Here is a 115,343-nt window from a genome sequence, read left to right as displayed (position 1 = left end):
CGTCACGCCCTCCGAGAGATCATATTCCAGCCGGCCGAGCAGCGCGTCGGCGGTCGCGTCGTCAAAATCGCTGGCCAGGCCATAGAAGCCATCGCGCGGCGCACCGGCGGTCAGCGGATTATAGGCCGCCGACGGATCGAACGAGGTCTTGCGCACGGTGGCGCCGGGGACGCCCCAGTCGGGCCGGTCGTCGCGCTCGAGATGCTCCCACGACAGCGTGGCGCGGAATCCGGTGCCGACGCCGAAGGCCACGCTCGGCGCGAGGCCCCACAGCTTGTTGCGCGCCAGCTCGCGGCCGGCGACGCCGCTGTCCTCGATCACGGCGTTGACGCGGATCGCAGCGCTGTCGCTGATCGGCTGGTTGATGTCGACCGAACCGCGCTTGCGCGACTTGCTGTCATACTGGTCGAAGCCATAGCTGAGGTCGGCGGCGATGAACGGATCGAGCGTCGGCTTCTTGGTGTTGATGTTGACGTAGCCGCCGGCGCTGCCGCGGCCGTTGTCGGCGGCGGCGCCCTTCACGACTTCCACCGATTCAACGTTGAACACGTCGCGGGCGTAGCTGCCCGAGTCGCGCGAATTATCGATGAACACGCTGCCGCTGGTGTCGAAGCCGCGCAGGGTGAAGTTATTGGTCGAGGTGCCGAAGCCATTCTCGCCGGCATCGAAGCTGATGCCCGGCGTGTTGCGCAGCACATCGGCGAGGGTGCGGGCGCCGCGGTCGCGGATCACTTCCTGCGGGATCACGCTGATCGTCTGCGGCGTATCGAGCAGCGGCGCGGTGCCCTTGTCCGACGATACCTCGCCGCGGTTGTAGCTGTCGTCGATCGCGGTGTCGGTGACGGTGACGCCGCCGAGGCGGGTCGGAGTGTCGGCGGTGCCGCTGTCCTGCGCAGCGGCCGGGGCGGCGGCGATCAGGCAGCCCAGCGCAAGCAGCGCGCTCGGCGAGGTGAGGGTCGGGTTGCGGATGGCGCGGGTGGCGGAAGGCTGGGTGCTCACTTTACGGATATCCCCCGGTAATGATAATCAGTCGCAGGCGAACTGATCGTCGTCATCGGGCTTGTCAACGCGCCGACCTGCTGCTCGAACCGAGGCAAAGATTTGTTATGTTGCAGCAATATTCGAGCAACAAATCGCCCGCCGAAGGTCCCCCGACCACCAGCGACCTGCCGGCCGGCGGGCCGGTGATTCTGGTGGTCGACGACGATGCCGGCATGCGCACCGCGCTCTCGAAGATCCTGCGCGCCAACGGCTTTCGCGCGCTCACCGCCGCCAACCATCACGAGATGGCGGAGCGGCTGGCGACGGACCCGGTCGACATGATCCTGCTCGACGTGATGATGCCGGGCCGCGGCGGCTTCGACATCTGCCGCGACCTGCGCCAGGTCGACGGCAGCGACACGCCGGTCATCATGATCAGCGCGCGTGGGGAGGAGGCCGACCGCGTCGCCGGGCTCGAACTTGGCGCCGACGACTATATCGCCAAGCCGTTTGGGCGAAGCGAGCTGCTGGCGCGCATCCGCGCGGTGCTGCGTCGTGGGCGGCTGACCGGCGAGGCCGAGGTCCGCCGTGCCGAGCGGCTGAACTTCCGCGACTGGACGGTCGATCTGCGCCGCCGCGAACTCTACGCGGGCTCGGGTGCGCGCATCGACCTGTCGGGTGCCGAATATGATCTGCTGATCGCGCTGCTCGAAAATGCGCAGAACGTCATCGGCCGCGAGGCGCTGCTCGAACTGTCGCGTGCCCGGCTCGCCGGCTCGTCCGACCGCAGCGTTGATGTGCTGGTCTGCCGCCTGCGCCGCAAGCTCGGCGACGATGAGGCGCGCGAGCTGATCCGCACCGTGCGCGGCGTCGGCTATATTTTCGTCGAACCGGTCACCCGCGCTTGAGCCGCCGCCTGCGCTGGCCCGATGGGCTGGGCGGTCGCATCCGGCTCGTGCTTCTCGCCGCGCTGCTGCTGCAGTTCGTCGGCGGCGAGCTGATCTTCCGCCACTTCGAGGCCGCGCGCATCCAGCGCGAGCGCGCCGAACGCGTCGCCGGGCGGTTGACGGTCGCCGAACGGCTGCTGGTGCGCATTGCGCCCGACCGCCGCGCCGAACTCGCCGCCGACCTCTGGCGCGACCCCTTCGTCGTGCGCTGGCAGGCGGCGGCTGCCGCCGATGAAGACGGGTCGTCCTCCGCCTCGGTGGAGGACGTGCGACAACTGATGCTCGACCGGCGACCGGGCCTCGCCGAGAACGGATTACGCCTCAGCCGCGCCGACAGCCGCGTGATGGAAGGCAGCCTGCGCCTTGACGACGGCAGCTGGCTGATCTTCCGCTCTTCCGACAATTTCGGCGGCACCTCGGCGCTCTATCATTATGCGGCATCGGTGCTGCTGCTGCTCGCCTGCGCGGCGCTGGTCGCCTCGCTGCTGGCGCGGATGATCAACCGGCCGCTGCGCCTGCTGGTGCAGGCCGCCGACGCCGCCGGCCGGGAGGAGCCGCTGCCGCTTGGCGCCACCGCGTCGAGCCCGGTGGAGGTGCGGCAGGTCGAGATCGCCTTCCACGCGATGCAGGCGCGGCTGCTCGAGCTGGTGCGCGAGCGCGTCCACTCGCTCGCCGCCGTCTCGCACGACCTGCGCACCCCGCTCTCGCGCCTACGGCTTCAAGCGTCGATGATCGACGACGACGAGGCGCGCACCGCGATCGAGCATTCGCTCGACGAGATGGAGGCATTCATCGCCTCGATCCTCGACTATCTGCGCGGCGACGAGCCGGAGCCCGATCAGCTCGCCGATGTCGCCTCGATCGTCGCGACCGTCATCGACGATGCGCATGATCTGGGCGGCGAGGTCGATTTCGCGGGGCCACGCAAGCTGGAGGCGGTCACCCAGCCCCTGAAGCTCAAGCGCGCCATCGCCAATGTCGTGAACAACGCCGTCCGTCACGCCGGCGGCGCGCGGGTCACGTTGGCCAAGGCGGGCGACAAGCTGACGATCACCGTCGATGACGAAGGCCCGGGCATCCCTGCGGAAATGCTCAATGCCGCCACCGAGCCCTTCTTCCGCATCGAAACCTCGCGCAACCGTGGCACCGGTGGCGTCGGGCTCGGCCTCGCGATCACCCGCCGTCTGGTCGACCAGCTCGGTGGCACGCTTTCGCTCAGCAACCGAGAAGCTGGCGGCCTCAGCGTCACGCTGCGTTTGCCGAACGCCTAGGTGGCTTCGGCCATCGCCTCCAGCAGGTCGGGTCGCAACAGGGTGACCTCGCGAATACTCGGCAACGCGATGACGCCGGCGCTCTTCAACCGGGTCATCTGCCGGCTCACCGTCTCGATGGTGAGGCCGAGTACATCGGCGATCTGGCCGCGGGTCAGCGGCAGCACATAGGTCTGCGGGCCGTCGCTGCGGCCGGTGCAACCCTCGGGGCGCAGCCGTTCGGCGATGTTGAGGAGGAAACTCGCCACCTTCTCCTCGGCGCTCTTGCGCCCGAGCAGCAGCATCCACTGCCGGGTGCGATCGAGCTCAGCCATGGTGCGCTCGAGCAGGTCGCGTTCCAGCTTCTGGAAATCATTCAACGCCGCCTCGAAACCGGCGCGCGGGAAGACGCAGAGGTCGGCGTCGGTCAGCGCGGTGCAGTCATAGTCGACGCGCACCGCGAACAGCCGGCCGAGGAAATCGGCTGGGTAGAGCAGCCCGACGATCTGCTCGCGCCCATCCGCGGTCGAGGTCGACAGCTTCAGCACCCCATCGACGACATTGGCGAACACCAGGCTGTCATCGCCGGCAAACTGCAGCGTCTGGCCCTTCGCCAGCCGCTGGCGACGGCCGATGCGGTTGAGGCGGCTGAGTTCGTCATCGTTCAGCGACGCGCACAGCGCGGATTCGCGGACGGCACAATCGGCGCAAGCGTGGTTCACCGGCCTGCCTCCAGCCGGTTGCGATAGAAGTTGATGCCCAGTGAAAGGCTCTCGGCGATGCGGGTTGCCTTTTCCTGTAGCGCGCGGGCGGCGGCGGGCGCGACCAGCTCGTCGGTCGTCTCGCGCCACAACGCCAGCCAGCGCTCGAGCGCCGCCGGCGTGATCGACGCCGCATGCCGGATATGCGCGGGCATCGGCCGGCCCTTGTAGCGGCCGCTGGTGAACATCACTGACGACCAGAAGGCCTTCAGATCGCCGAGGTGCACCGGCCAGTCGTGGATCGCGCCGTCGAAGATCGGCGCGAGCATCTCGTCCGACCGAACGCGGGCGTAGAAAGCCTCGACGATGCGGTCGATATCTGCCTCGTCGAGCGGCGATGCCGGCTGAAGGGAGCGAAGCGGAATCGTCATCGCGGGAGACCATCGACGATGCCCCCCGATCGTGCAACGCCGCGCAACGCCGCGCAACGCCGTAGCCGCCGGCTCTTCGGGGCGGCATTGTTGTCGACGAATTTTACAGTCGCGTGGCAAGCCCGCCGTTAACCATCCATATTAGAGGGATTTTTATCGCTGGCGTACTTCTTGCTTCGCCAACGGGACGTGGGTCGCGGCGTCCCGTCAACAATCAAGCAAGATCGACATTTTCTGGCACTCGCAGATCGCAACCCGATAAAGCTTGGCTACGCCCGCGCCGACGGTGATGCGCGGAGTCTTGCCCGGCAGGAAGCGCAGCTCCGCAAGGCGGGGTGCGCGCAGCTGTTCAGCGACGCTGACGGCGACCCGCCGCCCGCCAACCTCGGCCTGAAGGCCTGCCTCGAGGCGCTGCGCCCCGGCGACATGCTGGTCACGACCCGGCTCGACCGCCCGGCGCATTCGCTCGCCAATCTCGTCGAATTGCTCGACGGGTTGACGCGGCGCGGCATCGCCTTTCGCTCACTTGACGAGGATATCGACACCGGCTCGACCGACGGCCCGCTGATCTCGCGCGTTATCGGCGTGCTCGCGTCGTTCCAGCGCTCGCTGATCAGCGAGAAGACGCGCGCCGGCATGGCGGCGGCGCAGGCGCAGGGCCAGCATGTCGGCCGCCCCCGCTCGCTCGACGACGAACAGATCGCCGCTGCCCGCCATGCGATCGAAAAGGACGGCGAACCTCCGTCAGCGGTCGCCGCGCGTTTCGGCGTGCACCCACGTACGCTGCAGAGGCTGATGCACGGCGAGGCCGGTGGCACGCCGCCGCCAAGCCAGCTTACCCGCGCCCGCCTGCTGCGACGGCCGACTTAAGCGTCGCCCGCGCGCTGGTCCGCATCGACGGCCGCGCGGATCCGGCCATCGGCATCGACCCGCCAGCGTGACGGCAGCTCGGCGATGACATCCGGCACGCGCGCCGCGGCGACCGCCCGGCCGAACAGATAGCCCTGCCCGACATCGCAGCCCTCGCGCCGCAGCAGATTAGCTTGCGCGAGGCTTTCGACCCCTTCGGCCACCGTGCTGATACCAAGGCTCTGCCCGAGGCCGATGACGGCGCGGACGATGGCAAGATCGTCGAGATCGTCGGCGGCGCGCGCGCTGATGAACGACTGGTCGATCTTCAGCGTGTCAACCGGGAATTGCTTGATGTGCGACAGCGAGGCGTAGCCGGTGCCGAAATCGTCGAGCGCGATGGTCGTGCCGGCTTTGCTGAGCGTCGTCAGGATGCGTCCGACGTTGTCGGCGATCTGCCCGATGAAGACGGATTCGGTCACTTCCAATTCGAAGCGGGTGGGTGGGAGGTTCGCCTGGTGCAGCCGGTCGAGCAGCCGCTCGGCAAAGTCGCCGCGCACGAAATCGGGCGCCGATCCGTTGATGGCGATGCGGCGAAAATCGATGCCGCGATCGAGCCAGCCGCGCGCGTCGGCGATGACGCGGTCGATCATCCGGTCGGTCAGCCGCGCCGCCAGCTCCATATCGTCGAAGGCGGCGTCGATCGCCTTGGGCGGTTGCAGCCCGTGCCGATGGTGATGCCAGCGCAGCAGCGCTTCGAAGCCGACGATCGCGCAGGTCTTCAGGTCGACTTTCACCTGGTAGAAGGGAACGATCCGGTCGTCGGTGATCGCGTCGCGGGCGGTGAGGATCATCGAGGCGCGCTGTTCGATCGAGGTGCGCAGGTCGGCGCGGAACACGCGGGTCAGCCCGCGCCCCGCCGCGCGCGCGTCCTGCAGCGCGAGATCGGCGCTTCGCCACAAGGTCGCAGCATCGTTCCCGTCGCTTGGTGCGAAGGCGCCGCCGACGCTGGCGGTGCAGTCGATCGCCGCGCCCTCGAAGGCGAAGGAAGGGATCAGCGCTGCGCCGATCGTCGATACCGCTGCCAGCGTCGCCTCGTCGGCACTGAGCCGCGGCAGCAGGATTGCGAACTCGTCGTCGCCGACACGCCCGACCAGCGACCCCGGCGGCACCAGCCGGATCAGCTGATCGCCGAACGCCTGCAGCAGCGCCTCGGTGGCAGCGATGCCCCAAGCGTCCTTGATGGCCTTGAAATTGTCGATGCCGAGGAGGACCAGCCCGACCTGTTCCTTACCCGCCTGCGCGAGCGCGGCTTCCAGCCGGCCCAGGAAGTGCCCGCGATTGGGAAGACCGGTGACCGGGTCATGGTTCGCCTTCCAGCGCAGCGCCGCCTCGGTACGTCGCTGATCCGAAATATCGGCGAGCGTGCCGATGACGCGAAGCGGCGCGCCCGATGCGTCGCGCATGATCCGCGCGCGGGCCAGCGTCGCCGCATAGCTGCCGTCGGCCTTGCGGAAGCGCACTTCGGCCCGCCAGCCGTCGTCACGGCCGGCGAGGGCGCGGCGCAGACTGCCGATCGCGCGCCGGCGTTCGTCGGGGTGCAGCTTGTCGACGAACCAGTCGATGGTGGTGCCGGCGCGCGCTTGCGGGTAGCCGAACAGTTCGCCGATCGCGCGGCCCCAGACGACGGCGATCGTCCCGACCTGCCATTCCCACAGCGCATCCTCGGTGGCGAGGTCGCGATCGGGCGTCGCGGTGAGCGGCGGGCCGGTCGTGGCCGCCCGTTCTTCGCGCAGCCGCCGCACCGCGCGGAACAGCATCATCACGGCAACGAGGTTGAAGATGGTCGTCAGAAGCAGCCCGACCGCGAGCAGCCGCGCGCCAGGGCCGAGAACTGAAACGGATGGAAGGCCGGCCGCGGGCGCGGCGAACGCCAGCAATGCGGTCAAAAGCGCCACCCGAGCGTGCCGCGCAGGCCGTGGTCGCGGAAGTCACGCCCGAGCTGGCCGGCATAGTCGACATTCCAGCTGAGCGACGGCGTGATCTGCATGTGCACGCCCGCCTCGATCACCGCCGCGTCGCGCGCCAGCGCCACGCCGCCGACCGTGAAGCGGTCGCCGCCCCCGAAGGCGAGGCGCGCCGACGGGGTGAGATCGCCAAAGCCGTGGCGCCACGCCACCGATCCCGCGAAGCCGACTGCCGACATCGGACCTTGTTGCAGCCACTGCCCGCGCAGGCCCAGGGTAGAGAAGGTCGCGCGGCTGGTGGTGCCGGCGTTGTCGAGCGACGCCGCCCCCTGCTCGCGCGATGCCTTTTCGTTGAGATCGACATACGCGATGCCGGCAAAGGGCTCGGCGCTCGAAAGCTCGGTGCCGAAGCGGTAGCCGGCCTCGGCAAAGCCCTGCAGCGTTTGCGCGTCGGCGTCGCGGGTCTGGCGGTCGGCGAAGCCTGGGATGGCAATGCGGCGCGTGGAGTCAATGTCGTGCCACGTGTAGCCGGCACCGGCGCGCAGCCCGAGCCCGCCCCAGCGTCCGCCGGCATAGAAGCCGAGTTCGCGGTCGTCGCTCGCGCCGGTCGAGCTGCGATCATCGACGCTGAAGCGCGTGCGGCTGCCGGCGGCGTAGAAGCCGATGCGCGCGCCGTTGCCCGCCGTGATGTCGGCACCGGCGATGAGGCCACGCGCCGAGAAATCGAGCGCGGCGTCACGCCCAAGATCGCCCGACGATCCGAACAGCCGGCCCCAGACGGCGCGGCCCTCGTCGCCGGAAAGCCGCAGCTGGTCGATCACCGCCTCACGCGCAAATCGCCGGCTTTCGATCAAGGCGCTGTGTGCCGACGCGGCGATTTCGCCCGACAGCTGGTCGAAGGCACTGCGCGCCGGCGCGTCGTCGGCGTACATCGCCACGATGTCGTGAATCCTGTTACCCGCCGCGAGGCTGTCGAGCCCGTCCGCGACGGCGATCTGGTTCGCGGTGACGCCCGCCGAGGCGAAGGTGCGGACCTGCGCCGCCTCCAGGGTCACGCTCTGCGCCGCATAGCGGTCGACCAGTGCGTAGAAGGCGGAGATGGCGGTGTCGCCGGTCACCGTGTAGCGGCCGGTCACGCCGCCCGCGGCGGTCAGCACCGTATAGATCCGGCCGGGCGCATAGGCGATGTCGGTCTCCTTGATCACGTGGAGGATCGCCCCCGGTGCGATCGTCGCCGACCCTTGCGCGACGATCCGGTCGGATCGATCGCTGGCCGGATCGACCTCCACTTCGTAAGTCGAGCCCGCCGCCTGCACGACATTGCCGGAAACGGTCAGCGTGCCGATCGAGTTGCCGGGCGCGACTGCCGCGCCGCCCGACATCGATACACCGCCGACGGTGCCGGCGCCCGACAGCGTGGTGCCGCTGTCGGCCGTCACCACCGAATTGGGGAGCGCGCCGTTCACCGCGAGGCGGCCGCCGGTGAGGTGCGTCTCGCCGGAGAAGTTGCTGGTGCCGGTCAGCTCGAGCTTCGCCGTGCCCGACTTGACCAGCGAACCGGTGCCGCTGACCGGATTGGCGAGGCGCGCGTCGGTCGCCTGTTCGATGACCAGTGCACCGTTGCCGACGATCGGCCCGGTGCCGAGCGCGGCGGCGGTCGCCATCAGCGTGCCGCCGGCGATGGTGGTGCCGCCCGAATGGCTGTTGGTGCCGGTCAGCACCTGCGTGCCGCTGGTCAGCACCACGCCACCGCTGCCGGTGATGGTGCCGGCGAAGCTGCCATTCGCGCCGCCGAGCGCCAGCGTCTGGCTGCCGAGCGACACGCTGCCCTGGCCGGTAAGCCCGGCGATCTGTACCGCGCCGCCGGTCGTCGCAGCGATGTCGAACACACCGTTGGTGACCACCGGCCCGCTGATGCGCCCGTCGCCCGACAGCGCGAGTGTGCCGGACGAGATGGTGGTGCCACCGCTGAAGCTGTTGGCGCCGGTGAGGACGAGCGTGCCGCCGCTCGCCTGCACGATGCCGCCGCTGCCCGAGATCGAGCCGCTGAACACCAAAGTGTCGGTGCGGTTGAACGCGAGCGTGCCGCTGTTGTCGACATTCCCGGAGATCGCGCCGCTGGTGCCGCCGTTGCCGACCTGCAGCACGCCCCCCGTGATGGTGGTGCCGCCGGTATAGCTGTTGTCACCGGTCAGGATCATCGTGCCGGTGCCGGTCTTCGCCACCGCGCCGTCGCCGGTGATCGCGCCCGACTGCACCGCAGCGCGGCCTTCGTCGACGACGGCGGCGAGGGTGGCGGTCGCACCGAGGCTGACGTTGTTCGCGACCTCGAGACCATCGCCGTAAGTGAGCGTCGCGCTCTCCGCCACTTCGACATCGCCGGCACCGAGCGCGTTGCTGCTCTCGAGATCGAGATTGACGCCCGAGATCGTCACCGGCCCGGTGAAGCTGCTGTTGTCGCCGGTGATCATCAGCCGGCCCGCGCCGCTCAGCACATAGCGGCCGGTGCCGGTGATTGCGCCGGCCTGCGTCGCGACGCCGTTCGCGACGTCGAGGTGCGCTTCGCCGTTGATCAGCAGGTCGTTGGCGACGGTGATGCCGTTGGCGTAGCCGAGCGTCGTGCCGCCTTCGAGGATGATGCGGCCAAGCCCCGCGGCGCGATCGTTGCCGAGCAGCAGTGTGCCGGTCTGCACCGTCGTGCCGTCGGCATAGCTGTTCGCCGCCGACAGGGTGAGCGTGCCCGCGCCGGTCTTCACCAGCGAGCCGCTGCCCGAGATGACGCCGCCGAAGGCTGCAGCTTCGGCGCGATCGAACGTCAGCGTGCCGCCATTCACGACGTTGCCGGTGAGGGCGCCGGTGACATGCAGGGTGCCGCCGCCGATGGTCGTGCCGCCGCTGTAGCTGTTGGCGCCGGCCAGGGTCAGCGTGCCGCCACCGGCGTGGGTCAGCGACCCGCTACCAGAGATCGCGCCGGCGAAGGTGACGGCGTCGGCGCGGTTGAAAGCCAGCGCGCCGTTGTTGACGACATTGCCGGTGATGGCACCGCTCGTGCCGCCGGCGCCGATCTGCAAGCTGCCGGCGGCGATGGTCGTCCCGCCCTCATAATTGTTGTTGGCGGTGAGGATCGTGGCACCGCTGCCCGCCTTTACCAGCGAACCGCTGCCGGTGATCGCGCCGGCGATCGTCCGGCGATCGGCGCCGTCGAAGGCGAGGATGCCGGCGTTGGCGATGCTGCCGGTGAGGCTGCCCCCGGCGCCGAGGCGGAGCGTGCCGGCATTGATGCTGGTGCCGCCGCTGTAGCGGTTGGCGCTGGTCAAGGTCAGCGTGCCCGCGCCGCTTTTCACCAGCGCACCGGCGCGCGTGCCGTCGCCGATCACCCCGCCGAGCGTCGCCTGCAGGCCGGTGCCGACACCGAGAGTCGCGCTGCCGCTGATGTCGAGGCGGTTGGCAGCGGTGGTGCTGGCGGTGAAGAGCAGGCTGGTGCCGTCCGCCATGTCGATCAGGCCGGTGCCGGGGGTGCCGCTGACTTCCAGCGTGCCGCCGGCGAGCAGCAGCCCGCCGCTGAAGCTGCTCGTGCCGGTCAGCGCCAGCGTGCCCGCACCTGATTTCGCGAAAGCACCGGCGCCGCCGATCGCGCCGGCCTGCGTCGCGCGACCGCTGTCGACGATCCCGGCGAGAGTCGCGCCGCTGCCGAGCGTGATGGCGTTGGCGATGCTGACGCCATTGGCATAGCGGAAGGTGGTGCTGCCGGTCAGGTCGACGAGGCCGGTGCCGAGCGCGCTGCTGCGGTCGAGATCGACGGTGAGGCCGGATACCGAGACCGACCCGGTGAAGGCGCTGTTGTCGCCGGTCAGCAGCAGCCGGCCGGCGCCGCCGAGGATGTAGCGAGCACTGCCGCTCAGCGCGCCCGCCTGGGTGGCGGTGCCGGTCGCGACCTCGAGCGTGGCGAGCCCGTTGATGCGCAGGTCGTTGGCGACGCTGATGCCGGCGGCGTAGCCGAGCGTCGTGCCGCTTTCGAGCGTGATGCGCCCGGTGCCCGCCGCGCCGCTGCTGGTCAGGCGCAGCGTACCCGATTGCACATTGGTGCCGCCGCCGTAGCTGTTGGCGCCGCTCAGGGTCAGCGAACCGGCTCCCGCCTTCACCAGCGACCCGCTGCCCGAGATGGCGCCGGCGAAGGTGATCGCGTCGCTGCGGTTGAACAGCAGGGTTCCGTTATTGACGATGTTGCCGACGACGCTGCCGCTGGTGCCGCCGGCGCCGATCTGCACGATGCCGCCGCTGATCGCGGTGCCGCCGGTGTAGGTGTTGGCGCCGGTCAGGATCTGCGTGCCACCACCGATCGTCAGCCCGCCGCTGCCGCTGATCGCGCCGCTGAAGCTGCCGCTCGCCGCGCTGATCGAGAGGTTGCGGCTGCCGAGGGCCACGTTACCGCTGCCGGTCAGGCGGCTGAGGCTGATCGGCCCGCTGGCCGCGCTGACGTCGAAGCTGCCGTTGTTGACGAGCGCGCCGATAATGCGCCCCGCGCCTGACAGCGCGAGTGTGCCCGCGGCGATGGTGGTGCCGCCGCTATAGCTGCCGTTGCCGGTCAAGGTCAGTGTACCACTGCCCGCCTGCGTCAGCGAACCGGTGCCGGAGATGGCGCCGCCGAAGCTCAGATTGTCGGCCGTGTTGAAGACGAGCGCGCCATTGTCGACGACATCGCCCGCGATGCGGCCCGCACCTGTCAACGCGAGGGTGCCGCCGGCGATCGTGGTGCCGCCGCTGTAGCTGTTCACCGCGGTCAGGGTGAGCGTGCCGGCGCCGGCCTTGGTGAGCCCGCCGCTGCCGATCAGCACGCCGACGTAGCTCACATCGTCGCTGCGGTCGAAGACCAGCTCGCTGCTGATGGTGACATTGCCGCTGATGCTCCCCGTCGTGCCGCCGGCGCCGATGCGCAACGTGCCCGCGGTGATTGTCGTGCCGCCGCTGTAGTCGTTGCTGCCAGTCAGTGTCTGGGTGCCGCCGAGCAGGGTGAGGCCGCCGGTGCCGGTGATCGACCCGGCGAAGCTGCCGCCCGCGCCGGTGAGCGACAGCGCGCGCGTGCCGAGCGCGACCGAGCCTGTGCCTGACAGGCCGCCGATCGAGACGTTGCTGCCCGTCGTCGCCGAAATGTCGAAGATGCCGGTGGCCGCGACATTGCCGACGATGCGACCGGCGCCGGTCAGCGCCAGCGTGCCGCCGGCGATGGTGGTCGTGCCTGCGAAGCTGTTCGACGCGGTCAGCGTCAGGCGGTTGGTGCCCGATTTCAGCAGCGCGCCGCTGCCAGAAATGGTGCCGCCGAAGCTGACATCGTCGCTGCGGTCGAAGGCGAGAACGCCATCGTTGGCGACATTGCCGAGCAGGATGCCGCCGGTGCCGAGCTGCAAGGTGCCGCCGGCAATCGCGGTACCGCCGCTATAGTCGTTCGCCCCGGTGAGGATCTGCGTCCCGCTGCTCAGCCGCAGACCGCCGCTGCCCGAGATGACGCCACCGAAAATGCCGCCACCGGTTAGGCCGAGCGTTCGCGCGCCGAGCATGACGGTCCCGCTGCCCGACAGGCCACCGATCGCGACATCGTTGCCGGTGGTCGCCGAGATGTCGAACGTCGCGTCGTTGACGACCGCGCCGGTGACGCGGCCCGCGCCCGACAGCGCGAGCGTTCCGGCCGCTACCGTCGTCGCGCCGGTGAAGCTGTTCGCGCCCGTCAAGGTCAGGGTCGAGGCGCCAAGTTTGGAGAGTGCGCCGCTGCCGGAAATCGCCCCGCCGAAGGCGAGCGCGTTCGAGCGGTTGAACGCGAGCGTCGCGTTGTTGACGACGTTGCCGACGATGCTACCGCTCGTCGAGCCCGTGCCGATCTGCAAGGTGCCGGCGCTGATCGTCGTGCCGCCACTGTAGCTGTTCGCATTGGTCAGCGAGAGCGTCCCCGCGCCGGCCTTCGCCAGCCCGCCGTCGCCCGACAGCACGCCGCTCCAGGTGACGCCGAGCGCGTTGCTGTCGATCGTCGATTGCGTGCCGGTGAGCAGCGTTGCTGGGACCGTGCTGGTCAGCGCGGTGTCGCTGACGCGAAGCGTGCCGCCGCCGAGGTTGAGCTGATGCGTGCCGCCGTTGTTGTTGTAGTTGGCGTTGAGCGAGGTGCCGCCGATCTCGAGCGCGCCGCCGAGGAGATTGTAGATGCCGTTGCCGCTTCCCGACAGATAGAGGTTGGTGGCATTGCCGATGCGGAAAATGCCGCCGGTCTGGTTGATCACGCCCGACCCGCGCTGGGTCGTGCCGTTGACCACCATCCAGTTGCCGATGGTGAAGAAGCCGGCGGTCAGGTCGACGAGGCCAGTGCCGCTGAGGTTGAGCGTGCCGCTGCTCGCCGGGTTGTTGCTGGTATTGCGCCCCAAGCCGAACGAGCCGCTCGTAAGCGTCAGGCTGCCGCCCGAGATGTTGTAGACGCCGGTGCCGCCCTGGTTGCCGATGTTGAACAGCGCGCAGCGCGAGGCGTCGCCACAGCCGGGCTGGATGACGATCGACCCGCCGGTCTGGTTGACGGTGCCCGACCCGCCGAAGTCGCCGACCTGAAGGCCGGTGCCGAAGGTGAGGCTGCCGCCGCTGACGTTGAGCGCGCCGACATTGGCGACGCCGCCGACCGTGCCGGTGCCAACCGACAGATGGTTGATGTTGGTCTGACCCGCGCTCTGCGCGATGGCCCCGCCGAGGATGTGGTTCTCGCCGCCGCTGATCGTCGCGCCGTTCAAGGTCAGCGTGCCGGTGCCGACCTTGTCGAACGAACCGTAGCTCGCCAGCCAGCCGAGGCCGCCGTTGACGATGGTGCCCGAAAAGGTGGTGCTGCTGTTGTCGGTGCCAACGCGCAGGACGCGCAGCCCGGTGTCGACGCGGCCGCTGCCCGACAGATTGGCGAGCGAGGTGCCGCTGGTGGTCGCCGAGATGTCGAAGACGCCGTCGTTGGCGAGACCTGATGAGGCGGCGATCGTGCCGGCGCCGGACAGCGCCAGCGTGCCGGTACTGATCGTTGTCGCGCCCGTATAGCTGTTGGCGCCGCTCAAGGTCAGCGTGCCGGCGCCGGCCTTCGCCAGCCCGCCGCTGCCCGACAGCACGCCCGACCAGGTGGCGCCGAGCGCGTTGGTGTCAATCGTCGACTGGGTGCCCGAAAGCAGCGTCGCAGCGACGGGCGCGGTCATCGCCGAGCCGATCGCGCGGATGGTGCCGCCGCCGAGGTTGAAGGCATAGGTGCCGGTGCCGCTGCCATAGTTGGCGCGCAGCGAGGTGCCGCCGATTTCGAGCGCACCGCCAGTCAGATTATAGATGCCGTTGCCGCTGCCCGACAGGAAGAGCTGGCCGGCGCTGCGGATGCGCAGGGTGCCGCCGCTCTGGTTGAGGGTGCCGCTGCTGCGCGGAATGCCGGCCCCGACCGACAGCCAGTTGCCGATGTTGAAGCGCCCATCGGTCAGGTCGACGAGGCCGGTGCCGCTGAGGTTGAGCGTGCCGCTGCCGGCAGGGTTGGCGGCGGTGTTGCGCCCGAGCGCCAGGCTGGCGCGGGGCAGGAGGAGGCTGCCGCCCGAGATATTGTAGGTGCCGGTGCCGCCCTGATTGCCGATGTTGACGGCGGCGCAGTGCGAGCTGCTGCCGCATAGCTGGTCGACGGTGATCGTGCCGCCGGTCTGGTTAAGCGTGCCGACCCCGCGGAAATCGCCGAGCTGCAGCGTGGTGCCGATCGTCATGGCGCCGCCCGATATATCGAGCCCGCCGACATTGCCGACGCCGCCCGTCTGCCCGGTGCCGACGGCGATATAGCCGAGGCTGGTGGTGCCGCCGGTCTGCGCGAGCTTGCCGCCGCGCACATGCGCCTCGCCGCCGCTGATCGTGGCGCCGTCGATGGTCAGCGTGCCCGTCCCGACCTTGGCGAAAACGCCGTAGGTCGCGTCCCAGTTGAAGCCGCCGTTGGCGATGGTGCCCGAGAACGCAGTGCTGCTGTTGTCGGTGCCGACGGCGAGGCTGCGCAGGCCGAGGTCAATGCGGCCATTGCCCGACAGATTGGCGAGCGTGGTGCCCAGCGTGATGCCTGAGATGTCGAGGATGCCGTTGTTGACCAGCCCCGCCGACGACGCGATCGAGCCGGCGCCGGTCAGGGCGAGCGTGCCGCCGCCGATCGTGGTGAGCCCGGTGTAGCTGTTCGCGCCGCCGAGCGTCAGCGTGCCGAGGCCGGCCTTGGTCAGCCCGCCGGCGCCGGACAAATCGCCCGACAGTGTCGCGTTGAGGCCTTGCGTATCGACGGTGAAGGTCGAGCCCGATGCCAGCGTCGCCGTGCCGGCATAGCTGAAGTTGCTGCCCTGCACGCCGAGCGTCGCGCTGCCCAGTGACAGGGTGCCGCCGCCGTAGAGGCCCTCGGTGCCGCCGATGAGCAGCCGGCCGCCGAGCAGCTCGTAGCTGCCGGTGCCGCTGCGGACCTGCAGGCGGCTGCTGCCGGTCAGCGACAGGGTGCCGCCGGTCTGGCGCAGCAGGCCGGTTGATCCGGCATCATAGCCGATGGAGAGGTTGGTCGCGATGTTGGCGGTGCCGCCGCTGATCAGGAATTCGCCACGTCCCCCGGCTGCGGCGCCGAAGCGGATCGCCGCCGATCCGCCGGGGTTCAGCACGTTGAGCGTGCCGGCCGACAGAGTGTAGCTGCCGGTGCCGCCGCCATTGGCGCCGCCCTTGTTGCCGACATTGGCGCCGAACAGCATGGGATCCCGTTGGCGGAAGGTGACCACCGAGCCGGCGCCGTCCTGGATGATCGATCCGGTCGCTCGCGCGTCGCCGACGAAGAACTGGCCGCCCGAATTGCTGCCGGTGATCATGGTGATGCTGGCATTGTCCGAGATGCGCAGCGTGCCCGTCGACGCGACGCCGTTCGCGTCGGTGCGCGAGCCGACATAGAGCGTGCCGCCGCCGTCGCTGACGTCGAGCGCCGCGTCGCCGCTCAGCCGATAGCTGCCGGTGCCGCCCTCCGTCCCGATGTCGATCGCGACGGTGCTGCCGATGCGGACGGTGCCGCCGCTCTGGTTGAAGGTGCCGACGACGCCGAGCCCGCGGCCGATGGCGAGGCCGCCGTAATTGCGCGTCGCGGGATCGAGCTCGACATAGTCGATGAGGCCGCCGGTCATAGTGACGATGCCGGTGCCGCCCGTCGTGTTGGTCGGCCCGCCGCCGACCCACAGCCGGCCGACTGCCGTCGAGCCGGCACTGGGCGACGCCGCGATGTTGAAGCGGATGGTGCCGCCGCTGAGGTTGAGGATGCCGCTGCCACCATCGCCGAGTTCGAGGCGGCCGGCGGTGCTGCCGTGGGTGGTGTCGATGGTCAGCAGGCTGCCGGTGGCAAGGTTGAGCGTGCCGCTGCTGCCGGCGCCGACGCGCACCGCCTCGCTGGTGGTGAGGGTGACCGGCGCCAAGGTCTGGCCGTTGGTGACGACGATGTCGGCGGCGCGCACCGCGGGGGAGGCCCAGGCGAGCAGCGCCGTACTGCCCAGCAGCAGCCGGCGCCGGGTGACGCGCGATGATCGCCTGCTCGCGATGCGGCCTGCCATGTCCATTCCCTCATTCGCGCCGGCGCCGCTCCGCCGGCTCCCCAATGCGCGTCAGTTCGGGGCGGCGGCGCCGTCAGCGCTCCCGCTGGCCGGACGGTGAAAGATGACCTCGGCGCGCCGGCGTTCGGGCGGCACGTCGGTGAACACCGACACGAGGCGCGAGACGGCGGTGCGGAACAACGAGGCCGGCGCGACGTGGCGGCCTTGCACCCAGTCCGCCGCCGCCATCCGCGCGCGCGACAGGTCGGAATCATTCTCGATGCCGACGACTACGACTTCGGTCGCCAGGCAGCGGGCAAGGCCGACGAGATGGCCGAGATAGGCAGGGCCGAAGGCGTGCGCAGCCTGCTCGCGGACGTAGCAGGCATCGATCTTGATGATGTCGGGGGCGGCGGCGACGGCGAAGCGCAGCCCGCTGAACCCGGCACCGAAATTGTCGATGGCGATGCGGCAGCCGGCGCGGCGGAAGGCGCGGACGAAGCCAAGGATCGGCTCGATGTCGCCGCGCGGCGCCGTCTCGGTGATCTCGATCACCAGCCGCTCGGCGAGATCGGGCGCGGCGGCCAGCCGATCGAGCACCGGCGTCCACCAGGCGTCGGCGACCGCGCTCAGCGACGAGATGTTGCAGCCGACGCGCGCCACCGGATTGGCGCGCAGATACTCGAGCCCGCCCTCGACGACGGCGCGGTCGAAGCGGCGGGTAAGACCCAGCCGCTCCAGCGCCGGCATGAAGCCGCGCGGCGTGTGCAACTCATGCTCGGTGGCACCGTCGACGAGGCGCGCGAAACATTCCTGATAGAGCGCCTGTTCGGCATCGGCGGCGCCGGCGATCGACTGGAACAGGAAGTAGAGCCGCCCTTCGGCGATGGCAAGGAAGGTCGCCGCGGCGACCGCCATGTCGTCGCGCAGACGTTCGTCGATCGGCAGCGAGGCGACCGGCAGGTCGGCCGCGGTGGTGGGATCGATACGTGCCGACACGGCCGCCATCACCAGGTCGCCCGCAACCTCGATCGGCCGCGAGCCGAGCGCGATCAGCGCGGCATCGACGACCGCGGCGATATCGACCGGTGCGGGCTGCGGCAGCAGGAGGCCGATATGGAAGAGCGGCGGCTCGGCGCGCAGTTCGGCGGCGAGGCCAAGGCCGGCGATCACCTCGGCCAGCCTTTGCTCAAGCGCCGCCCAGATGGCGACCGTCGCGTCGGCGCCATAGGCGTCGCTGAGCGGTGCGAAATTGTCGACGGCGACCTGAAGCGCAACGCCGCATGCCGGCCGGCGTACCGCGTCCCGTGATCGCGGCACCATCTGCTGTTGCGCGCAGGTCATCGCCCCGCCCGACAGCCGGCAAACCGATATCCGATGCGTCTGCGACCCGTCATCAAGCACCCCGCAACCCCATGGTTGGGATCACACAAGGGTACCCTTATGTCAATAGTATCGCAAATCATGCACGGCTTGGCTCAGCTGATGCTGGCCGTTAATCACTTGCTAATCAGACCCTAAGGGTCCGTTCTCACTAAGAATGACGTTCGAGACGGCGTCAGGATGGCCATGGCAAGTAAGGTCGCGCAGACCAGCTAGCAGATGCTAGCTGGCAAGCGGCCGGCGCGTAGCCATGGCCTTCCTCACGCCGCGCGAAGCGTGGCAGTGGGAAGCCCAAGGGCGTCGTCGACGCCGCTTGCCGGGGGCCTTCAGGCCCGCCCGCGCGGCCTCTCCTCGCCCTTGGGCTTCCCACTGCCATCTCGAATGCCATTCTTAGTGAGTACGGACCTTAGGGCAGCGCGGTCATGCCGAGCAGGGCGACGATCGCGAGGACGGCGATCCCGAGCAATTGCTCGGACCAGATATGATGCCGCAGGCGATCGCGAATCCGATCGGCGGCCGGGCCCGACTGAAGGCCTTCCAGTCTTGCGAGAAGCTGAAAACGATTCGACGCCGCAAGTGCCAGCATGCCGGCGAACGCCGCGAGCTTAGCCGCGAGCAGCCATCCCCATAATGTTTCGAGCAGCTCGAACGGACGCTCGGCGGAGAGCAGCAGGTTGGCGACGCCCGTCACCACCAGCAAGCCGACCGCGATATAGCCGACGGCGGAGAAGCGGTGCAGCAGCGGCGCCAGCACGGCGGGGTCGCGCTCGGCCTGCACCAGCCACACCAGCGGCAACAGCCCGCCGAGCCATAGCGCGGCGGCGAGCAGGTGGATGGCGTCGTTCACCATGTGCGCGAGGCGCAACGGCATGGCGTTGACCTGTGTATGACCGGTGCCGGCGAGGCTGAGCAGCAGCAGCGCGGCTAGCATGGCGGCGAGCCGCGGCCAGCGCCAGGCGGCGGCGATCAGCAGCGCGCCGAAGACCAGCCGCGCCAGCCACAACCGGCCGAAGTCGCTGCCGAACAGGATGAAGTCGCGCACCGCCGGATCGGCCGCGGCGCTGAGCGATCCGGCCATCGTCGCCATCGTTGCCAGTAGCCAGCCGGTCGCGCCGATCAGCGCACCGATGGCGAGGAGGATCGCGACCGGCCGCAGCCGCGCCTGCACCTCGGTCCAGCGCGGCGGGGGCACCAGCGACGCGCTATGCGAACCGTAGAGCAGCATCCCGGCGAGCGGGACGAGCGTCAGATAATGGAGGAGCCGCGCGAGGAAGAGCGGCGCGTCCTCGATCACTGGACGGTGAAGGCGAAGTGCCCTTCGACACGGTGGGTGTCCGACGACACGATATGCCATTTGGCGTGATAGGTGCCGGGCGCCAGCTTGCCGCTGACCGGCACGATCAGCTCGCGCCCGCCCTGTGCGGTGCTTGCCTTCCCGGTCGCGACCGCGCGGCCGCCGGGGCCGGTGAGCGCGATGCCCGACAGCGGCGCCATCACCGCTTCGCTGAACAGGATGCGCAGGTCGGCCGGCGACTTCACCGTGGCGTTCACCGTCGGTGTCACCTTCATGATCGACGGATGCGCGGCGAGCGGCGCGGTCGAGGCGAGCAGCGCGGCGGCGAGCAGCGGCAGGAGAGGGCGCATCATCTGGGCTCCGTTAGTGTGAGGGTGGGCGCGGGATGGCGCAGGCCGGTGCCGGCGTTGGCGGCGCTCGGTATCTCGGTCCAGTTGCGCGTGCCCTGAACGCAGGTCTGCACTGCCGGGAAGCGCAGCGGCCCGGCCTGCGGCGGCAGCTTCATCAGGATGGTGAACTGCTCGAATTGCGAATCGGGAACCGCCGGCCCTTTGAAAATGATGCGCGAAACACGCTCGGTCTGGACGATGTCCTCGACCGGGATCGGTTCGGCGAGCGGCTCATGCTCGAACTCGATCGTCCAACCGGCCTTCGGCTGTGGCTTGGCGAAAGTGATCGATGCCGGAATGCTGATGCTGAGCGAGGTCGTCGGCGAGCCCGCGCAGCCCTCCGGCACCCAGAAGGACAGCACGGCCGGCCGGCCCATATCGGCGTAGCGCGGTGAGATCACGACATGCGCCGCCGCCGGCACCGAAGCCAGCGTTAGCGCGACGACCAATGAATGAACCTTCCCCATCCCTCTTTATTACAACGTATGCGTCGTAACTGCAATGCTTCAAAGGGTCAGTCGAGGCCAGCAAGCTTGCGGGCGTAGCGCAGGAAATCGGCGCGTTCGGTCGGCGTCAGCGGCTCAAGGATGCGATTGCCAACGGTGGCGATCGCCGCCTCCATCTCGGCGAGCAGCGCGATGCCGGTGGGCGTGATCTGCAGCTCATAGGCGCGCGCGTCGCGATCCGAGCGGCGGCGGTCGAGCAGCTTCTTAGCCTCGAGGCGGGTGACGATGCCGCCGAGCGTATTGCGATCGACGCCGGTCAGGTCGGTGATCTCCTGCACGCTCGATCCCGGCCGCTGCAGCAGCGCCAGCAGCAGCGCGAACTGCTGCCGGGTCAGGCCGAATTCCGCCGTCACCTCATTGTACAGCTCGTGGCTGCGCTGGTGGCAGCGCCGAAGCAGATGCCCCGGCGCGCTGGTGATGTCGAAATCCTTGAACGGGGTGGCGCGGGGGCGCTCAGCTTTCCGGGTCGTCATGCGATAGATAGTGGAACATTCGCTCGGCGATTGCACCCTGCCATGTCGCGCGCTGCGCGCAGGTCGCCGCATCGAGCGTCGGCGCGTCCTGCAATCCGGCGGCGCGGCCGGCGAGATCGATGCGCGCCATATCCTCCAGATACCAGGTCAGCACCACCGCCTGCTCGATCGTCGACGCCGCGACCACCGCGCCGTTGCCGCGCATCAGGATGGCGTTGCCGCCGCCGAGCTGGTCGGCCAGCGCCGCCGCGGCCTCATCGGAGCGCAGCAATTGCGGGTCGTCCCACAGCGCGGGCGCCGGATGGAAATAGCTGCCAAAGCCGTGGCGCGGCCGCGGCACCGTGCCATGCGCCGCCATCGTCATCACATGCGGCGGCATCGAACGGACGATGCCGCCGACACCGGGCCGGCGCCGGTAGATCTCGCGGTGGATGCGTACCTCGCCGAGCACCTGCGGTGGGATCGGGTCGTCGATCGACAGCAGATGGCAGGCCTCGCCGGGCGCCGCGAGCGCCAGTGGCTTCGACGGCGTCACCAGATAATGGCGCTCGTCGACGCGCAGGCTGCAATGGCCATAGGCGTGCGCCAGCCCGGCGCGGCCGACGGCGCGGCCGGCGGTACGGAGGCGGCGCGAAAGTTCGTCGCTCATGCGGGCTTCCGCTTGTTCAGGCGCGCGCGGCCCTGCAGCCAGATGAAGATACCGGTCACGGAGAGCAGGCTTAGCACGAGGCCGGAGAGGAAGACGATGACCTGCCACACCGGGCCACCCATCGCGCCGGCGTGAACGCCCTCCATGACGTCGGTGATCTCGCCCGCCGAACTGCGCACGGGCTGCGGCTTTACCGTCGCGGCGCCGTCGGCATCAGTGACCGCGACGGCGGCGCCGTCGAACGCGATCGACCAGACCGGCTTCTCCTCGCTTGGCAGGAAAACGCTGACCAGCGAGGCAGAGGTGCTGGCGGCGGCGCGCGCGGCGGCAACGGCGGCTTCCACCGACAGCGCCGGTGCAGCGAGCGTCGGCGAGCGGGGCGGGGCCTCGCTCTGGACGCGGCCGGCCTTGCCCGCCGGTTCGATGATCCCCTCGAACACGCGCGGCAGCGCGATCCACGCGCCGGTCACGGCCTCGACGATCATGACGATGCCGAGCAGCGCGCCTGTCTGGCGGTGGAGATTGAGGCTCTTGGTGAAGGTCTTGCGCCACTTGAGCGACTTCAGCGCGGCTTTCGCACCCGGCCACCACAGCCACAGGCCGATTGCCGACATGGCGATCAGGAAGCCGCCGAGGATGGTGACGGCCTCGCGGCCCCAGCCTTTCCACAGCAGATAGCCGTGCGAGGCATGTAGCGCCCAGACCACGCCGAGCCCGTCATTCTGCCGGTCGAGCACCTGACCCGTCTGCGGATGCACCCAGAGCTGCACGCGCCCGGGCGGCCCGAGGTTCAGCGGCGGCTCGCTGGTGATCTGGCCGGCGACGACGATCGCGCCTTCGCCGGGCTTCACGCGGAAGCCGCTGATGCGATCGGCAGCGCCGAGTTCGGCGCGGGCCTGCGCCAGGAAGGCCTCGGTCGGCGTGAAACTGGTGGTGGGTGTTGAGGGGTAGCGCGCCGGATGCACCAGCGCCTCGAACCCGTCCTGCCAGACCATCGCCGATCCGGTGAGGCCGAACATGAACATGAAGACGAGCAGGGTCAGCCCCATCCAGCGATGGAGCTTGAGCCAGAACAGCCGCATCCGCGCCTTCGGCGACAGCATCGGCCCGGCGCGCGACGGGGCGGCAATGGTCGTCATCAGCCGATGGGCGCCTTCGATTCACCCGCGACGAACCAGTGCGCCGGCTCGATCTCTGTGATGAGCACGCGCACCTGCGGCGGCGTCACATCGAGATGCGCGGCGGCGGCGTCGGTGACCGCCTTGGCGAAGGCGGCCTTTGCCTGCGGCGTGCGGCCTTTCAGGATGCTGACGTTGACGATCGGCATGCCTTATTCCCCTACCGTGAAGCCGCAGCGGCCGAGGTTCTGCACCTCGAGCGTGACGCTGGCGCCCACCGCCAGCGCGACAGCGGCGGTGGCGCCGCCGGCCAGCACGATCGAGCCGGCCTCCAGCGGAATGTCGCGCTGCGCCGACAGACGGGCGGCGGCGGCGAGGCTGCGCGCCGGATGGCCGAGGATCGCCGCCGACGAGCCGATCTCCACCGGCCGCCCATCGACGCTCATCACCATGCCGAGGTTGGACAGGTCCTGGTCGGGCCGCGCCCAAGCGCCGATGACGAAGCCCGACGACGAGCTGTTGTCGGCGACGACATCCTCCAGCGAGAACTTGAAATCCTTGTAGCGGCTGTCGATGATCTCCAGCGCCGGCGCCACCGCCTCGACCGCGTCCATCGCCTGCAGCGGCGTGATCGGTCCATGGATGCGGCGCTTCAGCAGGAAGGCGATCTCCGGCTCGACGCGCGGGTGGACATAGGCGGCGCGGCTGATGACGCCGCCGTCTTCGACCATCATCTGATCGGTCAACCGACCGCAGATCATGTCGCGGACGCCCATCTGGACCATCTTGGCGCGGCTGGTGAACCCCATCTTCATACCGACCAGCCGCTCGCCCCGCTGGAAGCGGTTGGCGATGCTCGCCTGCTGGATCGCATAGGCGGTGTCGACGTCGAACGCGCCGCTGTCGAACTGCGGCACCGCGGTGGCGGTGCGGGCGGCCTTGTCGAGGAACAGGCCGGCGCTTTGGGTATCGAAGCTCATCGTGCGGCCTCCTTCGCGAAGCGGAGGTTGACGCTGCCCACCCCGTTGATGCGCGCCTGATAGGCGCCGCCCGGCGTCACGCTGACCATCGGCCCGAGCGCGCCCGACAGGATGACATCGCCCGCGACCAGCGGCCGCCCGGCGGTCGCCATCGTGCGCGCCAGCCAGAGGGCCGCGGCGAGCGGGTTGCCGAGGCAGGCGGCGCCGCAGCCGACCGACACCGGCTCGCCCTTGTGCTCCAGCACCATGCCGCAAAGTCGCAGGTCGATCGTATCGATCTTCACCGGGCTGCCGCCGAGCACATAGGCGCCGCTCGACGCATTGTCGGCGATGGTGTCGAGGATCGAGATCTTCCAGTCGGCGATGCGGCTGTCGACGATCTCGACCGCCGGCAGCGCGAAGTCGATCGCCTGCACCAGCCGGCTGAGCGTCAGCTCGGGATCGCTGAGGTCGCGCCCCAGCACGAAGGCGATTTCCGCCTCGACCTTGGGCTGGATGAAGCGACCGAGCGCGATCTCTTCATGCTCGCCGATCTCCATGTCGGCGAACAGCATGCCATAGTCGGGCTGGTCGACGCCGAGCTGCGTCTGCACCGCCTTCGAGGTCAGGCCGATCTTGCGGCCGGCGAGCTTGCGGCCAGCGCCGAGCGCGCGCTCGGTGAGCAGATTCTGCACCGCATAGGCGCCGTCGATGCCGAGCGGTTCGAGCTGGGGTTTGAGCGGCGCGATGGCGGTGCGCGTCTCGGCGGCGCGCGCCAGCGCCGCGGCGGCGGATCGGATTACGTCGGTCATGGCTGGATTCCTGCGTCGGCGACGACGGCCGCGACCGTCTCCTTGTCAACGATCTCCCAGGCGCGCCGATAATGATCGACATCGCGCCCGGTGTAATAGTCGCGAAGCTTGGCGAGCTGCTCGGTGCGGCCGGTCCTTTCGAGCACATAGCGTTCGAACGCCACGACATGGATGTGCGCGCGGATCGAGAAGGGCTCGGCGGCATATTTGGCGAAGATCGCCGACTTCGCCTCGATGGCCTGCGCGTAATGGTGCATCACCTCGTGAAAGGCGAGCAGCGCGAAGTCGTGGACATAATATTCGCGGTTCGATGCGAGGAAGTCGTTCATCCGGATGATGAGCGGAAACGCCATCGAATCCGGCGCGCAGACCGACAGGGTCGCCTGCATCTCGCTGTACGGGAACGGCCGGCCGGCGGCCGCCAGCGCGAGGCGCATATACTCGCGGCCCGTCGTCGCCCACGCCGCCTCGAACTCCGCCTTGCGGGCCAGCAGCTCGGTCACGTCGGCGGGGTTAGTGTCCTGCTTGATCCACGCCTTGCAGACCCGATCGAAGATCGTGCCGTGCGGCGCTGGATAGAGGAAGCTGATCTTCGGCACCGCCACCGGCGCGGCGGCGGCGGGCGACGCGATTGCCGTCGCGGCCGCCCCCACCAGGATGGTGGAGGCGAGCGCGAGCAGCAGCCTAGAAGCGGATGCAGACATTCCGCTGCTCCGTGTAGAAGTCGAGACCGTGAAGACCGCCTTCGCGGCCGATTCCCGACTGCTTCGACCCGCCGAAGGAGGCGCGCAGGTCGCGCAGGAACCAGCTGTTCACCCACAAGGTGCCGACCTCGATCTGCGGCGCGAGACGGTGGGTGCGGCCGAGGTTCTGCGTCCACAGCGATGCGGCGAGGCCGTAAGGGCTGGCGTTGGCGCGCGCGACCACCTCGTCCTCCTCGTCGAACGGCGAGATGTGGCAGCAGGGGCCGAAGATTTCCTCGCGATTGACCTTCGCGTCGTCGCCGAGGCCGGTCCAGATCGTCGGCTCGATCCACGAGCCGTTGGCGAAGCGGTCCTCGAGATCGGGGATGCCGCCGCCGGTGACGATCTCGGCGCCGTCGGCCTTCGCCGAGGCGTAATAGCCGAGCACCTTTTCGCGGTGGCCGGCGCTGATCAGCGGGCCGAGCGTCGTCGACTTGTCGAACGGGTCGCCGACCTGGAGCTTCTTCGCTGTCGCGGCCAGCCGCTCGACGAACTGCGGGTAGAGCGAGCGCTCGACATAGACACGCTCGGTGCCGAGGCAGACCTGGCCGCAGTTGAGGAAGGCGGAGCGGAGGGTGCCGGCGATGGCGGCGTCGAGATCGCAGTCGGCGAAGACGATGCCGGGGTTCTTGCCGCCGAGTTCGAACGACACCGGGCGGGTGCCGACGGCCGCCGCCTTCATGATCGCGGTGCCGGTCACCGTCTCGCCGGTGAAAGTGATGCCGTCGACGCCGGGGTGGCTGGTCAGGAACTCCCCGGTCGATGCAGCGCCGAGGCCGTTGACGACGTTGAACACGCCGGCCGGAATGCCGACCTCGTTCATCACCTCGCCGAGCAGGGTGGCGGTGGCGGGCGTCTCTTCCGACGGCTTCACGACGACGGTGTTGCCGCAGGCGAGCGCCGGCGCGACCTTCCAGGTCATCAGCAGCAGCGGCAGGTTCCACGGGCAGACGACCGCGATCACGCCGCGCGGCTGGCGCAGGCTGTAGTTGAGCGCGTCACCGCCGTCGGGCGTCTTCATCGGGAAGGCCTCGCCGAGCGCCATCGGCGCCAGGTCGGCGAAGAAGTTGAAGTTGCCGGCGCCGCGCGGGATATCGAGGTGCGACGCCATCTCGACCGGCTTGCCGGTGTCGATGATCTCGGCGCGCAGGAAGTCCGCCGACCGCTCGGCGATCCGCGCCGCGAGCTTGCGCAGCATGGCACCACGCTCGGCGGCGGAGAGCTTGCCCCACGGACCTTTCAGCGCCTTGCGCGCCGCGGTGACCGCGCGGTCGACCTGCTCGGCGCTCGCCTCATGAATCCAATAGGCGGTCTCGCCGGTCGCCGGATCGACCGCCGCGAAACGCGAGCTGCCCGACAGGTCGTAGGCGCCATCGATGAACTGCCCGCGGTCCACCGCCGCATCGCCACTCGTCCGCAACATCGTTGAATTCTCCAGCATCTCGGTCCCCCAAACCGGTGTTGGGGTTGCGTGCGAACTACCGCCGACTTGCCCCGTTGAATGCGAAATGCGCGCATTTTTTCGAAATATCAAGCAACAACCATTCTCATTAGGGTGATGCGCGCATGCAACAACTTGTCATGTACGAGATATGTCTATACTGGAAACAAAGATTAATTTATTAAATAAGAAGCCCTTAGTCCCATGACGCAAGCATGGACGACACAGGCTGGCAGAACGTCAACATTTTCGAAATCTCATTTGACGCATTCCCGTATATGACGTACACATTGCAGATTGGGACCGGCCTTCAAGGCTGGCGGGGAGCACGAAGGGGGACTTCATGACGTTCGATCTGCGCAGGTGCGTTCTTTCCACCGCGTCCGTCATCGCGTTGACGGCGACCGCGCCGTCGCTGGCGCAAGTGGCCGAGACCGCGGCCGACGAGACGGCGGAAGAGATCGTCGTCACCGGCACCAACATCCGTGGCGCCGAAGTGATCGGCAGCGTGGTGCAGTCGCTCGACGCTGAGGACGTGCTGAAGTCGGGCAAGGCGACCGTCGCCGACCTCGTTCGCGAGCTTCCCGTCAACTTCGCCGGCGGCGTCGCCAGCTCGGACAACAGTCGCGGCGGTCAGGACACCAGCTCGGCGGGTTCGAACCTCACCGGCGGCTCGGGCATCAACCTGCGCGGTCTCGGCGCGCTGTCGACGCTCGTCCTCGTCAACGGCCGCCGCGTCGCGGTCTCGGGCCAGTTCGGCGACTTCGTCGATATTTCGAACATCCCGGTCGCCGCGATCGAGCGCATCGAGATCCTGCAGGACGGCGCCTCGGCCGTGTACGGCTCGGATGCCGTCGGCGGTGTCGTCAACATCATCCTCAAGAAGAAGCAGGATGGCCTGACCCTCCTCGGCCGCGTCGGTTCGCTGACCGAGGGCGGCGAGATGGAATATCAGGGCAGCGCCACCTGGGGCACCAGCTGGGGCGGCGGCAACCTCGTCGTCGGCTATGAATATAACCGCCGCGAGAATGTGCTGGCGAGCGAGCGCGACTTCAACGGTGGCGACTTCTCCGACCGCGGTGGCGTCAACTGGCCGCGTTACACCAGCCGCGCCGGCCGTGCGGCGAACATCTTCGCCGGCAACGCCGCCTTCAACGGCGCCGTCGGCTTCACCGTGCCGCAGGGCCCGGGCACCGGCCTGACCGTCGCGCAGCTGACCCCGGCGGTCGGCGGCTTCGGCAACAGCTTCGACCCATGGGAAAATGTCGACATCCTGCCCGAGATGGAGCGCCACAGCGTCTTCGGCTCGATCGAGCATGATGTCAGCGAACAGCTCTCGGTCCACGCCGGCGGGCGCTACACCAAGCGCGACGGCCTCTACAACATGGGCTTCCCGGCCTTCTACGGCACGCTGCCCGCCACCAACCCGGCGTTCATTCCGGGCAACGCCAACAACTTCGGCGTGCTGATCGACGACCAGCAGCTGATCCGCGATGTCGGCGTCGAGGCGATGGCGTTCGAGGCGAGCGCCCGCTACGAGCTCAGCGATAGCTGGGGCATCGAGGCGATCGGTTCATACAGCCGCGAGAAGCAGTCGCGCTACAGCACGCTGATGCGCGACACCAACGTCGTCGAGCGCGTCGGTACCGCCGCGGCACCGTCGTCGATCGCCTGCTCGCTGCAAGGCACGGTGACCACCGCGCCGAACGCCGCGCAGGCCTTCTGCAACGCGCGCGCCTATCAGGCATGGAACCCCTATTCGACGCAGCCGCTGTCGGCGCAGGTGGTCAGCCAGCTGATCGGCTATGAGGACCTGACCTTCACCTCGCGGGTGCTGCAGGGCACGCTGAAGACCGACGGCACGCTGTTCACCATCGGCGGCGGCGACGTAAAGGTCGCGGCCGGCATCGACTGGCGCCGCGAGAAGATCGACGGCGAACTCGACTTCAACTTCCGCAGCATCAACCCGACGGTCGTCCCCTATGGTGCGACCGAGCAGGACGTGTTCGCGGCCTTCGGCGAAGTCGCGGTGCCGTTCGTCTCCGAGGAGAATGCGCGGCCGGGTCTCGCCCGCCTCGATTTCTCGGCGGCGGTTCGCTACGAGAAGTCGAACGACCTGTCAGGCTTCGAGACCACCGATCCGAAGTTTGGTCTGCGCTTCGCACCGGTCGAGGGCTTCAACCTGCGCGGCAGCTGGGGCACCTCGTTCCACGCCCCGCCGATGCGCTTCCAGTACAGCGGCCCGCAGCCGGTGCCGGGCGGAAACGCGATCTTCTACGCGAACGCCTTCTACACCGCGCCGTGCAACACCAATCTCGTTCAGCTGAACGGCTTCACCGGCACGCCGGGCGGCGCGGGCAACTGCACCTTCACCGGCATGGTCGTCTCCGGCGGTGCCGGCCCGACGCTGCGCCCCGAGAAGGCGACGACCTGGAGCCTCGGTCTCGACCTCGAGCCGCCGGTGATCCCGAACCTGAAGATCGGCATCAACTACTTCAATATGGAGATCGAGGACCGGCTGGTCCGCATCACCTCGGGTACGCTCGCCGGCATTCTCGCCAATTATTTCGCGACGGGGTCGAGCCCCTATATCAACAACCTCGACTTCAACCCGGACGACGCGCTGGTCCAGTCGCTGTTCAACGATCCGCGCTTCACCGGCCTGTCGGGCCCGGGGCCGACGCGCACCGCGTCGCAGGTCGCGGCGATCATCTATGCGACGCAGACCAATCTCGCCACGCTGAAGATGGACGGCATCGACCTGTCGGCCCGCTACAGCTTCGCGGCGGGTGACGCGGACATCGGCCTGTTCGGCAACGGCACGCTGATCACCTCGTACAATATCCAGGGCACCCCGGGTGCGGCGTTCCAGAAGAAGCTCGGCCTCTATGAAAGCACCGGCAACCCGGTGTCGTTCAAGGCGAAGGTCGGCGCGTCGGTCGATATCGGCGGCTTTTCGGGCGTGCTGTCGCTCAACCATGTCGGCCCGTACAAGTGCGCCACCGGCTGCTACCTGCCGTCGGCTACCGGCGCGCCGGTGCTGAGCGCGCAGCCGATCCCGATCAAGGCGTGGAACACGTTCGACCTTCAGCTCGGCTACGACCTGAGCTCGATGGGCGGCGCGCTCGACGGCTCGCGGATCGCGGTGAGCGTCAACAACCTCTTCAACGAGGAGCCGCCGTACATCGATACCGGCCGCATCGCCAACGGCAACGCGCCGGAGCCCTATGACGCCGCCAACGCCAGCATCATCGGCCGCCAGGTCGCGCTGACGCTGACGAAGACCTTCTAGCGAGATGCGCGCGGCGTCGCTCCCCGGCGCCGCGCGCTACCGCTGGACTTCAAACGACAGAGGGGCGAAAGGGGTCGCTGTGACCCGCAACGATCCGAGCCCCGGCCCGCTCACCGATCCCCGGGGCGAACCGATCGCCGCGAAGACGATCGCTGACCAGACCTATCACCAGCTCCGCTGGGACATCGTCTCGGGCGCGCTGGCGCCCGGCACCAAGCTTGCCATGGACATGCTCACCAAGCGCTACGGCGTCGGGATGAGTCCGCTGCGCGAGGCGCTGGTCCGCCTCACCGGCGATGCGCTGGTCCATGCCGAAGGGCAGCGCGGCTTCTGGGTGACCCATGTGTCGATCGACGAACTCGAGGACACGATGAAGACCCGGACGCTGATCGAGTCCGAGGCGCTCGCCCGCTCGATCGAGCTGGGCGACGAGGCCTGGGCGGAGCGGGTGCGCGAATCCTATGCGGCGCTGTCGGCGTTCGAGGCGCAGCTCGACACGGGCGGCGACCAGGTGTTCGCGCAATGGGAGCATGCCAACCGCCTCTTCCACGAGGCCTTGGTCTCGGCCTGCGGCTCGCCCTGGCTGATCCGCATGCGGCGGATGCTGCACCAGCATTCGGAGCGCTATCGGCTGATCTCGCTCAGCCACATCACGCCCGAACGCGACGTGCATGACGAGCATGAGGCGATCAAGGACGCCGCGCTCGGCCGCAAGGCGCTGAAAGCGACGCGGCTCATCGAACTGCACCTCGACCGGACGACCGATGCGGTGCGCATGGCGCTCGAATCGCGGCAGCGCGAACTCGATTCCGCACCGACAAAGCGCACCAGCCACCGCCGCTAGATCTGACCTGTTTCCCGTTGCGCTCCGCGTCTAAAAATAACGTACACGTTGTTATTCGGAGGGGAATGATGGACCGTGTGAAGACTGCGGGCGTGCTCGTCACGCTGCTGATGTTTCCGGCCGGGCTCGCCGCACAGCCGGCGCCGCCGGCGCTCGCCACCGCGCGCGCGCATTATGAAGACGCGACGATCAATGCGGTCACCTTCCGCAGCGCCGACGCCTTCTTCCCGACCGAGCCGGTCGCCGCCGGTGCGCGCGCCGCGAAGCTGCCGCGCGCACCGAAAACGCTTGCCTCGACGGTGAAGCTCGGCGAGGGCAGCTTCGCGTTCGACGAGGCGCTTCAGCGCACCTACACCAACGCGCTCCTCGTCATGAAGGACGGCGCGATCGTCGACGAGCGCTACCTCAACGGCGGCGCGGCCGACGATCGCTACATGAGCTGGTCGATGGCCAAGTCGATCGTGTCGATCCTCGTCGGCATCGCCATCGACAAGGGCCAAATCAAGAGCGTCGACGAACCGATCGACCGCTATGTGCCCGAGACGCGCGGCACCGCCTATGAAGGCGTCAGCATCGAACATCTGCTGATGATGCGCGACGGCACCAGCTACACCGAGCAGGTCGAGAGCGGCCAGTCGACGCTCGAGCGCATCAAGAAGCGCGCGACCTATGGCAACAACACCAACTTCACCGACCTGTCGGGGCTCGACCTGACCCGCGCACACCCGCCGGGCAGCAAGTTCCTCTATTCGACACTGACCAGCACCCTCCTCGGCCGGCTGGTCGAGGAGGCGAGCGGGCTGTCGCTGGCCGCCTTCACCGAGAAGCATCTGTGGAAGCCGGCGGGCATGGAGGCGCCCGGCTATTGGGTGCTCGACAATCCGGCGCCCAAAGGCCGCGCGGTCGGCGGCGGCGCGTTCAACGCGACGCTCCGCGACTATGGCCGCATCGGCCAGATGATGCTCGACGGCGGCCGCGCCAACGGCCGGCAGATCGTGTCGAAGGCCTGGGTGGAAAAATCGACGCGCTATCCCGGCACCACCTCGGTGATGCCCGGCGCGCCGCGCGGCTATGGCTACCAATGGTGGACCATGCTCGGCACCGATCGCTACGAAGCGATCGGCATCCACGGCCAGTTCCTGTCGATCGATCCCAAGACGCGCACGGTGATCGTCAAGCTCAGCTACTGGCCCGACAAGGGCGGTCGCCAGCTCAACCTCGACACCTTCGCTCTGTTCGACGCCATCCGCGCGGAGGTCGGCAAGTGACGCTCGCCCCGCTGATCGCCGCTAAGGCTTGAGCCCGATGTCGATCGCCGGGTTGCGGTCGTAAAAGTCGAACGGCCGGATGGTGATCGAGTGCCAGAGCACCGGCATCACCGGCCAGTCTTCCGACCGTACCTTATGGTGCATGCCGACCGTCGGCCAGATCACGATGTCGGTGCCGGCGATGCCGCGGTTCGCCGCCGTCCACTTCGGCAGGCCTTCGCCCGGCGCGCTCAGCACCGCATATTCGCCGGCGGCGTAGCGCTCGTCGGGATTGTAGGGCGTTACCCACAGGTCGTTGTCGATGAAGCCGGCGCGCTGGCGCGGGATGTCGTCCTTGCTGAACAGCGTGCCCGAGGTGTGGCCGAGCATCAGCTGGTAGCTCGCCGGATAGCCCATGCGGTTCTGCGTCGACCCGCTGGTCACGCGCCACAGCGCCGGGCCGTGGTGCATCACCTGCTTGCCGTCCGCCTCGCGCGCGGCGACCTGCTCTTCCGCCGTCCAGATGCTCTTGCGCGGATGGCCTTCCGGAAGGCGCTGCGTCACCAGCGCGTCGCGGACGAAATTGTTGGTCGGCCCGTCGACGTCGAGGTCGAGGCGGAAGCTGAAATAATGGTCGTGGTTGATGGCGATGACGTTGTCGTCGACGAAGCGGCCATAGGCGTCCTCCGCCTGGCCCGCCGCGCTTTTCGCGTCCTTCGCCTTCGCCATCTTCACAGCGACGATGCCGGTGGCGCCGGTGTTGACGCGGAACTGGCCGTCCGATTCGAACACCCAGTCGAAGACATAGTCATAGTTGCCGAGGTCGGCGATCATCCGCGCCACCAGCTCGCGCTTCGGCCGGCCGATCTCGGCATGGCGCCAGCTCATGTCGCCGGTGGTGCGCTCGAACAGGCAGATCACGTCGGCCTTCTCGCTCGGTCGGCCGTTGTCGCCGGTGACGAGGCCGTTGAAATAGGTCGCGCCTTCGGGGCAGTCGATGCCGCGGGTCAGCGCGCCCGACAGGCCGCCCATCGAATATTCGCCGGCATCAAGGAGGGTGCGTGTGTACCAGTCGGTCGCCGGGTCCATGTAGGGCACGAAGATTTCCGACAGATAGCCTTCGTACATCACGTCGCGCGTCTTGCCGCCGTCGTGCCACTGCAGCCGGCTGATCATCGTGCCGACGCGCTGGTCGGACTTCAGGTGGAAGGACCAGTTGCCCCAGCGCACCTGATGGCCATCGACGGTGTAGGACGGCCCGTTCGGCTGGCTCATCGAGATCGGCGTCGGGAAGTCGCGCAGCTTGCCCAACGCCCTCTCGTCATAGTCGGCGCGCGTCGCCGGCACCGGGATCACCGCATCGTCGGACAGGTCGAGCACCTCGTTGGTGTTGACGTCGACGAAGGCGGTCAGCCCCTCGATGCGGCGCACGAAGCGGTTCTGCAGCCCGTTGATCGGGTCGCAGCGCACCATCGCCACGCGCTTGCCCGCAAAGCGCGGCTCGGCATGGCTGCCGATCGGCATGGCGCGGCAGTTGAGGAAGCGCTTGTTGGCGACGCCGCGCGCCTTCAATTTGGCCTCGAACTGGGGGTGGTTGAGCACCGCCTGCACCGGCGCGCCGAGGAATTCCTCGAGCAGCCAGGCCGGCTGCACATCGGTGCGCGAGCGCCAGCCGGTGACCTTGCCGGTGCCGAGATCGACGGTCGCCTCGACGGCGGCGGAGCCTTCCTTGATGCGCACCTCGGCGACGCGCGGCACCTTGGCGCCGGCGACCACCTTGGTCTTGTCGGGCGGCGAGAGCGCGATGCGCGTGAAGCGCGTCTTTGGCGTCAGTCTGCCCGACGCGTCGAGGATTTCGAGCACGCGCCAATGCTCATCGGTGCTCAGCGGATCGAGCGGGTGGCTCTGCGCCAGCGCCGGTGCCGCGATTCCCAACGCCGTGCTCAGCAGCAGCAACCCTCGGATCATCGCATCCCCCATTGACTTTAGTCGTCGATGCGCGAAACTATAACGTACACGTTGTAAATGTGAAGGGGCGCTGATGGGGGAAGTTTTAGGGCTGGGGATTTCGCACTATCCCCCGCTCAGCGGCCGCGACGCCGACATGGCGAATATCCTGCGCGGCCGTCTTGGCGATCCCGGCGTTCCCGCCGAAGCGAAGGACCCGGCGAACTGGCCGGCGGCGATGCAGGCGGAGTGGGGCGACGACGAGGGTGTCGCCGGCGCGACGCGCCACCGCGCAGCGATGCTCAACGGCTTGCGCAAGGCGCGCGCGGCGCTCGATGCCTTCAACCCCGATTTCGTGATCGTCTGGGGCGACGATCAATATGAGAATTTCAAGGAGAGCATCATCCCGCCCTTCTGCGTGATGGCCTATGACGACATGGACATCCAGCCATGGGCCCACGCGTCGGAATCGGCGATGTTCTCGAAGACCGACGACGAATGGGGCGGCGGCCGCCCGAACGTCTGGGGGGAGAAGCGCGACTTCACCCTGCGCGTCCCCGGCCACCGCGAGGCGGCGAAGCATATCGCGTCGGAACTGCTGCAGCGTGACTTCGACGTGTCCTACGCCTACGAGCCGCTGAACCACCCCGGCCTGCCGCACGCGTTCCTGAACACGCTGCTGTACCTCGACTATGACCGGAAGGGCTGGCGCTATCCGGTCGTGCCGTTCCAGATCAACTGCTACGGCCGCAAGGTGATCAGCTACCGCGGCTTCATCAGCAAGCTCGGCGACATCCGCCCGCTCGATCCGCCGTCGCCGTCACCGAAGCGGGTGTTCAACATGGGCGCCGAGGTGGCCCGCATCTGCCGCGAAAGCCCGTGGCGCGTCGCGCTGATCGCCTCGGCGAGCTGGAGCCACGCCTTCCTCGTCGACAGCACCTTCCGCATGCAACCCGACATCGTGACCGACCGGAAGCTGTACGACGCGCTGGTCGCCGGCGAGTGGGACGTGTGGAAATCGATGACGCTCGACGAGGTCGAGGCGGCGGGCGACCAGGAGATGCTCAACTGGTTTGCGCTCGCCGGCGCGATGGACGCGCTGGGGCAGGGCTGCTCCTGGTCCGAATTCGTCGAGACGCATATCTTTAATTCAAGCAAGGTGGCGGCGATCTTCGAGCCGTCGGGGGACAATAAATGATCCGCGCCGCATTCATCGCCCTGCTGCTCGCCACCCCCGCCGCGGTCGCCGCACAGGTGACGCCGGTGCCCGACGCGCCGGTGCTACACCGCACGTCGATCTTCGACATGAAGAGCGACACCGGGCGCACCTTCCGCATCTTCGTCGCCGAACCCAAGATCGCGCCGCCGCCGGGCGGCTATCCAGTGTTCTACGTGCTCGACGGCAACTGGATGTTCGCAACCGCCACCGACACGATACGCGCGCTCGAACGACGCCCCGGCGGCAGCCCGGCGATCGTCGTCGGCATCGGCTATCCGGAAGGCGCCGAGGTCAATAAGGAGCGCGCGCTCGACCTGACGCCGCGCCTCGGCTCGCCCGAACCGAAGCAGCCCGGCACCGGCAATGCCGAGGCGTTCATGCGCTTCATCGAGACAAAGCTGAAGCCAGAGATCGACAAGCGCTACGACATCAACGCCGCGCGCGAGACGCTGTTCGGCCACAGCTTCGGCGGGCTGTTCACGCTCTACGCGCTGATCAACAAGCCGACGCTGTTCGACAATTGGGTCGCGGCCAGTCCCTCGATCTGGTTCGAGGACAAGCTGATGCAGAAGGGCAATGTCCGCCGCCGGCTGGCGCCGAAGCTCGGCGTCACCGGCGCGACACCGCGCGTGCTGATCACCGCGGGCGAATTCGAGCAGGCCGCGGACCCCGACTTCCCGCCGGGCCGCGTCGAGGTGCTGCTCGAGCGCAAGCAGATCGATAACGGGCGCGAGTTTGCCGAATTCCTGCAGCAGCCCGGCGTTACCGCGAAGTTCGAGCTGCTGGCCGGCGAGGACCATGGCACCGTCATTCCGGTCGCCATCTCGCGCGGTGTGCGCTGGGCCGCCAGCGACGCGAAGCGCCCGGCCCCGGCGCCGAAGGCCGCGCCTTACGTTAACAAGACCGGCGTGAAGATTCCCACGGTCGAAGACTATGTGAAGCTGACGCCGGAGCAGCGCTACGAACTGCGCATCCGCTCCCGCAAGATCAGCCCGGCGCTGCATCCGAGCTGGGTCGCCGAGTTCGACCGCACGCTCGGCGCCGGCCTGACCTATGGCGAACATCGCGCGCTCGCCGAGGAGCGCGAGGCGATGGACAAGAAGCACGGGACGAAGCCCATCGACTGATGGGTTTCGCCGCCCCTGCCGCGATCAGCAGGGGCGCTTCATGGCTTTCAGCAAATTCCAGGTGCGCCCGAAGCCTTCGACGGCCTTCGGGTCGAACGGGTCCGCCTTGATCGAGGCGTAGACGCCCATGATCAGGTCGCCGGTCTGTCCGTAGAAGGACACGCCGCGCGTGCGGTTCTTGTTGTCGCCGTTCGGAATGTCGTGCGCGTAGATGTGCGCGACGTCGGCGATCTGGATGTGCGAGTGGATGCCCTTGCCGTCGTCGGCATAGACGTCGAGGTAGCCGTCGCTGGAGTCGTTCTGCGTGATTGGCACCAGGCTCGGGATCGCGAAGCTGTTCTTGCTGTTCGGCGCGAACACCAGCGACACCTGCGTCCGCGGTCCCCACGCATCGATCGACTTCCACACCTGATCGGCGATCTCCGGCATCACCGCGGTGCCGACCGCCTGGTCGGTGGGCAGCGCGCTCGGGATCACCGATTCGGGAACGTTGAAATAGCGGCTCGGCACCGGCAGCGGCACGCCGGGGCGCAGCTTCTCGTAATAGCCGCGGATGTTCTTCACCTGCTCGGGCGTGGCGCACACCGCGGCCTGCGCGGCGGTCGGCAGGACGGCGAGAAGGGCGGCGGCGGTGAGCAGGCGAGCGATCATCGGGCAAGTCTCCGGGACAGAAGGATGGCGATAACGACGGTGAGCGCGGCCGGCATCGCGACCGCGGTGAAGATGGCGCTCAGTTCCCAGTTCGAAGCGAGCAGCAGGCCGCCCACCCACGGGCCGATGATCGATCCGGTGCGGCCGACCGCGAAGGCGGCGCCAAGCCCGGTGGCGCGCACCTCGGCCGGGTAGATGCCCGAGGCCGCGGCGTTCATCGCCGTCTGCCCGCCGATGGTAAACAGCCCGGCGATGAAGGCGAACGCCATCAGCAGGGTCGCGTCGCTGCTGGTGAAGCCGATCGCGGCGAGGCTGAGGCCGGCAATCGCGTAGCCCGCCGCGAGCGTGCGGAAGGCGCCGAACTTGTCGGCGACGCGGCCAAGCGCGATGCCGCCGATGGCGCCGCCGACGTTGAGGAACACGGCCGAGATGATCGCGGTGTCGAGCGGCAGGCCGGACTCGCGCGCCACCGTCGGCAGCCAGCTCATCAGGAAGTAGATCATCAGCAGGCTGCAGAAATAGGCGATCCACAGCGGCACGGTGATGCCGGCGAGGCCGCCGGCGAACAGCGCGCCGTAGCCCGCCTTCGGTGCGATACCTGCGGCTGCCGCAGGCGCGGCGGCGAGCGGTGCGCGGTTCGGGCCGACCATGGCGTCGAGCATCTTGTCGAGCACCGGGCCATGCTTGCCCTTGCCGTAGAGAAACTGCGGCGATTCCGGCAGCCAGATGACGACCACCAGCAGCAGCGCCAGCGGCATGGCGCCGCCGAGGATGAACACGCTCTGCCAGCCATAGGCCGGGATCAGCATCGAACTGATATAGGCGCCGATCGCCGCACCGAGCGGGAAGCCGGCGAACATGGCGGTGATCATGGTGGCGCGCGATCGCGGCGGCGCGACCTCGCAGGTGAGCGTGATGAGGTTGGGCGTCGCGCCGCCGAGGCCGATGCCGGTGAGGAAGCGCAGCACCAGCAGCATCATCCAGTTGTCGACGGCGGCGGTGGCGAGGCTCAGCACGCCGAACAGCGCGGTGCAGCCGATGATGACAGGGCGGCGGCCGTAGCGGTCGGCGAGCGGCCCGAGCACGAGCTGTCCGACCATGATGCCGAGCAGGCCGGCGGAGAAGATCAGGCCGAAGCGATCGGGCGCGATGCCCCATTCGCGGCCGATCACCGGCGCGACGAACGCAACTGCCTGCGTGTCGAAGCCGTCGAGCATCGCGATCAGGCAGCACAGCGCCGCCACGCGGATCTGGAAGGCCCCGATCGGTGCCGCGTCGAGCAGCTTATCGATCGGCGATGAACTTACCTGTGGCGTGCCGCCTGCCATTGCCCTTGCCCCTCCCGCGGGCCTCTTTTCCTGCCGGTCGGCGGGCGCGTGCTGGCCCAGGCCGCGCTGCCATATATTTCGAAAATAAAATGTGACCGTCAACGTGGTTTATTTATATACCCCCCGAGGGGCCAGCAAATTTTGCTCCGTATAATTTCGATAAAATCGTGTTCTAAGGGCGGAGGTCGGCATGCGTCGAATGTGGCTCGCATCGGTTCTGGCAAGCAGTGCGCTGATCGCGCCGGGCATCGCGCACGCGCAGACCGAGGCCGAGCGGATCCGGGCGCTCGAAAGCCGGCTCGAGGCACAGGATGCGCGCATCGCCGAGCTCGAGCGGTTGCTCAACGCCAAGCTCGCCGCGCCGGCCGCTTCGGCCCCCGCTGCCGTTGCGGCTGCGCCGCAGACCGGTCCGATCGCCAGCACCGTGCTCGCTACCGTGCCGGCCCCTTCGGCAACCACGTCGCGCCTCGACGTGTCGGGCGACTTCCGGTTGCGGCAGGAGTTCAACTGGTCTGATGCCGACGGTCGCGACCGCTCGCGCAGCGTGCTCCGCGCGCGGCTGCGCGCCAGCTATGCGGTCAACGACATCTTCACCGTCGGCGCGCAGCTGTCGACCGGTGATCCCGACGACCCGAACAGCACCGACATGACGCTCGGCGAGTTCGTCGACGACCTCAACGTCAGCCTCGACCAAGCCTATGTGCGCGCGAAGGTTGGCGACCTCACGGTGACCGGCGGCAAGTTCGCCAACCCGTTCCGCCGCACCGACCTCGTCTGGGACGGCGACGTCAGCCCGCAAGGCGTCGCCGCCGCTTATTCGACGAAGCTCGGCGACGCGAAGCTCGACGTTCGCGCGATGTATTTCCTCGTCAACGAAGTGGTCGCCGGGCGCGGCAGCGACATGCTCGGCGGGCAGCTCGGAATCACTGCGCCGATCGGCGACTGGAGCGCCGAACTGGCGGCGGGCTATTATGACTATCGCCTGCGCAGCGTCGCGGGCTCGGATGCCGGCGACCTGCGCAGCAATCTGCTCCGCCCGAACGGCACCTATCTCTCCGACTTCAACCTCGGCAACGTGATCGCCGGGCTGATCTACAAGGGCCTCGGCGCGCAGTGGCCGGTCGGGCTCGTCGGCGAATATGTCCACAACTACGGCGCGGCGGTCGATGCCGACGATGGCTATTCGGTCGAGCTGTTCGCCGGCCGCGCCAGCAGCCGCGGCGATTGGCGCCTCGGCTATAATTACGCGGTGGCGGAGAATGACGCGGTGCTCGCGGCGTTCGGCCAGGACAATTTCGGCCTGGCCACCAACTACCGGCTGCACGCGCTGTCGCTCGACCATGTTGTCTACGAAAACACGATCCTCAACCTGACGCTCTATCACTATCGGCCGAAAGACCCGCTCTACGCCGGGACCAACCAGCCCGACGACTGGCTGAACCGCCTGCGCGTCAACCTGCTGTTCAATTTCTGAGCGCGGCGAGCCCCGCCTGAGCCACCGCCTCGTCGGTCGCCGGCGGTGAGCCGCTCGCGCCGATCGCGCCAATGGTCTTTACGCCGTCCTTGACCGGCAGCCCGCCGGCGATCGGCAGCATGTTGTCGATGGCGAGCAGCGTGTGGTCGCCCTTGGCGAAGCCTTCGGCCGCCGCCGCCGTCGAGGCGCGGATCAGCGCGGCGGTCATCGCCTTGCGCTTCGCCAGCTCGAAGGCGTGCGGCAGCGCGCCGTCCATGCGCCGCGCGAGCACGATGCGCCCGGCCTCGTCGACGACGACGATGGCGAGTGCGAGCTTGCGTGCCTCGGCCTCCTTCACCGCCGCCGCCATCATCGTGTCGGCCTGCGCGACGCCGATCGTCGTGGTCGTGTAGGGCGCCTGCGCGGCAACGGGCGCGGCGAGCGCCAGCGCGAGAAGGAATGGCTTCAGCATCGGGCGTCTCCTCAATGTCCGCCGCCCTGCACGGCGGGGCCTTGCGGGGCCGGGCCGGCGCGGCGGTCGGCGGCGATGTAGGCGCGGATGGCGATGGTGTCGGCGGGCGTCAGCACGTCGCTGAAGCTGGCCATGCCGGCATCGGCGAAGGCGCCTTCCAGCACCACGGCGTCGAAGTTCGCCTCGACCTCGGGCGCCATGTTCCACAGGTTCGGATAGCCGTTGGGCGCGCCCTTCGGCGAATGGCAGCGCGCGCAATATTGACCGTAGAGCTTGCCGCCGTTCGCCAGGATCGCTGGATCGGTCGGCAGGCCGGTGGCGATCGGCTGCGGCACTGGCTTCTCGACCGCCGGCGGCAGGTCGACGGCGCCGCCGCCGAGCCTGAACACCAGCAGCCGCTCGCGGTTCTGATATGTGTGCGCGGCGAAGCCCTTCATGTAGCGGCCGTTCATCGCGCCGCCCAAACCCGCGAGCACCGCCACATATTGCTGACCGTCGATCGCATAGGTGACCGGCGGCGCCATGATCGCGAGGCCGGTGTCGATGCGCTTCAGCAGCTTCCCCGTCTTGGCGTCATTGACCAGCAGCGCGCCCTCGGTCGAGCCGGAGAAGATCAGCCCGCCGCTGGTCGCCAGAACGCCGCCGCTCCACCACGGCATCGGCTCGCTCTGCCATGCGATCTTGCCAGCGCGCGGGTCCCACGCCTTCAGCACCGCCTGATGCGTGAAGGGCGGCAGACCCTTCATCAGCGCGGCGTCCTTTTCAGGGTTCGGCGGGCCGGACTTCGCGCCGGTGTTGTTCGCACCCGGCAGCAGCGGCACGTCGCCCGGCTGCGTGGTGAAGGTCATCGGCATCTCGAGCGTCGGGATGTAGACGAGGCCGGTCTGCGCGCTGAACGCCATCGGCTGCCAGTTGTGGCCGCCGGCGGTCGAGGGCCACACCACCTTCGGCGCGCCGCTATAGTCGGCGCTGCCGGTCAGTACCGGGCGGCCGGTCTTCAGGTCGACATGGCTCGCCCAGGTGACGTTGGTGAACTTTTCGGCAGAAAGAAGCTCGCCGGTGGCGCGGTCGAGCACGTAGAAGAAGCCGTTCTTCGGCGCCTGCATGAGCACTTGCCGCGCTTTGCCGCCGATTTCGATGTCGGCGAGGATCATGTTCTGCGACGCGGTATAGTCCCAGCTATCGCCGGGCGTGGTCTGATAATGCCATTTTAGCCGGCCGGTCTTCGCATCGATCGCGAGGATCGAGGACACGAACAGATTGTCGGGCGATTTGCCCTTGTTGCGCACCCAGGCCGGCCACGGGCCGCCGTTGCCGACACCGACGTAGATCAGCCCGAGCGCTGGATCATAGGTCATCGAATCCCAGACGGTGCCGCCACCGCCCAGATCCCAGCGTGCATCGGGCGCCCAGGTCTTGCGCGCCATCGCGACTTCCGGGTGCTCGTCGGGTCCTTCGCCCGGCACGGTGAAGAAGCGCCAGGCCGGCTTGCCGGTGGCGGCGTCATAGGCGGTGACATAGCCGCGCACGCCCATCTCGGCGCCGCCGTTGCCGATGACGATCTTGTCGCCGGCGATGCGCGGCGCGCCGGTGATCGTGTAGCTCTTCGTTCGGTCGGTGAAGGTGTCGACGCGCCACTTCACAGCCCCGGTCTTCGCGTCGAGCGCGACCAGCCAGCCGTCGAGCGTCGCGACATAGACGACGCCCTTCCACAGCGCGACGCCGCGGTTGACCGCGTCGCAGCAGGCGTGGCGCGCCCAGGCGCCGACGACTTCCGGGTCATAGGTCCATCTGGGCGCGCCGGTCTTCGCGTCGACCGCATAGACGACGCTCCACGGCCCGGTGAAATAGAGCGTGCCGTCGGACATGATCGGCGACGCCTGCGTGCCGCGATGCGTGCGGCCGCGCACGACGAAATCGTCGAAGGCGAAGGCGAGGCCGAGTTCGCTCACATTCTGCGTGTCGATCTCGTCGAGCGGCGAGTAGCGCTGCTCGCCATAGCCATAGCCGTGCATCGGCCAGTCGCTGGCGTCGCTGCCCTGCGGCAGTGCGAAGGGATCGCCGGCGGGCTTGTCGCCGCACGCCGAAACCAGCAACGCCACGACGCATCCGAAAAGCCATCCCGCCCGCACGTTTCGCTCCTCCCCGAGACGTTATGACGCTGACATGAAATTTCGAAAATGCAACCTGTACGTTGCATTTTCTCGCGTATTCGTGCGAGAATCTGGAAATTCAAGGGAGGGACGGATGCGCCGATCGACGATCATCAAATGGCTGTGCACGACAGGCGTCGCGCTGGTCGCCACCGCAGGCGCAGCGCAGCCAGCGCTGCCGTTGGTCGATGCGGCGGTCGGCGGCGTCACCGCCAAGGTCACGACCTGGCGGCGCGACATCCATCAGCATCCTGAACTGGGCAATCACGAGAAGCGCACCGGCGCGCTGGTCGCCGAGCATCTGCGCAAGCTCGGCCTCGATGAGGTGCGCACCGGCATCGCGCATACCGGAGTCGTCGGCATCCTGCGTGGCAAGAAGCCGGGCGGCGTCATCGCGCTGCGCGCCGATATGGACGCGCTGCCGATCAAGGAAGCGACCGGCCTGCCCTTCGCCTCGACGGTCACCGTCGATGTCGACGGCAAGCCGACGCCGGTGATGCATGCCTGCGGGCATGATGCGCACACCGCGATGCTGATGGGCGCCGCCGAGGTGCTCGCCGGCATGCGCGACCGCATCGCCGGCACGGTGGTGTTCGTGTTCCAGCCGGCGGAGGAGGGTGGCCCGCCGGGACAGGTGTCGGGCGCACGGCTGATGCTGAAGGAAGGCGCGTTCAAGGGCGTGAAGCCCGATGCGATCTTCGGCCTCCACGTCGAGCCGGGAACGGCGGGGCAGATCCAGGTGCGCCCGGGTCCGCTGCTGTCGAGCGCCAGCGACATCCTGATCGACCTCACTGGCCGGCAGACGCACGGTGGCCGCCCGTGGGAGGGCACCGACCTCGTCAATCTCAGCGCCGACATCGTCAAGTCGCTGGCGACGATCGCCAGCCGGCAGGTCAATGTGTTCGAATTTCCGAACGTCGTGTCGATTGGCTCGCTGCAGGCGGGCAATCGCATGAACATCCTGCCCGGCACCGCGACTCTGCGCGGCACCATCCGCACCTTCGACCTCACGCGCCGCGATCGGCTGAAGGCGCTGATCCGCACCTCGGTCGACGGGCTCGCCAAGACCTATGGCGCCGAGGCGAAGGTCAACTTCGAGGATGTGGCGCTGGTAACCGGCAGCGACCCGAAGCTGCTCGACACCATCCTGCCGGCGCTGCGCAGCGCGGCGACGGCGGGCGTCGACACCAACACGCTGCTGCGCGGCGCGGCGGAGGATTTCTCCTTCTTCGAAGCGGAGATTCCGGGCGTCTACTACATCCTCGGTTCGACGCCGGCGGGGGCGCCCAAGGACGCGGTGCCGACCAACCACAGCGACAAGTTCGACATCGACGAGCGCGTGCTGCCGGTCGGCGTGAAGGCGCATGTGCTGAGCGCGCTCGCCTTCCTCGACTCCCGCGCCGCGAAGTAAGCTAGGCCTGCTGCCGGTCTGAGCGGCAGTAGGCCGCTTCGATCGCCTCGTGCATCGCGTTCGGGTCGAACGCCGGCTCAACGTCGCCGTCGTACAGCATCAGCGCCATCAGGCCGAAATCCTGATGCTTGGCCTGATGGCAGTGCAGTAGCGTCGGCCCCGGGTTGCTGGCGATGAAGTCGACTTCGGTCATGCTGTTCGGCCGGATGTTGATCGTGTCCTTCATAAGCCCCGCGCACGGCGTGCCGCCATAGCTCGCCACCTCGAAATGGTGGCGGTGAAGGTGCATCGGATGGCCCTCGGTGGTCCGGTTCTCGAAGGCCAGCCGGTAGCGATTGCCGCGCGTCAGCCGGAGCCGTGCGGTGTCGGGCCAGGTGCGGCCGTTCAGCGACCATTGATTGTAGCCGCCCGGGCCGCCGGCGATCCGGTCGATGCGCAGGAGGATGCGCTCGTCGGGCGGCGGCAGTGTGCCGTCATGCGCGAAGGGCCGGAAATCCCACGCGAGCTTCACCGGCGCCCACGCCGCCTCGCCGATTGCGCCGGCATATTCGACGATCATGCCCATGCCCTTGGCGCGCTCCTGCGGCTTGACAGCGCCGAGGATCCAGCGGCCGGGATTGTTCATCTCGACCAGCACGTCGGCGCGCTCGCCGGGGCCGAGCATCAGCGCGTCGATCATCGCCTGCGTCGGTACCGGCTGCCCATCCATTGCCACCATTTTCATCCGGTGGCCGGCGAGCGCGGTCCATGTGATTTCGGTCGCGCTGGCGTTGAGCAGACGGAACAGTACGCGCTGCCCCTGACGCACGCGAACCGGCTCACCATGGCCCAGCAGCCGGCCGTTCATCGTGCCGTGGCGATAGCCGACTTCGAGGCCATGTTTGGGGTCGTCGGGGCGAAGCTCCTGCCCGCTTATCCAGTGCGACCCCCAATGATGGAGCGCCACGAGCACCTCTTGGTCATAGGCGCCGGCATCGCTGCCATCCTCGACGATCACGAAGCCGAACAACCCGGAGTAAGGCCCGAACATCAGCGCTTTCGCGCCCATCATATGGGTGTGATACCAGTGGGTTCCCGCCGGGTTGGGCGTCATTTCGAATCGATAAGTGCCGAACGGCGGCACCGGCGGCGTGCCTTCTTCCTCGGCGCCATCGACGTCCGAAGGAATGGTCAGCCCGTGCCAATGCACCAGTTCGGGCGCCAACAGGTGGTTTTCGATCTCGAAGCTCGTCCGACGACCGCGCCGAAGCCGGAGCGTCGGGCCGGGCACCTGGCCGTCGTAGGCGAAGGTCGGGTAGGTGATACCGGGCGCCAGCTCCAGCATGTGCGATGCGATGCGCAGCTTCACGTCGGCAGGGCCGTCGGTTGCCTTGCGCGCCACGCCCGCGCAGGCACCGACGCCCAACGCCATCGCGGACCCGAGAAGCGTCCGTCGTGACATCGTCATATGAAGAGCTCCTGCCCGGGTCCGCGCTCGGGCCGATCAGCGATCGACGCGCTTGAAGCTCTCCGCGGCGTTCGGATCGCCCTTGCCCTTGTACCTGGAGATGGCGGGCCAGGGGTAGAAGGCGCGGCGGCGGAACGGCGTCTTGCCGGCCTCGTCCTCCACCATCAACTCCTTCGGTGCGATGCCTTCCTCGACCCACTTCACCAGCGCGGTCTGCGTGTCGAAGACATAGGGGCCGGATCCGCCGCTGCCATGATCCATACTGGGGATCAGGTAGAGCTGCGCAAACTCGCCGGTCGCCTTGGCGCCGCCCATTGCGGTCTGCATCTTCGCGAACCAGTCCTCGGTCATCTGCGCGCTGATCATCGCGTCGCCCCATCCGTGGACAATGATGAGCTTGCCGCCGCGCTTCTTGAACACGGTGAGGTCGACGGCGTCGGGATCGAAGATCGTCGCCATGTCGTCGATCTTCGCCTTCTCCTTCACATAGTCGAACTTGGTCCAGTCATAGTCAGGACCCGGATTGTCGCGCATCACGAAGTAGCGAAGGCCGGTGATCGCACCATTGAGCGCGAAGGGCGCGCCGGGCTCAGTGCTGCCGCGCACCGGCAGGATCGAACGGGCCCAGTCATGCTCCGAGCTGATGTCGGTCGGATAGTTGAAATAGATCTCGCCGCGGTCGTTGACCGGCTTTGCATAGATCTTGCGCACCGCGTCGACCTGCGCCTGGTTGAGGCACTCGTTCTTCTCTTCCGACTGGCCGGCTTTGCACAGCAGCACGACGGGGTCGTACTTGCACTTGCGCGGGTCGTCGATGATGCCGTCCTTCAGGCCATCGGTGGCGTCGCAGGCCTCCATCGCGCCCTTGTGCAGCAGCGGGATCTTGTCGCTGTAGAGCAGCGGCGTCTTGCCGTCGGGATGCACCGCCAGCGCGACCCAGGTGAAGTGGGCGGCGTTCTTCGAATTATAGTTCACCACCGGCGCCTTCGAGAACACGCCGTCGAAGTCTTCCGGATAGCGCTGGACAGTCATCAGGCCGGCGTTGCCGCCCTTCGAGAAGCCCGCGATGTACGAGAATTTCTGCGGCTCGCCGTAGAACGCCTTGAGGATGAACTTGCCGGCTTGCGCCGACACATGGTTGGCGCGGTAGGCGAAGTCCTCGCGCGCGGCGACATTCTTGTGCGCCCAGATGCCGTCGAACGGCGCGCGGCCATAGTGGCCGCCGTCGTTGGTGATCGTCGCATAGCCGTTGGCGAGGCCCGGTACGACGATGTCGTCGCCGGCGCGACCGCACCAGGCATCGCAGGCGGCGAGCATGAAGCGCTTGTTCCACTTGTCGTCGAGCGGCAGCACCAGATTGAACTTCACCGCCGGGGTGATGTAGCCCTCGACCTTGCAGTGCACCGGATAAGCCTCGAGCGGCGGCGCGAGGTTGCCCTGCGAATGGCCGCGCTTCTTGAACATGACCTTCTCTTGCGGACTCGCCGCCTTGCCGGCGACGAGGCTCGCCAGCACGATCTTACCGGGCGCGTCGGCGGCCTTCTCGATGTCGAGATTGTTGAGCGCCTCGCAGCGGTCGGCGAATTCCTTGGGGACGGTCGGCGGCGGGCTTCCTGCCGCCGGCTGTGCCGATGCCGAACCCACCGCAACGCTCAACAACGATACGACAACCAGTGATCCGGCGCTCGTCCGCATAATCCGTCCTCCCTTTACGACGTGTACGTTATTTCGAATTAATGACTGAGTCCATCAGCTGCGCGGTTATAACCCGTCCGCTATTTCGAAAATCAGGCGGCGATCAGCCCGACGATGCCGGCGTGTTGATCGGCGACCTGCGGCGCCTCGAAGCTCGCCACCGGATAGGCGCAATAATCGGCAGCATAATAGGCGCTGGGCCGGTGGTTGCCCGACTCTCCGAGGCCCCCAAATGGCATGTTGCCCGCGGCGCCCGTTGTCGGCCGGTTGCGGTTGACGATGCCGGCGCGGCTGCGGCGCAGGAACTGCTGCCAGAAGCTGTCATTGTCGCTGATCAGCGCGGCGGATAACCCGAAGCGCGTCGCGTTGGCCGCGGCGATCGCGGCGTCGAAACCCTGTACGCGGCGCACCGTCAGCACCGGTGCGAACATCTCCGCGTCGGGCACCTCGATGCCGGTGACGTCGATCAGCGCCGGTTGTACGAACGCCGATGTCGGCCCCGGCCGGCGGAACGGCAGGATCGCCCGCCCGCCGCGCGCCACCAGCGCCGCGACACCGTCGCGCGCGGTGCGTGCCGCGTCGGCGGAAATCAGCGGCCCCATGAACGGCGCCGGCGTGTCGTTCCACGCGCCGATGCGCAGCCGTTCGGCGAGCGCCGCGACCGCCTCGACGATCGCATCGCCGGTCGCTCCCATCGGCACGATCAGCCGCCGCGCGCAGGAGCAGCGCTGGCCGGTGGTGATGTAGGCCGACTGCACGACGATCGAGGCGACGGCTTCAGCCTCGCCATCCCACGCGATCAGCGGATTGTTGCCGCCGAGTTCGAGCGCGAGGATGACGTTGGGCCGGTCAGCGAACAGCCGCCGAAACTGCGCGCCCGCGCCGGCCGACCCGGTGAACAGCAGCCCGTCGATATCCTCGCCGATCAGTGCCGCGCCGGTCTCGCGCCCGCCCTGGATGAGCGTGAGCACGCCGTCGGGTAGCCCCGCCTCGCGCCACAGTTCGACCATGCGCTCGCCGATTGCGGGCGTCAGCTCGGACGGCTTGAACACCACGCTATTGCCGGCGAGCAGCGCCGGCACGATGTGGCCGTTGGGCAGGTGGCCGGGGAAGTTGTAGGGACCGAGCACCGCCATCACGCCGTGCGGACGATGGCGCAGCACCGCCTGACCGAACGGCATCGCCGCCTCGCGCGTGCCGGTGCGTTCGTCGTGCGCAGCGATCGAGATGGCGACCTTGCCGATCATCGACCCGACCTCGGCGTCGGTTTCCCAAAGCGTCTTGCCGGTCTCGCGCGAGATCAACTCGGCAAGTTCGGTGCGGCGTTCGGTTAGCCGTGCGGCGAAGGCGCGGGCGATGGCTGCGCGCGTTTCGAACGGCGCATCGGCCCACGCCGGGAATACAGCCCGTGCGCGCTCGACCGCCTTCCGGCAATCGGCAGTGGTCGAGACGGCGCTCGCCCACACCAGTTCGCCAGTCGCCGGGTCCGTCGAGCGCAGCTCGCTCATGCCGAGACCTGGATCACGTCGCGCTCGCGCACCTTCAACAGCTCGGCGGTCTCGGCGCTGATCAGCACGTCATTCTCGCGCACCGTCGCCAAGGCCCGCAGTGCGCGGAAATCGGCGACGGCGGTCGTCGACAGCAGCGCGGTATCGACACCCGCGTCGGTATCGATGCGCACGCTCAGCCGCCGCGCCCGCGCCAGGGTGCCGATGCGATCACGCGCGCAGGTCACCGTCGGGCCGCCGTCGAAAATGTCGATGAGGCCGGAGCGCTCGAAGCCCTCGCGCTCGAGCATCGCCAGCGCCGGCTCGCCGTCGCGGTGGCAGCGGCCGATCGCGGCGCAGGCCTGGGGATCGATCAGCTCGACATAGATCGGGTGGCGCGGCGCGAGGTCGAGGATGAACTGGCCATCGGTGCTCATCACCATGCGGTCGGCCTCGACGAAGGGCAGGCGGAAGAACTTGCTGGCGACACCGTCCCAGAACGGGCTGCCCGCGTCGGGCTCCACCCAGCCGCGCAGCTCCGCCATCACCGTCTCGGCAAAGCGCGTCGGCTCGGCGCCGATCAGCAGATAGCGCGAGCGCGCGAGCAACTGCCCCGCGCCGCCCGACCGCGCCTCTGGCCGCAGGAACAATGATCCGACCTCGGTCCAGCCGGCACATTCGTTGACGAGCACCAGCGCACGATGATCGAAGCGCGTGCCGATCGATGAGGAGAATTGCGCCAGCGTCACCACGCGGAAAGAGAAGTGCGGGCGCTTGAGGCCAACCGCGGCGCGCACGCCCGCGACGCCGTCGACCCGGCCGGTCGCGGCATCCTCGATCATCAGCGTGTACCAAGCCTCGGTCGGCGCGATCTCGCCGCCGAAGCTCTGCGCGGACAGCGCCAGTCGATCGGCGAGCGTCGGCTCGTCGACCGGTAGGCTGGTGAAGCCGGCGCCCGACAGTTCGGCCAGCTCCATCAAGGCCTCGAGGTCGGCGGGGCCGGCGGGGCGGATGAAGCGCATCAGGCGGCTTAGGCGAGCGTCGCGCGCACCGCGGCGCAGGTCGCCTCGAAGCGGCGCAACGCCTCGTCGGCCTCGGCCGCGCTGAAGTTCAGCGGCGGCAGCAGCCGCACGCAATTCTCGCCGCCGCCGGCGACCAGCAGCAGCTGCTCGCGCGCCGCCGCCATGAACTCGCGGTTGTTGGTGACCATCTTCACGCCGATCAGCAGCCCCTTGCCGCGCACATCGACGACAATGTCCGGGTAGCGTTCAGCAATCGCGGCAAGGCCGTTGCTCAGCCGCTCGGCGACCGTGCGCACGTTGGCGAGCGTCGCTTCGTCGGCGATCAGGGCGAAGGCGGTGTTCGCCACCGCCATCGCCAGCGGATTGCCGCCGAAGGTCGATCCGTGCGCGCCGAAGGTCATCGCCGCCGCGGCCTCCTTGGTCGCGAGGCAGGCGCCGACCGGGAAGCCGCCGCCGAGCGCCTTCGCCACCGCCATGATGTCGGGCGCGCAGCCGTCGAACCACTGGTGCGCGAACAGCTTGCCGGTGCGGCCCATGCCGCTCTGGATCTCGTCGTGGATGAGGAGGATGCCGGCATCGGTGCACCAGTCGCGCACCTGCCGCAGCCATTCGCCCGACAGCGCCCGCGCGCCGCCCTCGCCCTGCACCGGTTCGACGATCAGTGCGGCGGCGGTCGGCGCGTAGATGGCGGCGCGGATCGCTTCGACGTCGTCGGGGCTCAGTTGCACAAAGCCGGGCAGGCGCGGGCCGAAGCCTTCGAGATAGGTCGGATTGCCGGATGCATTGATCGCGCCATAGGTGCGGCCGTGGAAGGAACCGCTGAAGCCGATGATGTCGATGCGTTCGGGCGCGCCGCGGCTCGAATGATAGCGGCGCGCCGCCTTGATCGCGCATTCGATCGCCTCCGACCCCGAATTGCCGAAGAACACGATGTCGGCGAAGCTTGCCGCGGTCAGCTTGTCGGCGAGCAGCTCCTGCCCCGGCACGCGGAACACGTTCGACAGATGCCAGATCTTGCCGGCCTGCTCGGTCAGCGCGGCGACCAGCGCGGGATGGGCATGGCCGAGGCCGTTGGTGGCGATGCCGGCGACGCAGTCGAGATACTCGGTGCCCTCGGCGGTGTAGAGCCAGCTGCCCTTGCCGCGGTCGAACACGACGGGCGCGCGGTTGTAGACGGGCATCAGCGCATCAGACATGTGCATTCTCCAGTTGGGCGCCGAAGTCGACGCGTCCCAGACCCGCCGGGGCCACCAGCCTTTGTACCCGTCCGGCAAGGTCGCGGACAGGCGGTGGGGTAAAGCGGGCATAATGATCGATGTTGCGCGGGCCGATGCCATGCTCGGCGCTGAAGCTGCCGCTGAACTGCTCGACGACCATCGCGAACACCAGCGACTGCACCGCGGCGGCGAGGCCCGCGGGCGCGGGGCCGGCATCGCGCGGCCACACCATGTTGAAGTGCAGCCCGCCGTCGCCGACATGGCCGAAGTCGGCCACCACTAGCTGTGGCCAGCGCTGCGCGACTTCGGCCGCTGCCAACTCACGGAAACGCGAGAGGTCGCCGCGCCGCACCGCGATATCGCAGGCGATGACGCTGCCATGCGCGCGCAGGCCTTCGGGGATCGCGTGGCGGATTGCCCACAGCGAGTCGCCTTCGTCGACCGCGGCATCGATCGCGGTGCCGATCTCGATCAGCGGCACGATCGCTTCTTCGAGCAGGTTGGTGAGGAGCCCGGCGGGCAGCCCGCTGCCGCCCGACAGCTCGATCAGCACGCTGTAGGGCGGCGAGGCGGCGAACGGCCGGCGCAGTCGAGGCACATGCGCGAGCGCCAGTTCGAGCGCGGTAGCCGAGATACCCTCGAATGCGGTCAGCAGCGTCCCGGCGCGCCGTTCCAGCTCAACCAGCAGGGGCGCGGCTGCCGCCGGGGTCGCAAGGCCGACCAGCGCGGTGACGCGATTTGCGGGCAGCGGCTGCAGCGCTAGCGTGGCGCGCGTCACCACGCCGAGCGCACCGGCGCTGGAGGTGAACAATTGCTTCAGGTCGAGGCCGCTGTTGTCCTTCCACACCGGCCCGCCGAGCTCGATCACCGTGCCCTCGCCATCGGCGAGCACGACTTCGAGCCCGAGCAGATTGCGGCGTACGTCGCCATAGCGAAGGAAGCGCGCACCGCCGGTGTTCGCCACCACCATCCCGCCGACCGACGGGTCGGCACCAAGGTCGATCGGGAAGGTCAGGCCATGCGCGGCCGCCGCCGCATTGAGGCTCGACAGCGGCACGCCGGAGTCGACCTGCACGGTGCGATTGATCGGGTCGATCTGCGGCGCCTGCGCCAGCCGTTCGAGGCTCAGCACCACCGCGCCCGCAGCAAGGCCGGCACCGGCAAGCCCGCTGCGCCCGCCCTGCGGCACCACCGGCGCGCCGTGCCGATGCAGCGCGCGCATCAACGCCGACACCTCGCCCGTCGTTGCCGGCCGCACCACCGCGATCGCCGCGCCGCCGGCGCCACGGCCGTCGCTGTCATAGCGTGCCATGTCGTCGGGCAGTGCCAGCAGCCCGGCGTCGCCGACGATCGCCCGCAACTCGGCGAGCAGCGCGCTCACGCCGCCTTGGTCATCGCGAAGATGCCTTGCGCGTTGCTGCTGTCGAAGGCGAGGTCGAGCCGGCCGGTGGCGGGGTCGATGTCGCGCGAGATGAATTCGTAGAAGCTGCCCGGCACCGTGCGGGTGACGAAGCCGCCGCCGTCGCGGAAGCGGCGCGCGACGGGATCGGCGCGCAGCGCGGTCTGCCGCACCCGGCCGCTCGCCGAATGTTCGACCTTGGGCTTGATCGGCTTGCCGGCGGCGCGCAGCCGCTCGGCGAGCGCCTCGACATCCTCGACGCGGTCGGTGGCATGATTGAAGGCATTGCCTTCGGTGGCGATCCACGCGGCCTCCGCCGATTCCGCCAGCAGCAGATCGTAGTCGGCCAGCGCGCAGGGCGGGTGGTGGCGATCGAAAGCGGCGACCAGATGCGGCAGCTCGGCGGCGGCCTCTTGCAGCCGGACGGCGCCGTCGGCGGCGATCACCTCGAGCATCTCACGGGTCGAGGCCGGCAGCGGATCGGTGGTCGCGCCGAACACCCGCGCGGCAGCCGCCTGGAACGCCGGGGAGAAGCGCTCGACGTAAAGCTCGCTGACGAAGAATTGCGGCAGCGTCTCGGGGTGTTCTTCATGGCACCAGGCATGCCCGGTCATCCGCAGCGCGGGCAGCGGATAGCTCTTGGCGAGCCGGTAGCCGAGCGGCTCGAGGAGGCGGCGGAAGGAATCGACGCCGCCGGGCAGCGCGCCGGTCGGCCGGTCGGCGAAGCGGATGGTGCGCAGCGCGCCATGATCGAAGACGATGCCGCCGCCCGCCGTCACCATCTCGTCGACATAGTCGGCGCCAGACGGCACGCGGCGCAGCAGGTCGGCGAACAGCAGCATGTTGAGCGCCATCGCCAGCTCACTGCCCGTCACCGCCGGCTGGGCGATGGCGAAGGCCGGGTCGATGACCAGCGTGTCGAACAGCACCGACGTCTCGACGGGCCCGAGCCGCGCCTCGACCAGCCGATGCAAATTGCTGCCATGCCAGATCGTCATGAAAATCACCTCCGCTGCAGCTTTGTAGCGGTGGGATGTTCTGTTACGAAAGCGACAAACCGGCATATATTCATGAGTAAATGGAATGAGTGACGCCAGCCGACGCCTGTTGCCGCCGATGGCCGCGCTGCACAGTTTCGCGGCGGCGGCGCGCCTCGGCAGCTTCTCGCGCGCCGGCGACGAGCTCGGCCTGACGCAAAGCGCGGTCAGCCGGCAGATCGCGCATCTCGAGGACTGGTTGCAACTGCGCCTGTTCGATCGCACCGGCCGGCGCGTCGTGCTGACCGCCGAGGGGAGCGCCTATGCCGAGGCGATCGCGCCGGCACTCGACCGGATCCGGCGCGCGACGGCGAGGGCCATCGAGCGGCGCCCCGACCGCGAGCTGTCAATCGCCACCCTGCCCAGCTTCGGCATGCGCTGGCTGGCGCCGCGGCTGCCGCGGCTCACCGCGCAGATTCCCGATCTGACCATCAACTTCTCGGCGCGCGCGACCGAATTCCATTTCGCCGACGAGGCGTTCGACGCCGCGATCCACTTCGGCCGGCCCGACTGGCCCGATGCGGCGCACGACCTGCTGTTCGGCGAGCAGGCCGTGGCCGTGATGTCGCCTGACTTCATCGCCCGGCATGCGATCGTCACCCCTGCCGATCTGGCGCGCGTGCCGCTGCTGGCGCTGTCGTCGCGCCGCCGCGCCTGGCCGGCCTGGTTCGGCGCCGGCAGCATCGCGGCCCCCGCCCCCGAACCCACTGCCGCCTTCGAACATTTCCTGATGCTCGCGCAGGCCGCCGCGGCGGGCGCCGGCGCCGCGCTCATCCCCAGCTTTCTGATCGAGCCGGAGCTGGCGTCGGGCGTGCTCGTCAGCCCGTTCGAGCTGACGGCACCCGATCTCGGCGCCTACTATCTCGTCTACCCGCCCGACCGGCTCGACAGCCCCGCGTTCGGGCAGTTCCGCGACTGGCTGATCGCTGAAGTTTCGTAGCGACGATCAATTTTCCCTTGCGTGAAATCGAAGCCGCCCGCTCTAGAACAGCGTGCCGTCGATAAGGGGATGTCGAGTGAAGCTTGGGGATGCGGGTGCGCTTGCGGGCATCAAGGTCGTCGAACTCGGCCAGTTGATCGCCGGACCTTTCTGCGGGCAGTTGCTGGGCGACATGGGCGCCGATGTGGTGAAGGTCGAGCCGCCCGTGGTCGGCGATCCGATGCGCCAGTGGGGCAATGGCGAGCACAAGGTCTGGTGGGAAGTCATCGGCCGCAACAAGCGCTCGGTCACCGCCAACCTGCGCGTGCCGGAAGGCCAGCAGCTGGTCCGCGACCTACTCGCCGACGCCGACATCATGATCGAGAATTTCAAGCCGGGCACGATGGAGAAATGGGGCCTCGACCCCGCCACGCTCCATGAGATCAACCCGCGGCTGATCATCGTGCGCATCTCGGGCTACGGACAGACCGGCCCCTATGCGTCGCGCGCCGGCTTCGGTGGTATCGGCGAGGCGATGGGCGGCTGGCGCGCCATCGTCGGCGAGCCCGACCGGCCGCCGTCGCGCGTCGGTGTGTCGATCGGTGACACGCTCGCCGCCACCTACGGCTGCATGGGCGCGCTCGCCGCGCTGCAATCGCGCGCGCAGACCGGGCGCGGGCAGGTGATCGATGCCGCGCTCTATGAATCGGTGCTGCAGGTGATGGAGAGCCTCGTCGCCGAATATGATGTGATGGGCATCGTCCGCGAACGCCACGGCGGCATCCTGCCGGGCATCGCACCGTCGAACGTCTACGCCTGCGCCGATGGCGAATATATGATCGGCGCCAATGGCGATGCGATCTTCGCGCGGCTGGCGCAGGCGATGGGCCAGCCCGGCCTTTCCGCCGATCCGCGCTATGCGACGCATGTCGCGCGCGGCCAGCACCAGACCGAACTCGATGGGATCATCGAGGCGTGGACGCGCACGCTGACCGTCGACGCGGTCGAGGCGCTGATGATCGAGTACAGCGTCCCCGCCGGTCGCGTGTATCGGGCCCCCGACATGCTCGCCGACCCGCATTTCGCGGCGCGCGAGGCGATCACCAGCGTGCCGCATCCGGTCCACGGCAGCGTGCGCATGCAGAACGCCTTCCCGAAATTCTCCGCCACCCCCTCGACGATCCGTCGCACCGCACCGCAGTTTCCCGGCGAGCACAACGCCGAAGTCTATGGCGAGCGGCTGAAGCTCGACGCCGGGCGGCTCGAGAAGCTGAAGGCCGTGGGCGCGATCTAGTCCATTCCCGGCGACGCGCTGGTCGGGAGCCGTCGGCGGGGATAGACAATGGCGGGCACGTGGCGCCGACGGGTGCAGGGGGAGGACCAGATGCGGCTTTTCGACGTTCGCCAAAGCCAGCGCCGCAGGGGGCGAACCGCGATCAGGCCCGGCACCCGGCTATGAACCTGCGCCACATCGAGATCTTCCACTGCGTCTACGTCAACGGCTCGGTAAGTGCGGCGGCGCGCGCGCTCAACGTGTCGCAGCCGTCGGTGTCGAAGATGCTGCGCCATGCGGAGAGCCTGCTCGGCTTTCAGCTGTTCCGGCGCACCAACGGCGGGCTGGTGCCGACCGACGATGCGCATGCGCTGTTCGCCGAGGTGCGCGAAATCCAGGACCGCGTCCATGCCCTGCGGGAGGCGGGTCAGAATCTGCGCCGCGGCACCGGCGGAACCTTGCGCATCTCGGCGCTCCCGTCACTGGCGCTCGACGCGGTGCCGACCGCCGTCGCCCAGTTCCTGCGCTCGCACGCCAATGTAAAGTTCGACCTGCAGACCGTTCATCATGACGATTTGCTGCGCAAGCTGCACGAGCGCGAAACCGACATCGCGATCGCCTATCAGGTGCCGCCGGCCGCCCCGATCGAGCAGCGCTGGCTCGGCGAGGGCGAACTCGTCGTGCTGTATCGCGAGCAGGACATGCCCGACGCGCCGCCCTGCATCGAGCTCGACCGCCTGCGGGGCCAGCGTTTTATCAGCCTCGCCGCGAGCGGCCCGACCGGGCGCCTGTTCACCGAGGAGCTGAAGCGGCTGAACGTCGAGCTCGACGAGGTGGTGTCGGCCCGCACCTTCTACATCGCCGCCGCGCTCGTCCGGCAGGGCGCCGGCATGACGGTGGTGGACAGCTTCACGGCGCAGGCCTGCCTGACGCCCGGACTTTCGATGCGCCCGCTGAAGCCGCGGGTGACGTTCGACATCCACGCCATGTCGCTGCTCAACCGGCCGCTCGCCGCGCTCGCCACGGAATTCCTCAAGACTCTCAAGCGTGTGCTCGACGCTCCATAGCGTCGGGCTATAGCGCGCGGCTGCATGGGTATGAGCCGGGCGGGCCGGTGGCGGCTAGCTTCGCGGATGATGATCCCTGCACCCTACCATCTCTACCTCGGCCACAGCGCCGACCCGCTCGGCATCAAGACCTCGCGCGGCGTCGCGATGTTCAGGCCCGCGGATTGCGTCGGCGAGTTCCGCCACGACGACTGCCCGCAGACGCTCGGCTTGCCGCGCCTCGGCATGGCAGAGGCGGTGGCGGCAGGCGCCAAGACCCTGATCCTCGGCATCGCCGGCGCCGGCGGCAAGCTCGGCGCCGATCTCGTCGACGACGCGGCAGCGGCGCTCGAGGCCGGGCTGAATGTCGCGTCGGGCCTTCATCAGCGGCTGCGCGACGAGCCGCGGCTCGCGGCGCTCGCAGAGGCGCGCGGCCTGCAATTGTTCGACGTGCGCGAACCGCCGGCGGGCCTCTCCGTCGGGAAAGGATATGCGCGGGCTGGCAACCGTCTGCTGACCGTCGGCACCGACTGTTCGGTCGGCAAGATGGTTGCGACGCTCGCCTTAACCCGCGGGCTTCAGGCGCGTGGCGTCGCCGCCGACTTCCGGGCGACCGGACAGACCGGTATCCTCATCGCCGGCGAAGGCGTGGCGGTCGATGCCGTCGTCGCCGACTTCATCTCGGGCGCCATCGAGCAACTCGCCCCGGCGCGAGACGACGACGGCTGGGACATGATCGAGGGACAGGGCTCGCTCTTCCACCCGTCCTTCGCGGGTGTATCGCTGGGGCTGCTGCATGGTGCGCAACCCCGCGCGCTCATCATGTGCCATGAGCCGGGGCGGCCGCATATGCGCGGCATCCCCGGCCGCGCGCTGCCCGGCCTCGCCGAATGCCTCGAGGCGAATCTCGCCGCCGCACGGCTGACCAGCCCCGATGTCGAGGCCGTCGGCGTCTGCCTCAACACCTCGGGCATGGATGCCGACGCGGCGCGGCGGCTGTTCGCCGCGACGGAGGACGAACTGGGCCTGCCCTGCACCGACCCCATCGCCTTCGGGGTCGATCCCATATTAGATAAGCTATGCCCCGCACCCTTCGCGCGCAGCACGACAGCTTCCCGCTGATCCGCCCGTTCCGTATCGCCCGCGGCACCAAGACGGTGGCCGATGTGGTGACCGTGGCGATCGGCGAGGGCGAGCATGTGGGGCGAGGCGAAGCCGTCCCCTATCCGCGATATGGCGAAACCATTGACGGCACGCTGGCGGCGATCGAACAGATCCGCCCATTGATCGAGCGTGGCGCCGGCCGCGACGAGTTGCTGGCGGCCCTCCCCGCAGGTGCTGCGCGCAACGCGCTCGACTGCGCGCTGTGGGATCTCGAGGCGCGGCTCGCCGGCCGCGATGTCGCGAGCCTCAGCGGCGGCGAGGCGCTGCGATCGGTGCCGAGCGCGATGACCGTGGTGATCGACACACCGGAAGCGATGGCGCGCGACGCCGCCTCGCTCGCCGGCGTGCCCGTGCTCAAGGTCAAGGTGGACGCGAACGATCCCGCGACCCGGATCCGGGCGGTGCGAGCCGCGGCGCCGCGCGCCGGGCTGATCGTCGATCCCAACGAGAGTTGGGACGAGGCGCTGGTGAAGGCGATGCAGCCGCTGCTCATCGAGACCGGCGTGGCGCTGCTCGAACAGCCAGTGCCGGCGGGCGAGGACGCATGGCTGGCGGGCTTCGCGCCGGCGGTGCCGATCTGCGCCGACGAATCGGTCCATGTCGCCGCCGACCTGGGGGTGGTGGCGCTGTGCTATCAGGTGGTGAACGTGAAGCTCGACAAGGCCGGCGGCCTGACCGCCGCGCTCGAACTGGCGCACGCGGCGCGGGCACGCGGGCTCGGCCTGATGACCGGCTGCATGGTCAGCTCGTCGCTGTCGATCGCGCCGGCGCTGCACGTCGCCATCATGTCCGACTTCGTCGACCTCGACGGCCCCATCTGGCTTCGCGACGACCGGCCGGGCGGGGTCGCGGCGGAGGGCGGCTTCATCCATCCCCCGGCGCCGGGCTTCTGGGGAACGGCGGAGGCATGAAGCGGATCGGCCTGCTTCTCGTGGCCGCGACGCTCGTCGGCGCCGCGCCGCCGGAGCGTGTCGACCTGATCATCCGCGGCGGCACCATCTACACCGGGTCGGACGCGCCGTTCGTCGGCGATGTGGCGGTGTCGGGCGACCGCATCCGCGCCGTGGGCGCGCGTCTGCCGTTCGCCGCCACGCGTGTGGTGGAGGCACGCGGGCTGATCGTCGCGCCGGGATTCATCGATCCGCACACGCATCTCGGCGAGCGGCTCCTCGGCGAGGACGCGCAGGCGCGACTGATACCGGGCTTCCTCATGCAGGGCGTCACCACCGCCTTTATCGGCAATGACGGGCGCGGCGATCCCAATATCGCGGCGACACTCGCCAGCGCGCGCACCCGTCCCGTCGGCATCAACTACGCGGCCTATGTCGGGTTCGGCGATGTGCGAAGTGCCGTCGTCGGCAAGGCCGACCGCGCCCCGACCTCCGACGAACTGACCCGCATGCGCGCCATGGTCGCGTCGGCGATGTGCCAGGGCGCGCTCGGGCTTTCGACCGGCCTGTTCTACGCTCCGCAGAGTTTCGCGGCGCAGTCGGAAGTCGTCGCGCTGGCCCGCGAAGCGGGGACGAGGGGCGGCGTCTACGACAGCCACATCCGCGATGAATCGAGCTATTCGATCGGCCTCGCCGCCGCAGTCGACGAAGCCATCGCCGTCGGGCGCGAGGCGGGGCTGCCAGCCCACATTGCGCACATCAAGGCGCTCGGCGTCGATGTTCACGGCCAGGCGCCGACGATCATCGCGCGGATCGAGGCGGCGCGCGCCAAAGGCCAGCGGGTCACCGCCGATCAATATCCCTGGTCGGCGTCGGGCACGACCTTGGCCGCCGCGCTCGTGCCGCGCTGGGCGCATGACGGTGGGCGCGATGCCTTGGTGAAGCGCTTCGACGATGCGGCCGTGGCGGAGCGCCTGCGCAGCGACATGGCGCTCAACCTGCGTCGGCGCGGCGGCGCTGAATCGTTGCTGATCACCGAAGGTGCGTATCGCGGCCAACGGCTCTCCGACGTCGCCACCAAGCTCGCGCTCGATCCCTTGGCTGCGGCGATGGCGGTGATCCGCACCGGCGATCCGAACGTCGCGTCGTTCAACCAGACCGAGGAAGACATCGCGGCGTTGATGCGCCGGCCGTGGGTGATGACCGGTTCCGACGCGTCGGACAGCCATCCCCGCGCCTACGGCAGCTTCGCGCGCAAGTACGATGAATATGTGCGCAAGCGGAAAGTCCTGAGCCTGCGCGACTTCATCGAGCGCAGCAGCGCGCTTGCCGCGGACACGTTCCGCCTCAAGGATCGCGGCCGGTTGCGGCCCGGCGCCTTCGCCGATGTCGTCGTCTTCGATCCCACCGCCTTCGCGGCGCGCGCGACCTATGCGGAGCCGGCGTTGCTGGCGGCGGGCGTGCGCACAGTGCTGGTCAACGGCGTCCTCGCTGTCGCGGACGGCAAGCTGACCGGCGCAGCGGCCGGGCGGGGCCTTGCGCAGACGCCGCCCGCCGGCAGCTGCCCCTGATGCTGCGCGGCTGGTTCGGGATTCCGCTGTGGAAGCGCGTGCTCGGCGCGCTGGTACTCGGCCTGCTGCTCGGCGCCTTGTGGCCGCAGGCCGCACCCTATGTGCAGTTTCTCGGCGACCTGTTCGTCCGCGCCATCCGGCTGCTCGTCGTGCCGATCGTGCTGGTGACAATCGCCGCCGGCATTACCACGCTCGGCGACCCGAAGCGGATCGGCGGCATCGGCGGGCGGACGGTGGCGCTGTTCGCCTTCACTACCGCCATCGCCGTGTCGGTCGGCATATTGGTGGCGAGCGTCATCCGCCCCGGAGAAGGCGCCCCGCTCGGCACGGCGGCGCCGCACGCGATGGGCGTGCCGCCCACACCCTACGAACAGCTGATCGGCATCATCCCCGTCAACATCTTCGAGGCGCTGGCGAAGGGCGACATGCTCGCGATCATCTTCGTCGCGATCTTGCTCGGCGTCGGCACGCTGCTGGCGGGCGAGGCAGGCAAGCCCTTTGCGAACCTGCTGCAGGCTGCCACCGCGGTGCTGCTCAAGATCGTCGGCCTCGTCATGGAGGCGACGCCGTTCGGCGTGTTCGCGCTGATCGCCAATGCCGTCGCGGCCAACGGCGCGGCGATGTTTGTCAACGTCGGGTGGCTGGCGCTCGCCGTGCTGCTCGGCTCGGTGATCCAGATCCTGCTCGTCCACAGCCTGCTGCTGCGCTTCCTCGCCCGCGTGCCCGTGCGGCGCTTTTTCCGGGGGATCATCGACGCGCTGGCGGTCGCCTTTTCGACCGCGTCAAGCTCGGCGACCTTGCCCGTCGCGATGCGCGTCGCCGAGCGAAATCTCGGCATCGGCCGTCCGATCTACTCGACGGTGCTGCCGCTCGGCGCGAGCATCGGCAAGGACGGCACGGCGATGTACGTCGGGCTGCTGAGCCTGTTCAGCCTGCAGGCGCTCGGCGTGCCGCAGACGCCGGTCACCTATGGCCTTGTGCTGCTGACCGGCGCGCTCGCCGCCTTCGGCACCGCGCCGGTGCCGTCGGCCTCGCTGTTCATGCTGGCGGCGGTGCTCTCGTCGGTCGGCGTACCGGCCGAACAGACCGCGCTGGTGGTCGGCTTCGTGCTGCCCTTCGACCGGCTGCTCGACATGACGCGCACCGTCCCCAGCGCCAGTGCCAACCTCACCGTCGCCACCACCGTTGCGCGCTGGGAGGGCGAACTCGACGAGGCGGTGCTCAACGGCGCGAACAAGACCTGATCGGCCTATGGAAGTGGCTGCCGCCGCTTCAGCGTGAGGTCAAGGAAGTCTTCGGTGGCGCGCAGCGCGCGCAGCCAGTTTTCATGGCCGAAGAAGCTGTGTCGCTCGTTGGGAAACACCAGCTCGCGATAGGGAATGCCGCGCGCCGTCAGCTCGCGCGACAGCAGTAGTGTCTGCGCGAAATCGACGTTGCGATCATCGTCGCCGTGGATCAGCAGCACGGGTGATCGCCAGCTGTCGATGGCGCCGAGCGGCGACGAATCCCACTGCAACTGCCGCGCGCGTTCCTGCGCCTTCGGCGACAGCGTGTTCGGCACCGGCCGCAGCATCGAGTGAACGCCGTGAAGATCGACGCCGCTCACGAAAAGCTCGCTGTCGCGCGCCAGCGCCAGCGCGGTCAGATAGCCGCCCCAGCTGCCGCCCCAGGCGCCGACGCTGGACACATCCTCGCGCGCCGCGAGCCAGCGGCCGGCGGCCAGCACGTCGCGATACTCCGAAGCGCCTTCGCGCCCCGTCTCGGCTGCCTCGCGGAACGCCTGACCATAGCCGGTGCCGCCGCGATAATTCACCGCCAGCACATGATAGCCGAGCGCGGCCAGATGCTGGTTCATCGCATAGGTTTTCGAATAATAGCCCGACGGGTGGAAGCCGAGCAGCATCTGCCGGCGCGGGCCGCCGTGGATGAACACTAGTGCGGGGCGCTTGCCCGTCCCTTGAGCGCGGAAGAACTGCCCCCGAACCTCGACGCCGTCTTTCGCGCGAAACGCCACCGCCTCGGGCGTGATGAGGTTCGCGGCAATGGGCACCTCGGCTAGCGGCGTGATCTTGTCGCCGAGCAGGACCGGATGCGCCGGGCTCGACACGCTCGTCGCGATCGCCGCGATTTCGGTGCCGCCGGTGGTCGGGAAGAAGTACATGCCCTCGTCGGTGCCGAGCCGCACCGCCGCGCCGTTGCCGAGCGGCCGGCGCCAGATTTGTCGGCGGTCGATATCGCCTGAATTGTCGGCGTAGAGCAGCGTGTCGCGCTTATCGTCGACGGTGAAATTCTCGATTTCGGCGCCGCCGCTGGTCAGCGCTTGCGGCGCGCCGCCGCGCTTCGCGTCGATCGCATAGACATGAAGCCAGCCGTTCCGCTCCCACGGGAACACGATCCGGCTGCTCTTGCTCCAGAAAAGATTGCGTGCCCGCGTGCCAGCGTAGCGGCTGCCCTGTCCCGCCGGCGCCGTCCACAGGGCGCGCGCCGCGCCCGTCGCCAGATCGACGACGCGGATCGACCAATAGGGGCCGCTGTCGGGCGCCGCGCCGGTCGGCGGCGACATGTGCCGGATGAAGGCGACCTCGCGTCCGTCCGGCGAGAACACCGGCTCGATCGCCTGCGCGGCGGCGGGGTCGAGGTAGCGGAGGCGCTGCCCGGTCGCATCGATCACCGCGACATAGCCATGGTCGCCGCGATCTTCGGCGAACAGCAGCTGCGTCCCGTCCGGCGACCAACTCAGGCGGCCGACCTCGCCGCGCACCTTGGCGATCCGCTTCGACTCTCCGCCGCGCGGCCAGAGCCAGATCTCGCCGCGACGCGTGAACGCCAGTCGGTCGCCATTGGGCGAGAAGACCGGCGAGTGACCCTCGCCGATATCGCGCGCTGTACCGCCCTGTGCCGTGACCACGAATAGCCGCTGCTCCGGCGTGGTCGGCGCGGTGCTCGTGTTGGGGCGGTTCCCCTCGTCGGGATACTCGTCGTCGCCGCCGCGCACCAAGGCGAGGGCGGCGCCGTCGTTGCTGAAAGCGAGGTGATAGAGAAGCTGGCCATCATCTTCAGTGAAGGCGGTAAGGCGGCGCGCCGGCTGCCCGCGCTCCGCCACCCGGATGTTGCGCACGCCGGCGGCGTTCTCGACCCAGGCGAAACGCGCCACGTCGCGCGCGCCGACCAGTCCGCTCGCCGTCGGCAGCGCCAGCAGGTCGGAGAGGGGGTCACGCCCTTGCGCAGCAATGGGCTGGGCAAGCGCGAGCCCGATGACGGCGACCCACAGGCGGCAGAAGAGGCGAATATTCATGCCTCTACCGTGTGCGCGCAGGCCGGCCTGGCGCAAGCGCGGATATGCCGGAATGCCTTCTCGTTATGGCGGCGGAAACGCTCTGTATGAGCGGGGTCGTCTTGCGCGGGCCGCGATGTGCCCTAGGCTCCGCGCATGCCAGCTCTTCGCTCCCACCTCTTCGTCGCCCTTGCCACTCTGTCGCTCGCTGCCACCTCGCCGGCTGCCGCGCAGGAGAACACGCTCCAGCAGCGCGTCGAGGCGTCGCTTGCCGCCGCACCGCTCGGCACTCGCTTCGGCCTGCTGGTCACCACCGAGGACGGCAAGGAACTGGTCGCGGTCAATCCCGACAACCGCTTTATCCCGGCCTCCAACACCAAGATGCTCAGCACCGCGGTCGCCTTCGCGACGATGAGCGGACTGGACGCGCCCGACGCGGCAGGCGGCGCCTCGGTGCGGCTGGAGGCGCGGGGGCGCAAGCCGGCCGACGTGATCCTGACCGGCCATGGCGACGCGCGGCTGTCGAGCGCGCCGGACTGCACCAGCAACTGCCTCGCCGCGCTTGCCGACGCCGTCGCGGCGCGGACGCGCAAGGTGCGCAACATCATCGGCGACGACACGCTGTTTCCCGACCAGCGCTGGAGCCCGGGGATGAGCTGGAACAACATCCAGACCCGCTCCGGTACCGCGATCTCGGCGCTGACGATCGACGACAATGAGTTGCCGATCCGCGCCACGCCGGGCGCGGTGGGGCAGCCGCCTTCGCTCGAGATGCTGCCCTATTATGAGGTGGAAAACCTCGCCACCACGGTCGCGCAGGGCGAGACCGATCTGTCGTTCCATCGCTTCCCCAACAGCCGCGCGGTTCGCCTCACGGGCACGATCGCGACAGGTGCGGAGCCCGAAGTGCTGAAGCTCGGTATCGACGACCCGGCGCATTTCGCGGCGTGGCGATTGCGCGCGCTGCTCGAGGCGCGCGGCGTCCGCGTCACCGGCGACACCGAAGCACGCCACCGTCCTTTCGCGCCGTCCGATGATCCGACCGAGCGCACCGGCCCGCCGCCGGTGCGACCTGCCGAAGCGGAAGCGCTGGCGCGTCTGATCCCGCCGCCGCTGACCCTCGACCTGACCCACGTCAACAAGGTGAGCCAGAATTTGCATGCCGACCTGCTGCTCCGCCGCGCCGGGCTTGTCGCCGGCACGGGGTCGATCGAGGACGGCGTGGCGGCGGTCGCCGCGATGATGGAGCGTGCCGGTGTGGCACGAACCGGCTGGGACCTGTCGGACGGCTCGGGCATGTCGACCTACAACCGCCAGTCACCGCGCGCGATGGCGACCTTGCTGCGCTGGGCGACCGCGCAGTCTTGGGGGGCGGCGTGGCGCGCGACCTTCCCGATCGCCGGCGTCGACGGCACACTCACGCGTCGCTTTGTCGGCACCCCGCTGCAAGGGCGGCTGTTCGCCAAGACGGGAACGCTCAACGCCACCAATGCGCTCTCAGGCTATCTGACCGCGCGCAGCGGCAAGACGCTGATCTTCTCTTTCTATGCCAACGACGTTCCCGCCGACGCGGGGGCGACCAAGGTGATGGATGCGACGCTCGCGCTGATCGCCGAGGCGAATTAGCCTTCGTCCCAGGCGGCAATCACCGCGTCGCCGGTCGCGCGGCGCAAGTCGACGATGCCGGTGTCGCGGTGGCGGGTCGGGTGGACGCGGTTGGTGAGCAAGGTCCAGGCCAGTCCGCGATCGAAGTCGATCCAGAGGCCGGTGCCGGTAAAGCCCGTGTGCCCGATGGTCTCGTCCGAGCAGCGGTCGCCGCCGTGCCAGCCGTCGAAGCGCCGCTCCCAGCCGCAGGTGCGGTTTGCGTGGACGCGCGTGCGCATCGCCTCGATCATGAACGGCGAGGCGCCGCTGCCGTCGAGCACGCCGGCGGCATGGTCGAGCACCCCGGCCACCGTTCCGAACAGACCGGCGTGGCCCGCCGCGCCGCCAAGCGCCCAGGCATTCTCGTCGTGCACCTCGCCCTTCATGACGCGTCCGCGCCAGCTACAGGCTTCGGTGGCCACCGACAACGCCGGCGGCGCGCCGTAGCTTAGGCCGGGGCCGAGCGGCCAAGCCGACAGAGGGGCGCCGGTGATCCGCTCGATCGCGATGCCGAGCAGGATGAAATTGATGTCCGAATACACCGCCGGGCCGTGGCGCCATTCGCGTTGCAGGACGAAGGCGCGCAGGCGATCGGGATCGCCGCCATAGGTGTAGATCGGCTCGACCGCCGGCAGGAAGCTGCGGTGCGCGAGGCAGTCGCGGAAGGTCAGCCTCCGCTCGGCGGCATTGGCGACATCATATTGGCGCAGGTCCGGGATGGCATCGGTCAGCGGCCGGTCGAGATCGAGCCGGCCCTGTTCGGCGAGCGTCAGTACCATCGTCGTCGTAGCGATGACCTTGGAGACCGAGGCGAGGTCGAACCAATGATCCGCCGTCAGCGCTTCCGGCTCCGGCACCAGCGCCGCCTTGCCGGCCACGCGAACCGCCCGTTGTCCGTCAGCGGTGACCACGCCAAGCGTTGCTCCGGGGACACGCCTCGCGGCAACAGCGGCAGCTGCAGGTGCGAACGCCCGCTCCGCAAGGGCCTCAATCATTGTTGCACATCTGTCACGGCCCAATGGCTAGAGGTTATGGCTATGCCAAAAGAAACTATGCCGCTTCGTTACACCGTTGTTACTTAATGCGGTGAGGGATCGCAGAGGGGAAGCGGGAATGGGGATGTCGTTGAAAAATGGGCTTTTCTCTGGCGCGGCACTGGCCGCCCTGATGATGGCCGGTACCGCGTCGGCGCAGACGGAGACCGCCGAGGCCGCTTCGACGGCTGCAGCGGGCGAAGAGCAGATCATCGTCACCGGCACCCGCGTCGCGCGCGACGGCTATCTGGCGCCCACGCCGCTCACCGTGCTGTCGACCGAAGATATCGCCAACACGTCGCCGACCAACAACATCGCCGATTTCGTCAACCAGCTGCCGGCGCTCGCCGGGTCGACGCGTCCGTCCAACTCACGCCTCAACCTCAGCAGCGGCCAGGCCGGCATCAACGCGCTCAACCTGCGCAACCTCGGCGAGGTCCGCACGCTGATCCTACTCGACGGGCGCCGCTCGGTGCCCTCGACGATCACCGGCCTTGTCGACGTCAACACCATCCCGCAGGCCCTCGTCGAACGCGTCGAGGTCGTGACCGGCGGCGCGTCGGCCACCTACGGTTCGGACGCGGTCGGCGGCGTCGTGAACTTCATCCTCAACAAGAAGTTCGAGGGCTTCAATTTCGAAGCCGATACCGGCATCACCAGCCGCGAAGACGGCTTCAACTATTCGTTCGGCGGCGCCGGCGGCATGTCGTTCGCGGAGAACCGCGGCCATGTACTGTTCAGCGCCGAGATCGCGCATCGCGACGGCATCTTCGACGTGGACCGCGGCTGGAACCAGACCGGCTTCGTCCGCATCCAGGATCCGACCTGGACGACGACCAGCACCACCCCGCAGTTCCTGATCCGCAAGCAGGTCGGCGCGGCGAACTCGACGCCGGGCGGCCTCATCACCGGCAACGCCGTTGTCGCCGGCAGCGGCCTCGCCGCTAACAACCTGCGTGGCCTCTATTTCGGGGATAATGGACAGATCCTCCAGTATCAGTATGGCGCGCTGACCTTCCCATCGCCGACCGGCGCCGCGGCACCGACCTTGACGCAGGGCGGCAGCTGGCAGGTCAATGATTCCGGCCGCCGTATCGGCCTCGATCCGGAAGACGATCGCCGCAGCTTCTTCGGCCGGCTCAGCTATGAGGTCGGCGACGGCGTCGAACTGTTCGCCGAGGCCTCGTACAACCGGCAGCGCGTGCGCTTCAACGCTGGCCCCAACTTGGCCACCGGCATCACGCTGCAGCGTGATAATGCCTATCTGATCAACGCCTTCAATGCCGCCGGCCGTTCGCTCACCGGCGTCGGCACCGTGACGCTCGCGACGACGGCGGCGGACCTTCCGTTCCGTGGCGTCGACAACCGTCGCGAGGTGCAGCGCTATACGATCGGCGCCGAGGGCGAAATCGAGGCGTTCGGCAACGCCGCGAAATGGGACATCTACGGCCAATATGGCCGTGCCGACCTGCGCGAGCAGCTGCGCGACATCATGCACCTGACGCGCATGGCCAACGCGACCGACGCGGTCTTCTCGGTGGCCGGCAACACGGCAAGCCCGATCGCCTGCCGCATCAACGTCGATGCGAGCACGACCAACAATGATGCGGCCTGCGTGCCGCTCAACCGCCTTGGCCTCGGCGTCGCGAACCAGGCGGCGATCGACTATGTGCTCGGCGATCCCTATCGCGACCAGACCATCGAACAGAAGGTCGGCGGCGGTAACTTCGCCTTCTCGCCGTTCGAGACTTGGGCCGGCGACGTCAGCGTCGCGGTCGGCGCGGAGTATCGTGAGGAGAAAATCAAGGGCTTCGTGCCCGCGGACTTCCAGCCGATCATCAACGCCAACGGGACTACCACCAACCGCTGGTCGGTCGGCAACTATCTGGCCAGCCGCGGCAAATATGACGTCAAGGAAGCCTATCTCGAAGCTGTGGTCCCGCTGGCCACCGGGCTTGAGTTCAACGGCGCGGTGCGTGCCACCGACTATTCGACCGCGGGCTATGTCACGACGTGGCGCGCCGGCGCGACCTGGCAGCCGATCGAGGACATTCGCCTCCGTGTCACCCGCTCTCGCGACGTTCGCGCGCCGAACCTGAACGAACTGTTCCAGGCCGGCACCGCGAACAGCGACTCCGTCCGCAACCCGGGCTTCAGCGCGACCAATCCGGCGGCGGGGCCGGCGACCTTCGGCTATTCGGCGGTCGTGACCGGCAACCCTAACCTCGATGCCGAAAAGGCGGATTCGCTCAACATCGGCGCCATCCTGTCGCCGAGCTTCCTGCCCGGCTTCACCGCCTCGGTCGATTATTTCCGCATCGAGATGGACGATGTGATCGACAGCCTCAGCGCGCAGGATATCGTCAATCGCTGCTTCGAGGGGCTGCAGCAATATTGCGACGCGATCACCAATGATCCGATCCGGTCGACGCCGACGGCGCCCTATTTGATCATCCGCAACCAGCCGTTCAACTTCGCCAGCAAGCTGGTGCGCGGCGTCGATTTCGAGACGACCTATCGCACTGAGGTGCCGGGGTTGTTCGTCGAAGGCGAGGGCAGCCTGACGTTCCGCGGGCTGGCGACACGCTATATCGACAACATCACCAACACCGGCATCGCCGGCGTCGTGCCGCTCAACACGGTCGGCGTGAACGGCGGCCAGTACAGCACGCCGAAGTGGATCTACCGCGTCAGCGCCAGCTATGACACGTCGAGCTATTCGGTCACCGCCGTCGGCCGCGGCGTCAGCGCCGGCAGATATGTGGCAAACGGCGTCGAATGCTCGACCGGCTGCCCGCTCTCCACGACGCAGTTCCCGACCTATGACGACAACACTGTGTCGGGGGCCTTCTACGTCGACCTGAACATCACGAAGAAATTCGCCATGTTCGGAAGCGAGAGCAGCGAGCTGTTCTTCAACGTCACCAACCTGTTCGATGCCGATCCGATCCTGCTGCCCGAAACCGGGCTCGCGGCGAACAGCACCTACAGCGACCTGCTGGGGCGTGCGTTCCGGGCCGGCATCCGCCTGAAGTTCCGCTAAGCGGGACGGTCTTTTGTAAGGCCGCGGCCGCGAGGCCGCGGCCTTACTTGTTTCCAATGCCAACGGCCCGGCAAGGAGGGGGCGAGCGGTGAGCCATTTCCACCTCCGCGACGGCGTGCTCCATTGCGAGGGCGTGGCCTTGCCGGCAATCGCCGAGGCGGTCGGCACGCCGGTCTTCGTCTATTCCGCGACGGCGATGCGGCAGCAGGCGCGGGCCGTTCGCGACGCGCTCTCCGCCCTCGACAACCCGCTGATCGCCTATGCGGTGAAGGCCAACCCCAATATCGCGGTGCTGAGCACGCTGGCGCGCGAGGGGCTTGGTGCCGATGTGGTGTCGGGCGGCGAATATGACCGCGCCCGCGCAGCGGGGATCGCGCCCGACCGGATCGTGTTTTCAGGCGTCGGCAAGACCGCATCGGAAATGCGGCGCGCGCTGTCGGGCGGCCTCGCCCAGTTCAACCTCGAATCCTTTGCCGAAGCCGAGATGCTGTCTGAGGTCGCGCTGTCGATGGGGCTGAAGGCGCCCGTTGCCTTTCGCGTCAATCCGGATGTCGACGCCGGCTCGCATGCGAAAATCTCGACCGGGTCGGCGCACAACAAGTTCGGCATTCCGATCGGCGAAACGGCGGCCGCCTGCGCGGCGCTGCGCAATCTGCCCGGGCTCGAGCTCAAGGGCGTGGCGATGCATATCGGCAGCCAGCTCACCAGCCTCGCCCCGCTCGAGGCCGCCATCATCAAGCTCGGCGCGCTGATCGCCGAGCTGCGGTCGCAGGGCCATGCCATCCAGACCGCCGACGTCGGCGGCGGCTTGGGCATCCGCTACGATCCGACGCTCCCGCCGCCGCCGAGCCCGGCCGACTATGGCGCGCTGATCACGCGGCTGACGCGTGGCTGGAACGTGCGGCTGATCTTCGAACCCGGCCGGCTGATCGTCGGCGATGCCGGCGTCCTCCTCACCGAAGTCATCCGGGTGAAAGACGGCCCCAACTGCCCGTTCGTCATCGTCGATGCCGCGATGAACGACCTGATGCGCCCCGCGCTCTACGATGCCTGGCACGCGATCAGCGCGGTGGTGCCGGATGGCGAGGAGATGCTCGCCGATGTGGTGGGGCCGGTGTGTGAAAGCAGCGATGTGTTCGCGGAGGCGCGCCGCATCGATCGCGTCGCCGCCGGCGACCTGATGGTGATCCGCACGGCGGGTGCCTATGCCGCCACCATGGCCGGCACCTACAACTCGCGCGCGCTGACGCCTGAAGTGCTGGTCGACGGCGACGCCTGGGCGGTGGTCCGCCCGCGCCGGGGGAGCGACACCTTCCTCGCCGACGAAACCCTGCCGCCGTGGCTGGCATAGCCTGTTCCTATGGTCGCACCAGCGCTTGTGATGTGACCGGCGGCGCTAGCCTCGTTAGGTTGAGCTGCCCCTCACCGGAGATCTGATCCGATGCTCACCCGCCGTTCGCTTCTGCTCGGCTCGGCCGCGACGATGCTGGTTCTGCACAGCGCCCACGCTGCAGGCGCGCCAGCCCCACGGCAGGTTACTGCGGCTGGCCTGACGGCGCCGATCGACATTGTCGACGACAAGTGGGGCGTCCCTCATATCCGCGCGCAGTCGATCCCTGATGCCTTCTTTGGGCAGGGCTATGTCGTCGCGCGCGACCGGCTGTTCCAACTCGACCTCGCGCACCGGCGCGAGATGGGGCGGCTGGCGGAGGCGTTCGGCCCCGAGTTCGCCCCGCATGATGCGGTGGCGCGGCTGTTTCTTTACCGCGGCGATCCCACGGCCGAACTGGCGAAGGTGCCGGAGAATGTCCTCGCCTGCGCCCGCGCTTATGTGGCGGGCATCAACGCCCGCATCGACGAAGTGATGGCCGACCCTGCCGCCCTCCCGCTCGAATATGGCATCCTCGGCGTCGCGCCGCTCAAATGGGACATCGTCGATCTGGTGCTCGGCCGCGGCGTGTCGGCCGGCAGCGTCACGGACGAAGTTCGGCGCGCCCGCCTCGCCGGCATGGGCCTGCTCGATCTCGATGCGATCATGGCACCGCTGCGCCCCGCCTGGCCTCTAGCAGTGCCCGAAGGGCTCGATGCCGCCGCCATCACCGAAGCCGACCTCGGCGTGCTGGGCATCGGGCCGCTGCCCTTCGCCTCGCTGGTGCCGCGGGATGAGCCCGACCGCGGCAATGATGGCAGCAACGCCTGGACGATCGGCCCGCAGCGCACCGCGACGGGGCGCCCGATCCTCACCAACGACCCGCACCTCGGCATCGGCAGCTTCGGCCCGCGCCACGTCGTGCATCTGACGGCGCCGGGCCTCGACGTGATCGGCGGCGGCAACCCCGGCCTGGCCGGGATCATGCAGGGCCACACCGACCGCTTCGCCTTCGGCCGCACCAACTTCCATATCGATCAGGAGGATCTGTTCGTCTTCGAACTGCATCCCGACGATCCGGAGCGCTATCGCCACGGCACCGGCTGGCGCACGTTCGAGCGCGTCGAGATTTCGGTCCCGGTGAAGGGCGCCGCGCCACACGCCGCCACCCTGCGCTATGCCGTGCAGGGTCCGGTGGTCGCTCACGACCCGGCGAAGCGCCGTGCCACCGTGCTGGCCTCGGTCGACCTGCAGCCCGGCGCGAGCGGCGCCTTCGCGATGATCGCAATCAACCTTGCGCGCGACTGGGAAGACTTGCGCGCCGCCGCCTTCCGATTCCATCCTTCGCCGACCAATTTCCACTATGCCGATGTGAACGGCAATCACGGCTGGCAGGTGATCGGCTTCGTGCCGCAGCGCCGGCGTGGCTACGGGCTGATGCCGGTGCCGGGCGATGGGCGCTACGATTGGACAGGGGTGAGCGATTTCCGCGCGCTGCCCAGCGAATATAATCCGGCGAAGGGCTGGTTCGCCTCGGCAAACCAGAACAACCTGCCGGCGAACTGGCCGCGCGATCGCATCCCCGCCTTCTCGTTCCGCGACCCCTATCGCTACGACCGGATCGCCGAGGTGCTGTCGGCGCAACCGAAGCACCGCATCGCCGACAGCATCACCCTGCTCAACGACACCATCTCGACGCCGGCGCGCCAGCTGGTCGCCCTGCTTCCCGCAACCGCTTCGCCCGCTGCCGCGCCGGCGCTCGCCATGCTGCGCGGCTGGGACGGCCGGCTCGCGGCCGACAGCGCGCCCGCCGCCCTCTACCAGATATTCTGGCGCGACCTCGGCCGACGCGTCCTCGCGCAGATCGTGCCCGAACGCGCGCGCGGCCTGGTCGATGAGATCGCCCCCTCGGTGCTGCTCGGCTTCCTCGCCAAGCCCGACCAGCGGCTCGGCGCCGAACCCGCCAAGGCGCGCGATGCGATGGTCGATGCGTCGCTCGCCGCCGCCTGGACGCAGGCGCAGGAAACGCTCGGCACGGACCCGGCTGCCTGGCGCTGGGACGCATTACACCAGGTGCAGATCCGCCATCCGCTGTGGCGCATCCCGGCGATCACTGCCGCCTTTCCGGCGATCGAGGGGGAGGGGTCGGGCGGCGATTCCTACACGGTCATGGCGCGCTGGGTGCGCCGCGGCGGCTGGAACGTCAGCGGCGGCGCCAGCTATCTGCAGGTGATCGACGTCGGCGCCTGGGATAATTCCTTGTTCCTCAACCTCGCCGGCAATTCCAACGATCCGCGCTCCCCGCACTATCGCGACCTCTACGCGCCGTGGATCGCTGGCAAGATGCAGCCGATGCTGTTCAGCCGCGCCGCCGTCGACGCGCATACTGCGGGTCGCACGATGCTTCGCCCGGCTCGCGACTGAGTCGCCCGTTGCGCGGGGGCATGGTAACGGCCTTTCCCCCCCGCCACGAGGTTCACGATGTCCGACCGGTTGAAGATTCTCGCCCAGCATCTGCTGCCCAAGCAGCCGCTGACCACGCTCGCCGGCCGCATCGCGAGCGCGCAGGGCGGCGCCATGACCACGCGGCTCATTCGCTGGTTCGCGGGCAAGTACGGCGTCGACATGAGCGAAGCGGCCAACCCCGACCTCGCTACCTACAAGAGCTTCAACGACTTCTTCACCCGCCCGCTACGGCCCGACGTGCGGCCGCTGGCGGCGGCCGACTTCCTCTGTCCGGTCGATGGCGCGATCAGCCAGCTTGGCGCAATCGACGATCACCATATCCTGCAGGCGAAGGGCCACCGCTTCACCACCACCGCGCTGGTCGGCGGCGATCCCGCCCTTGCCGCTGAATTCCGCCACGGCAGCTTCGCCAACCTCTACCTGTCGCCCAAGGACTATCACCGCATCCACATGCCCTGTGACGGCCGGCTGCTGCGCATGATCCATGTGCCGGGCGCGCTGTTCTCGGTGAATCCGACGACGGCGCGGGGCGTGCCGAACCTGTTCGCGCGCAACGAACGCGTCGTGTGCCTGTTTGACTCGCCCGAGCATGGCCCCTTCGTCATGGTTCTGGTCGGTGCCACCATCGTCGGCAGCATGGCGACGGTTTGGCACGGCGTCGTCAACGCGAAGCGTACCGGCCAGGTGGCGGAATGGACTTACGCCGACCGGCCGATCGAACTGAAGCAAGGCGAGGAAATGGGCCGCTTCCAGCTCGGCTCGACCGTGGTGATGCTGTTCCGGCCGGGCGCCATTGCCTTCAACGCGGATTGGGCACCGGAGCGGCCGGTGCGGCTCGGCGAGCTGATGGGCAACCGGCCCGCCTGACCGGCGCCCTTATCGGGAGCCAGCCGACACCCCGTTCATCAGGAACGCATCGTCATCGATGGCGAGCGCATCGAGACCGGTGCCAAGCGGATGCGCATTGTTCAGTCGCGCCACCCTCAGGGCATTTTCCGGCTGCTGTACCCAGCAGCCGCCGGTGATCGGCGCATGCGCCATCTCGTCGAGCTGCGGGTTCATCGCACTGGCCTGCGCGACGAAGACCATGCGCCGAAGCGCCAATGCCGCGTCGGCCTCTTCGGGATCGAGTGTTGCGACAAAGCCGGTGAAGCCCGAACCGAGGTCGCGACCGGCAAAGCGCGGTGGCGACAGGATTGTGGTGCCGTCGAGCGTCATCTCAAGCAGCGGTTTGCCGTCCTGCCAGAGCTGGCCGTGCGTCGCGTCGCCATCGAGTTCGACGCGCATGTCATAGCGCCGCTGCCGCACGCCACGCGCGCCGAGAGCGAGCGCCAGGGCCAGCGTGTCGAGCTGATGCGTGCATTGCTGGCGCGGATCGAGATCGCGGAAATAGGCGCTGGCGCGCGGCGCCAATGGCGCGCCGGCCAGCAGCGCCAACCGCTCGCCCGCCGCCGGGCAGCCGGTATAGGGAAAGCGCACCGCGTCGACCCCGGCCGCCGCGACAGTGCCGGTGGCCAGATCGCAATCGGCCCACACACGGAAATGGTGGAAGCGGTCCTCGACAGCGCCACGCACCTGCAGTCGGTCGCCGTCGTCGACGGTGACGAGGCGGACGACGCGGTTCTCGATGCGGGTCAGAAGGCCAGCACGTCGCGGGTCGGCGCGTCGGCGAACAGGTCGGCGACCGCGTCGCTGCGCCGGCTGCGGATGACGCGCGGACTGATGTTGCCCTTGTCGGTCAGCTCGCCGGCATCGAACGACAGCGGCTGCGTCTCGATGATCGCGGTCTTGATCCGCCGCGACGATCCGCTCTGCCCTGCATTGAAGGTCGCGATGGCGCCGGTCACGCGCTCGCGCAGGTCGGGCAAGCCCGGGTCGGACGGCCACACCAGCGCGCCGACATGCGCCTCGTTCAGGCCACAGAGCACCACCTCGCGGAGCAGCGGCGCGGCGGCGTCGATCAGGTCGTTCCGGAGCGCGTTAACCGACACGAAAGTGCCCGACGTCAGCTTGAAGTCGTCGGCGATGCGGCCGCCGAACACGAGGCCCTCCTCGGGCTTGTCCGGGTCGGCGAAATGCACGGCGTCGCCGGTGCGGTAATAGCCTTCGTCGTCGAACAGGTCGGCGGAGGCTTCCGGCGCGCCGAGATAGCCGCTCCGTGGCATCAAAGTCGGCCCCTTCACCCGCAGTTCGTAGCGGCCGTCGACCGGCTGCATTTTCAGGTCGGTACCGGGCAGCGGCAGGCCGATGACGTCGGTGCGCCCGCCGGTCCAGTATTTGAGCGTGCCGAACAGATATTCGGTGGCGCCGTAGAAGGAGAAGATCGGCAGCTCATGGCCGAGCGCGGCGCGCGACAGCGCCAGCAGCCGGTCCTTCACCGCCTCCGGCAGCACCGCGCCGCCGAAGCCGATGTAGCGCATGTTGCGAAAGAAGCTGTCGCGCAACGCATCGTCCGCCTCCATCGCGTCGCACAGCATGACATAGCCGAGCGGTACGGTGATGAAGAAATGCGGCGACACCTCGCGCAGATTGGCGATGGTGCGCGGGAACAGCTCGGGCGTCGGCTTGCCGTCATCGATGTGGATGGTGCCGCCGGCGCGGATGACGTTCGCGAAGTTGAAGTTGCCCGCCATGATATGGCTGAACGGCATCGCCTCCAGATGCTGCGGCCCCTCGCCGCCGAAATCGAGCAGGCCGATCGCCTCGATCTGCGCGACGGTCAGCGTCATGTTCGACTGCGGCTGCGGCGTCGCCTTGGGACTGCCGGTCGATCCCGAGGTGTGCATGATCCGCGCGGTCATGTCGGGGGTGATCGCCGCCATGCGCCGCGCCACCTCCGGCCCCGGTTCGGTCGCGATCACCTCGGCGAACGGCACCGCCTCGATACCCTCCGCCGCGCCCTTCACTGCGACGAACTTTACATCGAGGTCGGCAAGCGCGCGCATCGCCGGCCCGAACATCGTCGCATCGTCGACGAAGACAATTTTCGCCCCCGGCTTGACGATGCAGGCGCGCAGCTTGGCGTGATCGGTCGACAGCAGCGAATAGGCGACGCTGACCGGTGCGATGGCGATCCCGGCGCGCTGCGTCGCCACCGCGACGATGCCATGTTCGATCGACGGCGCCGACAGATAGGCGACGCAAGCACCCGGCTGCAGCCCCTGGTCGATCAGCCATTGCGCGAGGCCGTTCGCGGCGCGCCGCGCGTCGCGATAACTGATGTCGCGCCACGGCCCGCCCGGCGCGGTGCGCTGGCGCATGAACAGCCGGTCGGGGTGCGCGTCCGCCGTCTCGTCGAAGATATGCGGCAGCGACTGGCGCACGCGCGGCAGCGGCAGCGGCGAGCGCAGCAGGATCGAGCCGTCCGCGCGGTGGTCGACCTCGACCGAGGGCGGCGGGGTGCGCAGCGGCGTCGTCATGCGATCTCCTGTTACCGCTTCGCCGGCGGCATCGCGCCGCCGAGGGAATCGGCGATGCTGTCGGGATAGTGCGCGCCATCGGAAAAATCGGTGATGCGGTCCCACGCCGCAAGCACGCCTTCGACGCTGATGTCGTCGAAGCGCACGCCCTCGCTGCGCTCCCAGCGCATCGCCGCCGCCCAGCCGCCGCCGGTTTCAATGACCTGTCCCGTCGCGGTAGAACTCGGATGAAGCAGCGCCAGCGCCACCGGCGACACGGTGTCGGTGCTCAGCGCCGCCTTCAGCTCGGGGGTGAACACGCCCTCGGTCATTGCGGTCAGCGCCATCGGCGCGATGGCGTTGACGCGGATCCTGTGACGCGCGCCTTCGCGGGCCAGCGACTTTGCCAGCCCCATGACCCCGGCCTTCGCCGCGGCATAGTTCGCCTGCCCGAAATTGCCGTGCATGCCGGCGCCCGAGGTGGTGAACAGCATCGCGCCGCCGCCACCGTCGATCATCGGCTGCCACGCCGCCTTGGCGCAGGCGAAAGCACCGTCGAGGTGGATCGAGGTGACCTCGTCCCAGTCTTCGGCGGTCATCTTGCCGAAGCCCCTGTCGCGGGTGATCCCGGCGTTGACCAGCAGCGCGTCGATCCTGCCGAACGCCGCCAAGGTCGCCGCGACAATCGCCTCGCCGTCGCGCGCATCGGCGACACACGCCACCGCCGTCCCGCCCGCCGCGGCGATCTCAGCCGCAACCGCCTCGGCCGATGCGCTGCGGCTGACCACCAGCACCTTGGCGCCCCGCGCGCCGAGGTCGAGCGCATAGCGGCGGCCGAGCCCCTGCCCGCCGCCGATCACGGCGACGGACAGGCCATCGAAACGGGCGGGGTCAGCCGTCATGCGATCCTTCAGCTCGCGCGGGTGCCGACCCGCTTGCGCGCGTCCAGCATGCGCTGCGAGATCGCCGGATTCCAGTGGACGTCGCGATACTGGACGTGGCCGTAGACATAGGCGGCCATCGGATCCATCGCCGAGCTACGCCGCAGCATCTCGGTGGTGCGCACCGCGGTCGCCGTCGTCGTCGAGGCGATCTCGGCGGCGATGCCCTGCGCGGTCTTCAGCAGCTCGCCCTCGGGCGCGATCTGGTCGATGAGGCCGATGCGCAGTGCCTCGGCAGCGTCGATGCGGCGGCCGGTCAGCACCAGCAGCTTCGCCTGGCTTTGCCCGATGATGCGCAGCAGCGGGTCGACGAACGGCGTCAGGCCGAAACGCACCTGCGGGAAGCCGAACTTGGCGTTGCCGCTCGACACGCGGATGTCGCAGAACACCGCGATGTCGCAGCCGCCGCCGAAGGTCGGCCCCGCCACTGCGGCGATCGTCGGCTTCGGATATTCGAGCAGCTCAAGATAGCCGTAGTAGGTGGCGTCGTACCAGCGCAGCCGGTCGGCGTCCGACGCCCAGTTCATGGTATCGAGGTCGAGGCCGGCGGAGAAATACTCCTCGGTCCCGGTGATGACGACGCAGGCGACACTGTCATCCTGGCGCCACGCCTTCATTGTCTCGACCAGATCCTCGAACAGCTCGGTGCTGAGCGCGTTCCGCTTGTCCGGGCGGTCGAGATAGATGGTGGCGACGCCGTCCTTCACCTCGCTGCGCATCGTTCCATGCTTGGCCATGTCGTTCCCCTTCTCGTCTTCAACTCTTCACATCAGAGCGTTCGCGCGATCAGCAGCTTCATCACCTCGTTAGCGCCGCCGTAGATGCGGTGGATGCGGCTGTCGCGATACATGCGGGCGATCGGATACTCGTTCATGTAGCCGTAGCCGCCGAACAGCTGCAGGCAGCCGTCGACGATCTTCGACAGCAGATCCGACACCCAGTATTTCGCCATCGAGCCGGTGGCGCTGTCGAGCGTTCCGGCAAGCAGCCGCGCGGTACATTCGTTGACGAAGACGCGGGCGATCGTCGCCTCGGTCTTGTACTCGGCGAGCGTGAACTGGGTGTTCTGGAAAGCGGCGAGCGGCTGCCCGAAGATCTGCCGCTGCTTCACATGCTCGAGCGTCACCGCGAGCGCGCGCTCGATCATCGAGATCGACTGCCAGGCGATCACCAGCCGCTCCTGCGGCAGCTTCTGCATCAGCTGCGCCAGCCCTTCGCCCTCGATCTCGCCGAGCAGACAGTCGGCGGGGACGTGGTGCGCGTCGAAGAACAGCTCGGAAGTGTCCTGTCCCTCCTGACCCACCTTGTCGAGGTTGCGCCCGCGCTGGAAGCTCGGCCCCGCGCCGTCGGTCTCGACGACGAACAAGGACAGCCCGCGGCTACCGGCGTTCGGGTCGGTCTTCGCCGCGACGATGATCAGGTTGGCGATCTGCCCGTTGGAGATGAAGGTCTTCTGCCCGGAGATCGCATAGCCGTCGCGGTCGCGGCGCGCAGCGGTGCGCATCGCCTGCAGGTCGGAGCCGGCGCCGGGCTCGGTCATCGCGATCGCCGCGACCAGCTCGCCGGTGCACAGGCGCGGCACCCAGCGCTGCTTCTGCGCTTCGGTGCCGAAGCTCAGCAGATATGGCAGGATCACCGCATTGTGCAGGCAGATGGTCAGCGCGTCGGCGCCGCGATGGCCGATCTCTTCGATGATCGCTGCCTCATGCCGGAAATCGCCGCCGGCGCCGCCATATTCGACGGGCACCGACACGCCGAGCAGCCCGGCCTCACCCGCTTGCCGCCACACGGCACGATCGACCTGCTTCGCCTGTCGCCAACCCTCGATCGCCTCGGGCGAGGCGACATCGTCGAGGAAGCGGCCGACGCTGTTCGAAAAGATCGACAGCTCCTCGTCGGCCATGAAGGCCGCGGTGGCGAGGCTGGGGACGCTCATGCCGCGCGCGCGGCCCGGTCGGTGCCGGCGAGCCGCGCGAGAATGGCGTCGGCGTCGCGAACGATGCGGCCGATCAGCTCGGCACAGCTCGGCACGTCATGGATGATGCCCTGGACCTGCCCGGCCCAGATCAGCCCGGCCTCAAGGTCGCCGCTCTCCAGCGCGACGCGCCCCTTGGCGCCCGACACCAGCGGTTGGATGTCGGCGAACTCGGCGTCGGGCCGCGCACTGATCTCGACCACCTTGTCCGACACCGGCGTCTTCGCGACGCGCCCGGTGTTCTTGAAGCGGCGGAAGATCAGGTTGGTCGCGCGCTCGTCATTGTCGACGAGCAGCTGCTTGATCGCATCGTGGATCGGCGCTTCCTTAGTCGCGCAGAAGCGCGTCCCCATGTTGATGCCATCGGCGCCGAGCGCCAGCGCGGCGACGAGGCCGCGCCCGTCGCCGAAGCCGCCGCTCGCCAGCATCGGGATCTTCACTTTGTCGGCGGCGGCCGGGATCAGCACCAGGCCCGGTACATCGTCCTCACCGGGGTGGCCGGCGCATTCGAAGCCGTCGATCGAGATGGCATCGACGCCCATCCGCTCGGCGGACAGCGCGTGGCGAACGCTGGTGCATTTGTGGATGACACGCACGCCATGCGCCTTGAAGTCGTCGACATGCTCCTGCGGCTTGTGGCCGGCGGTCTCGACGATGGTGACGCCCGATTCGATGATCGCGCGGCGATAGTCGGCATAAGGCGGCGGCGTCACGCTCGGCAGGATGGTGAGGTTCACCGCGAACGGCTTGTCGGTCAGCGTCCGGCAACGATCGATCTCGGCGCGCAACGCGTCGGGCGACGGCTGCGTCAGCGCGGTGATGCAGCCAAGGCCACCCGCGTTGGAGACGGCAGCGGCGAGGTCGGCGGTGCCGACCCACATCATCCCGCCCTGCATGACCGGATGCTCGACCCCGAACATCCGCGTGAACCGCGTATCCATAATCTCTCCCTACCGTCCGGTAAGTAACACAATGATCGTCACGCCCGTCAACCCGCCATTTTGAATCAGTAAGTGACTTGACCGGCCAGCTTCATATGCCCTACCAACTGGTAACTTATCGCGGAGAACCAGCAGGCGACGGCCCCGCCACGGCGGTAGCCGGTTTTGCTTGCCAGCGATGGTACAGCGCATATGTGCGGGAACAGGGCGGCCATTGCGGGCCGGCCGGCAGGGGAGTGGCATGGCACGATCGACCGTCGCGGGTCAGGCACGACCGAAGCGCGGCACGCTCAACAAGCGCGCCATCCTCGACACGTCCGCCGCGCTGTTCCAGGAAAAGGGCTACGACCGCACGTCGCTCGACGACATCGCCCGCGCGCTGTCGGTGACCAAGCCCAGCCTCTATTATCATGTGTCGAGCAAGGAGGAGATCCTGCTCGAATGCGTGATGACCGCCTATTCCAACTTCCAGGAAGAGATCGCGCGGCGCGACAATCCGCGTGAGAACGGCCGCAAGCGCGTCGAGACCTTCCTCAAGCTCTATCTTCAGATCATCAGCAACGACATCGGCGTCTCGATGGTGCTCGCCGACGACCGCGTGATGTCGGCTGACGGGCGGGCCAAGTACAACAGCCTGCGCCGCATCCTAAACAACCGGCTGGAGGAACTGATCGGCATCGGCATCGCCGACGGCTCGATCTCGGTTCCCGAAACGCGGCTCACCACCTTTGCGATCTTCGGCATGTTCAACTGGGTCGGCCACTGGAATTTCCGCCGCACCACCACCTCGATCGACAGCATCTTCGATCGCTTCATCTCGGTGATCTTCGACGGCATCGGCACCGACAAGCCGGCGAGTTGACGCCGCCCCAACCCCACCATCCATCGCGAGCGGCTTGCATCCGCTAAATCGCTCGACTAGCTTTGTTACCGACCAGTCGGTAAGGAGTAAGAAAATGGGGGACTACCCGCACCTGAAGCTGCACGTCGAGGACGGCGTCGGCGTCATGCAGCTCAACCACCCCGAGAAGCGCAACGCGCTTGGGTGGGAGCTGCACAACGAGATCATCGGCGCGCTGCGGGACTGGGAAGAGGACGACTCGGTCGCCTGCGTCCTGATGATTGGCAACGAGGATTATTTCTGCGCCGGCTGGCGGCTCGACGTGCTCGACGGCATCACCGGCGACGATCGCCGCCGCTTCACCGATCTCGCGCTGAAGCTGATGCACACCATTTACGATTACCGGAAGCCGACGGTCGCCGCCGTTGCGGGCGTGGCGCCGGGCTACGGCATGGACGTCGCCAACATGTGCGACGTCACCATCGCCAGTGCCAACGCCTCGTTTGGGTCGACGCAGGTGAAGTACGCGATGAACGGCTTCTACCACGGCATGGTCTCGCGCATCGGCACGCAGAAGGCGCGCCGCATGCTGTTCACCGGCGACCCGATCCTCGCTGACGAAGCGCTGCGCGTCGGCCTCGTCGACGAGGTGGTGCCGGTCGGCACCTTGCGCGAACATGCGATGAAGTTGGCGAAGCATATCGCCGAGATGGGCGCCGAACTGGCGGTCGTGCTGAAGGGCGTCGCGCTGCGGGCGTCGAATATGGATCACATCGGCGCGCTCGCCTACGAGCTCAGCGTCACCCACGATTTGACGCAGCGCGGCATCTTCCACGAGCGGATCACCCGCGGCCACAGCCGGCTGAAGGACGGTAACAGCGCTGCGATCGAACGCCTGAAAGCCTGAGGGTACGACAACGCCGAAAACGGCGAATTGGGGAGGAATGACATGGCCGGCTTGGCGCGCCGCGGCAGCATGCCGTCCGACACGCACACGCCCGAGGATGGCGCGCGCTATCGCCGCGACGGCTGGTGGCGCGACCGTACCTTGCTCGACGACTTCCTCGCGACCGTGGCGGCGCGGCCCGACAAGGTGGCGATCGTCGCTCACCGCGAGGGGCGGACGCTGCCCGAGGTGGTCAGCTACGGCCAGCTCGGCGCCTATGTCGACCGTTGCGCGCGGGCGATGATCGAGCTGGGCGTCCAGCCCGGCGATGTCGTGTCGATCCAGTTGCCCAACGGCTGGCAGTTCCCGGTGGTCGCGCTGGCGACGATGCGCGCCGGCGCCATCCCCAACCCGATCCCGCCGATCTACCGCGAGTTCGAGGTCGGCAAGATGGTGCGCCATGCCGAGAGCAAGCTGCTCGTCGTGCCCGCCAGCTTCCGCGGCTTCTCGCACGAGGCGCTGGCGGTGCGGTTGCAGGCCGAAGTGCCGACGCTCGCGCACGCCGTCGTCGTCGGCGCCACGGACCCGGCGGCGGTCGATTTCGAAAGCATCATGCTTGATCCGGCGCGCGATCCCGATGCGGCGGCGAAGGCAGCGCTCGACGCGCTTCGCCCCGGCGCCGACGATCCGGCGGTGCTGCTGTTTACCTCGGGCACTACTGGCACGCCGAAAGCCGCGGTCCACACCCACAACAGCCTGTGGTCGGCCGGCTTCGCGCTCCCCGATTCCATCGGCCTCACCCCCGAAGACGTGTGCTTCATGGCCTCGACGATGGGCCACCTGACCGGCTTCTACTGGGGCATGGCGCTGCCGCTCGCGCAGGGGCAGAAGGTCGTCTACCAGGATGTGTGGAACGCCAGACAGCTCATCGAGCTGATCGGTCTCGAGCAGATCAGCTGGACGCTCTCCGCCACCCCTTTCGCGCTCGATCTCGTCGAGATGCGCAAGCAGTCGCCGCGCGATATCAGCAGCTTTCGCTCGTTCGTCTGCGGCGGCGCGCCGATTCCGCCGCATGTCGCCGCCGAGGTTAAGGCGCAACTGGGCTGCGACCTGATCTCGCTGTGGGGATGCACCGAGGTCGGCATCTGCACCATCCACCGCCCTGGCGCCTCGGTCGAAACCCTGGCGGCGAGCGACGGGATGCCGGTGCGCCAGATGGAATTGCGCATCGTCGACGAAGACGGCGCGCCTGTCGCCGATGGCGAGGACGGCGCGCTTCACGTGCGCGGCCCCGGCATCTTCGCCGGCTACCTGAAGCAACCCGAACTCACCGCTGACCTGCGCACCGATGACAACTGGTACGACACCGGCGACCGGGGTCGGCGCACCCCTGACGGCGGCATCCGTATTTCGGGGCGCACCAAGGACATCATCATCCGCGGCGGCCAGAATATCCCTGTCGTCGAGATCGAGAATGAGCTGATCCTGATGCCCGAGGTGCGCGAGGTTGCGGTGATTGGCGTCCCCGACGACCGCCTCGGCGAGCGCGGCTGCGCGGTGATCGCCCCCGAAGGCGCCGCCCCGACCCTCGCCGACCTGTGCAAGCGCTTGGAGGCAAGCGGCATGGCCAAGCAATTCTGGCCGGAGCGGATCGAGATCGTCGACGCATTGCCGCGGACCCCGGCGGGCAAGATCCAGAAGTTCGTGCTGCGCGAGCGCTTCGCCAAAGCCTGAGAAATGCGCTGGTTCGAGGATCACCGCGTCGGCGACCGCGCCGCGTTCGGTCGCTATGCGGTAACGCAGGCCGAGATCGACGACTTCGCCGCGCGCTACGATCCGGCGACGGCGGGCGGCGCGGCGTCGACCTGGCTGGTCAGCGCGATCATGGTGCGCATCGTCGTCGACCATTTCACCGCCGCCGGCAGCGCCGCGATCGGCTCGCCCGGCTTCGACGGCTTGCGCTGGCTCGAACCGGTCCATGCCGGTGACGTTCTGCGCGTCGAGGAAGAAGTGACCGAAATCCGCCCTTCGCGTAGCCGCACCGACATCGGGTCGGTGAATGCGCGGGTCACCGTGCTCAACCAGCGCGACCAGCCGGTCATGACCATCGGCACCATCAGCCTCGTCAGGCGCCGCCCCGCCTGAGCGCGTCCCAATAACGCTGTGCCGCCGGCCCCCAAGCACCGCGACGGTCGCGCATCAGCGCCGCTGCGTCGCGGCCGATCCACGGATCGGGCAGGAAGCGCGCCGGCAGTTTCGGGTCGATGAACGGAAAGCGCCGCCACGCCTGCACGAGCTGCACATAGGCGACGAAGCGCTCGGCATCCCCGACCGGCGCCAGCTTGCCGAAGCGCGCGATGAACTCGGCATAGAGCGCCGCCAGCCCGTCGATGTCCCACGCCTGCCGTACCATCGCGGCCTCGTCGCCGACCGGCCCGAAGCCGCCAACCCATGAGCTGGCGAGCGTACCGAGGCCGAGTTTCTCAATCACCGGGTGTATCGGCGCCCCGGCGTGGGGCGAGATCCAGATGCCCGGCACCGGCGACCCCATGCCCAGCCAGGCGAGGCGCGACTGGAGATAGTGTCGGTTCATGCGCTGGCTCTCCGGCACGCTCACCGACAGCACCAGCCAGCGCCCGTCCCAATCGGCGCGCTCACCGTCGAAGCCGAACACCTGCGCGTTGCCCTCTTCGAATAGCGCCTCGCCGGCCGGGGCGATCGACAGCGACGCCTCGCGCCCCTCGCGTGTCGCCGCGGCGATTCCGTCCTGCGTCAGCCGATGGATCGCCTTGCGCGCCGCATTCTCGGTCAGGCCCAGCGCTTCCAGCGCCGCGATCAGCACCGCGGTCTTCACCGGCGGCTGCCGCCACAGAAACAGCCCGAGCAGCACCAACAGCAGCCCCTGCGCGCTGCCGTCGCGGCTGCGCGGCCGGGCGGTGGCGATCTCGGCCAGCTTCAATGGTGCGCGCGACAAGCCCTTCTCCTTCACGGCCCTGTTTCGACGATCGATAGGCCGGGCTGCAATATATTCCATATTTATGTTGCCACGACGTTTTTATGGAATATGTTCCACATGAACTCAAAGAAGGATTCGTCATGGCATTGGATGTCGCTATCACCGGCATGGGCGTGATCTCGGCACTGGGGCAGTCGCCGGGCGAGCTGTACGACCGCCTCGCCGCCGACGAGCTGGCGATCACCCAGGTGCCGTGGACCGTCGACGATCCCGACCGCTTCGAATGGTGGGCGCCGGTCACCGGCTTCGATCCGTCCAAATGGATGGACGAGCGCACCATCGCCGGCAGCGACCCCTTCGCGCAGCAGTCGATCGCCGCCGCCAGCGAAGCCTTGAAGGCCGCCGGCATCGACAAGCTCGCCCCCCTGCGCACCGCCATCGTGTTGGGCACTGCCAAGAACGGCACCCAGTCGCTCGAGCGCGCGCAGTACGACGTCGACAGGCTCGGCCGCGAAGGCGTGTCGGGCAAGCTGATGATCCGGGTGTGGCCGAACATGGCGGCGAGCCAGGTGGCGATGCACTGGAAGCTGCACGGCCCCTGCCTGACGCTCAGCACGGCCTGCGCCTCGTCGCTCGACGCGGTGGGGTTGGGCGCCCGCCTCATCGCCTCGGGCCAGGCCGACGTGGCGATCGTCGGTGGCACCGAGGGCGGCCTCGCCTTCGAAACCGACGACGGCTTCGTCCCCGCCAGCGCCTATTCACGCTACGCCTACGGCATGGGCGGCAACATCACCGACCCGCGCAAGGCCTGCCAGCCTTTCGACCGCGGCCGCGCCGGCATGGTGTTCGGCGAGGGCACCGGCATCTTCATCCTCGAAAGCGCGGCCCATGCCGCGAAGCGCGGCGCGACGCCGCTCGCCTGGGTGCAGGGCTGGGGCACCGCCGCCGATTCCTTCCACCCGTCGACGCCCGACCCGACCGGCGACTGGGAGCGGCTGGCGATGGAGATCGCGCTGAAGGAAGCCGGCGTCGGCCCCGAGGCGATCGACGCGCTCGCCGCGCACGGCACCGGAACGCCGAAGGGTGACCTCGCCGAGATCGCCGCGGCAAACACCCTCTATGGCAAGCACGCGCCCAACGTCTCGGTGATGTCGATCAAAGGCACGCTCGGCCATCCGACCGGCGCCGCCGGCGCCATCGGCCTCGCGGTCGGCCTTGAAGGCATGGCGCGTGGCGAGGTGATCCACACCGGCGGCACGCACGATCCCGAACCGTCGATCGCGTTCGATCTCGTGCTCGACAAGCCACGAAAGAAGACGGTCGGCTGGCTGCAGGCCAATGCCTTCGGCTTCGGCGGCCAGAACGCTTCGCTAGTGGTGAGTGCCCGACAAGCCCGACACCGCTGACGCACCGCCGACCGCCCTCCCATAAATCCCCGGCCTACCCGTGATTGACAAGCGGGAATCGCTAATTTACCGTCCGGTCGGTAAGTAAGTGGTGTAGCACGGGGGTTTGTCGAGTTGGCGCCGCGCGGCAGAAGCCGGAGAGAGCGCCCCGACACCATGACAACGGGGAGGTTACGATGCGCCTAAAGCTCTACCAATATTCAGCTTTCTCGGCTCTTGCCCTTGCGCTCTCGTCGGCGCCTGCCAATGCGCAGGATGCGACCACCGGCGCCGGGCAGGCCACGGCGGCCACCGCCGATTTGACGGCCGCAAGCGCCGAAACGGGCGATAGCGACGAGATTATTGTTACCGCCCAGAAGCGTGCGGAGTCGGTCAACGACGTGCCGATTTCGATCACCGCGGTCGGCGGCGACCAGCTGAAGGAAATGGGCATCGTCGACACCGCCGGCCTCACCAAGGCCGTGCCCGGCTTCGTCGTCGCCAACACCTATTTCGGCTCGCCGGTCTATTATCTGCGCGGCGTCGGCTTCTACGACACGGCGATCGCCGCCCGCCCGTCGGTGTCGATGTACGCCGATGAAGCGCCGATCGCCTTCCCGATCATGGGCAAGGGCACCACGCTCGATCTCGAGCGCGTCGAGGTGCTGAAAGGCCCGCAGGGGCTGCTGTTCGGATCGAACGCCACCGGCGGCGCCATCAACTTCGTCGCCGCCAAGCCGACGAACGATTTCTCGGGCGGCGCTGGCCTCAGCTTCGGCCGCTTCAATAACATTGTCGTCGACGGGTTCCTCAGCGGTCCCCTGTCCGACACGGTCGGCGCCCGCATCGCCGTCCAGCATGAATCGATGGACGACTGGCAGAAGGGCTTCACCACCAACCGCACCAACGGATCGAAGGCGATCACCAGCGGTCGCGCCACCTTCGAGGCGCGGCCGACCGAGCGCTTCACCCTGCGCCTCACCGGCAGCGGCACCATCGACAAGTCGGACAACATCGCGCCGCAGATCATCAACAAGGATCTGACGCTGACGCAGATCAGCCCGCTGTTCACCGCCTATCCGTTGACCCCCGCCGGCAGCATCCGCGCCGCCGACGTCAGCAACGCTTTCCCCAACGGCGAGACCAAGCCGCAGAAGGATGAATGGGCGTGGCAGACCGCGTTGCGCGCCGATTTCGAGGCGACCGACGACCTGACGCTGACCTCGCTCACCTCCTATGCCAAGGCGAGCGCCGATAACGCCTATGAGGGCGACGGCACCACCTTGAACGTCACCAACCTCGCCATCGGCGGCAAGGTGAAGACCTTCTTCCAGGAGCTGCGCGCCGCCGGCTCGATGGGCGACTTCAACTATATCGTCGGCGCCAATTACCAGCACGACAAGTCGCGCGACGACGTGATCTTCTTCCTGCCCGACGGTCGCAGCGGCCGCGTTTTCCTGCCGCTGCTCGGCCTGCCGGCGATCGATCTCGTGCCGCAGATCGCCCAGCAGGAAACCGACTCCTGGGCGGTCTATGCCAGCGGCGACTACGCGCTGACCGACAAGCTCACGCTGCGCGGGGGCCTTCGCTACACCGAGACGAAGACCGACTTCGGCGGCTGCTCGCTCGCCGGCGGCAATTTGCAGTACGCCACCGGTATCTCGCGCGTGCTGCGCACCGCCACCCCGGCAGCGGGCACCTGCGCGACCTTCACGCTCAACCCGAACGGCACCTACACCGCCGAGCTCGCCACCGGCGAACTGGACGAGGATAACGTCTCGTGGCGCGTCGGCCTCGACTTCAAGCCGAGCGACGACACCCTGCTCTATGCCTCGGTCAGCCGCGGCTACAAGGCGGGTGCCTTCTCGAACATCTCCTCGGTGTTCGCATCGCAATACACACCGGTGCCGCAGGAAAGCCTGATCGCCTATGAGGTCGGCGTGAAGACCGACCTGATCCCCGACGTGCTGCACGTCAACGGCGCGATCTTCTACTACGACTATTCGGACAAGCAGTTGCTCGGCACCGTGCTGGTGCCGGTGTTCAACCGCCTGACCGCACTGGTCAGCGTGCCGGAATCGCGGGTGCAAGGCTTCGAGGCCGACATCACCCTGCGGCCGGTCGACGGCTTCACGCTGCGTGCCGCCACCACCTATGTCGATTCCAAGGTGAAGGGCAATTTCAACAACTTCACCCAGTTCGGCACGGCAGCGAACTTCGCCGGCGCCGAGTTCCCCAACACGCCGAACTGGCAGGCGAACGGCTCGGCCGAATATCGCTGGCCGGTCAGCGACAGCCTCGAGGCGTTCACCGACCTGAGCTTCACCTACCGCGGCTCGTCGAACGCCGACTTTGTCGAGGACGCCCGGCTTGATGTCCCCGGCTACACGCTCTGGGACAGCCGCGTCGGCGTCGAGAGTGAGGACGGCACCTGGCGCTTCCAGATCTGGGGCCGCAATCTCGGCAACAAGCTCCACTACAGCACCGTCGTCGTCCGGCAGGAGGCGATCGTCCGCACCGTCGGCATGCCACGCACCTTCGGCGCCAGCGTCGCCTATCGCTTCTAGGAAGCTCCTCAGCCTATGGCCCGCCTCCTGACCGGGGGCGGGCCAATTTTCGGGAACAAGATATGTCCGCTACCGCCACGCGAACCGATGTCCCCGCCTATGACCGGCCCGCCGGCGCGGCGATCACCGCGGCCTTTGCCCGCGATTTCGGGACCCGCTGGGAGGCGGCGTGGAATTCGCACGATACAGATCAGGTGCTGGCGCTGTTGCACCCCGACATCCGCTGGAACGACACGGTATTCTGGCCCGAGGTGATCCACGGCCACGCCGACATGCGGAAGTATATCGAAAAGATCTGGGCGGTCATGCCCGACGTGCATTTCCGCGAGGTGCAGTTCTTCACCGCCGTCGAGGACGGTCGCGCACTCTACCTGTTCGAACAGACCGCCGCTGCCCCGCCGGCATCAGGCCTCGACACCACGGCGACCACCTACGGCTGCGATATCTTCCTCGGCTTCAGGGACGGCCTGCTCGCCGACTATATGGCGCAGTATGAAATCGCCGAAATGATGCGGCAGTTCGGCATGCTGCCGCCGCGGAAGGGCCGCATCGGCGGCGCCTATCTCCTGTCCCTGGCGTCACCAAAGTGACGCGAGCCGCCGGTTGACTTGCGATCCAGTCCGCTGACGCAGGCAAAATCAAATCGCAGGGAATTCGGATCGGCCGGACACCATGCGCAAATAGCGCGACAAGTTCGGGCCGCGGTTTAGTTGACGATGCTCTGCGGCAATGTAGGAAGAAATTCGGAATAAAGAGATATTTGCTGGGGGTTAGCGATGCTGCGCGAAGATGGCGCCGGACACACCGAGCCGCAGTTGCGGGCCGGCTCGATCGGCTGGCTCCGGCTGGCAAGCTTGGGCGTATCTTTCGTGATCGCCGGCCATTTCTCGGGATGGAATCTAGGCCTGGCGTACGGCGGGTGGGGCGGGCTGGCGATCGCGACCGCCGTCGCGTTTTTCATGTATCTGGCGCTCCTTTTCACGCTCGGAACGATGGTGTCCTTGGCCCCCGGCGCGGGTGGCGGCGCGACGTTCGTGTCCCTCGCGCTTGGTGAGCGCTGGGGCACCGTCGCGAGCGCGGCGATCCTCCTCGAATATCTGGCAGCATCAGCCGTGATCGGGCTTTTTGTGAAAGCCTATGTGGCTGCCCTGATCGGGGTAGATGCCTATTTCGTGATCCTGATCGCGTTCGGCATATTCGCCGGGCTGCACGTCGCAGGCGCGGGCGAAGCCCTTGGGGTCCTGCTCGCGATGACAATGGTCTCGGTGTTGACGCTCGCCATTTTCTGGTTCGTCGGCGCCCCCCAATTTTCGCTCGACAACCTTCGCGGCATGTCGGGTTCGGCAAGCGAGGCATGGCTCCCGTTCGGCCTCGCGGGAGCCGCCACGGCATTCCCCTTCGCTACCGCGTTCATCCTCGCCGTCGAAGGCGTTCCGATGGCGGCGGAAGAAGCGGCGGAACCACACCGCGCGGTGCGAAGCGCGATGCTCGCTGCTCTCGCGGTTCTTGGCATCTCGGCAGGGCTGACGCTGACGATAGCGGTGGGTGGCACGTCGTCCGAAGCGCTATCGACGACCAACGACCCGCTCATGGTGGCGCTGCGAAGCTGGCGGCCGGGCGATACCGTGGTGCCGCTCCTGATCAATCTCGGCGCGCTCGTCGGCCTGCTGGCCTGCCTATTTTCAGTCATCTACGCCAGCTCGCGGCAAAGCTTCGCCATGGCGCGCGACAAGGTCCTGCCTGCCCCCTTGGCGCGCGTCAGCCGACGCGGCGTTCCAGTCAACGCGATCATCGGCGTCAGCCTCGCCGGCGCTGGGCTGTCGGCAACAGGGCAAACCGAAGGCATCTTCATCGTGATGGTGTGCAGCGCCGCTGTTTCCTACCTGGTCATGCTCGCCGCCTTCCCGATGGTCGAGCGCCTGAGCAAGGACACGGGACGCGCCGGCCCGGTGGTTCGCGAATGGGCACTGGCGCTCATCGCAGCAGCTGGCTCGATCGCGCTCCTGGCGAGCTCCTTTGTCTCCAACCCGGGATGGTCGGCCGCCGCGCTCGGCATCATCGTGTTGCTGAGTGCGGGACGACTATTGCACCGGAAGCGCACGCTGCGCTGACCGGCGGCCCGCGCCGGCGTGGTCGCGCGTTCGACGATGAGGCGCTTACAACGCGACCGCGATCTTCTGCGCCGTCGCCATCAGCTCGGGCAGGATCTTCTTTTGCATGTCGTCCATCGTCGTCCGTGACGACGGGCAGCAGACGTTGAGCGCAGCGATGACCTTGCCCTCGCTGGTGCGAATGGGGACGGAAATGGCGCCGAGGCCAACCTCCAGCTCCTGATCGACGATGCTGTAATTGGCGATCCGGGCTTCCTCGATCGCCGCGCGAAGCTTGACTTTCGAGGAAATCGTCTTCGGCGTGAGCTTCTCCGGTTTGACGCGGTCGAGATAGGCGTCGCGGACTTCCTCGGTCTCTGCCGCGAGCAGCACCCGGCCGGTGGATACGGCATAGGCCGGCGCGCGCTTGCCAACCGTTATGCCGACATTGATGAGCCGCTCCGACGTTGCGCGGGCAATGTAGATGACATCGTCGCCGGCGAGCACGGCGGCGAACACCGATTCCTGAAGCGTATCTGCGAGCTCGTTCATCGCCGGCTGGATGACGTCGAGCATCGACATCGACGACAGCGCCGAATAGCCGAGCTCGAGTACCTTCGGCTTCAGGTAGAAATGCTTGTCGTCCTTTTCCGCATATCCCTCGCGCACCAGCGTGATCAGGAAGCGCCGGACGGCCGCCCGCTGCATCCCGGTGTTGCGCGAGATTTCGGCGAGCGTCATCTTCGGCCGCGTCCGGGTGAAGGCGGCGATGACTTCCAGACCGCGCGCGAGCGAATTCACATAGTCGCGGTCGTTGAACTCGCTCTCTTCGAATGCTTCCATGCAGTTGCCTTCAGCTATTGTCGCCGCGCAGCCGCGCTCATGGACCGAACTGCCGCATCACATATATCGAAACTTGAGGAACTCATCGATTCCGCGCCGCAATCCCTTCGCGGCCGATCATGAGATACCCCCGTCTCCCCGAATACGGTGCGCAGCTGCCGCCCCTCTCGACTGCTCATTCTCGCGCGTGGTTAGCGCACGCTCTGCCGCATAGCGAACAAAATATTCACGGGCCTCGATGGACCCCGCCGTCGCACCCGGCAAAGTCGGCGGGCAGCAGCTTCCATCGCCGCGCTTACCGCGAGGACAGCCGGAGCACAGGTTCAGGTCGGCACGAAATCGGCGGCGACAGTCAGCCGCGACCCGCCATTGGTCGGAACCGTCCCGTGCCAGAAGTATGAGGGAAAGAAGACAACGACGCCCGGCGACGGCTCGACGAAATACTCGGCGGTGAGCTGCGGCGATGTCGGCAGTGCCGACTGGCCGAATTTCAGCCAGCCGCTGCGCTCCCCTTCCCCGGGGTTGCTGCACAACAGGTGGCACGCGGACGATATCCACCCTTCTGGGTGAATATGGTCCGCGTGAAAGCCGCCAGCGGGCAGCTGCACGGACCAGGCGCCGACAAGGTTGGCCTTGCCGCTGCTTCGGGCGCCGGCGGGGCCACTCATGCTGCTGAGATGCTCGGCGAACCGGCGCGCCCCTGGCGTAACGGCAGCACTGAAACCCTGCAGCGCCGGGTCGTCGAAGGATGCGAGCGACGAGATCTGGCTGCCATGACGCACCGACTGGAAGAACGGCTCCGCCTGGTATTCGTGGCGCGTCTGGAGGGCCTCGACGAGGTCATCGACATAGGCTTCCGCCGATGGCCATCCTGGCGGCGCCTCGAGCGGCGCGCGGAAGATCAGCCGGTCGTAATCATATAGGTCGCGCTGCCGTTCGCTCCCGGTGAGCCGCCACAGATCGCCTTGAAGCGCCACGTGATACTGGTTGAGCGGATTGACGGTGCGCAGCCGGTCGATCGTTTCCTGGGCCGATGCGTAAGACCCCACGGCAATGAGCGCCATCGCATGCGCCACGAGCGCCGCCGCGTCCGACGGGTGGATGGCGACGAGCTGCACGGCATGATCGACGGCAGCGGCAGCGTTGCCGCAGGCAAGCGCCGCCGCGCTTGCAGCGCCGAGCGCCTCAGCCGTCGGGCCATATCGTGCCATCGCCGCTCGAAGGCCGGCGTAGGCCGCGTCGCGGTCGCCCATTTCGCCGACGAGGCGGCACCGCGCGATCACCAGGTCAACGGGCGCCGGTAACCGACGGATCGCCGCGTCGAGCGTTTCGAGCGCGTGTCCCGCATCGGCCGTCTGCATCCACAGCAACTGCGCATGCTCGATTTGCGCCGTCACGTCCGCAGGCGCGCTGTCGAGATATCGGCGATAGGCGCGCGTCGCTTCCTCGTGGCGCAGCAACCCGGCTTTCGCGCGCGCCAACACGAGGTAGCTCTGATATGCGTTCAGCCCCTTCGTGAACCCCGCTTCGAGGGCAGCTGCGGCTTCGGCGTGGCGACGCAGGTCGCCAAGTGCGGCCGCCCAATTGTGGTAGAGAACCGCCTCGTCAGGGCAGAGGTCGATGGCGTCCCGCCAGGCAGCGGCCGCCTCCGCGTGCCGGCCGGCTGCCCGCGCACTCCTGGCGCGATCGATTAATTGCTCCCTGGTCGGCATTCCCGCCCCTCTGGCCGCGCAACGCGGCTCGCGCGGCGGATAGTTACCGAGCGCACCGCGGTGCGAAAGCAGAACCTTCCTGCTGCCTCTTCGGCCCCAGCGCAATCAGCGCGATCGCCGCCGTTTTTGAAGTCGCTTGGCCTGCGGCAGGATGAACAGATAGGTGCCGGTCAGCCACAGGACGAACAGTACCACGCCGCTCGGCAGGAACACGTAGCGCTTCACCTCCGCGGAGAAGAACGAGCCGTCGTGCAGCGCCTCGATGATGTCGGAGCGGCGATAGGCGACGTCGAGCACCTCGCGCGTCTTGGTGTCGATCTGCGCCTCCCAATCGTTGAGCGCGACGAACATGATGACGCCGCGATCGACCTTCACATCGACCCGCTTGAGATCGGTCCAATCCTCGAGTTCGAGCTCGGGGACCGTCCTGGCGACGTCGAAGAGCTCGCCAAGGCTGAGCGTCGGGGCGACATCCGCGACCACACCCGTCTGCGTCGGCGGCTGGATCCAGGACAGATCCTTTTTGAGCATCAGCATCAGCCCGGTCACGACGACGACGCCGAAGGGCAGCAGGATCAGGAGCGAGCCCCAGTAGTGCACCTGCCGCCAAAAACGCTGCCCGCTCATTCACTGCCCTCTCGCCGGGCCAGGTGCGCGGCCCCACGCACGTTGCGGAATGTGCGACCGTCGTGGCGATGTGACACGGGCGCGCAGCAGACGCTGCGCGCCCGTGTCAAACTGAAAGCGTTCAACGTTGGCGATCGGGCAATGGCTTTGGATCGAACGCCGAGGGCTGTCGCCGAAGCGCTTCGACCTCGTCGATCTCGATTGGGATGAAGCGCGTCAGCCAGTCATGACCGGTCTGCGTGACCAGCACATCGTCCTCAAAGGCGACGCGCGTGCCGTTGACGACCGCACCCTGCTCGATCGCGATTACCATGCCGGGCTTCAGCGGGCCGACATAGTCGCCGTGCTCGTGTACCTCCATCCCGATGAAGTGGCCGATTCCGTAGGTATAGCTTTCGTCCCAGCCGCCCTTCTTGCGCAGCTCGCGCATGGCGATGTCCTGCAGGTACTGCCAGGTCACGCCGGGCTTCACGGCGGCGATCACCGCCTTCTGCACGTCGAGCACGCCCTGATAAACCCGGCGCTGCTCGGGCGTGAACGTGCCCTCAGCCGGGACGGTGCGCTGGATGTCGGCCGAATAGTGGTTCATCGCCGCGCCGGTGTCGAAGTGGACGAGCGAGCCGGGAAGGATGCGCGCATCACCCTTGCGGGCGGCTTCCTCCTCGGCGGTGGTTTCCCACTTCAGCTTCTCATTCATGTTGCTCGCCGGCGACACGCCGGTGATGAACCCAAGCGTCGCGCCGTGAAGGCGGTAATGATAGTCGACCGTGTGCATGACCTGCAGGGTGGTGAGCCCCGGCTTGGCCATCTTCATGCCCTCCATCAGGCCGAGCCCGGTGATCGCGATCGCCCGGTCGAGGTTCTTGCGGGCGAAGGGGTCGATGATCATCCGCATATCGTCGAGGATGTCGCCGGCGTCGCGCACGTCGACCTCGCTGGTCGCCGCCTTGATGCGCTCGACAAAGGCGAGCCGCGGGCTCGCCGGCTCGTTCAAATTCTCGAAGCGCGGATAGTTGACGAAAAGCGGCTTCTTGGCCGCATCGCCCCAACCCTTGGCATAGTCCGAGGGCACCTCCTTGAAACGCAACTGGGTGATACGAAGGTTCCGATAGTCGGTGAGCGCGCTGCTCATATGCTCGAGGAAGCGCGCCCGCGGAAACACATGCTTGATGCCCGAAAGGCGCGTCGCCTCCGCCGGATTCATGTCGGTGTACAGCACCTCCTTGAAGCTGGTCCCGCGCGGATTGAGGACGAGGACATGTCCCTCCGGCGGGGCATCGTAGATGCCGGTCAGGAACACGAAATCCTTGTTCTCGGTATCGCTGGTGAAGTGCTCGTAAAGATGGGCCTGCGAGCGATCGGCGCTGGTGATGACCGCGATGCCATCCTTCATGCGCCGCCCGAACTCCGCGCGGCGCGCGATGGCGGCTTCGCGGTGGCCTTCGCGATACTTCAGCGCCTCGATCGACAGGGTGCCGCCATCGCCATCGGCCATCGCGGGCGTGGCGACCAACCCGAGGCAGAGGGCGGCAGCAGTCCGCATCGCCACTCCCCGACCGAACGCACCGAATTTCGTAAACTTCTGCATCTTCACTGCTCTTTCTTACTGCTGGGCCGGCGCGAGCGCGCTGCTCGGCAGTTGGGGAAGCGCCGCCGCCGGCCAGGCGACGCCGGCCGTCTGCGCCGACCGCTGCAACGCCGGGAGGCGGATCGAGACGAGCGCGCCAAGGTCGCGATAGAGCCGCTGGACATCGGCGGCGGCCACATCGGTGAGCCTGCGCTGCGCCTGGTCGGGCGCGGCACTGTACTCCTGCGTCGATGAATAGAGGCGAAGCGTCAGCTCGCTGAGCGGCAGGAAGGTCTCCTGTTGGGCGAGCCCTTCCTCCTTGCCGTTGAGGACGACATGGAGACGGTCGGCTTCCTTCGCGGCCGCCTCGGCCTCGGCGATCACCGAGCGATTGGCCTTGGCGTCGCGCAGCGCCTTCACGACGGCGGTGGTCTGGGCAACGCTGGCCTCGACCGACTTGCCGGCATGAAATGTTGCCGCCACCAGCTCCGCCTGACGCGCGTTCAGCTGCTCGATCTGCGCGCTGGCTTCAGCCGAGAGGCGGATCGCCGGGTCGAGGCGCACGTCGATCGGACGCACATGGGTCTTGTCGCCGACCGTCAGCTTCACCTGATAGGCGCCGGGGACGACGAAGCGACCCTGCGGCTTGCGCCAAGACGCGCCGCTGGCGATCGGTGGCGCCTCGAAGCGGAGGTCCCACAGCGTGCGCTGCGCGCCGCGCTTGGCAGCCGGCTCTGCGAACTTGCGGACCAGCGCGCCACGGCCGTCGAGAACCTCTACCGTCACCGGCTGGCCGACGGCCTCGTCGCCGATCCAATAGTCGATGATCGCGCCACGCGGCGGGTTCTTCGTGGTGAAATAGGTGTGGCCGATATTCTTTCGTCCGCGGTTGACGTCGCGGATCTGGGTGCCGCGACGCAGCGGGGCGAGATAGCTGTGCCCCTTCACGACCTCGGGCGTCAGCCCTTCGACCAGGTTCAGCTGGTCGAGAACCCAGAAGCCGCGGCCATGCGTGCCGATGACGAGATCGTTCTCCCGCGGGTGGACGAGGATGCCCTGCACCGAATTGGTCGGAAGCCCCGAGCGGAGCGCCGTCCAGCGTCCGCCGCCGTCGCGCGAGAAATAGACGCCGAAATCGGTGCCGACGAACAGCAGCTCGCCGTTCTTCGGATGCGTCGCGATGCTCTTGGTCGGGCCGAAGGCCGGCAGGTCCGAGGTGATGTTCCGCCAGGTCGCGCCGAAGTCGTCGCTGCGGACGGCATAGGGGCGGAAGTCGTTGTCCTGATGGCCGTCGAAGACGACGAACAGCGTGCCTTCCTTCGTCGGCGACCAGGTCAGCATGCCGACCTTCATCTGCTCCGGTACGCCCGGGAACTTGGCCGTCTTCCGCCAGCTGCGCCCATCGTCGCGGCTGACCTGTACCAGGCCATCGTCGGTGCCGGCGGCGATCAGCCCGTCGCGGAGTGGCGAGACCGACAGCGAGTGGGTGTTGCCGTAGAGCGCCGTGCTGGCGTGAAGGTCGATCGCGTCGGCGGGCTGGACCTTGCCCTGGAGCGGAAGCTTGTCGCGGCTCAGCTGCCGCGTGAGATCAGGGCTGATCCGCTCCCAATTGTCGCCGCGATCACGGCTGCGGAAGACCACGTTCGCGCCGAAGTACAGCGTCTTCGGATCATGCGGGGAGATGACGAGCGGGGCGCTCCAGTTCCAGCGATAGGCGGGGAACTCGCCCTGCTGCGGCTGCCACGGCTGGATGCGCTTCTGCGCCAGGCTCTTGCGGTTGGTGCGGACCAGGCCGCCATATTGCGACTGCGAATAGATGATGTCGGAGTCGGTCGGATCGGCGGTGGCGTAGAAGCCGTCGCCGGTCGAGATGAACATCCAGTCCTCGTTCGAAATACCGTCCTCGTAGCGCGTCCCGATCGGGCCGCCCCAGGAGCCGTTGTCCTGGGTGCCGCCGTAGACGTGGTAGAAGGGCTCCTGCATGTCGGCCGCGACCGTGTAGAGCTGCATCAGCGGCAGGTTGGATTTCCATTCCCAGCGCTTGCCGCCATCCCGCGACGTGTAGACGCCGCCGTCGTTGCCGACCATGAGATGATCGGCGTCCTTCGGGTTGATCCAGAGCGTGTGGTGATCGGCGTGAACCTGGCTCTCGACGATGTTCTTGAAGTTCTTGCCGCCGTCCTCGGAGCGAAGCAGCGGCGTGACCGGGACATACACGCGCTCGGGATTCTCCGGGTCGCAGAAGACTTCGCCGTAGTACCAGTGGCTCTGCACGGTGGCGCTGCGCTGCTCCCACGACTTGCCGCCGTCGGTCGAACGGAAGGTGCCGCCGTCGCGACCGACCGCGGTCGCATACATCATGTCCGGATTGCTCGGGCAGAAGGTCACGCCGACGCGGCCGACCGGCGTCGTCGGAAAGCCGTTGCCGACGCGGGCCCAGGTGTCACCGCCGTCGGTGCTACGCCACAGGCCGCCCTCGTCGCCGCCGCCGATCATGCTCCACTGGCGCCGCTCGCGCTGGAACGTCGACGCATAGAGGATGTCGGGGTTATTTGGGTGCATCGCCACCTCGACGACGCCGGTGAACTTGCTAGGGCGCAGGAGGCGCTTCCAGGTCTTGCCGCCGTCCTTCGTACGGTAGAGCCCGCGCTCTTCGTTCGGCCCCCACAGCGAGCCGAGCGCTGCGACGTAGACGGTATTGGAATCCTTGGGGTGAACGAGAATCCGCCCGACGTGGCGGCTTTCCTTCAGCCCCATGTGCTCCCACGTCTCGCCGCCATCGCGTGAGCGATAGACGCCGTCGCCAAACTGCGAGCTGCGCACGTTGTTCTGCTCGCCCGTTCCGATCCACACGGTGTTGGGATCGTTCGGGTCGAGCGTGACCTCGCCCATCGAGATCGTCGTTTCTTTCTCGAAGACCGGTCGCCAAGTCGTGCCGCCGTTGACGGTCTTCCACAGGCCGCCCGAGGCACTCGCCGCATAGATGATCCGCTGGTCGGTCGGATGCACGGCGAAGCGCGTGATGCGGCCGCTCGGCGTGGCCGAGCCGACTTCACGCCATTTCAGCGCGCCCAGATCTTCCGCGGTCAGGCCGTCCGGTGCCGCGGCCGAAGCCGCGGGCACGAGCAGCAGGGTCGCGCAGGCGGTGGCGAGAAGGCGCGCGAAACGGCGGGGTGCCGTGGGCCGGAAAGCGGTGCCGGACATCGAGAAGGTCTCCACTGGTTCGAATTCAAGAAAGCCGAAAAGAAAATGAAAGCGGCTGGAAGAGAGGCGGCAGCCCGTCCCGGGAGGGGGAAGAAACGGGCCGCCGCGCTCAAGACCAGCCGCTCCTGGTCATCGGTTTGCGCCGCCCGAAGGCGGTTGCCGACCGATCCACGGGAGGTGGATTGTGGGGTTGGTCCTAGAAGCGGACATTGGTCCCCACAAAGATGAAGCGGCCCGCTGCCTCGTAGGTGCCCGAAACCGTGTTGCCTTCGACGATGAAGGTCGGTGACGGGCCGAACTGCGGCACGATCGGCGGGTCGTTGTCGAGGACGTTGCGGACGCCGAGGCGCACCTGAATGTTCTCCCGAATATTCCAGAAGGCCGTCAGATCGGCGTAGTGCTGGGCCGCCAGCGTGGAGCCCTGGAAGGCGCCCTTGCCGGCCTCCTTCCAGGTGACCGTCGCGCCGGTCGTCGTGTTGATCGTGTCGATGCGATCGACGCTCGACTGGTACCGCCAGTTCGCCGCGATATCGATGTTCCACGGTGTCTTCCACGTCGTGGATACCACATGCCGATACTTGAACTTCGGTGTATCGCACTGCCGATCATAGAGCCCGACGCAGTTCGTCGTGCCGGCGCCGGCCACCGGGGTCGTGTCGAACGACAGCAGGTAGGTCGATGCGTAGCCCCACAAGAGCCGGCCGAGGCTGCCGATCTCATGGCTGTAGTTGATCTGCGCATCGAAGCCGGATGTCGCGAAGCCGCCGATGTTCCGCGTCGTCGCATCGATGAACGACGGCTCTGCCCCGCGGAACGTCAGCGAACCGTCAGGCCCGCGCGTGATCAGGCTGCAGAATTCGGGCTCTGCCGTGTCGAGGCATCGCGCCAGGGTGAAGGACGCCGGGATGGTGGCAACCGCACCCTTCAGCTTGATGTCGAAATAATCGACCGACAGCGACAGGTTGCGGATCTGCGGCGGCCTGATCACCGCGCCGATGGTGATGGTATCCGACACCTCGGGCTCGAGGTCGGGGTTGCCGCCCGTCCGCACGTTGACCTGGGCGCCCGCCGGCGGGACCGAGCCATATTGGCTGGCCAGGACGCCCGAGCGAGCACAGTCGGCCGCCGAACGGGTCGGCGGGGTAGGACTTCCCGCGAAACCCGAGCACGGATCGGTCAGGCCTGAGAGTCCCGTGTTGACCGGAAGGAAGAGCTCCTGGACGTTCGGTGCCCGGATTGCGCGCTGGAACTGCGCGCGGAGGCGTACCGGCTCGATGGGCGCCCAGGTGGTGCCGAACGCGTAGGTGCTGGCGCCGAAGTCACCGCCCTGCTGCCCGGTCAGGTTGTTCTTGGACTTGTAGTCCGACCGGCGGAAGGCGCCGCTGAATGCAAGCTCGTGGAAGCCGGCCTTGCCCTGGACGATCGGGATCGACGTTTCGAGGAAAAACTCCTGGATTTTCGTCTCACCGTCGGCGGGCAGAAGCGGCCCGCTGCCGCCCAGGAGTAGGCCAGCCTGAGCCGTCGCGTCGGGGCGGGTGATCAGTTCTTCGCGACGATGCTCCACCCCCAGCAGCAGCCCGACGCCATCGGTGGCGAGCGGGCTGACGAAGCCGAAGTCGCCGAGGTTGGACTGGAGCGTACCGCCGGCCATGATCTGCGAGGTCTTGCCCTGCGTGAGGGTCGGCGCATCGAGGTAGGTCTGCAGACGCGGATCGTAGGTGGCCGTCGGATCATAGGCCCGGGTGAACGGTACGCAGCGCGGGTCGGTGCCCTGCACGGTGACGCGGCAGGCAAACTGGTTCGTGCGCGGGTCGGTAACGATGTCGAGCGCGTTGAGCAGCGGGGTCTTCAAGACCTGGTTGAACTGCACGCGATCGAGGCTGGTCTCCGCCCACTGGCCGAAGACATCCCATTTGAAGCTCTCGGCGAAGGTGCCCTTCACGCCGCTGACCACGCGGAAATTGGTCAGCGTCCGGTCGTCGGTACGCGGCCCGCCTTCGACGAAGCGCCGCTGGAGCTGTGCCTGGGCGTAGCCATCGCCGTCGGGATCGCGCGGATACGGGCCGGTGATGCTCGCCGTGCCGCAGATCAGCAGCCGCTGCGCGCTGGTGAGCGCCGGGTTGTCGCAGTTCACGCGGTTGATTTCGGAACCGAAGCCGCCCGACGGGGCGATGATCTGCGGCGATTGCGACTTGGTGAAGCCGAAGTCGAGATAGGCCTCGATATCGTCCGTCACATTGTACCAGCCGCTGAAGCCGGCGTTGATGCGCTCGACGGCGCGGCGCAGCGGGTTGAACGGATTGAAGTTGAAGGTGTTCGACCCTTCGATGAGGCTCCGGTCCTGCTGCAGAGCGAAGCTGCCCGACGTCCGCGGCCGACCCGCGCTGTCGAGCAGGACGGCGCCGTTGGCGCCGCGCAGCGGAATGGCGTTCGCGGCGGTGCCGCCGACCGGAATGGCCGGGCTCAGGATGAAGTTGGAAGGGTCCGGGCCCGTCGGGGCGCCGATACAATAGGCCTCGGTCTCAGCGAAGAGGCCGAGCGCACACTGCGAGAAGTCACGCTCCGACTGGTTGAGGCCGTCGTTCTTCAGGTAGCGGGCGTAGGCCGTGACGTTGCCGCGATCGCCGCCCAGCGCCGCACCGAAGACGGCCGAGATGTCATAGGTATTGTTGCCGGTCGTGCTGCCGCTCAGCGGCTCGATGCCGGCCCGCACCAGCTGGCGCTGGATGGCGGCGCTGTTGTTGTTCGACTGGTTGAAGCCGTAGAGGGCATCGATCTCGAGGCCTTCGAAGTCGCGCTTCATGATGAAGTTGGCGACGCCGGCGATCGCATCGGAGCCGTAGACGGCCGACGCGCCGCCGGTGACGATCTCGACGCGCTGGATCAGCTGCGAGGGGATCAGGTTGAGATCCGATGCGTAGCCGCCCGGCGTCGGCGAACCCGGCGGCAGGCGCTTGCCGTTGACGAGGACCAGCGTGCGCGTGGCGCCGAGGCCGCGCAGATCGAGCGTCGAGGTGCCGTTGGCGCCGTTGGCGAAGCTCGTGTCCTGATCGGGGGTCACCGACGGCAGCGTGTTGACGAGATCAACGGTGTCGACGGCGCCCAGCGTGTCGAACGCCTGATCCTGGATCGTCTGCACTGGGCTCGATGATGAAACATTCTTCGACACCAGCCTGGAGCCGGTGACGACGATCGTCTCCTCGGTTTCCGAAGTTGCGCTCGCCTCAGCCTGGTCGGCAGCGGCTGTCTCTTGCGCAAAAGCCGCCGCTGGACTGACGGCGAGCATCGCCGAGACGATGGTTGAACACATCAAGGAACGACGCACTGTCCTGGTCGACATGATCTAGGCTCCCCCTGTGGTCGCCGGATCGCGTCCGGCCCCCTCCAAACCGTGCGCGTTTATGCGCGGCAGCCGCCCATCCCCGATCGCGGTCTGACCATGGAAATGTGTGGGTGAACCCAATCTTGTGTCAAGGGGGTTACAGATAGTAACATATGCGAACACTATTCAATCAAAGGTGAGCTTGGCGTTAGCTAGTTTGTCCATGGTAGCGAATTCCACCGATAGCAATGTAAAATATTGATAATAATCACTTATACCTTTGTTTAATTCGGCGGCGGCTCACGGCTTCGTTGTGCGCAAGGCGCATCGAGTTGTCGCGCTTGTCGCGTTTGTCAAATTGCTGGTTGGCCGCATAGCGAACTTTTTCGTTCTATGCGGCCAATCAACGAATCAGCTATTCGTTTTGGCTGGTCGGTTGCGCCAGCAGCGGCGCCGTGCTGCTCGTGCCGACCGCGTTATTCGACGCGAAACCCGACGCGAATGGTACGGCCCGACGCCGGCAGGCCGAGTTGCGGCAGCACCAGCTCGTCGGTCAAATTGTCGATAGCTGCGGTGAACGACAGCATGCCGCCCGTCGGCAGACGAAGCAGCGCGATACTGCCCCTCAGATTGAACTCGGTGGAGGCCGGCAGCCGCGCCTTGCGGTTGTCCGGCGCCAGGTCGACCGCGCCACCGGTACGCAGAACCTCGGCTCTCAGGTCGAAGCGCTCGGGCACGCGGTAGTCGAGTGCGCCGCTCAGCGTGTGGCTGGGCCGCTGCGGAAGGCGCCGGAACAGCGCGTCACCGCTGCCAGCCTGCGCCTTCAGCAGGCTCCCGGCAAGCTCCAGCCAGAGCCGGTCGGCCAGACGGTCGCTAAGGCTGCCGTCGATCCCCAAAACGGTCGTCCCGCCTAGATTATAGCGCTGTCGCCGCGAGCCGACGTTGCGCTGGCCGATCGTATCCTCGCCGCGGATGTAGAAGGGGTTGAGCCGCACCTGCAGGTCGGCCGGAGTCCAGGCGAGTTCGGCATCGATCATCGACGCCCGCTCCGGCTTCAGATCCGGATTGATGAGGAAGCGGCCGAGTGCTTCGCCGAACAGCTCGCGCGCCGAAGCAAAGCGCGTCCGCCGGCCGGCGGAAAGCGTCAGGTCCAGATCTTCGCCCAGCTCGTGACGCAGCGAGGCGGAGAAGGCCAGCGCGTCCTGCGACGGCTGGGCAGGCTTGTCGCCCGTCAACGGCGTCTTGGCGTGATCATAGGCCGCGCCGACGGTCATCCTTGTCGTCGCCGCCAGCGGGATGTCGACCTCGCTGCCCACGCTCGCCAGCCGCTGCTCATATTCGAGGCGCGGCCCCGCTGTCCCGGGGAAGGCGGTGTCGATCTGACGGTGGTTCGCGGTCTGCAGCGATCCGGTGGTGCGCACGGTCAGCGGGCCGGCCGGGAACGCAAGGGTCAGCCGCCCCCCGTGCGTGTTGTCGTCATCCTGCTGGCGGCTGCGCAACGCCGTGTAGGACGCGGTGCGATAGGCATCGATGACCTGGTCGAACCACTGCCGGAAGAACGCGCCGTTCAGCGTGACGCCGTCGGCGAGGTCGGCTTCGAGGTTCGCGTTGAGCTGCGTCAGAGCGATCTTCGGATAACGCCAGTAGCGCGGCGCGAACACTGCCGGATCGCGATCGGACTCCGGGGCGATTCCCCGCGCGCTGTCGTTGTGAAGAATGCTGACGCGGGCCTCCACGGGGCCCGCCCGCCCGCCGGCGGCGGCGAACAGGCTGAAGCTCCGAAGATCGGTGTTCGTGCGCCGCTTGCTGTCCGCCTGGCTGAATGGCAGCGCATCGAGCTCGGCGACCGGCTGCGCGTCGCGGGTGAAGTAGCTGCCGGCGAGCGTCAGGTCGAACCGGTCATTGCCGGCGGTGGCAACCGCGGACGTGTTGACGTGGCCGAGGCTGCCGACCTCGGCGAGGCCGGTGATGCCGTTCTCGCCGCCGGCACCCGAGCGCGCCTGCAGGTCGACGACGCCGGCGACCGCGTTCGCGCCATATTCGATGGGCGCGGCGCCCTTGCTGACAACGGCATGGCCGATGAGGGCGGCCGGCAGGATCGCGAGATCCATGCGCCCATCCCACGGAACGCTGAACGGCGAGCCTTCGAAGAATACGGCGGTCTGCCGTTCTTCGGCGCCCCTGATGCGCGCGATGGTCTCGCCGCGCGAGTTGGTTTTCACCGATACGCCCGGCAAGCTGCGCAGGGCGTCGGCGATGCTGATCGGCTGCGCCGCCAGCAGCGCTTCGCTGGTCAGCTCCACCTGCGGCGGCACGACCCGGTCATCGGTAATGCGTGCGGTCACGACGATGTCGGCGTACTGCTCCGCTTCTTCGCCGAGCTCTTCCGCCGCCACGGGCACGTTCGCGAGCGCAAGCGCCAGCGCGGAAAGATACGGTGCGTTCATGCGCGCGAAGTTCGGCGCTTTCGCTTTAGCTTTCCGGCGCTCCGACGCTTGGCTGAAAGACATGCAGAAAGCTCCAAATACTGGGGAGGCGGGACGCTAGATCGACGGCTCCAGCCGCGTATTCATGACGAGCTCTGCAACCGACGAACTGTTCGGCAGGCAGAGCAGGAAGGAGACCGTCTCGGCGAGCGTCTCCGGCGCGATACGGTCGGCACGCGGCGTCACGCCTGGAATGGAAGCGATGAGATCGGTATCGACGGCGCCGGGGCAGAGTGCGGTGGCGCGCACGCCTTGGTCCCAGCCCGCGAATTTGGCGGCCTGCGTCAGCGCCACCACCGCATGCTTCGACATGGTGTAGGCGATCGAAACGCCGGGCCGGTACCGCTTCCCGTCGGTGGAGGCGATATTGATGATGCGCCCGTTTCCCGCGGCCGACAGATGCGGAAGCGCGTGGCGGATGAGCCGGAAGGGCGCCTTCACGTTGATCGCCCACACCTCGTCGAGCACCGACTCGTCGCCGGTCTCGAAATCGAGCTGGCGAAGGATGCCGGCGTTATTGATCAGACCATCGATGCGGCCGAAGCGCTCGGCCGTGGCCGCGACCCACGCGGACGCGGTCTCGGGCTCTGCCGCGTCGAAGCGCGCCACCAGCGTCGCGGCGGCGTCGAAGCCGCTAAGGTCGAAGGCCGCGGGGTCGCGAACGCCCAGCGACAGGCGATAACCCTCGCCGGCGAGACGGCGCGCGATCGCGAGGCCGATACCCCGCGACGCGCCCGAGATCATCACGACACGCCCGCCGGGGGCGAGCAGGCGGGAGGGCGCGTCGTCGGCCATGGCCTAGAACAGCCCCTGGTAGACGCCGCCGTCGTTCACGATGTTCTGGCCGGTCATATACCCGTTCTGCGCGCTGCAAAGAAAGGCGATGAGGTCGCCGCACTCGGCCGGATCGGCGAAGCGGCGTGCCGGCGTCATGGTCAGCCGGTCTTCGACGATCGCTTCGTAGGTGGTGTTGCCGCGCGCGGCATGGCTGTGGAGGTTCGTCCGCAGCGCGTCGGTATCGAAGAAGCCGGGCAGCACGCTGTTGATGACGACATTGTGCGGCACCAGCTCACGCACCATCGAGGCGATCGCGCCCGCCAACCCGACGCGGGCCGAATGGCTGTGCGCGAAGTTGACCTGCGGGAACTTGATGTTGCTGACCGAGATGTTGACGACGCGGCCGAAGCGCCGGTCGCACATGCCCGGCACCACTGCGCGGATGAGGTCGAGCGGCGCGTAGAAGTGCGCCTCCATCCAGAAGTCCCAGTCGGAGCGCGACATCGTGCGGAAGTCGTCCGGCGTCTGGCGAACGCCGGGATTGCAGACGAGGATATCGGGCGCGGGGCAGGCGGCTAGGACGATGTCGCGCGCGGCGGGGGATGTCAGGTCCGCCGCCACCGTCGATACCGCGACGCCCGTTTCCTCGACGAGACGATGCGCCGCTTCGTCGAGCGCCTCGGCGGTTCGCGCGACGAGCGTGAGATCGACGCCTTCGCGTGCCAGCGAACGGGCGGCAGCGAAGCCGAGCCCCTTGCTGCCGCCACAGATCAGGGCGCGGCGACCGGCAATGCCAAAGTCCATGCCGGTTATTCCGCCGGCGCGAACGAGGCGGCGAGCAGGTGCGCCGGCACGCGGAAGCGGCCGGCGACGTCCTTCATCTGCTCGCGTTCGGTCGTGACCTCGGCGCGCGCGCCGGTGACGAGCACCGTCGCCGGCAGCAGCTGCGCGTTGTAGCGCGCCGCCGACGATTCCGTGTAGCCGCCGGTGTCGAGGAAGGCGACGAGATCGCCGCGTTCGAGCGCGGGCATCTTGCGATGCGGGCCGACCTCGTCGGAGTTGCAGAGCGACCCCACCAGATCGACGGTTTCCGTACCCTCGGCGCGCGCGTCCACCACCGGGACGGCATGGTAATACCAGTCGAGAACCGCCGCCCACGACAGGTGGTTGGTCGAAATGTCGAGGTTGACCCACTTGCGGGTCGCGCCCGTCTTGACCGCGCCGACGCGGCCGATCGCAACGCCGGCCGGGCCGGAGAGTGCGCGTCCCGGCTCGAGGCGCAGCTTGGGCAGCGGCAGGCCGAGGCGTTCCGCCTCCTCCTTGATCGCCGCGCAGCACAGCCGCGCATAATCCTCGGCGGTCGGCGCATTCTTGTCGTCGAGCTGGCTGTTGGGGCCGGTGCCGTACCATTTGCCGAAGGTCCAGCCGCCGCCGATGTCGATGCAGGGCGGCGTCCACCCGGTCTGGTCGCGCAGATAGCCCGACCAGGTGATCATCTCGCGCGCCATCACGGCGAAGTCGGCCGGATCGTTCGACATGCGCGAGAGGTGGAAATGCGTTTCCCTCAGCTGCACGTTCGGCATGTCGATCGCGCGCTTCACGATCTCGGCGGTTTGCTCGCGCGTCATGCCCCATTTGGTGGAATCGCTCTGCTGCTTCAGCGTGCCGGGGCCGTGCATGGCGACGCCGGTACGCTCGCGCAGCGGCTCGAGGTCGAGCTTCAGGCGGATGCCGATATCGGCCACGACGCCCAGGCGGGCGGCGATCTCGTCGATGCGGTCGAGCTCGTCCATCGCGTCGATGTTGACGCAGATGCCGTTGGCGATCGCCATCTCCAGCTCGTCTTCCTGCTTGTTCGAGCCGTTGAGGACGAGCGTCCTGGGGTTGGTGCCGGCGAGCAGCGCCATGTACATTTCCTGCGCGCCGAAGCAGTCGCCGCCGGCGCCTTCGGTATTCATGATGTGGCGGATGGCGAGGCCGTTGTTCGACTTGTTGGCGAACAGGATCTCGACATCGGGATATTCAGCGCGGAACGCGTCGCGGAAGGCGCGATAGTTATGGCGCAGCTGGTTTTCCGAGATGATGTAGAGCGGCGTGCCGAAGCGGTTGGCCAGGTCGGCGACATCGCAGCCGTCGACCCACAGGTTTCCGTTGGGGCCAACGCCGATGAACTCGCCGAAGCTCAGCTGGTAGTCGACCGGCTTGAGTTCGGGGGCCCGCTTCTCGATGCGGCTCTGGTGGTTCATCGCTCGTCTCCCATTCTGTTCGTGTCGCGGGCCGTCACAGCAGCCCGAGTGATTCCAGGCCCGACTTCAGGCCATCGAGCGGCGCGCCCGTCAGGCGCCGCAGCGGACGCCGCGGCGTACCGCCGCCGGGGAAGCCCATCATGTCCATCGCGGCTTTGGTCGCCGGGTAGAGGGTGCGGCCCTCGCTCGTGAAAAGGTCGGTCAGCTTGCGCCCCGTCGCCTGCAACTCGGCGGCCGCGGCGTTCTCGCCGCGCTGCGCCGCGAAGTAGAGATCGAGTCCGCCGCGCGGCCAGACGTTGGGGAAGCAGTCGATGGTGCCGTCGGCACCCAGCTGGACCGCCGGCACGCCGAACACCGACGACGGCCCGCAGAACACGCGGAGGCGCTCATGCACCGCGAGGTGCGTCGCGTAATAGTTGTTCCAGTCGCCCGAGCTTTCCTTGACGGCGACGACCGGATCGAGATCGGCCAGCCGCGCCACGAGCGCCGGGCTGAGCGCGTTCACCGCGTTGCCCGGAATATTGTACAGGAGGACCGGCAGGCCGACCTGCGCGGTGACGTCCGCGAAGTGCGCGAAGATTTCCTCATCGGCCAGCTTCACGAAATAAGGCGGCAGGATCAGCGCACCGTCGCAGCCGCTCGCCTCCGCGTGGCGGGTCAGGGTGACGGTCTCGTCGACGGTGACGGCGCCGGTGCCGACGATGAGCGTGACGCGGCCGGCAATCGCATCGCGCGCCACCTCGTACAGGCGCTTGCGCTCCTCATGCGTCAGCGCCCAGAATTCGCCGGTGCAGCCGCCGACGACGATGCCGGTGGCGCCCGCGTCGATCAGCCGGTCGAGATTGGCGGCAAACCCCGCTTCGTCGATGCGCCCGTCATCGTGGAAGGGCGTGGTGACAGCGGGCATCGGCCCCTGCCAGTCGACACTGTTTCGATCCATCGTTCGCGACTTTCAGGCTTGGGTGTTGCCGACAGCCGATGGCGCGCGGGCGATTTCCAGCCGGCGGCCGTCGGCCTGGTCGAAGAGGTGGAGATTCTCGCGTTTGAGGTCGAAGGCGACCTGTTCGCCGATCTGAACGCGTGCCTCGCCGACGAGGCGGGCGGTGAGCGACACGTCGCCGGCGTCGAGGATAACGATCGTCTCGTAACCGGTCGGCTCGACCACGCGCACGCGCGCCTGCCAGGGGCCGGTGCCGATCAGCACGTCTTCGGGGCGGATGCCGGCGGTCACCGCGCGCGGCGCCATGGTGGGCGGCAGCGGAAGGTCGATCGTCAGTTGACCGAGCCGCAGCGAGGCACCCGCGCCTTCGCCGGCGAGAATGCCGTCGACCAAGGTCATCGACGGCGTGCCGATGAAGCCGGCGACGAAGCTGTTGGCGGGCCGATTGTAGATTTCGGACGGCGGCGCGAACTGCTGAAGGACCCCGTCCTTCATGACCGCGATCCGCGTCGACATCGTCATGGCTTCGAGCTGGTCGTGGGTGACGTAGACCATCGTCTTGCCCAGCCGGCGGTGCAGCTCGATCAGCTCGGCGCGCATGTGCGCGCGCAGCTTGGCGTCGAGGTTCGACAGGGGTTCGTCGAGCAGGAACACGCTGGGGTCGCGGACGAGTGCGCGGCCCAGCGCGACCCGCTGCTGCTGGCCGCCCGATAGCTGCTTCGGCTTGCGCCCGAGCAACGGCTCCAGCTGCAGCAGCTCGGCGACCTGCGCGAGTTTCGCCGCCTGATCCGCCTTGCCGACGCCGCGCTTCTTAAGCGGGTAGCGGATGTTATCCGCCACCGTCATGTGCGGATAGAGCGCGTAGGACTGAAAGACCATGGCAATGTCGCGGGCGCCCGGCGCCAGATCGACGACATCGCGGTCGCCGATGCGGATGCTGCCGCTGGTCGGCTGTTCGAGGCCGGCCAGCATGCGCAGCGTCGTGGTCTTGCCGCAGCCGGATGGGCCGAGCAGCGATACGAACTCGCCGGATTCGATGGTGAGGTCGAGGCCGGGGACCGCGACGGTTTCGCCGAAGGCCTTGCGGACCTTGTCGAAGATCACCTGTACCATGTTCAGCCTTTCACGCCGCCGGCGCCAAAGCCGCTGGTGAGATATTTCTGGAGGAAGGCGAAGATGACGATGAGGGGCACGCTCATCATCACCGAGGCTGCCATCAGCAGCGACCATTCGATGTTGAAGGCCGAGATCAGCATGTTCATCACGCCGGTGGTAAGCGGGCGCGCCTCGTCCGAGTTCACCAGCACGAGCGCATAGAGATACTCGTTCCAGGCGAGGATGAAGGTGAACAGCGCCGTCGAGATGATGCCCGGCAGCGCCTGCGGCAGCACGACGTCGACGAAGGCGCCGAGCCGGCTCGCGCCATCCACCATCGCCGCCGATTCCAGATCCTCCGGAATGCCGGCCATGAAGGATCGTAGCAGCCAAAGCGCGTAGGGCAGCGAGAAGGTCGTGTAGGCGATGACGAGGCTCGGCAGCGTGTTCGCCAGGCCGATGTTCACGAGCATCAGATAGAGCGGCGAGATGAGCACCACCGACGGCAGCAGGTAGGTGAACAGCACGAGGCTCGCGAGCGTCTCGCGGCCGCGATAGCTGAAGCGCACGAGGCTGTAGGCGCCGAGGACGCTCACCCCGACGACGAGGATGGTCGTCGAGATCGCGATGATCACCGAGTTCGCGAAATATTGCGGGAAGGGCGTGTCCTCGAGCAGCCGCCGGTAATGCTCGAAGGTGATCGCTTCGGGGATCAGGCTCGGCGGCGTCGCGAACAATTCGGTCTGCGGCTTGACCGACGTCACCAGCATCCACAGCAGCGGGAACGCGATGACGAGGACGAGCGGCCAGGTGACGAGGCTGGCGCCCAGCGAGATGCGCTTGCGATCGGCGCTCATGCCGCCTTACCCCGCGCGCGCGCCAGATAGGCGAGCATGAAGATCAGCATCACGATCATCATCGCGACGGCATAGGCCGCCGCCATGCCCATCTGGTTCAGCCCGAACGCTTCCTGATAAACGACAAGCGGCAGGGTGCGCGTGCCGTTCACCGGCCCGCCGCCGGTCATCAGATAGATCAGGTCAAACTCCTTGAAGTCCCAGATCGTGCGCAACAGGATGACGATCGCCAGCACGTCGCGGAGTTGCGGCAGCGTCACGTCGAAGAAGCGGCTGACCGGCCCGGCGCCATCGATCTTGGCGGCCTCGTAGAGCGCTTCCGGAATGGTCTGCAGCCGGGCGAGGATGGCGATCACCACGAAGGGAAAGAACTTCCACGCGCCGACAACGATGATGCTGAGCATCGCATTGGGCATGCTGCCGAGCCAGTTGACCGGCGCGTCGATGACGCCGGCGGACAGGAGCAGGTGGTTCAGGATTCCGTACAGATCGTTGAACAGCCAACGCCAGACGAGCACGGCGACGACCGTCGACAGGAAATAGGGAAAGAGCACGAGGCTGCGGGCGAGCGACCGGAACAGGATGTTCTGATGCAGCAGCAGCGCCATCGCCAGTCCGAGCAGGATCTGCAGCGTCAAGGTGCCGATGGTCCAGATCGCGGTCGTCGCGAGCGCAGACCAGAATTGCCCGCCGTCCAGCAGCTGGCGATAGTTGGCGAGGCCGACCCAACTTCCCTCGAGCGTTGGCGTGTAGAGCGAGAAGAAGGACAGGTAGATCGCCGACAGCAGCGGATAGACGATGACGGCGCCGAGGATCAGCACCGTCGGCGCGATCAGCGCCAGCCCGAGCAGGGCATGGCGCTTCTCGATCGACAGCGCGGGGCGTGTCGCTATCGCCGCGGTGTCAGCCACGCATCAAGGCCTGCAGCTTGGTGGCCGTTGCCGCGACGGCCGCGCGCGGGTTCTCCTTGTTCAGCACCACCCGTTGCACGAGTTCCGCGAGCGTATTGCTGGCGACGATCTCGCTGGCCTTCAGATTGGGCTGGTGCGCCGTCGTCTCGCGGCCGAGATTGTGACCGGCTGCCGCCGCGCGCGTCATCAGATCGATTGCCGGCGCATATTTCGAGATGAGCGGGTTCGCCCGATACACCGGATTCTCGGCGATCGGCTTCAGCACCGGCAGCACATGGCCCGGGGCGGCATGCAGCTGCGGGATATAGCCCTGCGGGTCGTAGAGCGACGCGGCGAACGCCTTGGTTTCCGCAAGGTGCGACGCGCCTTTTGGAATGATCAGACTCGGGAAGTCGTTGAACGTCCACGCCGGAATGGCGCGCGACGCGGTCGGGTAGGTCGCGCAGCCGATCTGGTCGGCGATCTTGGGGTTCTGGGCAGCGACGTTGGCGAGCACGCGCCCGCCGTAGATGCCGGTGGCCGTCGCGCCCGATACGAAGGCGGTCAGGCTTTCGCCCCAGCTAAAGTTCGACGCGCCCGGCGGGCAGAATTCGCGCATCGACTTGAAGAATTCGAGCGCGTCGTAGGTCGGTGCGCCGTCGATCGCCACGGAGAGGTCGGGCGCGAACACCTGCCCGCCCGCCCGGTGAATGAACCCGATGAAGATCAGCGAGGTCATGGCGTTCATGCCGTACGGCAGCGGCGCGCCATAGACGCCCGGTCGCTGTACGCGGCGGCACGCGTCGCGCAGCTCGTCCCACGTGGTCGGCGGCGTACCGATGCCGGCAGCCTGCAGCAGGTCCTTGCGATACCACAACATGTCGACGGCGGTGTTGCCGATGCCGGTGCCGCAGAAATGACCGTCCGCCGTTCGGTAGACGTCGTTCGCGCCGTCGAAATAGTTCGCCGGGCCGATGGCCTGGATGACGTCATCGACCGGCTCCAGGAGGCCGCGCGCGTAATAGCTCTGCGCGGTGAACGACGGCAGGTGCGTGACGATGTTGGGCAATTGCTTGGCGGCGAACGCGGCGGCGAACTGCGCCGGATAGCCTTCGTCCGATGTCGGCTCGAAAACCACCCGGATGCCGGCGTTTTTCGCCTCGAAGGCGGCGATCTGGGCGCGGTAAGCCTTGAGCTGTTCCGGCGAAGCCTGGGGCGACCACCAGCGCAGCGTCTTGCGATCGTCCTTGGCCCCGCAGCCGACCGTCAAGGCGAGCCCGGCCACCGCTCCGGCACTGGCCGCACGCTGCAACAATCCTCGCCGCGAAAGGACAGCGCGCGAAAGCGCCGGCGCGTTCGACAAATTCCCCACAATCCCCCCAAATTTTGTGCGCAATGCGGCCGTCTGTTCACTATTCTGATTAGCCACTTTCAGGCAAGGTTCAAACTTATAATTGGTTGATCGAGGCCCGAATCTCATCACCGTCAATCAGGCTAGAACCATCCCTAATCTGTGCGCACAGCGATCTCAGGTAACAAGGCTTCGACCGCGAGCTAGATGAACCGCCCGGGCGTGAACAGGCTCATGTCCTCCCCCGGATCGCGCCCGAGGATCGCGCTGGCGACCATGTGCGCCGACAGCGGGCCGAGCGTGTACCCGGCATCACCCGGGATGGCGGTGAAAAGGCCCGGTATCGTCGGCACCTCGCCAAGCACGCCCATGCCATCGACCGAAGTGTTGATCCCCGCCCAGGTGCGGATGATGCGCAGGTTGCCGAGGCGCGGCACGATGTGCTGCGCGAGGGTGGCGTTGGCGATGAGGCTGGCCAGTTCGACTTCGGGGTGGCCGCTGTCGTCCGCCAGCCGCGCCGGCCAGCCGCCGCCGATCACGATCTGCCCGGTGCCGAATTGCTTCAGCGTGATCATCCGGTCGGCGTGCTGCACGAGATGGCCGATCAACGGCTCCGTCGCCTCGGTGATATTCATGTGGAGCGGCTCAGCCGACGCCGGGAGTGCGAAGCCTTCTCCGATCGAGGCGGCGAGCGCCTTCGCACCGGCGGCAGCGGCCAGCACGACGCGGCCCGCGCGGACGACCCCGATCGACGTCCGGACATCGAACCCCGTACCCGACCGCTCGATGGTCTCGGCCGCGACGTTCTCGGCCAACACGACCCCGCGCGCGCGGATCCACCGCCGGATCGCCGTGTTACAGAGCAGCGGGTTGAGCTTCCCCTCGTTGGCGCAGAGTTCGGCACCGACGATCGCCGGGCTGAAATAGGGCGCAATGGCGTCGAGACCGGCGCGATCGAGGATCTCCACGTCAAGACCGAGCCGCTTTTCCCGCTCCGCCTTCAGCTTCAGGAAATCCAGCTGCTCCTGGCTTTCCGCGACCATGAGCCCGCCGGTGATCTTCAGGTCGAAATCGACGCCGAGCTTGTCCTCGAACGTGCGCCAGAACGCGACCGCCTTAGGATACAGCGGCAGCTGCCGCTCCATGTTGGGCACGTTCTGCGGATAGAGGCGCATGAAGCGACTCTGCATCTGCACGTGCAGGCTGCCCGCATTGGAAGACGAACCGCCACCGCGACCGTCATCGACGAGGAGAACCTCCTCGCCTTCGTCGGCCAGGAAACCCGCGACGCAGGAGCCGACGATGCCGCCGCCGATGACCAGCGTGCCGATCGACGGCGGGAGGGGAACAGCGGCTTGCACGACGGCGGATCAGTCGGATGCCGACGCCAGATCGCGGATCGCGATCGGCTTTACCGGCACGCGCGGCGCGAAGCCCGAGTGCTCGTCCGGCTGCCTGTCCGAGCCCTGGGCGAGAAGCGCTTCGAGAAGCGGCCGGCAATAGCGGCCCTGGCAGGGACCCATCCCGATGCGCGTCGCGCGTTTCAACGGCCCCGCGGCGATCACCCCCTCGGCCAGCGCCGCGCGGGCGTCGCCGAAGCACACCTCTTCGCAACGGCAGATGATCGTGTCGTCGCTCGCCTGCTCGATCCGGTAGGGCGGCGCGCGATAGAGCGTCCACAGCGCCCGCTGAAAGCGGCGATGTCGGTCGCCCTGCTTCTTCGCCGCCTCTCGTTCGCGTTCGAGCGCCGGCGCCAGCGGCAAGCCGAGCTCCGCGGCAGCGGCATAGCCGGCGACCGCGCCATCGGCGGCAGCCACCCGGGCGCCGCCCATCGCGGTACAATCGCCGAGCGCATAGACGCCGGCGACACTGGTACGACCGTCGCCATCGCGTCGCGTCACCAGCCGGTTCTGCTCAGCGTCGAAGTCATGCCGGCAGCCGAGCGCGCGAAGCAATTCGTTGGAAGGTTCGAATCCGTAGCCGATGCACAGGGCATCGACCTCGAACCGGCGATGGCCGCCGTTTTCCGAGGCGTTCTTGAGCGTGACGGCGAGACCCTCGGCAGTCCGCTCGATGGCGGCGACGACCATGCCGTCGATCATTGGCACACCGCGTGTCATTCGCTGCCAGTGATAGCGGATGCCGTCGCGGACGAGCGAAGGGGCCGCCGCGGCCATGGCCACCAGCGCGCCAAGATGCCGCGCGCCCGGCCGCGCCGATTCGACGACAGCCGCAACCTCGGCACCTCCTGCGAGCAACTCCGCCGCGAGCTGAAGATTCAGGGGGCCATTGCCGGCGATCAACACGCGCCGTCCGGGCAGCCGCCGGGCGGTACGCCACAGCGTCTGTGCAGCGCCGGTGGTCATCACGCCAGGCAATTGCCAGCCGGGGACCGGCCATCCGCGCTCATAGGCCCCCGTCGCCACGATCGCGGCCTTCGGCAGGTAGCGCACCGCGCCCCGATCGTCGGAGGCGGTGAATTCGGCTGGCGCGAACGCGCCCCACACCATCACGCCGGTTCGGATCTCGACGCCTGCCTCGAGCGCGCGGCGTACCAGCGCGAGTCCCTCGCGGTGCTGGGCATCCGGCGGCGCCACGTCTTCGCCATCGACGGCGAGGGGTTTGAAATACTGCCCACCCGGATAGCGGCGCTCGTCGACCACCACGACCGCCGCGCCGGCGCGCCGCGCCGCGATGGCCGCCGACAGGCCGCCCGGCCCGGCGCCGATCACCAGCACGTCCGGCCGCTCGGTTCGCAAGCTTTCGGCGGTGGCAGGCGGCAGCGCCGTCACCTCGGCGGCGAGAGCTTGGCCGTGGCGTTGGCGGCGGACGCGCAGCGGCCGGTC

The 115,343-nt window shown here is 68.0% G+C and carries 85 protein-coding genes (2 of these 85 cut by a window edge); 30 read left to right on the top strand and 55 right to left on the bottom strand.

The features are described 5' to 3' along the window. A protein-coding gene (locus ACFOMD_RS10495) for a TonB-dependent receptor (RefSeq protein ID WP_380860982.1) crosses the window boundary here: on the bottom strand, positions 1-999 show its beginning. Its footprint begins 1,341 nt before the window's first position; the window shows 999 of its 2,340 coding nt (coding positions 1-999); it begins with the start codon at positions 997-999; the stop codon falls past the left edge of the window. Between the two features lie 107 nt (positions 1,000-1,106). Here ACFOMD_RS10495 and ACFOMD_RS10490 point away from each other — a divergent pair, with 107 nt between their 5' ends. Continuing rightward, positions 1,107-1,889, top strand: a complete 783-nt coding sequence (locus tag ACFOMD_RS10490) for a response regulator (protein WP_380860979.1) — start codon at positions 1,107-1,109, stop codon at positions 1,887-1,889. Then, entirely contained in the window at positions 1,886-3,199 is a 1,314-nt protein-coding gene (locus ACFOMD_RS10485; protein WP_380860976.1) for an ATP-binding protein, read from the top strand. The genes ACFOMD_RS10490 and ACFOMD_RS10485 overlap by 4 nt, the downstream gene beginning before the upstream one ends. Here the strand turns inward: ACFOMD_RS10485 and ACFOMD_RS10480 are convergent. Both ACFOMD_RS10480 and ACFOMD_RS10475 read right to left on the bottom strand, forming a co-directional pair. After that, the gene (locus ACFOMD_RS10480; protein ID WP_380860973.1) at positions 3,196-3,900 is read right to left on the bottom strand and encodes a Crp/Fnr family transcriptional regulator; all 705 of its coding nucleotides are present in this window, start codon (positions 3,898-3,900) and stop codon (positions 3,196-3,198) included. The genes ACFOMD_RS10485 and ACFOMD_RS10480 overlap by 4 nt on opposite strands. After that, positions 3,897-4,310, bottom strand: coding sequence for a group III truncated hemoglobin (locus ACFOMD_RS10475; protein ID WP_380860971.1), 414 nt, complete (start codon positions 4,308-4,310; stop codon positions 3,897-3,899). The genes ACFOMD_RS10480 and ACFOMD_RS10475 overlap by 4 nt, the downstream gene beginning before the upstream one ends. Before the next feature lie 189 nt (positions 4,311-4,499). On the opposite strand from ACFOMD_RS10475, the gene ACFOMD_RS10470 reads away from it, so the two are divergent. Next, positions 4,500-5,180: a recombinase family protein gene (locus tag ACFOMD_RS10470; RefSeq protein WP_380860968.1), complete on the top strand. Its 681-nt coding sequence runs from the start codon at positions 4,500-4,502 to the stop codon at positions 5,178-5,180. On the opposite strand, the gene ACFOMD_RS10465 is transcribed toward ACFOMD_RS10470, so the two are convergent. The 14 genes from ACFOMD_RS10465 to ACFOMD_RS10400 all read right to left on the bottom strand — a co-directional run bounded on the left by ACFOMD_RS10465 (position 5,177) and on the right by ACFOMD_RS10400 (position 26,441). Beyond that, complete coding sequence (locus tag ACFOMD_RS10465) at positions 5,177-7,117, bottom strand: putative bifunctional diguanylate cyclase/phosphodiesterase (protein ID WP_380860965.1); 1,941 nt, start codon at positions 7,115-7,117, stop codon at positions 5,177-5,179. The genes ACFOMD_RS10470 and ACFOMD_RS10465 overlap by 4 nt on opposite strands. Continuing rightward, positions 7,105-16,713: an autotransporter-associated beta strand repeat-containing protein gene (locus ACFOMD_RS10460; RefSeq protein WP_380860962.1), complete on the bottom strand. Its 9,609-nt coding sequence runs from the start codon at positions 16,711-16,713 to the stop codon at positions 7,105-7,107. The genes ACFOMD_RS10465 and ACFOMD_RS10460 overlap by 13 nt, the downstream gene beginning before the upstream one ends. Positions 16,714-16,764: 51 nt before the next feature. After that, entirely contained in the window at positions 16,765-18,036 is a 1,272-nt protein-coding gene (locus ACFOMD_RS10455; protein WP_380860959.1) for an EAL domain-containing protein, read from the bottom strand. 445 nt (positions 18,037-18,481) lie between these two features. Then, entirely contained in the window at positions 18,482-19,369 is an 888-nt protein-coding gene (locus tag ACFOMD_RS10450; RefSeq protein WP_380860956.1) for a CopD family protein, read from the bottom strand. Beyond that, on the bottom strand, positions 19,366-19,722 hold the full coding sequence (gene copC, locus ACFOMD_RS10445; protein ID WP_380860953.1) for a copper homeostasis periplasmic binding protein CopC: 357 nt from the start codon (positions 19,720-19,722) through the stop codon (positions 19,366-19,368). Before copC ends, ACFOMD_RS10450 begins: the two co-directional genes overlap by 4 nt. Then, positions 19,719-20,225: a YcnI family copper-binding membrane protein gene (locus tag ACFOMD_RS10440; RefSeq protein WP_380860950.1), complete on the bottom strand. Its 507-nt coding sequence runs from the start codon at positions 20,223-20,225 to the stop codon at positions 19,719-19,721. Before ACFOMD_RS10440 ends, copC begins: the two co-directional genes overlap by 4 nt. Before the next feature lie 47 nt (positions 20,226-20,272). After that, the gene (locus tag ACFOMD_RS10435; RefSeq protein ID WP_380860947.1) at positions 20,273-20,737 is read right to left on the bottom strand and encodes a MarR family winged helix-turn-helix transcriptional regulator; all 465 of its coding nucleotides are present in this window, start codon (positions 20,735-20,737) and stop codon (positions 20,273-20,275) included. Beyond that, complete coding sequence (locus ACFOMD_RS10430) at positions 20,718-21,386, bottom strand: class II aldolase/adducin family protein (protein WP_380860944.1); 669 nt, start codon at positions 21,384-21,386, stop codon at positions 20,718-20,720. The genes ACFOMD_RS10435 and ACFOMD_RS10430 overlap by 20 nt, the downstream gene beginning before the upstream one ends. Further along, the gene (locus ACFOMD_RS10425; RefSeq protein WP_380860941.1) at positions 21,383-22,525 is read right to left on the bottom strand and encodes a PepSY-associated TM helix domain-containing protein; all 1,143 of its coding nucleotides are present in this window, start codon (positions 22,523-22,525) and stop codon (positions 21,383-21,385) included. The genes ACFOMD_RS10430 and ACFOMD_RS10425 overlap by 4 nt, the downstream gene beginning before the upstream one ends. Beyond that, complete coding sequence (locus ACFOMD_RS10420; protein WP_380860938.1) at positions 22,525-22,713, bottom strand: tautomerase family protein; 189 nt, start codon at positions 22,711-22,713, stop codon at positions 22,525-22,527. The genes ACFOMD_RS10425 and ACFOMD_RS10420 overlap by 1 nt, the downstream gene beginning before the upstream one ends. 3 nt (positions 22,714-22,716) lie before the next feature. After that, positions 22,717-23,484, bottom strand: coding sequence for a 2-keto-4-pentenoate hydratase (locus tag ACFOMD_RS10415; protein WP_380860935.1), 768 nt, complete (start codon positions 23,482-23,484; stop codon positions 22,717-22,719). Beyond that, the gene (locus ACFOMD_RS10410; protein ID WP_380860933.1) at positions 23,481-24,275 is read right to left on the bottom strand and encodes a 2-keto-4-pentenoate hydratase; all 795 of its coding nucleotides are present in this window, start codon (positions 24,273-24,275) and stop codon (positions 23,481-23,483) included. The genes ACFOMD_RS10415 and ACFOMD_RS10410 overlap by 4 nt, the downstream gene beginning before the upstream one ends. Continuing rightward, positions 24,272-24,979, bottom strand: a complete 708-nt coding sequence (locus ACFOMD_RS10405; RefSeq protein ID WP_380860930.1) for a hypothetical protein — start codon at positions 24,977-24,979, stop codon at positions 24,272-24,274. The genes ACFOMD_RS10410 and ACFOMD_RS10405 overlap by 4 nt, the downstream gene beginning before the upstream one ends. Further along, positions 24,960-26,441, bottom strand: a complete 1,482-nt coding sequence (locus ACFOMD_RS10400) for a 2-hydroxymuconic semialdehyde dehydrogenase (RefSeq protein WP_380860927.1) — start codon at positions 26,439-26,441, stop codon at positions 24,960-24,962. The genes ACFOMD_RS10405 and ACFOMD_RS10400 overlap by 20 nt, the downstream gene beginning before the upstream one ends. A gap of 361 nt (positions 26,442-26,802) precedes the next feature. On the opposite strand from ACFOMD_RS10400, the gene ACFOMD_RS10395 reads away from it, so the two are divergent. The 3 genes from ACFOMD_RS10395 to ACFOMD_RS10385 all read left to right on the top strand — a co-directional run bounded on the left by ACFOMD_RS10395 (position 26,803) and on the right by ACFOMD_RS10385 (position 31,863). Beyond that, positions 26,803-29,751, top strand: a complete 2,949-nt coding sequence (locus tag ACFOMD_RS10395) for a TonB-dependent receptor domain-containing protein (RefSeq protein ID WP_380860924.1) — start codon at positions 26,803-26,805, stop codon at positions 29,749-29,751. A 79-nt stretch (positions 29,752-29,830) separates the two neighbouring features. Continuing rightward, on the top strand, positions 29,831-30,595 hold the full coding sequence (locus ACFOMD_RS10390; protein ID WP_380860921.1) for a GntR family transcriptional regulator: 765 nt from the start codon (positions 29,831-29,833) through the stop codon (positions 30,593-30,595). A 65-nt stretch (positions 30,596-30,660) separates the two neighbouring features. After that, the gene (locus ACFOMD_RS10385; RefSeq protein WP_380860918.1) at positions 30,661-31,863 is read left to right on the top strand and encodes a serine hydrolase domain-containing protein; all 1,203 of its coding nucleotides are present in this window, start codon (positions 30,661-30,663) and stop codon (positions 31,861-31,863) included. A 21-nt stretch (positions 31,864-31,884) separates the two neighbouring features. Here the strand turns inward: ACFOMD_RS10385 and ACFOMD_RS10380 are convergent, their stop codons facing one another. Then, a complete protein-coding gene (locus ACFOMD_RS10380; RefSeq protein ID WP_380860915.1) occupies positions 31,885-33,810 on the bottom strand; it encodes a copper amine oxidase in 1,926 nt (641 codons plus the stop codon). 73 nt (positions 33,811-33,883) lie between these two features. Here ACFOMD_RS10380 and ACFOMD_RS10375 point away from each other — a divergent pair, with 73 nt between their 5' ends. Then, positions 33,884-34,987, top strand: coding sequence for a DODA-type extradiol aromatic ring-opening family dioxygenase (locus tag ACFOMD_RS10375; RefSeq protein ID WP_380860912.1), 1,104 nt, complete (start codon positions 33,884-33,886; stop codon positions 34,985-34,987). Then, positions 34,984-36,135: an alpha/beta hydrolase gene (locus ACFOMD_RS10370; RefSeq protein ID WP_380860909.1), complete on the top strand. Its 1,152-nt coding sequence runs from the start codon at positions 34,984-34,986 to the stop codon at positions 36,133-36,135. Before ACFOMD_RS10375 ends, ACFOMD_RS10370 begins: the two co-directional genes overlap by 4 nt. Positions 36,136-36,159: 24 nt before the next feature. Here the strand turns inward: ACFOMD_RS10370 and ACFOMD_RS10365 are convergent, their stop codons facing one another. Both ACFOMD_RS10365 and ACFOMD_RS10360 read right to left on the bottom strand, forming a co-directional pair. After that, the gene (locus ACFOMD_RS10365; RefSeq protein WP_380860906.1) at positions 36,160-36,786 is read right to left on the bottom strand and encodes a ChuX/HutX family heme-like substrate-binding protein; all 627 of its coding nucleotides are present in this window, start codon (positions 36,784-36,786) and stop codon (positions 36,160-36,162) included. Further along, positions 36,783-38,114, bottom strand: coding sequence for an MFS transporter (locus ACFOMD_RS10360; protein WP_380860903.1), 1,332 nt, complete (start codon positions 38,112-38,114; stop codon positions 36,783-36,785). The genes ACFOMD_RS10365 and ACFOMD_RS10360 overlap by 4 nt, the downstream gene beginning before the upstream one ends. Positions 38,115-38,304: 190 nt before the next feature. On the opposite strand from ACFOMD_RS10360, the gene ACFOMD_RS10355 reads away from it, so the two are divergent. After that, a complete protein-coding gene (locus tag ACFOMD_RS10355; RefSeq protein WP_380860900.1) occupies positions 38,305-39,588 on the top strand; it encodes a putative porin in 1,284 nt (427 codons plus the stop codon). On the opposite strand, the gene ACFOMD_RS10350 is transcribed toward ACFOMD_RS10355, so the two are convergent. After that, positions 39,578-40,039: a GlcG/HbpS family heme-binding protein gene (locus tag ACFOMD_RS10350; RefSeq protein ID WP_380860897.1), complete on the bottom strand. Its 462-nt coding sequence runs from the start codon at positions 40,037-40,039 to the stop codon at positions 39,578-39,580. The two genes, ACFOMD_RS10355 and ACFOMD_RS10350, sit on opposite strands and share 11 nt — an antisense overlap. Positions 40,040-40,050: 11 nt before the next feature. Next, entirely contained in the window at positions 40,051-42,141 is a 2,091-nt protein-coding gene (locus ACFOMD_RS10345) for a PQQ-dependent dehydrogenase, methanol/ethanol family (RefSeq protein ID WP_380860895.1), read from the bottom strand. Between the two features lie 145 nt (positions 42,142-42,286). Between ACFOMD_RS10345 and ACFOMD_RS10340 the strand changes: the two genes are divergently transcribed. Continuing rightward, positions 42,287-43,603, top strand: a complete 1,317-nt coding sequence (locus tag ACFOMD_RS10340) for an amidohydrolase (RefSeq protein WP_380860892.1) — start codon at positions 42,287-42,289, stop codon at positions 43,601-43,603. A gap of 1 nt (position 43,604) precedes the next feature. Here ACFOMD_RS10340 and ACFOMD_RS10335 read toward each other — a convergent pair whose 3' ends face one another. The 7 genes from ACFOMD_RS10335 to ACFOMD_RS10305 all read right to left on the bottom strand — a co-directional run bounded on the left by ACFOMD_RS10335 (position 43,605) and on the right by ACFOMD_RS10305 (position 52,868). Further along, on the bottom strand, positions 43,605-45,014 hold the full coding sequence (locus tag ACFOMD_RS10335) for a multicopper oxidase family protein (RefSeq protein ID WP_380860889.1): 1,410 nt from the start codon (positions 45,012-45,014) through the stop codon (positions 43,605-43,607). A 72-nt stretch (positions 45,015-45,086) separates the two neighbouring features. Next, positions 45,087-46,694: a tannase/feruloyl esterase family alpha/beta hydrolase gene (locus ACFOMD_RS10330; RefSeq protein ID WP_380860886.1), complete on the bottom strand. Its 1,608-nt coding sequence runs from the start codon at positions 46,692-46,694 to the stop codon at positions 45,087-45,089. A gap of 143 nt (positions 46,695-46,837) precedes the next feature. Beyond that, complete coding sequence (gene astD, locus ACFOMD_RS10325) at positions 46,838-48,253, bottom strand: succinylglutamate-semialdehyde dehydrogenase (RefSeq protein WP_380860883.1); 1,416 nt, start codon at positions 48,251-48,253, stop codon at positions 46,838-46,840. Further along, a complete protein-coding gene (locus ACFOMD_RS10320; protein WP_380860880.1) occupies positions 48,250-49,254 on the bottom strand; it encodes an arginine N-succinyltransferase in 1,005 nt (334 codons plus the stop codon). Before ACFOMD_RS10320 ends, astD begins: the two co-directional genes overlap by 4 nt. An 8-nt stretch (positions 49,255-49,262) precedes the next feature. Beyond that, entirely contained in the window at positions 49,263-50,450 is a 1,188-nt protein-coding gene (locus ACFOMD_RS10315; RefSeq protein ID WP_380860877.1) for an aspartate aminotransferase family protein, read from the bottom strand. Continuing rightward, entirely contained in the window at positions 50,443-51,852 is a 1,410-nt protein-coding gene (locus ACFOMD_RS10310; protein WP_380860874.1) for an FAD-binding oxidoreductase, read from the bottom strand. Before ACFOMD_RS10310 ends, ACFOMD_RS10315 begins: the two co-directional genes overlap by 8 nt. After that, on the bottom strand, positions 51,849-52,868 hold the full coding sequence (locus tag ACFOMD_RS10305) for a 2-oxoadipate dioxygenase/decarboxylase family protein (RefSeq protein WP_380860871.1): 1,020 nt from the start codon (positions 52,866-52,868) through the stop codon (positions 51,849-51,851). The genes ACFOMD_RS10310 and ACFOMD_RS10305 overlap by 4 nt, the downstream gene beginning before the upstream one ends. A gap of 85 nt (positions 52,869-52,953) precedes the next feature. On the opposite strand from ACFOMD_RS10305, the gene ACFOMD_RS10300 reads away from it, so the two are divergent. The 7 genes from ACFOMD_RS10300 to ACFOMD_RS10270 all read left to right on the top strand — a co-directional run bounded on the left by ACFOMD_RS10300 (position 52,954) and on the right by ACFOMD_RS10270 (position 61,014). Then, a complete protein-coding gene (locus tag ACFOMD_RS10300) occupies positions 52,954-53,847 on the top strand; it encodes a LysR substrate-binding domain-containing protein (protein WP_380860868.1) in 894 nt (297 codons plus the stop codon). 76 nt (positions 53,848-53,923) lie between these two features. Next, the gene (locus ACFOMD_RS10295; protein WP_380860866.1) at positions 53,924-55,120 is read left to right on the top strand and encodes a CaiB/BaiF CoA transferase family protein; all 1,197 of its coding nucleotides are present in this window, start codon (positions 53,924-53,926) and stop codon (positions 55,118-55,120) included. Positions 55,121-55,281: 161 nt separating this feature from the next. Then, positions 55,282-56,166, top strand: coding sequence for a LysR family transcriptional regulator (locus ACFOMD_RS10290; RefSeq protein WP_380860863.1), 885 nt, complete (start codon positions 55,282-55,284; stop codon positions 56,164-56,166). Between the two features lie 69 nt (positions 56,167-56,235). Beyond that, positions 56,236-57,267, top strand: coding sequence for an N-acetyltransferase DgcN (gene dgcN, locus ACFOMD_RS10285; protein ID WP_380861042.1), 1,032 nt, complete (start codon positions 56,236-56,238; stop codon positions 57,265-57,267). Beyond that, complete coding sequence (gene dgcA / locus ACFOMD_RS10280; RefSeq protein ID WP_380860860.1) at positions 57,225-58,220, top strand: N-acetyl-D-Glu racemase DgcA; 996 nt, start codon at positions 57,225-57,227, stop codon at positions 58,218-58,220. The genes dgcN and dgcA overlap by 43 nt, the downstream gene beginning before the upstream one ends. After that, positions 58,217-59,770, top strand: coding sequence for an N-acyl-D-amino-acid deacylase family protein (locus ACFOMD_RS10275; RefSeq protein ID WP_380860857.1), 1,554 nt, complete (start codon positions 58,217-58,219; stop codon positions 59,768-59,770). Before dgcA ends, ACFOMD_RS10275 begins: the two co-directional genes overlap by 4 nt. After that, a complete protein-coding gene (locus tag ACFOMD_RS10270; RefSeq protein ID WP_380860854.1) occupies positions 59,770-61,014 on the top strand; it encodes a dicarboxylate/amino acid:cation symporter in 1,245 nt (414 codons plus the stop codon). The genes ACFOMD_RS10275 and ACFOMD_RS10270 overlap by 1 nt, the downstream gene beginning before the upstream one ends. Before the next feature lie 5 nt (positions 61,015-61,019). Here the strand turns inward: ACFOMD_RS10270 and ACFOMD_RS10265 are convergent, their stop codons facing one another. After that, on the bottom strand, positions 61,020-63,065 hold the full coding sequence (locus ACFOMD_RS10265; protein WP_380860851.1) for a S9 family peptidase: 2,046 nt from the start codon (positions 63,063-63,065) through the stop codon (positions 61,020-61,022). Between the two features lie 135 nt (positions 63,066-63,200). On the opposite strand from ACFOMD_RS10265, the gene dacB reads away from it, so the two are divergent. Beyond that, entirely contained in the window at positions 63,201-64,670 is a 1,470-nt protein-coding gene (gene dacB / locus ACFOMD_RS10260) for a D-alanyl-D-alanine carboxypeptidase/D-alanyl-D-alanine endopeptidase (protein ID WP_380860848.1), read from the top strand. Here the strand turns inward: dacB and ACFOMD_RS10255 are convergent. Further along, positions 64,667-65,683: a serine hydrolase domain-containing protein gene (locus tag ACFOMD_RS10255; RefSeq protein ID WP_380860845.1), complete on the bottom strand. Its 1,017-nt coding sequence runs from the start codon at positions 65,681-65,683 to the stop codon at positions 64,667-64,669. The genes dacB and ACFOMD_RS10255 overlap by 4 nt on opposite strands. A 124-nt stretch (positions 65,684-65,807) precedes the next feature. Between ACFOMD_RS10255 and ACFOMD_RS10250 the strand changes: the two genes are divergently transcribed. The 4 genes from ACFOMD_RS10250 to asd all read left to right on the top strand — a co-directional run bounded on the left by ACFOMD_RS10250 (position 65,808) and on the right by asd (position 73,467). After that, entirely contained in the window at positions 65,808-68,765 is a 2,958-nt protein-coding gene (locus ACFOMD_RS10250; protein WP_380860843.1) for a TonB-dependent receptor plug domain-containing protein, read from the top strand. A gap of 88 nt (positions 68,766-68,853) precedes the next feature. Continuing rightward, entirely contained in the window at positions 68,854-70,116 is a 1,263-nt protein-coding gene (gene lysA / locus ACFOMD_RS10245) for a diaminopimelate decarboxylase (protein WP_380860840.1), read from the top strand. 90 nt (positions 70,117-70,206) lie between these two features. After that, on the top strand, positions 70,207-72,558 hold the full coding sequence (locus tag ACFOMD_RS10240) for a penicillin acylase family protein (RefSeq protein WP_380860837.1): 2,352 nt from the start codon (positions 70,207-70,209) through the stop codon (positions 72,556-72,558). Positions 72,559-72,615: 57 nt separating this feature from the next. After that, positions 72,616-73,467, top strand: a complete 852-nt coding sequence (gene asd / locus ACFOMD_RS10235) for an archaetidylserine decarboxylase (protein ID WP_380860834.1) — start codon at positions 72,616-72,618, stop codon at positions 73,465-73,467. A 9-nt stretch (positions 73,468-73,476) separates the two neighbouring features. On the opposite strand, the gene ACFOMD_RS10230 is transcribed toward asd, so the two are convergent. The 6 genes from ACFOMD_RS10230 to ACFOMD_RS10205 are packed head-to-tail and all read right to left on the bottom strand — an operon-like array spanning position 73,477 to position 79,855. Beyond that, positions 73,477-74,229 carry a hypothetical protein gene (locus ACFOMD_RS10230; RefSeq protein WP_380861039.1) on the bottom strand — a complete coding sequence of 251 codons (753 nt, stop codon included), beginning with the start codon at positions 74,227-74,229 and terminating at the stop codon, positions 73,477-73,479. Between the two features lie 5 nt (positions 74,230-74,234). Beyond that, positions 74,235-76,019 (bottom strand): AMP-binding protein, encoded by a 1,785-nt coding sequence (locus ACFOMD_RS10225; RefSeq protein WP_380860831.1) that lies wholly within the window; start codon positions 76,017-76,019, stop codon positions 74,235-74,237. 11 nt (positions 76,020-76,030) lie between these two features. Further along, positions 76,031-76,900 (bottom strand): SDR family NAD(P)-dependent oxidoreductase, encoded by an 870-nt coding sequence (locus ACFOMD_RS10220; protein WP_380860828.1) that lies wholly within the window; start codon positions 76,898-76,900, stop codon positions 76,031-76,033. 8 nt (positions 76,901-76,908) lie between these two features. Next, positions 76,909-77,676 (bottom strand): enoyl-CoA hydratase/isomerase family protein, encoded by a 768-nt coding sequence (locus ACFOMD_RS10215; protein ID WP_380860825.1) that lies wholly within the window; start codon positions 77,674-77,676, stop codon positions 76,909-76,911. Positions 77,677-77,708: 32 nt separating this feature from the next. Beyond that, positions 77,709-78,875: an acyl-CoA dehydrogenase family protein gene (locus ACFOMD_RS10210; RefSeq protein ID WP_380860822.1), complete on the bottom strand. Its 1,167-nt coding sequence runs from the start codon at positions 78,873-78,875 to the stop codon at positions 77,709-77,711. Continuing rightward, on the bottom strand, positions 78,872-79,855 hold the full coding sequence (locus ACFOMD_RS10205) for an NAD(P)H-dependent flavin oxidoreductase (protein ID WP_380860819.1): 984 nt from the start codon (positions 79,853-79,855) through the stop codon (positions 78,872-78,874). The genes ACFOMD_RS10210 and ACFOMD_RS10205 overlap by 4 nt, the downstream gene beginning before the upstream one ends. Positions 79,856-80,096: 241 nt before the next feature. Here ACFOMD_RS10205 and ACFOMD_RS10200 point away from each other — a divergent pair, with 241 nt between their 5' ends. The 4 genes from ACFOMD_RS10200 to ACFOMD_RS10185 all read left to right on the top strand — a co-directional run bounded on the left by ACFOMD_RS10200 (position 80,097) and on the right by ACFOMD_RS10185 (position 83,727). Next, positions 80,097-80,717, top strand: a complete 621-nt coding sequence (locus tag ACFOMD_RS10200; RefSeq protein ID WP_380860816.1) for a TetR/AcrR family transcriptional regulator — start codon at positions 80,097-80,099, stop codon at positions 80,715-80,717. Positions 80,718-80,811: 94 nt separating this feature from the next. Beyond that, positions 80,812-81,603, top strand: a complete 792-nt coding sequence (locus ACFOMD_RS10195) for an enoyl-CoA hydratase/isomerase family protein (RefSeq protein WP_380860813.1) — start codon at positions 80,812-80,814, stop codon at positions 81,601-81,603. 42 nt (positions 81,604-81,645) lie between these two features. Beyond that, the gene (locus ACFOMD_RS10190) at positions 81,646-83,316 is read left to right on the top strand and encodes an AMP-binding protein (protein WP_380860810.1); all 1,671 of its coding nucleotides are present in this window, start codon (positions 81,646-81,648) and stop codon (positions 83,314-83,316) included. A gap of 3 nt (positions 83,317-83,319) precedes the next feature. Further along, positions 83,320-83,727, top strand: a complete 408-nt coding sequence (locus ACFOMD_RS10185) for an acyl dehydratase (protein ID WP_380860807.1) — start codon at positions 83,320-83,322, stop codon at positions 83,725-83,727. Here ACFOMD_RS10185 and ACFOMD_RS10180 read toward each other — a convergent pair. Next, positions 83,708-84,556, bottom strand: a complete 849-nt coding sequence (locus ACFOMD_RS10180) for a PaaX family transcriptional regulator (protein ID WP_380860804.1) — start codon at positions 84,554-84,556, stop codon at positions 83,708-83,710. The genes ACFOMD_RS10185 and ACFOMD_RS10180 overlap by 20 nt on opposite strands. Before the next feature lie 122 nt (positions 84,557-84,678). Between ACFOMD_RS10180 and ACFOMD_RS10175 the strand changes: the two genes are divergently transcribed. The 4 genes from ACFOMD_RS10175 to ACFOMD_RS10160 all read left to right on the top strand — a co-directional run bounded on the left by ACFOMD_RS10175 (position 84,679) and on the right by ACFOMD_RS10160 (position 90,601). Then, positions 84,679-85,944, top strand: a complete 1,266-nt coding sequence (locus ACFOMD_RS10175; RefSeq protein WP_380860801.1) for a beta-ketoacyl-[acyl-carrier-protein] synthase family protein — start codon at positions 84,679-84,681, stop codon at positions 85,942-85,944. Between the two features lie 176 nt (positions 85,945-86,120). Beyond that, entirely contained in the window at positions 86,121-88,490 is a 2,370-nt protein-coding gene (locus ACFOMD_RS10170; RefSeq protein WP_380860798.1) for a TonB-dependent receptor, read from the top strand. Between the two features lie 62 nt (positions 88,491-88,552). Then, positions 88,553-89,080, top strand: coding sequence for a nuclear transport factor 2 family protein (locus ACFOMD_RS10165; RefSeq protein WP_380860795.1), 528 nt, complete (start codon positions 88,553-88,555; stop codon positions 89,078-89,080). Positions 89,081-89,266: 186 nt separating this feature from the next. Then, entirely contained in the window at positions 89,267-90,601 is a 1,335-nt protein-coding gene (locus ACFOMD_RS10160) for an amino acid permease (RefSeq protein WP_380860792.1), read from the top strand. 45 nt (positions 90,602-90,646) lie between these two features. Here ACFOMD_RS10160 and ACFOMD_RS10155 read toward each other — a convergent pair whose 3' ends face one another. From ACFOMD_RS10155 to ACFOMD_RS10075, 17 genes are all read right to left on the bottom strand, one after another. Continuing rightward, positions 90,647-91,423: an IclR family transcriptional regulator domain-containing protein gene (locus tag ACFOMD_RS10155; protein WP_380860789.1), complete on the bottom strand. Its 777-nt coding sequence runs from the start codon at positions 91,421-91,423 to the stop codon at positions 90,647-90,649. A gap of 323 nt (positions 91,424-91,746) precedes the next feature. Further along, positions 91,747-93,135 (bottom strand): putative 2OG-Fe(II) oxygenase, encoded by a 1,389-nt coding sequence (locus ACFOMD_RS10150; RefSeq protein WP_380860786.1) that lies wholly within the window; start codon positions 93,133-93,135, stop codon positions 91,747-91,749. 105 nt (positions 93,136-93,240) lie between these two features. Next, positions 93,241-93,762 carry a PepSY domain-containing protein gene (locus tag ACFOMD_RS10145; protein ID WP_380860783.1) on the bottom strand — a complete coding sequence of 174 codons (522 nt, stop codon included), beginning with the start codon at positions 93,760-93,762 and terminating at the stop codon, positions 93,241-93,243. 121 nt (positions 93,763-93,883) lie between these two features. Beyond that, positions 93,884-95,305, bottom strand: a complete 1,422-nt coding sequence (locus tag ACFOMD_RS10140; protein WP_380860780.1) for a M24 family metallopeptidase — start codon at positions 95,303-95,305, stop codon at positions 93,884-93,886. Between the two features lie 60 nt (positions 95,306-95,365). Beyond that, a complete protein-coding gene (locus ACFOMD_RS10135; protein ID WP_380860777.1) occupies positions 95,366-98,533 on the bottom strand; it encodes a WD40/YVTN/BNR-like repeat-containing protein in 3,168 nt (1,055 codons plus the stop codon). Between the two features lie 196 nt (positions 98,534-98,729). Continuing rightward, the gene (locus tag ACFOMD_RS10130; protein ID WP_380860774.1) at positions 98,730-101,843 is read right to left on the bottom strand and encodes a TonB-dependent receptor domain-containing protein; all 3,114 of its coding nucleotides are present in this window, start codon (positions 101,841-101,843) and stop codon (positions 98,730-98,732) included. Between the two features lie 488 nt (positions 101,844-102,331). Further along, positions 102,332-104,302, bottom strand: coding sequence for a TonB-dependent receptor plug domain-containing protein (locus ACFOMD_RS10125; RefSeq protein WP_380860771.1), 1,971 nt, complete (start codon positions 104,300-104,302; stop codon positions 102,332-102,334). A 96-nt stretch (positions 104,303-104,398) separates the two neighbouring features. Then, on the bottom strand, positions 104,399-105,136 hold the full coding sequence (locus ACFOMD_RS10120; protein WP_380860768.1) for an SDR family NAD(P)-dependent oxidoreductase: 738 nt from the start codon (positions 105,134-105,136) through the stop codon (positions 104,399-104,401). 3 nt (positions 105,137-105,139) lie between these two features. Next, positions 105,140-105,922: an SDR family oxidoreductase gene (locus ACFOMD_RS10115; RefSeq protein WP_380860765.1), complete on the bottom strand. Its 783-nt coding sequence runs from the start codon at positions 105,920-105,922 to the stop codon at positions 105,140-105,142. A 5-nt stretch (positions 105,923-105,927) separates the two neighbouring features. Next, the gene (locus ACFOMD_RS10110) at positions 105,928-107,364 is read right to left on the bottom strand and encodes a diaminopimelate decarboxylase family protein (RefSeq protein WP_380860762.1); all 1,437 of its coding nucleotides are present in this window, start codon (positions 107,362-107,364) and stop codon (positions 105,928-105,930) included. 34 nt (positions 107,365-107,398) lie between these two features. Next, positions 107,399-108,304: a dihydrodipicolinate synthase family protein gene (locus ACFOMD_RS10105; RefSeq protein ID WP_380860759.1), complete on the bottom strand. Its 906-nt coding sequence runs from the start codon at positions 108,302-108,304 to the stop codon at positions 107,399-107,401. 12 nt (positions 108,305-108,316) lie between these two features. Further along, on the bottom strand, positions 108,317-109,417 hold the full coding sequence (locus tag ACFOMD_RS10100) for an ABC transporter ATP-binding protein (protein ID WP_380860756.1): 1,101 nt from the start codon (positions 109,415-109,417) through the stop codon (positions 108,317-108,319). 2 nt (positions 109,418-109,419) lie between these two features. Beyond that, positions 109,420-110,256, bottom strand: coding sequence for a carbohydrate ABC transporter permease (locus ACFOMD_RS10095; RefSeq protein ID WP_380860753.1), 837 nt, complete (start codon positions 110,254-110,256; stop codon positions 109,420-109,422). Then, positions 110,253-111,167 (bottom strand): carbohydrate ABC transporter permease, encoded by a 915-nt coding sequence (locus ACFOMD_RS10090; protein WP_380860750.1) that lies wholly within the window; start codon positions 111,165-111,167, stop codon positions 110,253-110,255. Before ACFOMD_RS10090 ends, ACFOMD_RS10095 begins: the two co-directional genes overlap by 4 nt. Further along, a complete protein-coding gene (locus tag ACFOMD_RS10085) occupies positions 111,160-112,509 on the bottom strand; it encodes an ABC transporter substrate-binding protein (protein WP_380860747.1) in 1,350 nt (449 codons plus the stop codon). The genes ACFOMD_RS10090 and ACFOMD_RS10085 overlap by 8 nt, the downstream gene beginning before the upstream one ends. Positions 112,510-112,700: 191 nt before the next feature. Beyond that, a complete protein-coding gene (locus ACFOMD_RS10080) occupies positions 112,701-113,858 on the bottom strand; it encodes an NAD(P)/FAD-dependent oxidoreductase (RefSeq protein ID WP_380860744.1) in 1,158 nt (385 codons plus the stop codon). Positions 113,859-113,867: 9 nt separating this feature from the next. Further along, positions 113,868-115,343: the 3' portion of an FAD-dependent oxidoreductase gene (locus tag ACFOMD_RS10075; protein WP_380860741.1), read on the bottom strand. 249 nt of this gene lie beyond the right edge of the window; only the last 1,476 of its 1,725 coding nucleotides appear in the window; the start codon falls outside the window, past its right edge; its stop codon occupies positions 113,868-113,870.

The organism is Sphingoaurantiacus capsulatus (assembly GCF_042648405.1).
GTDB classification, from domain to species: domain Bacteria; phylum Pseudomonadota; class Alphaproteobacteria; order Sphingomonadales; family Sphingomonadaceae; genus Sphingoaurantiacus; species Sphingoaurantiacus capsulatus.
This window is presented reverse-complemented; position numbering and strand designations above follow the sequence as displayed.

Excerpts from the sequence above, each read along its gene's own strand:
- ACFOMD_RS10210 (WP_380860822.1), bottom strand. The coding sequence starts at position 78,875 with ATGAGCGTCCCCAGCCTCGCCACCGCGGCCTTCATGGCCGACGAGGAG.
- ACFOMD_RS10460 (WP_380860962.1), bottom strand. The coding sequence starts at position 16,713 with ATGGCAGGCCGCATCGCGAGCAGGCGATCATCGCGCGTCACCCGGCGC.
- ACFOMD_RS10455 (WP_380860959.1), bottom strand. The coding sequence starts at position 18,036 with ATGACCTGCGCGCAACAGCAGATGGTGCCGCGATCACGGGACGCGGTA.
- ACFOMD_RS10155 (WP_380860789.1), bottom strand. The coding sequence starts at position 91,423 with ATGGAAGCATTCGAAGAGAGCGAGTTCAACGACCGCGACTATGTGAAT.
- ACFOMD_RS10430 (WP_380860944.1), bottom strand. The coding sequence starts at position 21,386 with ATGAGCGACGAACTTTCGCGCCGCCTCCGTACCGCCGGCCGCGCCGTC.
- ACFOMD_RS10175 (WP_380860801.1), top strand. The coding sequence starts at position 84,679 with ATGGCATTGGATGTCGCTATCACCGGCATGGGCGTGATCTCGGCACTG.
- ACFOMD_RS10415 (WP_380860935.1), bottom strand. The coding sequence starts at position 23,484 with ATGAGCTTCGATACCCAAAGCGCCGGCCTGTTCCTCGACAAGGCCGCC.
- dgcN (WP_380861042.1), top strand. The coding sequence starts at position 56,236 with ATGATCCCTGCACCCTACCATCTCTACCTCGGCCACAGCGCCGACCCG.
- ACFOMD_RS10375 (WP_380860912.1), top strand. The coding sequence starts at position 33,884 with ATGGGGGAAGTTTTAGGGCTGGGGATTTCGCACTATCCCCCGCTCAGC.
- ACFOMD_RS10255 (WP_380860845.1), bottom strand. The coding sequence starts at position 65,683 with ATGATTGAGGCCCTTGCGGAGCGGGCGTTCGCACCTGCAGCTGCCGCT.
- ACFOMD_RS10195 (WP_380860813.1), top strand. The coding sequence starts at position 80,812 with ATGGGGGACTACCCGCACCTGAAGCTGCACGTCGAGGACGGCGTCGGC.
- ACFOMD_RS10105 (WP_380860759.1), bottom strand. The coding sequence starts at position 108,304 with ATGGATCGAAACAGTGTCGACTGGCAGGGGCCGATGCCCGCTGTCACC.
- ACFOMD_RS10290 (WP_380860863.1), top strand. The coding sequence starts at position 55,282 with ATGAACCTGCGCCACATCGAGATCTTCCACTGCGTCTACGTCAACGGC.
- ACFOMD_RS10120 (WP_380860768.1), bottom strand. The coding sequence starts at position 105,136 with ATGGCCGACGACGCGCCCTCCCGCCTGCTCGCCCCCGGCGGGCGTGTC.
- ACFOMD_RS10160 (WP_380860792.1), top strand. The coding sequence starts at position 89,267 with ATGCTGCGCGAAGATGGCGCCGGACACACCGAGCCGCAGTTGCGGGCC.
- ACFOMD_RS10425 (WP_380860941.1), bottom strand. The coding sequence starts at position 22,525 with ATGACGACCATTGCCGCCCCGTCGCGCGCCGGGCCGATGCTGTCGCCG.
- ACFOMD_RS10240 (WP_380860837.1), top strand. The coding sequence starts at position 70,207 with ATGCTCACCCGCCGTTCGCTTCTGCTCGGCTCGGCCGCGACGATGCTG.
- ACFOMD_RS10190 (WP_380860810.1), top strand. The coding sequence starts at position 81,646 with ATGGCCGGCTTGGCGCGCCGCGGCAGCATGCCGTCCGACACGCACACG.
- ACFOMD_RS10340 (WP_380860892.1), top strand. The coding sequence starts at position 42,287 with ATGCGCCGATCGACGATCATCAAATGGCTGTGCACGACAGGCGTCGCG.
- ACFOMD_RS10300 (WP_380860868.1), top strand. The coding sequence starts at position 52,954 with ATGAGTGACGCCAGCCGACGCCTGTTGCCGCCGATGGCCGCGCTGCAC.
- ACFOMD_RS10420 (WP_380860938.1), bottom strand. The coding sequence starts at position 22,713 with ATGCCGATCGTCAACGTCAGCATCCTGAAAGGCCGCACGCCGCAGGCA.
- ACFOMD_RS10350 (WP_380860897.1), bottom strand. The coding sequence starts at position 40,039 with ATGCTGAAGCCATTCCTTCTCGCGCTGGCGCTCGCCGCGCCCGTTGCC.
- ACFOMD_RS10405 (WP_380860930.1), bottom strand. The coding sequence starts at position 24,979 with ATGTCTGCATCCGCTTCTAGGCTGCTGCTCGCGCTCGCCTCCACCATC.
- ACFOMD_RS10395 (WP_380860924.1), top strand. The coding sequence starts at position 26,803 with ATGACGTTCGATCTGCGCAGGTGCGTTCTTTCCACCGCGTCCGTCATC.
- ACFOMD_RS10220 (WP_380860828.1), bottom strand. The coding sequence starts at position 76,900 with ATGACGGCTGACCCCGCCCGTTTCGATGGCCTGTCCGTCGCCGTGATC.
- ACFOMD_RS10370 (WP_380860909.1), top strand. The coding sequence starts at position 34,984 with ATGATCCGCGCCGCATTCATCGCCCTGCTGCTCGCCACCCCCGCCGCG.
- ACFOMD_RS10335 (WP_380860889.1), bottom strand. The coding sequence starts at position 45,014 with ATGGCGTTGGGCGTCGGTGCCTGCGCGGGCGTGGCGCGCAAGGCAACC.
- ACFOMD_RS10400 (WP_380860927.1), bottom strand. The coding sequence starts at position 26,441 with ATGTTGCGGACGAGTGGCGATGCGGCGGTGGACCGCGGGCAGTTCATC.
- ACFOMD_RS10135 (WP_380860777.1), bottom strand. The coding sequence starts at position 98,533 with ATGTCCGGCACCGCTTTCCGGCCCACGGCACCCCGCCGTTTCGCGCGC.
- ACFOMD_RS10145 (WP_380860783.1), bottom strand. The coding sequence starts at position 93,762 with ATGAGCGGGCAGCGTTTTTGGCGGCAGGTGCACTACTGGGGCTCGCTC.
- ACFOMD_RS10165 (WP_380860795.1), top strand. The coding sequence starts at position 88,553 with ATGTCCGCTACCGCCACGCGAACCGATGTCCCCGCCTATGACCGGCCC.
- ACFOMD_RS10225 (WP_380860831.1), bottom strand. The coding sequence starts at position 76,019 with ATGACGACGCCGCTGCGCACCCCGCCGCCCTCGGTCGAGGTCGACCAC.
- ACFOMD_RS10125 (WP_380860771.1), bottom strand. The coding sequence starts at position 104,302 with ATGAACGCACCGTATCTTTCCGCGCTGGCGCTTGCGCTCGCGAACGTG.
- ACFOMD_RS10440 (WP_380860950.1), bottom strand. The coding sequence starts at position 20,225 with ATGGGGAAGGTTCATTCATTGGTCGTCGCGCTAACGCTGGCTTCGGTG.
- ACFOMD_RS10100 (WP_380860756.1), bottom strand. The coding sequence starts at position 109,417 with ATGGTACAGGTGATCTTCGACAAGGTCCGCAAGGCCTTCGGCGAAACC.
- ACFOMD_RS10365 (WP_380860906.1), bottom strand. The coding sequence starts at position 36,786 with ATGATCGCTCGCCTGCTCACCGCCGCCGCCCTTCTCGCCGTCCTGCCG.
- ACFOMD_RS10270 (WP_380860854.1), top strand. The coding sequence starts at position 59,770 with ATGCTGCGCGGCTGGTTCGGGATTCCGCTGTGGAAGCGCGTGCTCGGC.
- ACFOMD_RS10490 (WP_380860979.1), top strand. The coding sequence starts at position 1,107 with ATGTTGCAGCAATATTCGAGCAACAAATCGCCCGCCGAAGGTCCCCCG.
- ACFOMD_RS10360 (WP_380860903.1), bottom strand. The coding sequence starts at position 38,114 with ATGGCAGGCGGCACGCCACAGGTAAGTTCATCGCCGATCGATAAGCTG.
- astD (WP_380860883.1), bottom strand. The coding sequence starts at position 48,253 with ATGAGCGAGCTGCGCTCGACGGACCCGGCGACTGGCGAACTGGTGTGG.
- copC (WP_380860953.1), bottom strand. The coding sequence starts at position 19,722 with ATGATGCGCCCTCTCCTGCCGCTGCTCGCCGCCGCGCTGCTCGCCTCG.
- ACFOMD_RS10305 (WP_380860871.1), bottom strand. The coding sequence starts at position 52,868 with ATGACGATCTGGCATGGCAGCAATTTGCATCGGCTGGTCGAGGCGCGG.
- ACFOMD_RS10315 (WP_380860877.1), bottom strand. The coding sequence starts at position 50,450 with ATGTCTGATGCGCTGATGCCCGTCTACAACCGCGCGCCCGTCGTGTTC.
- asd (WP_380860834.1), top strand. The coding sequence starts at position 72,616 with ATGTCCGACCGGTTGAAGATTCTCGCCCAGCATCTGCTGCCCAAGCAG.
- dacB (WP_380860848.1), top strand. The coding sequence starts at position 63,201 with ATGCCAGCTCTTCGCTCCCACCTCTTCGTCGCCCTTGCCACTCTGTCG.
- ACFOMD_RS10205 (WP_380860819.1), bottom strand. The coding sequence starts at position 79,855 with ATGGATACGCGGTTCACGCGGATGTTCGGGGTCGAGCATCCGGTCATG.
- ACFOMD_RS10435 (WP_380860947.1), bottom strand. The coding sequence starts at position 20,737 with ATGACGACCCGGAAAGCTGAGCGCCCCCGCGCCACCCCGTTCAAGGAT.
- ACFOMD_RS10355 (WP_380860900.1), top strand. The coding sequence starts at position 38,305 with ATGCGTCGAATGTGGCTCGCATCGGTTCTGGCAAGCAGTGCGCTGATC.
- ACFOMD_RS10275 (WP_380860857.1), top strand. The coding sequence starts at position 58,217 with ATGAAGCGGATCGGCCTGCTTCTCGTGGCCGCGACGCTCGTCGGCGCC.
- ACFOMD_RS10140 (WP_380860780.1), bottom strand. The coding sequence starts at position 95,305 with ATGCGGACTGCTGCCGCCCTCTGCCTCGGGTTGGTCGCCACGCCCGCG.
- ACFOMD_RS10380 (WP_380860915.1), bottom strand. The coding sequence starts at position 33,810 with ATGATCCGAGGGTTGCTGCTGCTGAGCACGGCGTTGGGAATCGCGGCA.
- ACFOMD_RS10185 (WP_380860807.1), top strand. The coding sequence starts at position 83,320 with ATGCGCTGGTTCGAGGATCACCGCGTCGGCGACCGCGCCGCGTTCGGT.
- ACFOMD_RS10200 (WP_380860816.1), top strand. The coding sequence starts at position 80,097 with ATGGCACGATCGACCGTCGCGGGTCAGGCACGACCGAAGCGCGGCACG.
- ACFOMD_RS10110 (WP_380860762.1), bottom strand. The coding sequence starts at position 107,364 with ATGAACCACCAGAGCCGCATCGAGAAGCGGGCCCCCGAACTCAAGCCG.
- ACFOMD_RS10115 (WP_380860765.1), bottom strand. The coding sequence starts at position 105,922 with ATGGACTTTGGCATTGCCGGTCGCCGCGCCCTGATCTGTGGCGGCAGC.
- ACFOMD_RS10215 (WP_380860825.1), bottom strand. The coding sequence starts at position 77,676 with ATGGCCAAGCATGGAACGATGCGCAGCGAGGTGAAGGACGGCGTCGCC.
- ACFOMD_RS10320 (WP_380860880.1), bottom strand. The coding sequence starts at position 49,254 with ATGCGCTTCATCCGCCCCGCCGGCCCCGCCGACCTCGAGGCCTTGATG.
- ACFOMD_RS10130 (WP_380860774.1), bottom strand. The coding sequence starts at position 101,843 with ATGTGTTCAACCATCGTCTCGGCGATGCTCGCCGTCAGTCCAGCGGCG.
- ACFOMD_RS10250 (WP_380860843.1), top strand. The coding sequence starts at position 65,808 with ATGTCGTTGAAAAATGGGCTTTTCTCTGGCGCGGCACTGGCCGCCCTG.
- ACFOMD_RS10150 (WP_380860786.1), bottom strand. The coding sequence starts at position 93,135 with ATGCCGACCAGGGAGCAATTAATCGATCGCGCCAGGAGTGCGCGGGCA.
- ACFOMD_RS10410 (WP_380860933.1), bottom strand. The coding sequence starts at position 24,275 with ATGACCGACGTAATCCGATCCGCCGCCGCGGCGCTGGCGCGCGCCGCC.
- ACFOMD_RS10095 (WP_380860753.1), bottom strand. The coding sequence starts at position 110,256 with ATGAGCGCCGATCGCAAGCGCATCTCGCTGGGCGCCAGCCTCGTCACC.
- ACFOMD_RS10265 (WP_380860851.1), bottom strand. The coding sequence starts at position 63,065 with ATGAATATTCGCCTCTTCTGCCGCCTGTGGGTCGCCGTCATCGGGCTC.
- dgcA (WP_380860860.1), top strand. The coding sequence starts at position 57,225 with ATGCCCCGCACCCTTCGCGCGCAGCACGACAGCTTCCCGCTGATCCGC.
- ACFOMD_RS10170 (WP_380860798.1), top strand. The coding sequence starts at position 86,121 with ATGCGCCTAAAGCTCTACCAATATTCAGCTTTCTCGGCTCTTGCCCTT.
- ACFOMD_RS10385 (WP_380860918.1), top strand. The coding sequence starts at position 30,661 with ATGATGGACCGTGTGAAGACTGCGGGCGTGCTCGTCACGCTGCTGATG.
- ACFOMD_RS10475 (WP_380860971.1), bottom strand. The coding sequence starts at position 4,310 with ATGACGATTCCGCTTCGCTCCCTTCAGCCGGCATCGCCGCTCGACGAG.